100 protein-coding genes and 1 riboswitch are annotated in these 108,301 nt (G+C 69.0%); of the genes, 63 read left to right on the top strand and 37 right to left on the bottom strand.

Features of this window, described 5'->3' with window-relative positions; all coding sequences use genetic code 11:
* Window positions 1–866: manganese catalase family protein (locus N5K27_RS19285; protein WP_279818148.1), on the bottom strand; the 866-nt coding region annotated here is incomplete at its 3' end.
* Between the two features lie 214 nt (window positions 867–1,080).
* Here N5K27_RS19285 and N5K27_RS19280 point away from each other — a divergent pair.
* The 5 genes from N5K27_RS19280 to aspS all read left to right on the top strand — a co-directional run bounded on the left by N5K27_RS19280 (window position 1,081) and on the right by aspS (window position 7,810).
* Window positions 1,081–3,114 carry a methyl-accepting chemotaxis protein gene (locus N5K27_RS19280; protein ID WP_087837559.1) on the top strand — a complete coding sequence of 678 codons (2,034 nt, stop codon included), beginning with the start codon at window positions 1,081–1,083 and terminating at the stop codon, window positions 3,112–3,114.
* Window positions 3,115–3,492: 378 nt separating this feature from the next.
* Window positions 3,493–4,770 (top strand): putative Na+/H+ antiporter, encoded by a 1,278-nt coding sequence (locus N5K27_RS19275; RefSeq protein WP_087837560.1) that lies wholly within the window; start codon window positions 3,493–3,495, stop codon window positions 4,768–4,770.
* A gap of 188 nt (window positions 4,771–4,958) precedes the next feature.
* Entirely contained in the window at window positions 4,959–5,288 is a 330-nt protein-coding gene (locus N5K27_RS19270; RefSeq protein ID WP_087837561.1) for an FmdB family zinc ribbon protein, read from the top strand.
* A gap of 46 nt (window positions 5,289–5,334) precedes the next feature.
* Entirely contained in the window at window positions 5,335–5,934 is a 600-nt protein-coding gene (locus tag N5K27_RS19265; RefSeq protein ID WP_087837562.1) for a DUF502 domain-containing protein, read from the top strand.
* 76 nt (window positions 5,935–6,010) lie between these two features.
* Complete coding sequence (aspS, locus tag N5K27_RS19260; protein ID WP_087837563.1) at window positions 6,011–7,810, top strand: aspartate--tRNA ligase; 1,800 nt, start codon at window positions 6,011–6,013, stop codon at window positions 7,808–7,810.
* A gap of 123 nt (window positions 7,811–7,933) precedes the next feature.
* On the opposite strand, the gene N5K27_RS19255 is transcribed toward aspS, so the two are convergent.
* Window positions 7,934–8,557, bottom strand: a complete 624-nt coding sequence (locus tag N5K27_RS19255) for a MarR family transcriptional regulator (RefSeq protein ID WP_087837564.1) — start codon at window positions 8,555–8,557, stop codon at window positions 7,934–7,936.
* Window positions 8,558–8,728: 171 nt separating this feature from the next.
* On the opposite strand from N5K27_RS19255, the gene N5K27_RS19250 reads away from it, so the two are divergent.
* From N5K27_RS19250 to N5K27_RS19235, 4 genes are read left to right on the top strand one after another with little or no spacing between them, the layout of a single operon-like run.
* Entirely contained in the window at window positions 8,729–9,835 is a 1,107-nt protein-coding gene (locus N5K27_RS19250) for an efflux RND transporter periplasmic adaptor subunit (protein WP_087837565.1), read from the top strand.
* Between the two features lie 13 nt (window positions 9,836–9,848).
* Window positions 9,849–12,935 carry a MexW/MexI family multidrug efflux RND transporter permease subunit gene (locus N5K27_RS19245; protein WP_087837566.1) on the top strand — a complete coding sequence of 1,029 codons (3,087 nt, stop codon included), beginning with the start codon at window positions 9,849–9,851 and terminating at the stop codon, window positions 12,933–12,935.
* 10 nt (window positions 12,936–12,945) lie between these two features.
* The gene (locus N5K27_RS19240; protein ID WP_279818143.1) at window positions 12,946–14,358 is read left to right on the top strand and encodes a TolC family protein; all 1,413 of its coding nucleotides are present in this window, start codon (window positions 12,946–12,948) and stop codon (window positions 14,356–14,358) included.
* Window positions 14,355–15,779: an MFS transporter gene (locus tag N5K27_RS19235; RefSeq protein WP_087837568.1), complete on the top strand. Its 1,425-nt coding sequence runs from the start codon at window positions 14,355–14,357 to the stop codon at window positions 15,777–15,779. Before N5K27_RS19240 ends, N5K27_RS19235 begins: the two co-directional genes overlap by 4 nt.
* A 3-nt stretch (window positions 15,780–15,782) precedes the next feature.
* Here N5K27_RS19235 and N5K27_RS19230 read toward each other — a convergent pair whose 3' ends face one another.
* Together N5K27_RS19230 and N5K27_RS19225 are read right to left on the bottom strand one after the other, a co-directional pair.
* A complete protein-coding gene (locus N5K27_RS19230) occupies window positions 15,783–16,211 on the bottom strand; it encodes a VOC family protein (RefSeq protein ID WP_087837569.1) in 429 nt (142 codons plus the stop codon).
* Window positions 16,212–16,336: 125 nt separating this feature from the next.
* Entirely contained in the window at window positions 16,337–17,218 is an 882-nt protein-coding gene (locus tag N5K27_RS19225) for a LysR substrate-binding domain-containing protein (RefSeq protein ID WP_338617553.1), read from the bottom strand.
* Window positions 17,219–17,345: 127 nt separating this feature from the next.
* Between N5K27_RS19225 and N5K27_RS19220 the strand changes: the two genes are divergently transcribed.
* Together N5K27_RS19220 and N5K27_RS19215 are read left to right on the top strand one after the other, a co-directional pair.
* Window positions 17,346–17,768: a VOC family protein gene (locus tag N5K27_RS19220; RefSeq protein WP_279818139.1), complete on the top strand. Its 423-nt coding sequence runs from the start codon at window positions 17,346–17,348 to the stop codon at window positions 17,766–17,768.
* 113 nt (window positions 17,769–17,881) lie between these two features.
* Window positions 17,882–18,250 (top strand): DUF423 domain-containing protein, encoded by a 369-nt coding sequence (locus N5K27_RS19215; protein ID WP_087837570.1) that lies wholly within the window; start codon window positions 17,882–17,884, stop codon window positions 18,248–18,250.
* Window positions 18,251–18,331: 81 nt separating this feature from the next.
* On the opposite strand, the gene N5K27_RS19210 is transcribed toward N5K27_RS19215, so the two are convergent.
* A complete protein-coding gene (locus N5K27_RS19210; protein ID WP_087837571.1) occupies window positions 18,332–18,895 on the bottom strand; it encodes an NADPH-dependent FMN reductase in 564 nt (187 codons plus the stop codon).
* 137 nt (window positions 18,896–19,032) lie between these two features.
* Here N5K27_RS19210 and N5K27_RS19205 point away from each other — a divergent pair, with 137 nt between their 5' ends.
* A complete protein-coding gene (locus N5K27_RS19205; RefSeq protein ID WP_279818137.1) occupies window positions 19,033–19,905 on the top strand; it encodes an endonuclease/exonuclease/phosphatase family protein in 873 nt (290 codons plus the stop codon).
* Here N5K27_RS19205 and N5K27_RS19200 read toward each other — a convergent pair.
* Entirely contained in the window at window positions 19,897–21,249 is a 1,353-nt protein-coding gene (locus tag N5K27_RS19200) for an MFS transporter (protein ID WP_087837572.1), read from the bottom strand. The genes N5K27_RS19205 and N5K27_RS19200 overlap by 9 nt on opposite strands.
* Window positions 21,250–21,287: 38 nt before the next feature.
* Window positions 21,288–22,070 carry a M15 family metallopeptidase gene (locus N5K27_RS19195; protein ID WP_130356986.1) on the bottom strand — a complete coding sequence of 261 codons (783 nt, stop codon included), beginning with the start codon at window positions 22,068–22,070 and terminating at the stop codon, window positions 21,288–21,290.
* Between the two features lie 72 nt (window positions 22,071–22,142).
* A riboswitch (yybP-ykoY riboswitch) is annotated at window positions 22,143–22,308 on the top strand.
* Between the two features lie 18 nt (window positions 22,309–22,326).
* Between N5K27_RS19195 and N5K27_RS19190 the strand changes: the two genes are divergently transcribed.
* The 5 genes from N5K27_RS19190 to N5K27_RS19170 all read left to right on the top strand — a co-directional run bounded on the left by N5K27_RS19190 (window position 22,327) and on the right by N5K27_RS19170 (window position 29,500).
* Complete coding sequence (locus tag N5K27_RS19190) at window positions 22,327–22,887, top strand: TMEM165/GDT1 family protein (protein ID WP_087837574.1); 561 nt, start codon at window positions 22,327–22,329, stop codon at window positions 22,885–22,887.
* Between the two features lie 112 nt (window positions 22,888–22,999).
* On the top strand, window positions 23,000–24,964 hold the full coding sequence (locus N5K27_RS19185) for a 5'-nucleotidase C-terminal domain-containing protein (RefSeq protein WP_132979061.1): 1,965 nt from the start codon (window positions 23,000–23,002) through the stop codon (window positions 24,962–24,964).
* A gap of 234 nt (window positions 24,965–25,198) precedes the next feature.
* A complete protein-coding gene (locus N5K27_RS19180) occupies window positions 25,199–27,604 on the top strand; it encodes a 3-hydroxyacyl-CoA dehydrogenase/enoyl-CoA hydratase family protein (RefSeq protein WP_279818134.1) in 2,406 nt (801 codons plus the stop codon).
* A gap of 212 nt (window positions 27,605–27,816) precedes the next feature.
* On the top strand, window positions 27,817–29,016 hold the full coding sequence (locus N5K27_RS19175; RefSeq protein ID WP_279818132.1) for an acetyl-CoA C-acyltransferase: 1,200 nt from the start codon (window positions 27,817–27,819) through the stop codon (window positions 29,014–29,016).
* A 67-nt stretch (window positions 29,017–29,083) separates the two neighbouring features.
* Window positions 29,084–29,500, top strand: a complete 417-nt coding sequence (locus N5K27_RS19170; RefSeq protein WP_087837577.1) for a DUF2007 domain-containing protein — start codon at window positions 29,084–29,086, stop codon at window positions 29,498–29,500.
* A 9-nt stretch (window positions 29,501–29,509) separates the two neighbouring features.
* On the opposite strand, the gene N5K27_RS19165 is transcribed toward N5K27_RS19170, so the two are convergent.
* Complete coding sequence (locus N5K27_RS19165) at window positions 29,510–30,001, bottom strand: MarR family transcriptional regulator (RefSeq protein ID WP_165963020.1); 492 nt, start codon at window positions 29,999–30,001, stop codon at window positions 29,510–29,512.
* 144 nt (window positions 30,002–30,145) lie between these two features.
* On the opposite strand from N5K27_RS19165, the gene N5K27_RS19160 reads away from it, so the two are divergent.
* The 5 genes from N5K27_RS19160 (at window position 30,146) to N5K27_RS19140 (ending at window position 34,591) form a co-directional block, all read left to right on the top strand.
* A complete protein-coding gene (locus N5K27_RS19160; RefSeq protein ID WP_279818129.1) occupies window positions 30,146–31,576 on the top strand; it encodes a sulfatase-like hydrolase/transferase in 1,431 nt (476 codons plus the stop codon).
* Between the two features lie 61 nt (window positions 31,577–31,637).
* Complete coding sequence (locus N5K27_RS19155) at window positions 31,638–32,606, top strand: tripartite tricarboxylate transporter substrate-binding protein (RefSeq protein ID WP_087837580.1); 969 nt, start codon at window positions 31,638–31,640, stop codon at window positions 32,604–32,606.
* A 52-nt stretch (window positions 32,607–32,658) separates the two neighbouring features.
* The gene (locus N5K27_RS19150; protein WP_254914562.1) at window positions 32,659–32,982 is read left to right on the top strand and encodes a 4a-hydroxytetrahydrobiopterin dehydratase; all 324 of its coding nucleotides are present in this window, start codon (window positions 32,659–32,661) and stop codon (window positions 32,980–32,982) included.
* A gap of 9 nt (window positions 32,983–32,991) precedes the next feature.
* Window positions 32,992–33,882: a phenylalanine 4-monooxygenase gene (gene phhA, locus N5K27_RS19145; protein ID WP_087837582.1), complete on the top strand. Its 891-nt coding sequence runs from the start codon at window positions 32,992–32,994 to the stop codon at window positions 33,880–33,882.
* A gap of 1 nt (window position 33,883) precedes the next feature.
* Complete coding sequence (locus tag N5K27_RS19140; protein WP_176400664.1) at window positions 33,884–34,591, top strand: SDR family NAD(P)-dependent oxidoreductase; 708 nt, start codon at window positions 33,884–33,886, stop codon at window positions 34,589–34,591.
* 7 nt (window positions 34,592–34,598) lie between these two features.
* On the opposite strand, the gene N5K27_RS19135 is transcribed toward N5K27_RS19140, so the two are convergent.
* The 3 genes from N5K27_RS19135 to N5K27_RS19125 all read right to left on the bottom strand — a co-directional run bounded on the left by N5K27_RS19135 (window position 34,599) and on the right by N5K27_RS19125 (window position 36,686).
* Window positions 34,599–35,534, bottom strand: coding sequence for a TIGR03571 family LLM class oxidoreductase (locus tag N5K27_RS19135; RefSeq protein ID WP_087837584.1), 936 nt, complete (start codon window positions 35,532–35,534; stop codon window positions 34,599–34,601).
* 7 nt (window positions 35,535–35,541) lie between these two features.
* Entirely contained in the window at window positions 35,542–36,234 is a 693-nt protein-coding gene (locus N5K27_RS19130) for a substrate-binding domain-containing protein (protein ID WP_087837585.1), read from the bottom strand.
* A gap of 98 nt (window positions 36,235–36,332) precedes the next feature.
* Window positions 36,333–36,686: a VOC family protein gene (locus N5K27_RS19125; RefSeq protein ID WP_087837586.1), complete on the bottom strand. Its 354-nt coding sequence runs from the start codon at window positions 36,684–36,686 to the stop codon at window positions 36,333–36,335.
* A 167-nt stretch (window positions 36,687–36,853) separates the two neighbouring features.
* Between N5K27_RS19125 and N5K27_RS19120 the strand changes: the two genes are divergently transcribed.
* Window positions 36,854–38,098 (top strand): DUF445 domain-containing protein, encoded by a 1,245-nt coding sequence (locus tag N5K27_RS19120; RefSeq protein WP_087837666.1) that lies wholly within the window; start codon window positions 36,854–36,856, stop codon window positions 38,096–38,098.
* A 16-nt stretch (window positions 38,099–38,114) separates the two neighbouring features.
* Here the strand turns inward: N5K27_RS19120 and N5K27_RS19115 are convergent, their stop codons facing one another.
* From N5K27_RS19115 to N5K27_RS19095, 5 genes are all read right to left on the bottom strand, one after another.
* Window positions 38,115–39,659, bottom strand: coding sequence for an MFS transporter (locus tag N5K27_RS19115; protein ID WP_279818126.1), 1,545 nt, complete (start codon window positions 39,657–39,659; stop codon window positions 38,115–38,117).
* A gap of 7 nt (window positions 39,660–39,666) precedes the next feature.
* The gene (locus N5K27_RS19110) at window positions 39,667–40,947 is read right to left on the bottom strand and encodes an RNA polymerase sigma factor (protein ID WP_132979053.1); all 1,281 of its coding nucleotides are present in this window, start codon (window positions 40,945–40,947) and stop codon (window positions 39,667–39,669) included.
* A 4-nt stretch (window positions 40,948–40,951) separates the two neighbouring features.
* The gene (locus N5K27_RS19105; protein WP_279818123.1) at window positions 40,952–41,359 is read right to left on the bottom strand and encodes a VOC family protein; all 408 of its coding nucleotides are present in this window, start codon (window positions 41,357–41,359) and stop codon (window positions 40,952–40,954) included.
* A gap of 36 nt (window positions 41,360–41,395) precedes the next feature.
* Window positions 41,396–41,806, bottom strand: coding sequence for a YciI family protein (locus N5K27_RS19100; protein ID WP_087837590.1), 411 nt, complete (start codon window positions 41,804–41,806; stop codon window positions 41,396–41,398).
* 115 nt (window positions 41,807–41,921) lie between these two features.
* Window positions 41,922–42,275 carry a YciI family protein gene (locus tag N5K27_RS19095; protein ID WP_279818120.1) on the bottom strand — a complete coding sequence of 118 codons (354 nt, stop codon included), beginning with the start codon at window positions 42,273–42,275 and terminating at the stop codon, window positions 41,922–41,924.
* A 252-nt stretch (window positions 42,276–42,527) separates the two neighbouring features.
* On the opposite strand from N5K27_RS19095, the gene N5K27_RS19090 reads away from it, so the two are divergent.
* The gene (locus N5K27_RS19090) at window positions 42,528–43,538 is read left to right on the top strand and encodes a tripartite tricarboxylate transporter substrate binding protein (RefSeq protein ID WP_279818119.1); all 1,011 of its coding nucleotides are present in this window, start codon (window positions 42,528–42,530) and stop codon (window positions 43,536–43,538) included.
* 9 nt (window positions 43,539–43,547) lie between these two features.
* Window positions 43,548–44,888, top strand: coding sequence for an amidohydrolase family protein (locus N5K27_RS19085; protein WP_279818118.1), 1,341 nt, complete (start codon window positions 43,548–43,550; stop codon window positions 44,886–44,888).
* Window positions 44,889–44,918: 30 nt separating this feature from the next.
* On the opposite strand, the gene N5K27_RS19080 is transcribed toward N5K27_RS19085, so the two are convergent.
* Both N5K27_RS19080 and N5K27_RS19075 read right to left on the bottom strand, forming a co-directional pair.
* On the bottom strand, window positions 44,919–45,827 hold the full coding sequence (locus N5K27_RS19080; RefSeq protein ID WP_132979050.1) for a LysR family transcriptional regulator: 909 nt from the start codon (window positions 45,825–45,827) through the stop codon (window positions 44,919–44,921).
* Window positions 45,828–45,908: 81 nt separating this feature from the next.
* Window positions 45,909–46,487 carry a type 1 glutamine amidotransferase domain-containing protein gene (locus N5K27_RS19075; RefSeq protein WP_087837669.1) on the bottom strand — a complete coding sequence of 193 codons (579 nt, stop codon included), beginning with the start codon at window positions 46,485–46,487 and terminating at the stop codon, window positions 45,909–45,911.
* Between the two features lie 141 nt (window positions 46,488–46,628).
* On the opposite strand from N5K27_RS19075, the gene N5K27_RS19070 reads away from it, so the two are divergent.
* Both N5K27_RS19070 and N5K27_RS19065 read left to right on the top strand, forming a co-directional pair.
* Entirely contained in the window at window positions 46,629–47,261 is a 633-nt protein-coding gene (locus tag N5K27_RS19070; RefSeq protein WP_087837593.1) for an OmpW family outer membrane protein, read from the top strand.
* 59 nt (window positions 47,262–47,320) lie between these two features.
* Complete coding sequence (locus tag N5K27_RS19065; protein ID WP_347945153.1) at window positions 47,321–48,760, top strand: MFS transporter; 1,440 nt, start codon at window positions 47,321–47,323, stop codon at window positions 48,758–48,760.
* Window positions 48,761–48,785: 25 nt separating this feature from the next.
* Here N5K27_RS19065 and N5K27_RS19060 read toward each other — a convergent pair whose 3' ends face one another.
* Complete coding sequence (locus tag N5K27_RS19060; RefSeq protein WP_087837594.1) at window positions 48,786–49,388, bottom strand: carbon monoxide dehydrogenase subunit G; 603 nt, start codon at window positions 49,386–49,388, stop codon at window positions 48,786–48,788.
* Between the two features lie 138 nt (window positions 49,389–49,526).
* Window positions 49,527–49,898: an acyl-CoA thioesterase gene (locus N5K27_RS19055; RefSeq protein ID WP_087837671.1), complete on the bottom strand. Its 372-nt coding sequence runs from the start codon at window positions 49,896–49,898 to the stop codon at window positions 49,527–49,529.
* A gap of 174 nt (window positions 49,899–50,072) precedes the next feature.
* Here N5K27_RS19055 and N5K27_RS19050 point away from each other — a divergent pair, with 174 nt between their 5' ends.
* The 6 genes from N5K27_RS19050 (at window position 50,073) to N5K27_RS19025 (ending at window position 55,959) form a co-directional block, all read left to right on the top strand.
* Entirely contained in the window at window positions 50,073–50,984 is a 912-nt protein-coding gene (locus tag N5K27_RS19050; RefSeq protein WP_087837595.1) for a LysR family transcriptional regulator, read from the top strand.
* A 150-nt stretch (window positions 50,985–51,134) separates the two neighbouring features.
* A complete protein-coding gene (aspA, locus tag N5K27_RS19045) occupies window positions 51,135–52,568 on the top strand; it encodes an aspartate ammonia-lyase (RefSeq protein WP_087837596.1) in 1,434 nt (477 codons plus the stop codon).
* 128 nt (window positions 52,569–52,696) lie between these two features.
* Window positions 52,697–53,602: an amino acid ABC transporter substrate-binding protein gene (locus N5K27_RS19040; RefSeq protein ID WP_087837597.1), complete on the top strand. Its 906-nt coding sequence runs from the start codon at window positions 52,697–52,699 to the stop codon at window positions 53,600–53,602.
* 132 nt (window positions 53,603–53,734) lie between these two features.
* Complete coding sequence (locus N5K27_RS19035) at window positions 53,735–54,487, top strand: amino acid ABC transporter permease (RefSeq protein ID WP_087837598.1); 753 nt, start codon at window positions 53,735–53,737, stop codon at window positions 54,485–54,487.
* Window positions 54,488–54,499: 12 nt separating this feature from the next.
* Window positions 54,500–55,192: an ABC transporter permease subunit gene (locus N5K27_RS19030; RefSeq protein WP_087837599.1), complete on the top strand. Its 693-nt coding sequence runs from the start codon at window positions 54,500–54,502 to the stop codon at window positions 55,190–55,192.
* A 32-nt stretch (window positions 55,193–55,224) separates the two neighbouring features.
* The gene (locus N5K27_RS19025) at window positions 55,225–55,959 is read left to right on the top strand and encodes an amino acid ABC transporter ATP-binding protein (protein ID WP_279818114.1); all 735 of its coding nucleotides are present in this window, start codon (window positions 55,225–55,227) and stop codon (window positions 55,957–55,959) included.
* A gap of 49 nt (window positions 55,960–56,008) precedes the next feature.
* On the opposite strand, the gene N5K27_RS19020 is transcribed toward N5K27_RS19025, so the two are convergent.
* On the bottom strand, window positions 56,009–56,929 hold the full coding sequence (locus N5K27_RS19020; protein WP_279818113.1) for a LysR substrate-binding domain-containing protein: 921 nt from the start codon (window positions 56,927–56,929) through the stop codon (window positions 56,009–56,011).
* A 141-nt stretch (window positions 56,930–57,070) separates the two neighbouring features.
* On the opposite strand from N5K27_RS19020, the gene N5K27_RS19015 reads away from it, so the two are divergent.
* Together N5K27_RS19015 and N5K27_RS19010 are read left to right on the top strand one after the other, a co-directional pair.
* The gene (locus N5K27_RS19015; RefSeq protein ID WP_279818111.1) at window positions 57,071–58,138 is read left to right on the top strand and encodes a tartrate dehydrogenase; all 1,068 of its coding nucleotides are present in this window, start codon (window positions 57,071–57,073) and stop codon (window positions 58,136–58,138) included.
* A gap of 8 nt (window positions 58,139–58,146) precedes the next feature.
* Window positions 58,147–59,046, top strand: coding sequence for an alpha/beta hydrolase (locus tag N5K27_RS19010; RefSeq protein ID WP_132979046.1), 900 nt, complete (start codon window positions 58,147–58,149; stop codon window positions 59,044–59,046).
* A 3-nt stretch (window positions 59,047–59,049) separates the two neighbouring features.
* Here the strand turns inward: N5K27_RS19010 and N5K27_RS19005 are convergent, their stop codons facing one another.
* Complete coding sequence (locus tag N5K27_RS19005) at window positions 59,050–60,309, bottom strand: citrate synthase family protein (RefSeq protein WP_279818151.1); 1,260 nt, start codon at window positions 60,307–60,309, stop codon at window positions 59,050–59,052.
* A gap of 117 nt (window positions 60,310–60,426) precedes the next feature.
* Between N5K27_RS19005 and N5K27_RS19000 the strand changes: the two genes are divergently transcribed.
* Both N5K27_RS19000 and N5K27_RS18995 read left to right on the top strand, forming a co-directional pair.
* A complete protein-coding gene (locus N5K27_RS19000) occupies window positions 60,427–61,137 on the top strand; it encodes a glutathione S-transferase N-terminal domain-containing protein (protein WP_132979045.1) in 711 nt (236 codons plus the stop codon).
* Between the two features lie 144 nt (window positions 61,138–61,281).
* Window positions 61,282–62,565 carry a glycerate kinase gene (locus N5K27_RS18995; RefSeq protein WP_132979044.1) on the top strand — a complete coding sequence of 428 codons (1,284 nt, stop codon included), beginning with the start codon at window positions 61,282–61,284 and terminating at the stop codon, window positions 62,563–62,565.
* Here N5K27_RS18995 and N5K27_RS18990 read toward each other — a convergent pair.
* Window positions 62,531–63,736 carry a M20 aminoacylase family protein gene (locus tag N5K27_RS18990; protein WP_087837606.1) on the bottom strand — a complete coding sequence of 402 codons (1,206 nt, stop codon included), beginning with the start codon at window positions 63,734–63,736 and terminating at the stop codon, window positions 62,531–62,533. The genes N5K27_RS18995 and N5K27_RS18990 overlap by 35 nt on opposite strands.
* Window positions 63,737–63,906: 170 nt before the next feature.
* Between N5K27_RS18990 and N5K27_RS18985 the strand changes: the two genes are divergently transcribed.
* The 3 genes from N5K27_RS18985 to N5K27_RS18975 all read left to right on the top strand — a co-directional run bounded on the left by N5K27_RS18985 (window position 63,907) and on the right by N5K27_RS18975 (window position 68,230).
* Complete coding sequence (locus tag N5K27_RS18985; RefSeq protein ID WP_279818107.1) at window positions 63,907–65,070, top strand: aminopeptidase; 1,164 nt, start codon at window positions 63,907–63,909, stop codon at window positions 65,068–65,070.
* Between the two features lie 39 nt (window positions 65,071–65,109).
* Window positions 65,110–66,804, top strand: coding sequence for a long-chain-fatty-acid--CoA ligase (locus tag N5K27_RS18980; protein WP_279818105.1), 1,695 nt, complete (start codon window positions 65,110–65,112; stop codon window positions 66,802–66,804).
* An 82-nt stretch (window positions 66,805–66,886) separates the two neighbouring features.
* Window positions 66,887–68,230: a phospholipase A gene (locus N5K27_RS18975; protein ID WP_279818104.1), complete on the top strand. Its 1,344-nt coding sequence runs from the start codon at window positions 66,887–66,889 to the stop codon at window positions 68,228–68,230.
* 7 nt (window positions 68,231–68,237) lie between these two features.
* On the opposite strand, the gene N5K27_RS18970 is transcribed toward N5K27_RS18975, so the two are convergent.
* A complete protein-coding gene (locus N5K27_RS18970) occupies window positions 68,238–69,122 on the bottom strand; it encodes an inositol monophosphatase family protein (protein ID WP_243724377.1) in 885 nt (294 codons plus the stop codon).
* Between the two features lie 335 nt (window positions 69,123–69,457).
* Here N5K27_RS18970 and mnmC point away from each other — a divergent pair, with 335 nt between their 5' ends.
* Together mnmC and N5K27_RS18960 are read left to right on the top strand one after the other, a co-directional pair.
* Window positions 69,458–71,347: an FAD-dependent 5-carboxymethylaminomethyl-2-thiouridine(34) oxidoreductase MnmC gene (gene mnmC / locus N5K27_RS18965; protein ID WP_347945145.1), complete on the top strand. Its 1,890-nt coding sequence runs from the start codon at window positions 69,458–69,460 to the stop codon at window positions 71,345–71,347.
* Window positions 71,348–71,680: 333 nt separating this feature from the next.
* Window positions 71,681–73,909 (top strand): TIM-barrel domain-containing protein, encoded by a 2,229-nt coding sequence (locus tag N5K27_RS18960; protein ID WP_132979040.1) that lies wholly within the window; start codon window positions 71,681–71,683, stop codon window positions 73,907–73,909.
* Window positions 73,910–74,168: 259 nt separating this feature from the next.
* Here N5K27_RS18960 and N5K27_RS18955 read toward each other — a convergent pair whose 3' ends face one another.
* Window positions 74,169–74,987 (bottom strand): copper resistance protein NlpE N-terminal domain-containing protein, encoded by an 819-nt coding sequence (locus N5K27_RS18955; RefSeq protein ID WP_279818102.1) that lies wholly within the window; start codon window positions 74,985–74,987, stop codon window positions 74,169–74,171.
* 192 nt (window positions 74,988–75,179) lie between these two features.
* Here N5K27_RS18955 and N5K27_RS18950 point away from each other — a divergent pair, with 192 nt between their 5' ends.
* Together N5K27_RS18950 and coaE are read left to right on the top strand one after the other, a co-directional pair.
* Window positions 75,180–76,034, top strand: a complete 855-nt coding sequence (locus N5K27_RS18950) for an A24 family peptidase (protein WP_279818150.1) — start codon at window positions 75,180–75,182, stop codon at window positions 76,032–76,034.
* Window positions 76,028–76,669 carry a dephospho-CoA kinase gene (coaE, locus tag N5K27_RS18945; protein ID WP_087837615.1) on the top strand — a complete coding sequence of 214 codons (642 nt, stop codon included), beginning with the start codon at window positions 76,028–76,030 and terminating at the stop codon, window positions 76,667–76,669. The genes N5K27_RS18950 and coaE overlap by 7 nt, the downstream gene beginning before the upstream one ends.
* 15 nt (window positions 76,670–76,684) lie before the next feature.
* On the opposite strand, the gene N5K27_RS18940 is transcribed toward coaE, so the two are convergent.
* On the bottom strand, window positions 76,685–77,641 hold the full coding sequence (locus N5K27_RS18940) for a tripartite tricarboxylate transporter substrate binding protein (RefSeq protein WP_279818099.1): 957 nt from the start codon (window positions 77,639–77,641) through the stop codon (window positions 76,685–76,687).
* Between the two features lie 126 nt (window positions 77,642–77,767).
* On the opposite strand from N5K27_RS18940, the gene N5K27_RS18935 reads away from it, so the two are divergent.
* The 3 genes from N5K27_RS18935 to N5K27_RS18925 all read left to right on the top strand — a co-directional run bounded on the left by N5K27_RS18935 (window position 77,768) and on the right by N5K27_RS18925 (window position 79,910).
* Entirely contained in the window at window positions 77,768–78,733 is a 966-nt protein-coding gene (locus tag N5K27_RS18935) for a LysR family transcriptional regulator (protein ID WP_279818097.1), read from the top strand.
* A gap of 167 nt (window positions 78,734–78,900) precedes the next feature.
* Window positions 78,901–79,656, top strand: coding sequence for a cell division protein ZapD (gene zapD, locus N5K27_RS18930; RefSeq protein ID WP_087837618.1), 756 nt, complete (start codon window positions 78,901–78,903; stop codon window positions 79,654–79,656).
* Between the two features lie 38 nt (window positions 79,657–79,694).
* Window positions 79,695–79,910 (top strand): DNA gyrase inhibitor YacG, encoded by a 216-nt coding sequence (locus tag N5K27_RS18925; RefSeq protein ID WP_087837619.1) that lies wholly within the window; start codon window positions 79,695–79,697, stop codon window positions 79,908–79,910.
* Between the two features lie 7 nt (window positions 79,911–79,917).
* Here N5K27_RS18925 and N5K27_RS18920 read toward each other — a convergent pair whose 3' ends face one another.
* Entirely contained in the window at window positions 79,918–80,826 is a 909-nt protein-coding gene (locus N5K27_RS18920; RefSeq protein WP_087837620.1) for a LysR substrate-binding domain-containing protein, read from the bottom strand.
* Between the two features lie 120 nt (window positions 80,827–80,946).
* Here N5K27_RS18920 and N5K27_RS18915 point away from each other — a divergent pair, with 120 nt between their 5' ends.
* Window positions 80,947–82,095: an FAD-dependent monooxygenase gene (locus N5K27_RS18915; protein ID WP_279818094.1), complete on the top strand. Its 1,149-nt coding sequence runs from the start codon at window positions 80,947–80,949 to the stop codon at window positions 82,093–82,095.
* Between the two features lie 61 nt (window positions 82,096–82,156).
* Window positions 82,157–83,119: a tripartite tricarboxylate transporter substrate binding protein gene (locus N5K27_RS18910; RefSeq protein ID WP_132979035.1), complete on the top strand. Its 963-nt coding sequence runs from the start codon at window positions 82,157–82,159 to the stop codon at window positions 83,117–83,119.
* Window positions 83,120–83,165: 46 nt separating this feature from the next.
* Here the strand turns inward: N5K27_RS18910 and N5K27_RS18905 are convergent, their stop codons facing one another.
* The 6 genes from N5K27_RS18905 to N5K27_RS18880 all read right to left on the bottom strand — a co-directional run bounded on the left by N5K27_RS18905 (window position 83,166) and on the right by N5K27_RS18880 (window position 89,747).
* Window positions 83,166–84,245: a thiamine phosphate synthase gene (locus N5K27_RS18905; RefSeq protein WP_347945168.1), complete on the bottom strand. Its 1,080-nt coding sequence runs from the start codon at window positions 84,243–84,245 to the stop codon at window positions 83,166–83,168.
* A gap of 174 nt (window positions 84,246–84,419) precedes the next feature.
* On the bottom strand, window positions 84,420–85,316 hold the full coding sequence (locus N5K27_RS18900) for an ATP-binding protein (RefSeq protein WP_254914557.1): 897 nt from the start codon (window positions 85,314–85,316) through the stop codon (window positions 84,420–84,422).
* Between the two features lie 296 nt (window positions 85,317–85,612).
* Window positions 85,613–86,839: a bifunctional glutamate N-acetyltransferase/amino-acid acetyltransferase ArgJ gene (gene argJ / locus N5K27_RS18895; protein ID WP_279818089.1), complete on the bottom strand. Its 1,227-nt coding sequence runs from the start codon at window positions 86,837–86,839 to the stop codon at window positions 85,613–85,615.
* Between the two features lie 51 nt (window positions 86,840–86,890).
* The gene (hemL, locus tag N5K27_RS18890) at window positions 86,891–88,174 is read right to left on the bottom strand and encodes a glutamate-1-semialdehyde 2,1-aminomutase (RefSeq protein WP_087837624.1); all 1,284 of its coding nucleotides are present in this window, start codon (window positions 88,172–88,174) and stop codon (window positions 86,891–86,893) included.
* Between the two features lie 2 nt (window positions 88,175–88,176).
* Window positions 88,177–88,860 (bottom strand): thiamine phosphate synthase, encoded by a 684-nt coding sequence (gene thiE / locus N5K27_RS18885; protein ID WP_132979031.1) that lies wholly within the window; start codon window positions 88,858–88,860, stop codon window positions 88,177–88,179.
* Window positions 88,857–89,747: a hydroxymethylpyrimidine/phosphomethylpyrimidine kinase gene (locus tag N5K27_RS18880; protein WP_132979030.1), complete on the bottom strand. Its 891-nt coding sequence runs from the start codon at window positions 89,745–89,747 to the stop codon at window positions 88,857–88,859. The genes thiE and N5K27_RS18880 overlap by 4 nt, the downstream gene beginning before the upstream one ends.
* A gap of 135 nt (window positions 89,748–89,882) precedes the next feature.
* On the opposite strand from N5K27_RS18880, the gene N5K27_RS18875 reads away from it, so the two are divergent.
* From N5K27_RS18875 to N5K27_RS18835, 9 genes are all read left to right on the top strand, one after another.
* Window positions 89,883–90,047 (top strand): rubredoxin, encoded by a 165-nt coding sequence (locus tag N5K27_RS18875; protein ID WP_087780643.1) that lies wholly within the window; start codon window positions 89,883–89,885, stop codon window positions 90,045–90,047.
* A gap of 27 nt (window positions 90,048–90,074) precedes the next feature.
* Window positions 90,075–90,641, top strand: coding sequence for a YqgE/AlgH family protein (locus N5K27_RS18870; RefSeq protein ID WP_087837627.1), 567 nt, complete (start codon window positions 90,075–90,077; stop codon window positions 90,639–90,641).
* Window positions 90,634–91,044, top strand: a complete 411-nt coding sequence (gene ruvX, locus N5K27_RS18865) for a Holliday junction resolvase RuvX (protein WP_279818084.1) — start codon at window positions 90,634–90,636, stop codon at window positions 91,042–91,044. The genes N5K27_RS18870 and ruvX overlap by 8 nt, the downstream gene beginning before the upstream one ends.
* A 12-nt stretch (window positions 91,045–91,056) precedes the next feature.
* Complete coding sequence (gene pyrR / locus N5K27_RS18860) at window positions 91,057–91,596, top strand: bifunctional pyr operon transcriptional regulator/uracil phosphoribosyltransferase PyrR (RefSeq protein WP_087837629.1); 540 nt, start codon at window positions 91,057–91,059, stop codon at window positions 91,594–91,596.
* Window positions 91,541–92,536: an aspartate carbamoyltransferase catalytic subunit gene (locus N5K27_RS18855; protein WP_087837630.1), complete on the top strand. Its 996-nt coding sequence runs from the start codon at window positions 91,541–91,543 to the stop codon at window positions 92,534–92,536. Before pyrR ends, N5K27_RS18855 begins: the two co-directional genes overlap by 56 nt.
* A 3-nt stretch (window positions 92,537–92,539) precedes the next feature.
* Window positions 92,540–93,832, top strand: a complete 1,293-nt coding sequence (locus tag N5K27_RS18850) for a dihydroorotase (protein WP_279818080.1) — start codon at window positions 92,540–92,542, stop codon at window positions 93,830–93,832.
* Window positions 93,833–93,834: 2 nt separating this feature from the next.
* Entirely contained in the window at window positions 93,835–94,605 is a 771-nt protein-coding gene (locus tag N5K27_RS18845) for a lysophospholipid acyltransferase family protein (protein ID WP_279818078.1), read from the top strand.
* 73 nt (window positions 94,606–94,678) lie between these two features.
* Complete coding sequence (locus tag N5K27_RS18840) at window positions 94,679–94,957, top strand: YlcI/YnfO family protein (protein WP_087837676.1); 279 nt, start codon at window positions 94,679–94,681, stop codon at window positions 94,955–94,957.
* Complete coding sequence (locus N5K27_RS18835; RefSeq protein ID WP_279818076.1) at window positions 94,954–95,262, top strand: type II toxin-antitoxin system RelE/ParE family toxin; 309 nt, start codon at window positions 94,954–94,956, stop codon at window positions 95,260–95,262. The genes N5K27_RS18840 and N5K27_RS18835 overlap by 4 nt, the downstream gene beginning before the upstream one ends.
* Here the strand turns inward: N5K27_RS18835 and N5K27_RS18830 are convergent.
* The 4 genes from N5K27_RS18830 to N5K27_RS18815 all read right to left on the bottom strand — a co-directional run bounded on the left by N5K27_RS18830 (window position 95,256) and on the right by N5K27_RS18815 (window position 101,216).
* A complete protein-coding gene (locus tag N5K27_RS18830; RefSeq protein ID WP_279818073.1) occupies window positions 95,256–96,230 on the bottom strand; it encodes a LysR family transcriptional regulator in 975 nt (324 codons plus the stop codon). The genes N5K27_RS18835 and N5K27_RS18830 overlap by 7 nt on opposite strands.
* A gap of 372 nt (window positions 96,231–96,602) precedes the next feature.
* Window positions 96,603–97,883, bottom strand: a complete 1,281-nt coding sequence (locus N5K27_RS18825; RefSeq protein WP_279818070.1) for a cytochrome c — start codon at window positions 97,881–97,883, stop codon at window positions 96,603–96,605.
* Window position 97,884: 1 nt separating this feature from the next.
* The gene (locus tag N5K27_RS18820) at window positions 97,885–98,433 is read right to left on the bottom strand and encodes a (2Fe-2S)-binding protein (RefSeq protein WP_087837635.1); all 549 of its coding nucleotides are present in this window, start codon (window positions 98,431–98,433) and stop codon (window positions 97,885–97,887) included.
* Window positions 98,430–101,216 (bottom strand): molybdopterin cofactor-binding domain-containing protein, encoded by a 2,787-nt coding sequence (locus tag N5K27_RS18815; protein ID WP_132979153.1) that lies wholly within the window; start codon window positions 101,214–101,216, stop codon window positions 98,430–98,432. The genes N5K27_RS18820 and N5K27_RS18815 overlap by 4 nt, the downstream gene beginning before the upstream one ends.
* A 292-nt stretch (window positions 101,217–101,508) precedes the next feature.
* Here N5K27_RS18815 and N5K27_RS18810 point away from each other — a divergent pair, with 292 nt between their 5' ends.
* From N5K27_RS18810 to N5K27_RS18790, 5 genes are read left to right on the top strand one after another with little or no spacing between them, the layout of a single operon-like run.
* The gene (locus N5K27_RS18810; RefSeq protein ID WP_087837636.1) at window positions 101,509–103,689 is read left to right on the top strand and encodes an indolepyruvate ferredoxin oxidoreductase subunit alpha; all 2,181 of its coding nucleotides are present in this window, start codon (window positions 101,509–101,511) and stop codon (window positions 103,687–103,689) included.
* Window positions 103,686–105,254, top strand: coding sequence for an indolepyruvate oxidoreductase subunit beta family protein (locus N5K27_RS18805; RefSeq protein ID WP_279818066.1), 1,569 nt, complete (start codon window positions 103,686–103,688; stop codon window positions 105,252–105,254). Before N5K27_RS18810 ends, N5K27_RS18805 begins: the two co-directional genes overlap by 4 nt.
* 59 nt (window positions 105,255–105,313) lie before the next feature.
* Window positions 105,314–106,306, top strand: a complete 993-nt coding sequence (gene dctP, locus N5K27_RS18800) for a TRAP transporter substrate-binding protein DctP (protein ID WP_279818064.1) — start codon at window positions 105,314–105,316, stop codon at window positions 106,304–106,306.
* Window positions 106,303–106,833, top strand: a complete 531-nt coding sequence (locus N5K27_RS18795) for a TRAP transporter small permease subunit (RefSeq protein ID WP_243724374.1) — start codon at window positions 106,303–106,305, stop codon at window positions 106,831–106,833. The genes dctP and N5K27_RS18795 overlap by 4 nt, the downstream gene beginning before the upstream one ends.
* Window positions 106,830–108,146: a TRAP transporter large permease subunit gene (locus N5K27_RS18790; RefSeq protein ID WP_087837639.1), complete on the top strand. Its 1,317-nt coding sequence runs from the start codon at window positions 106,830–106,832 to the stop codon at window positions 108,144–108,146. The genes N5K27_RS18795 and N5K27_RS18790 overlap by 4 nt, the downstream gene beginning before the upstream one ends.
* Window positions 108,147–108,301 lie beyond the last annotated feature (155 nt).

Here is a 108,301-nt window from a genome sequence, read left to right as displayed (position 1 = left end):
GCCGACCCCAGTTCCGCCCCGGTGGTCGGATCCACTTCCGGATCGGAGGCCGTGCGGGTGGCAAGATCCTCCAGCGCGGCTTGCTCATCCGCGGTCAACGTTACCTGCGGCTGGCCGTCGCCCCCGTCCACCGCGCACTGTTCCTCGCGCTCGGAGACGTAGGTGAAATGGCCGTCGTCGTTCCAGGAGCCGCGCATGTCGCCTTCGCCCTGCGACATATTGAAATACACGTTGGTGAAGTGGGGGTCGCCCGGGAGCTTGCCGGGAGGGAAGTTGGGCGTGATCGCGTACAAGGCCTTCTCGAAGGACTGCTGGTGCGCGACCTCCCGCGTCATGAGGAATTGCAGCGCGTTCTTGACGCCCGGGTCGTCGGTCAGGTTGATCAGGCGCTCGTAGATGATCTTGGCGCGGGCCTCGGCGGCGATGTTCGACCGCAGGTCCGCGGTGGGCTCGCCTATGGAGTCGATGTAGCCGGCATGCCAGGGGGCGCCGCCCGAGTTGATCAGGGCCGGCCCGCCGCCGTAGAGAACCTGGGTCAGGTGGGAATCGTTGCCCGCTCCGGTGATGGAGCGGTAGAGCTCCGCGGTTTCCTCGGCCGCCTCGGCCAGCTTGCCCTTGGCGCCCTTGTTGAGCATGGCGACGATGGTCCCGATCACCTCGAGATGGCTCAGCTCCTCGGTGGCGATGTCCAGCAGCATGTCCTTGCGGCCGGGATCGTCCTCGGCCAGCCCCTGGGTGAAATAGCGACACGCGGCCGCGAGTTCTCCCTGCGGACCGCCGAACTGCTCCAGCATCAGGTTGGCCAGGCCCGGGTTGCATTCCGAGACGCGGACGGTGTATTGCAGGCGTTTGTTGTGCGCGAACATGAGGATCTCCTTGAAGGGCGAGCGCTTCGCTCCGCAGGAATCATTCCCATGCCGCCTACCGGGATATCCCTGGTACGCCGGCCCGCAATACTCCCGCAAAAAATGCTCAATTCCCGGTCCCCGCTGCCGTAAACACAGACACGCCCGCCCGCGAAGGGAACGCGAGCGCACGAAACGACCGGTACGAGCCGGCAACAACGGTTTGGGGTAAACAATGGCTGTGTCTCTCGGCTTGGGTCAGCGATCTCTGGCCAAGCAGGTACTGGTGCTGGCGCTTTCCGTCAGCGCCGTCGTCTCGCTGGTGACCGCCGTCGTCGTGGCCTGGCAGGGACTGCAAGCGGGCAAGGAGGCGGTCGAGCGCGAGATGATGGACGCGCTCGGTTCGATCAATTCCAGCCTGGTGTCCTCTTTCGAGTCCTCCCGCGGGCGGGTCGAACGCCAGCTGCTGGTATTCCAGCGCATGCTGGGCGAACTGCCGTCGCCGGATGGCACGATGACCGAAACCGGCGTCGCCGGCGAGGTCATGACCGTGCGCGCCGGGGAAAACGTGCTCAACGGCAACTCGGCGATCCTGCAGCGCATGCGCAGCTATACCGGTGCCGAGCCCGAACTGGTCGTGCGCCACAACAACCGGTGGATCCGCGCCGCGACGCTGCTGCGCGGGCCGGACGGCTCGCCGATGACCGGCCAGCCCATTCCGGCCGACGATTTCGTCGCGACCACCATGGATACCCAACAGGCCGCGACCAACATCGTCTATCGCAACAAGCGCTGGTACGCGCTACACGTGCGGCCGCTCAAGGACGATACCGGCAAGATCTTCGGCGGCATCACGCTCCAGGTCGACCTGTCGGACGACGTCGGCAGCGCGCTGGAGTTCATCGAGAAAACGCAGGTGGCGGGCTACGGCACCATGTTCGCGATGACGCCCAGGATGAACGGCACCTCGGAGTTCCTGGTCCATCCGCTCTACAAGGGCAAGACGGTCGAAGAGGCCGCCGAGGCCGACCGCTCCTTCTACTACCACATGGTCGACCAGGACCGCGGTTTCCTGGAAGCCACGCGTTCCACCGACGACTCCACCATGCTGGTCGCCTTCCAGACCGTGCCCAACTGGGGCTGGACGCTGGTGGCGACCGGGCCCAAGGCCGAGTTCATGGCGGCGCAGTACCGGCAGATCGGGTTGATGGTGGCGCTGCTGGTCGTGGGCGGCCTCCTGACCGGCCTCCTGACCTATTACCAGATGTCCACCGCGCTGCGGCCGGTGCGCGACGTGGTCGAGGGAATCGGGCGGCTGGGCGATGGCGACCTGACGCGCGACGTGCCGGCGGGGCCGCGCGGATCGCGCAACGAGATCCACATCATGGCCGACCGCATCAACGCCACGCGGGCGCGCATCGCCCACCTGGCCCAGCAGATGAATTCGACCGGGTCGCAGGTCGCCACGGCCACGACCCAGACGCTCCAGGCCCTGCACCAGATCGGCAAGGGTACCGAGGTGCAGTCCGAGGCGGCCAGCGGCGTCGCGGCCGCGGTCGAGCAACTGACCGTGTCGATCTCCCAGATCGCCGACAACACCCGCGAAGCCAACAGCTTCTCGCGCACGTCCAGCACGGCCGCCGAGGAAGGCGCGGTGGTCGTGACCCAGACGGTGTCCGAGATCGAGAAGATGGCCAGCCAGGTGGCCAGTTCCGCCGAGGTGGTGCAGGAACTGGAGGCCTCGTCGCGCCAGATCTCGGCGGTGGTCAAGACCATCCAGGAGATCGCCGAGCAGACCAACCTGCTGGCGCTGAACGCCGCCATCGAGGCGGCCCGCGCCGGCGAGGAAGGGCGCGGCTTCTCGGTGGTGGCGGACGAGGTACGGGGCCTGGCCGAGCGCACGAAGTCCTCGACTTCCCAGATCGCCCAGGTCATTGCCGCCGTGCAGAAGCAGACCGCGCTGGCCGCCGACGCCATGCGCCAGGTCAATGCCGACATGCAGCGCTCGGCCGAAGGCGCCCGCCAGGCCGGCGACGTGCTGGTCCGCATTCGCGAGGCCGCCGGCCGCACCGCCGAGGTCATCGCCGACATCTCGAACGCCGCGATGGAGCAGAAGTCGGCGTCCGAGCAGATCGCCAGCCGGGTCGAGCAGATCGCCCAGTACTCCGAGGAATCGGCGGCCGCGGTGCAGCAGTCGGTCGCGTCGGCCGAGTCGCTGCAGAACCAGGCGCAAGTCCTGGACGAGACCATCCGCACGTTGAGGACGTGATTGGGGCCCCCCCTACGCGCTTCGCGCGCCCAGAATGGTGGGCCCCCAGCCGCTACGCGGCAGCCCCCCAAGGGGGCCGGGACCCGCCTTGGGGCGGCCCGGCGCCGGGTCCCGAGGGGGCGAAACCGGCGGACTGGCGGAGCCAGATCCGCGGTTTCCTGGCTCTAGGGAAACCATCGTGGACTGAAGCACGATTGCTACCGCTGACAGCCAGCGAAGCACCGGCACGACAACCCAAGACAGCGGTACTAGACCCAGGATGCGGTGGATCCGGCTCCGCCGGTCCACCCGCATCGCCCCCTTGAGGGGGCGCCCGAAGGGCGTAGGGGGTGGGCTACACTCCACAGGCACCTTGCCAGTCTAAGACGCCCACCAGCAATGACTCCTGCCTCCGTCAGCGCGATCGAGCTGATCGCCACCGTCCTGTTCGCGATCGCGATCATCCACACGTTCTCGGTGCCCGTCTTCGCCGCGCTGGCGCACAAGGGGGGGCGGCATGCGGGGCTTTGGCACATGCTGTCCGAGGTCGAGGCCGTGTTCGGATTCTGGGCCTTCGTGCTGTTGGTGGCGATGGCGGGCCTGGCGGGCGCCGGGGCGGCGGTCGAGTACATGGACACGCGCAATTTCACCGAGCCGCTGTTCGTGTTCGCCATCATGGTCATCGCCGCCAGCCGGCCGATTCTGAACCTGGTCACGCAACTGGTGGGCGCCGTCGCGGCGGTGGTGCCGGGCAGCCGGTCGGTCGCGGTCTATTTCCTGACCTTGTCGGTGGTGCCGCTGCTGGGGTCGTTCATCACCGAGCCGGCGGCCATGACGCTGGCCGCGGTCATGCTGCGCGACACCAGTTTCCATCGCATCGACAGCTCCCGCTTCAAGTACTTCACCCTGGGCGTGCTGTTCGTCAACGTCTCGATCGGTGGCGTCCTGACCTCCTACGCGGCGCCGCCCGTGCTGATGGTGGCGTCCACCTTCGGCTGGGACAGCGCCTACATGCTGGCCCATTTCGGCTGGCGCGCGGCATGCGCGGTGGTGCTGAACGCGCTGATCGTGACGCTCTGCTTCCATCGGCTGGTCCGGACGCACGCGCCGGCGGCGTCCGGCCCGGGAGGCGAGGAACGCCGGGTGCCGGCCACCGTGACGGCCGTGCACGTGGCCTTCCTGGCCGCGGTCGTGCTGTTCGCGCACCATCCGGCGGTGTTCGTGGGCCTGTTCCTGCTGTTCATCGGCTATACCGAGGCCTACCGGAAGTACCAGCGTCCGCTGATGATCAAGGAAGGGCTGATGGTGGGCTTCTTCCTGGCCGGGCTGGTGGTGCTGGGAGGCCTGCAGAAATGGTGGCTGCAGGACCTGCTGGCGGATATGTCGCCGCTGGTGCTGTACTGGGGGGCGACCGCCCTGACCGCCGTCACCGACAACGCGGCGCTGACCTACCTGGGCTCGCTGGTGGACGGCACCTCGGAAGCATGGCGCACCATGCTGGTGGCGGGCGCCGTCACCGGCGGCGGGCTGACGGTCATCGCCAACGCGCCCAATCCGGCCGGTTTCGCGGTCCTGAAGGGCTCTTTCCCGGGCGGGACCATCACGCCGGTGGCGCTGCTGATGGGCGCCTCGCTGCCCACGGCGATCGCGGCGGTCTTCTTCCTGCTGCCGGTCTAGGGACGGGGGATATTTCCCGCCCGCGCCGTTTTTCCACCTCGTCGCGCTAAATACTCAAAAAATCGCTAAAATTCAAGGCTTTGATTAATTTCCCGAAGTCCGGCCCGCCGGTCCAGATAGCTTTGGCCGCTCTTTGAGTGTTCCCCGCTGACGTGGGGATGAACCGGTATGCCTGAGGAGTCTTGGCGATGCCTATCTACGCCTACAAGTGCAGTGCCTGCGGACACCAGCAGGATGTATTGCAGAAGCTGTCCGATGCCCCGTTGACCGACTGTCCCCAATGCGGACAGTCCACGTTCTCCAAGCAATTGACCGCGGCTGGCTTCCAGCTCAAGGGGTCGGGCTGGTACGTGACCGATTTCCGCAACAACAGCGGCGGCAAGTCCGGCGGCTCGGCCTCGCCAGCCGCCTCGTCCACGGAAAGCAGCTCGTCCGCCGCAAGCGCTTCGTCCGGCTCGGATTCGGGAACTTCGTCGACGCCCGCCGCGCCGGCGCCGAGCACGCCGGCCTCGACCTGACCGGGGCGCGGCGCTGGCGGCGCCGTCCGCTCCTACTGGAACCTTCGTGTTCAAACGCTACTTCGTCACCGGTTTGCTGATCTGGGTCCCGCTGGTCATCACCTTGTGGGTGCTGGGCCTGGTCGTGTCGACGCTCGAGGCCGTCGTGCCCTCGGTGCTCACGTCCGAGTCGCTGTTCGGCACCCATATTCCCGGGTTCGGCCTGGCGGTGGTGATCCTGGTGGTGCTGCTGACGGGCATGGGCGCGGCCAACCTGCTCGGGCGCAAGCTGCTCGAGGTCTGGGAAGGCCTGCTGGGCCGCATCCCGCTGGTGCGTTCGATCTACAACTCGGTCAAGCAGGTCAGCGACACGGTGCTGGCGCCCAATGGCCAGGCCTTCCGCAAGGCGGTGCTGGTGCAGTATCCCCGCGCCGGATCCTGGACGCTGGCCTTCCTGACCGGGACGCCCGGCGGCGAGGTGGCCGAACACCTGCCCGCCGACTGCGTGAGCGTTTACGTGCCGACGACGCCGAATCCGACGTCGGGTTTCTTTTTGATGGTGCCGCGCGCCGATATCGTCGAGCTCGGCATGTCTGTGGATGCGGCCTTGAAGTACATCGTATCGATGGGGGTGGTGGCGCCGGGTTCCCCGGCGCGGGGCAATTGACGTCGCCAAGGACGTCCGGCGCGCGCGTGCGCGGCCCGGCCCTGCATCGATACACACCAATTTAGACGGAGATTCCATGCGTACCTGCTATACCGGCCAGGTCTCGACCGAGCACCTGGGACAAACCGTGACCCTGTTTGGCTGGGTGCACCGCCGCCGCGACCATGGCGGCGTCATCTTCATCGACCTGCGCGATCGCGAAGGCCTGGCCCAGGTCGTCTGCGATCCCGACCGCGCCGACACCTTCCAGATCGCCGAGCGCCTGCGCAACGAATTCTGCGTGCGCGTCACCGGCCTGGTGCGCAAGCGCCCCGAGGGCACGACCAACCCCGCGCTGAAGTCGGGCGAGATCGAAGTGCTGGCGCACGACATCGAGATCCTGAACGCGTCGGTCACGCCGCCCTTCCAGCTCGATGACGAGAACCTGTCCGAGACCACCCGCCTGACGCACCGCGTGCTGGACCTGCGCCGCCCGCAGATGCAGCAGAACCTGATGCTGCGCTACCGCGTGGCGATCGAGTCGCGCAAGTACCTGGACGGCCTGGGCTTCATCGACATCGAGACGCCCATGCTCACCAAGAGCACGCCGGAAGGCGCGCGCGACTACCTGGTGCCCTCGCGCGTCAACCCGGGCCATTTCTTCGCGCTGCCGCAATCGCCCCAGCTGTTCAAGCAACTGCTGATGGTGTCGGGCTTCGACCGCTACTACCAGATCGTCAAGTGCTTCCGCGACGAGGACCTGCGTGCCGACCGCCAGCCCGAGTTCACGCAGATCGACTGCGAGACCTCGTTCCTGAACGAGCAGGAAATCCGCGACATCTTCGAGAACATGATCCGTCACGTGTTCAAGGAAGTGAAGGGCGTCGAACTGGCCAACCCGTTCCCGGTCATGCCGTGGAGCGAGGCCATGGGCCGCTTCGGCTCCGACAAGCCGGACCTGCGCGTCAAGCTCGAGTTCACCGACCTGACCGACGTCATGAAGGATGTCGACTTCAAGGTCTTCGCCAGCGCCGCCAACAGCGCGGGCGGCCGCGTCGTCGCCCTGCGCGTGCCGGGCGGCGCGGAATTGAGCCGCAGCGAGATTGACGCCTACACCCAGTTCGTCGGCATCTATGGTGCCCGCGGCCTGGCCTGGATCAAGGTCAACGAACTGGCCAAGGGCCGCGAAGGCCTGCAGTCGCCCATCGTCAAGAACATCCATGACGCCGCCCTGCAGGAACTGCTGGGCCGCAGCGGCGCCCAGGACGGCGACATCCTGTTCTTCGGCGCCGACAAGGCCCGCATCGTCAACGACTCGATCGGCGCGCTGCGCGTGAAGATCGGGCACAGCGAGTTCGGCCGCAAGCAGGGCCTGCTGGAAGGCGACTGGAGGCCGCTGTGGGTGGTCGACTTCCCGATGTTCGAGTACGACGAGGAAGAGCAGCGCTACACCGCCGCCCACCATCCCTTCACCTCGCCCAAGGACGGCCACGAGGACCTGCTGGAAACCGATCCCGGCGCCTGCCTGGCCAAGGCCTACGACATGGTGCTGAACGGCTGGGAAATCGGCGGCGGCTCGGTTCGTATCCACCGCGAGGAAGTGCAGAGCAAGGTGTTCCGCGCGTTGAAGATCGATGCCGAGGAAGCCCAGGTCAAGTTCGGCTTCCTGCTGGACGCGCTGCAATACGGCGCGCCTCCGCACGGCGGCATCGCCTTCGGCCTGGACCGCATCGTCACGATGATGGCCGGCGCCGAGTCCATCCGCGACGTGATCGCCTTCCCCAAGACCCAGCGCGCCCAGTGCCTGCTGACCGGCGCGCCGTCGGAGGTGGACGAGAAGCAGCTGCGCGAACTGCACGTGCGCCTGCGCGCCGCCGAGGTCAAGACGGCGCAGTAAGCGGCCGGCTTCGCCGCACGCCATCCGGGCCCCGCTTCGCAAGAGGCGGGGCTTTTTTCATCGCCGGACCGTCGCCAGGATGAAAAGGCCCCCTTGGGGGGCGGCGCCGCCGCGAAGCGGCACCTACACCTTGTGGATGCGGTACACGCAGCGGCCGCCTCCCGCCAGCAGGTGCTGCTCGCGCGCCACTTGCGTGTCCTTGCCCGCGATCTCCTGGAACAACTGCAGTTCCGAGCGGCAGAAACCCTGGCATGCCTGCGCCGCCGCGCAGATCGGGCAATGGTCCTCCACCAGCAGCCAGTCGGCGCCGTCGCGTTCCACTCTCGCCATGTAGCCCTCGTTGGAGCGGACCTGCGCCAGCTGGCGCAGGCGTTCCTCCAGGCTCTTGCCGTCGCACGCCGCCGCATAGGCGGCCCTGGCTTCGGCTTCGCGCTTGGCAATCAGGCGGTCCAGTCCTTCCTCGCCGAACAACTGCCGGATCGAGTCGATCAACTGCGTTGTCAACTGGGCGTGCGTATCGGGAAAACGACGATTGCCCGCCTCGGTCAGGACCCAGTCCTGGCGCGGCCGGCCGGCACCCGCCGCGGGCTGCTGGCGGCCCTCGACCAGGCCTGCCGCCACGAGCTTCTGCACTTGCTGGCGCGCGGCTTCGGTGGTCAGGTCCAGCTTGCGGGCGAGGGTGGCGGTGGAGACCGGCCCATGGGTCTTGATGAAGAACAGGATGCGATCGGCGGTGGGGAATACCATTCAATTTTCCAAGGTCTTTCTTGCATAAATAAAAGACGCTCTCTAATATGCAAGAAATTTCTTTGATAATAGGCCCTGCCGGTCCCGTTGTCGAGGAATCCGGCTTGCGTTCGCGTTCCCGGGTTCTCCGGCCGTGTCCGAACGGGCCTCTCCTCCTTCAAGGTCCGCATCATGCGCAAGAAAATCCTGGTGGGCACGGCGATACTGGCCGCCGTCGTCCTGGCCGGCGTGCGCGTCGCCGCATCGGGCGGCGACGAGCCTCCCCCCGCCGCCTATCCCGCGCCCAAGGTGGCGGTCGCCAGCGTGCAGCGAGCCCGATTGCCCCGGGTCTACGTGGGCGTCGGCGAACTGGAGGCGGTGCGCCAGGTCCTCCTGGCCACCGAAGCGGGCGGGCGCATCACGCGTATCGCGTTCGAGTCGGGCCAGCGGGTCAAGGCCGGGCAGGTGCTGGTGCAGCTGAACGACGCACCCGAGCAGGCCGAGGCGCGTCGCCTGGAGGCGCAGTTGCGCAATGCCGAACTCCAGCACGCCCGCGTGCTGCGGCTGCTGGAGGAGGATGCCGCCACGCGCGAACAGCTCGACAACGCCCGTGCCGCGCGGGACATGGCGCAGGGAGAACTGCAGCGGGTCCAGGCCCTGATCGCGCAGAAGACGGTGCGCGCGCCCTTCGACGGCGTGCTGGGCCTGCGCCGCGTCCATGCCGGCCAGTACCTGAACGTCGCCGATCCCATCGCATCCCTGGTCGATGCCGCGTCGCTGCGGGCCAACTTCTCGCTGGACGAACAGGCCGTTCCACGGCTGCGTGCCGGCCAGCCCGTGGAGGTGCTGGTGGACGCCTATCCGGGCCGGCGCTTTCGCGCCACGATCAACGCGATCGATCCGATGATCTCGCGTTCGCGCACCGTGCGGGTCCAGGCAACCCTGCCCAATCCGGAAGGCGCGTTGAAGGCGGGCATGTACGCGAGCGTCAGGGTCGAGCGCCAGGACGGCCCGGCCTCGGTGCTGGCGGTGCCCGAGACCGCGGTCACCTATACCGCCTACGGCGATACCGTGTTCGTCGTGCAGGACGCGCCGGGCAAGGGGCTGGTGGCCAAGCGGGTGGCGGTCAAGGTGGGCGCGCGCCACGAAGGCCTGGTCGAGATCGAAGAGGGCTTGCGCGAAAGTGATCGCGTGGTCACTTCGGGCCAGCTCAAGCTGAACGACGGGATGCCGGTGGAGCCGAGCGCGGGCGATACGCTGCGCGAGACGGTGTCCGCCACGCGCGTCTCCGGCATCTGAACCGGGTGCCGCCATGACGTTCACCGACGTATTCGTCCGCCGCCCGGTCCTGGCCCTGGTGGTGAGCGCGCTCATCCTGCTGCTGGGCCTGTTGTCCCTGACCCGGCTGCCGATCCGCCAGTATCCGCTGCTGGAGAGTTCCACCGTCACCATCACGACCGAATATCCCGGCGCTTCCGCCGAGCTGATGCAGGGCTTCGTCACGCAGCCCATCGCCCAGGCCGTGTCCTCGGTGGAAGGCATCGACTACCTGTCCTCGTCCTCGGTCCAGGGCCGCAGCGTCGTGACGGTGCGCATGGAGCTGAACCGCGATTCCACGCAGGCCCTGGCCGAGGTCATGGCCAAGGTCAACCAGGTGCGCTATCGGCTGCCCGAGCAGGCCTACGATCCGGTGATCGAACGGTCGGCCGGCGAGTCCACCGACGTGGCCTATGTCGGCTTCGCCAGCGACACGCTGTCGATGCCGGCCCTGAGCGACTATGTGCGGCGGGTGGTGGAACCGAAGTTCTCCGGCATCGAGGGGGTGGCCAAGGTCTCGGTCTACGGCGGGCAGCGGCTGGCGATGCGCCTGTGGCTGGATCCCGACCGGCTGGCCGGCCGCGGCCTGACCGCGGCGGACGTGGCCGAGGCGGTACGGCGCAACAACTACCAGGCGGCGCCCGGCAAGGTGAAGGGCATGTACGTGATCGCCAACGTCCGGGTCAATACCGATCTCATCAGCGTCGAGGAATTCCGCGACATGGTGGTCCACAGCGGCGCCGACGGACTGGTGCGGCTGCGCGACGTCGGTACCGTGGAACTGGGCGCGGCCTCGACCGAGAGCAGCGCCACCATGGACGGCACGCCGGCGATCTTCGTGGGCCTGGCCTCGACGCCGTCCGGCAACCCGCTGGTGATCGTGGACGGCATACGCAAGCAACTGGCCGAGATCGACAAGACGCTGCCGCCCGGCGTGCACGCGCGGCTGGCATTCGAGACCTCGCGCTTCATCAAGGCCTCCATCGACGAGGTCGTGCACACATTGATCGAGGCGCTGGTCATCGTGGTGGCGGTGATCTTCCTGTGCCTGGGGTCGCTGCGCACGGTGCTGGTGCCGATCGCCACCATCCCGCTGTCCATGCTGGGCGCGGCGGCGCTGATGCTGGCCTTCGGGTTCAGCGTGAACCTGCTGACGCTGCTGGCCATGGTGCTGGCCATCGGACTCGTGGTGGACGATGCCATCGTGGTGGTCGAGAACGTCCACCGGCACATCGAGGAAGGGCGTTCGCCCGCCGCGGCCGCGCTGATCGGCGCGCGCGAAGTGGCGGGTCCGGTCATCGCGATGACGTTGACCCTGGCGGCCGTGTACGCCCCCATCGGCCTGATGGGCGGGCTGACCGGCGCCCTGTTCAAGGAGTTCGCTTTCACGCTGGCCGGCTCGGTGGTGGTGTCCGGCGTGATCGCGCTGACGCTGTCCCCGGTGATGAGCTCATTCCTGCTGCCCGCGCAGCAGAACGAGGGACGCATGGCGCGGCTGGCCGAGCGTTTCTTCGGCGGCCTGACGCGCGGCTACGCGGCGGTGCTGCAACGTTCGCTGCGGCACCGCTGGGTAACCGGCGCGCTGGCGCTGGCGGTCTGCGTGAGCCTGCCGGTGCTGTATTCGATGCCGCAGCGCGAACTGGCACCGGTGGAGGACCAGGCCAGCGTGCTGACCGCGGTCAAGTCGCCGCAGTATGCCAACCTCGATTACGTCGAACACTACTCGCGCAAGCTGGACGACATCTACAAGAGCCTGCCCGAAACCACGGGGCGCTGGATCATCAACGGCAGCGACGGGCTGGCCTCCAGCATCGGCGGCATCGACCTGTCGGCGTGGGGCGAGCGCGAGCGGTCGGGGGCCGAGGTCCAGTCGGCGCTGCAGGCGGCCGTGAACGACGTCGAGGGCAGCAGCATCTTCGCGTTCCAGTTGCCTGCGCTGCCCGGCTCCACCGGGGGACTGCCGGTGCAGATGGTGTTGCGCAGTTCAATGGACTACCGCACGCTGTTCGACGCCATGGAAGACATCAAGCAGCGGGCGCGCCAGAGCGGCCTGTTCGTGGTGGTGGACAGCGACCTCGACTACAACAACCCCGTCGTGCAGGTGAAGGTGGATCGCGCCAAGGCGAACAGCCTGGGCATAGGCATGCGCGACATCGGCGAATCGCTGGCGGTGCTGGTGGGCGAGAACTACGTCAACCGCTTCGGCCTGGACGGCCGTTCGTACGACGTGATCCCGCAAAGCACGCGCGAGCGGCGGCTCACGCCCGAGGCCCTGGCGCTCCAGTACGTGCGCACCGCCGACGGCGACCTCGTGCCGCTGTCGGCGGTGGTCGCGGTGTCGGTGCAGGTCGAGCCCAACAAGCTGACCCAGTTCGACCAGCAGAACTCGGCCACCTTCCAGGCCATTCCCGCGCCTGGCGTGACGCTGGGCGACGCGGTGGCGTTCCTGGAGTCGGTCGCGGCGAGCCTGCCTGCCGACTTCAGCCACGATTGGCAATCGGACGCCCGCCAGTACAAGCAGGAGGGCAATGCGCTGGCGCTGGCCTTCGCCGCGGCGCTGATCGTCATCTACCTGGTGCTGGCGGCCCAGTACGAAAGCCTGGTCGATCCGCTGGTCATCCTGATCACCGTGCCGCTGTCCATCTGCGGCGCGCTGGTGCCGCTGGCGCTGGGCGGGGCCACGCTCAACATCTATACGCAGATCGGGCTGGTGACGCTGATCGGCCTGATCAGCAAGCACGGCATCCTGATGGTGGAGTTCGCCAACGAGCTGCGTGCCGCCGAAGGGCTCACGCCCATCGAGGCCGTGCTGCGCGCCGCGCAGATCCGCCTGCGGCCCATCCTGATGACCACGGCCGCCATGGTGTTCGGGCTGCTGCCGCTGCTGGGCGCCTCCGGCGCGGGCGCGCAAAGCCGCTTCGGCCTGGGCATCGTCATCGTCTGCGGCATGGTGGTGGGCACGCTGTTCACCCTGTTCGTGCTGCCCACCGTCTATTCGCTGCTGGCCCGCGACCACGCCACCGGCGCAGCGCGCCGGCGCGAGCTGGCCGAGGCCGGCGCCGCCGCGCCGCAGGCGCACTGAGGAGCATCGCATGTACAAGCAACCTGTCATGCCCGCCATGCTGGCCATGGCGGCACTGATCGCCGGATGCGCCGTCGGGCCCCGCTACGAGGCGCCGCAGGTGGCCCCGATTGCGCTGGCCAGCCCCGAGCAGGCCCGGTTCGCCGCCGAGCCTTCCACGGCGCCCTGGTGGTCGTTCTTCGACGATCCCGCGCTGGAACGCCTGATCGCCGCCGCGCTGGAACACAACCACGATGTCCGCCAGGCCTATGCCAGCCTGCAAGGCGCGCGGGCGATGTACGACGAGCGCGAGCTGGACCGCTATCCCGCCGTTACCGCGCAGGCCGCCTGGCGCCGCGGCGTCCAGCAGCAGGCCATGGCCACGGGCGATCCCGAGCGCAAGCCCTTCGAGAACTTCCGCGCCGGGTTCGATGCGCAGTGGGAAATCGACCTGTTCGGCCGCCTGGCCCACCTGGCCGCGTCGGCCCAGGCGCAGGCCGATGCGGCGCGGGCGGACCTGGACCGCGTGCGGCTGGCCATCGCCGCCGACGTCGCCCGTTATCACTACGAGTACCAGGGCTTGCAGCGCCGCCTGGATGTCGCGCGGGCCCAGGCCGAGAGCTGGCGCCAGACGGTGCGGCTGGTGGACGCCAGCGTCCGCGCCGGCAGCGGACTGCGGGAGGATCTGGAAAACGCGCGCGCCAACCTGGCCCGCAGCGAGGCGGCCATCGCGCCGCTGTGGGCGGCCAGCCAGGAGACCCGCTACCGGCTGGACGTGCTCCTGGGGCGGCGGCCGGGCGAGACGGCTGCGCCGGCCGATGCCGGCGGGCAGGCTCCGCTGGTGGGCCGCCTGCCGCTGGGAGACGTCGATGCGCTGATCCGCAACCGGCCCGATGTGGTGCGCGCCGAAAGACTGCTTGCCGCCAGCACCGAAAACGAGGGCGCGGCTACCGCCGACCTCTATCCGCGTGTGAGCCTGGGCGGGTTCATCGGTTTCTTCGCACTGCGCGGCGGCGACCTCGGCGGCGCCGCGCGGGCGTTCGAAGTCGCGCCCACCGTCGACTGGCCGGCGTTCCGGCTGGGCAGCGCCCGCGCACGCCTGCGCGCCGCTCACGCGCAGTCGACCGGCGCGCAGGCCCGCTACGAGCAGACGCTGCTGCTGGCGCAGGAAGAGGTCGAGGGGGCGTTGACGCGGCTGGCCCGCCAGCAGGAGCGCCTGGCCGCGCTGGCGCGCTCCGCGGAGCATGCGCGCGCCGGACTGGAGATCGCCACGCGGCGCTACCGGGCCGGCGCGGGGCCGTATCTGGCCGTGCTGGAGAACCAGCGCAGCTACTACCAGATCAGCCAGGAGGCCACGGAAGCGGAGACCGCCTCGTACGTGAACGCGGTGGCCCTGTACAAGGCCCTGGGCTGGGGCATGGGCACGGACGGAGGAAATTCATGAGCGCATCGACCTTGCCCGAGGCTTCCTGGGGCGAACTGCTCCATGGCCGCAACGCGTTGCGGTCCATCGCGCTGGCCGGCGGCGTCGCGCTGCATGCCATCAACGTCTACGTCGTGACCACCATCCTGCCCAGCATGATCGCCGACATAGGCGGCCTGGAGTACTACGCCTGGAACACTTCGCTGTTCGTCGTCGCGTCCATAGTCGGGTCGGCGCTGTCTGCCCGCCTGCTGGAACTGCTGGGTCCTCGCGGCGCCTACCTGCTGGCGCTTTGCGCCTTCGCGGCGGGGTCGGCGTGGTGCGCGTTGTCCCCGTCCATGCCCAGCCTGTTGGCCGCGAGAACGGTGCAGGGCTTCGGCGGCGGCGTGTTGCTCGCGCTGAGCTATGCGCTGATCCGCCAGGTGTTCGAGGCGCGGCTGTGGCCACGGGCGATGGGCCTGGTGTCGGGCATGTGGGGCGTGGCGACGCTGTGCGGCCCGGCGGTGGGCGGGCTGTTCGCCGGGCAAGGGCACTGGCGCTGGGCCTTCTGGTCGCTGATCCCGGTGGCCGCCGTGCTGGCCGCGATCGTATCCGTCCAGTTGCCGGGCCGGAGCCGTTCCGCCGGCGACACTGGCATGCGGCCGCCCTACGCGACCATAGGCCTCCTGGTGGTATCGGTGCTGGCCGTGTCCCTGGGCAGTCTCAGCACCAGCGCCGCGTGGAACCTGGCCGGCGTGGCGGCGGGTTGCGTGCTGGCCGTGGGCATCGCGGCGATCGACCGGCGCGCGGCCGCGCGGCTGCTGCCGGCTGGCGCATATTCGCTGTCGGCGCGGCTGGGCCTCCTGTATGCGCTGATGAGTCTGCTGGTGGTCGGCATCACGACCGAGATATTCGTGCCGTACTTCCTGCAGGTCATCCACGGAATGACGCCGCTCGCCGCCGGTTACCTCACCGCCGTCATGGCCGGCGGCTGGACGCTGGGTTCGGTGGGCAGCGCCGGCCGGCGCGGCGCCGCGGCCGACCGGATGGTGCGGGCCGGCCCTTGGATCAGCCTGGGCGCGCTGGTGGCCATGGCGGTCCTGACGCCACGTGCCGGGTGGCTGGAGGGCGTGCCCGGACTGGCGCTGTATTGCCTGGCGCTGGCGGGCGTGGGGCTGGGCATAGGGGTGGGCTGGCCGCACCTGCTGACGCGGCTATTCGTCGCGGCGCCGCCGGGGGAAGAAAACCTGGCCTCGGCATCCATCACCACGGTGCAGTTGTACGCCATGTCGCTGGCCTCGGCGCTGGCCGGCATGGTGGCGAACGCGGCCGGATTGGCCGATCCGGGCGGCGTGGCCGGCGCCCAGCGGGCCGCCCTCTGGCTGTTCGGCACTTTCGCCATCGCTCCCGCGCTGGCCGTGCTCCTGTCGCGCCGCGTGGCCGGACGGCAGGAGACGGCGTAAGGGCTACGGGGGATTCAGTTCCGAGTCCTGCCACGGGTCGTAGCTCCCGAAATGCCAGACATAGCCTTCGGGATCGGCGAGCGTATAGCCCTTGCCGCCGTAATCTTCCTCCTGGATGGGGCGCACGATGCGGGCACCGGCCTTGATGGCGGTGGCGTAGTGCGCGTCGGGATCGGCGACGACGACGTAGGGCGTCTGGGTCTGCCGGCCGCCGATGTCGGCCGGCAGGGCGGTAAGCTGGCGCATGAGTTCGCTCGTACCCGAGCCGAGCATGATCATGCCGTCTCCCAGGGTGAGCTGGGCATGGGCGATGGTTCCGCCGTCCCCCGGCACCACCAGGTGCTGGGTGAAGCCGAAGGCCTGGCACAGCCAGTCGATGGCGGCGGGGGCATCGCGGTAGACCAGGCAAGGCATGATGGAGGTGCGTGTCATGGGCGGTCTCCTGGCAGGCAGGCGTCGGAACGTACGAAAACCGTAGCATGGCATGCGCGCGATGGACAAGGCGCCGCGCCGCCCGCATCGTTTCCGGGGATGTCCGTGCCAGCCGGCGGGCGGCGTCAGGCGCGCGCTTCCAGCTCGACCGCCTGTTTCCGCATGCTTTCGACCAGCGATGCCAGCACGGCTTCGTTGGCCTCGCGCGGATGCGCGACCACGCCGATCTCGCGGAAGAAGGGCGGCCCGGGCAGCTCGACGATGCGCACCTGCCTGTCGGCGGCCGCATCCACCAGCGTGCCCGGGATGACGGCGCAGCCCAGCCCCTCGCGGACCATGCGCAGGATGACGGCCGGTTCGTCCAGTTCCATCAGCTCGTCCACGCCGGTCGACAGGCGGCGCAGGAACTGGTCGACCAGATGGCCGCCATGCGACTTGCGGTTGTAGCGGATGAACGGCAGCGCCGCCGCCACCGCCTCCCAGTCCCCCCGCGTTCCGCGCGGCGCGATGCCGACGTAGCGCTCGCGCATCAGCGCGGTCCATTTCAGGTGGCGCGGCAGGTTCAGGTTGGGCTTGATCAGCACGGCCAGGTCGAGTTCCTGCTCGTCCACCTGCGCCAGGAGCTGCGAGGACATGCCCGGCACCACGTTGACATGCACGGCGGGCAGGGACTGCCGGAAGCGCCGCAGCGCGCCGGGCAGCAACCCCGTCTGTGCAGTGGAAATCGCGCCCACGGTGATGGCCACCGGCGCCGGCTGCCGGCTGGCGCCGCGCATGGCCTGGTAGCGCTGCACGATGTGCTCGGCCTCGGGCAGCAACTGGCGCCCGCGTTCGCTCAACCGGACCGACTTGCCCGCCCGCTCGAACAACAGGCAGCCCAGGTCTTCCTCTAGCCGCTTGATCTGGGTGCTGACGGCCGACTGGGTCAGCCCCAGGCGCGCGCCGGCGGCCGAGAAGGACGAAGCCCGCGCGGCTGCCATGAAGGTTTGTAGGTAGCGGATCACCATGGGGATGCCTGGATGCTAATAGAAAAAATCGATGACAAGGCCGGGAAACTTTCGTTTCGCATCGGAAGTTTCGTTCAATACAATCATAGCCCGGGCCCGGATGGCGGGCCTGCACCGGAGTTTCCTCATGGCTGGCATCCCGCTCTTTCACCTGGCTTTCCCCGTCGACGATCTCGCGCAGGCACGAGCCTTCTATGGCGGCCTGCTCGGCTGTCCCGAGGGCCGCAGCTCGGACGCGTGGGTCGATTTCAATTTCTACGGGCACCAGATCGTGGCCCACCTGTCGCCGGGCGAGGCCGGCACGCGCCATACCAGCGCGGTCGACGGGGACGACGTCCCCGTGCGCCACTTCGGCGCCATTCTTCCCATGGACGAATGGGAGGCCCTGGCCGAAAAACTGCGCCAGGCCGGCACCCGGTTCGTGATCGAGCCACACGTCCGTTTCAAGGGGGAAGTGGGCGAACAGGCTACTATGTTCTTTTTGGATCCTTCGGGCAACGCGCTCGAATTCAAGGCATTTGGCGATCTCGGCCAGGTGTTCGCGAAGTAGCCGGCCGGCGGCGCGACCCGGGCCCGACCGGTTTTTCATCGCCGGGCCGCCCCTGGCGGGGCAGCGCCGCCGCGCGGCGGCAAGCGTGGGGCCATTTTTCAAGGAAGCGCTGCATGTTGTTATCTTCTCGAGTCTTGCTGGGCTGCGCCGCACCGATGGGCGCGGCCGGCGTCATGCTGGCCGCCATGGCCACGCACCTGACGGGTGGAGGCATCCTGTCCACCGCCGCGTTGTTCCTGCTGCTGCATGCCGCCGCCATCACCGGCCTGGCCGCCGTGGTGCCCCACGTCCAGCGCGGCCGCACCGCCCTGATCGGCGCCGCGGCCCTGATCATCGCCGGCACGCTGCTGTTCTCGGTGGACCTGGCCCTGCGCCAACTGGCCGGCATGAAACTGTTCTGGGGCACCGCCCCCTTCGGCGGCGGCGCCATGATCGTAGGCTGGCTGGGCGTCGCCATCGCCGCCCTCATGCCCAACCGCTGACCCCCACCAGCCCGTTGGTTGCCAGGGCACAGCGGATCCGGCTCCGCCGGTCCGCCAGTGCCGCCCCCCGGGGGGCGCCCGTCAGGGCGTAGGGGGGGGAAACTTCTCCATCCAGCCCACGTACCGATCCACGAATCCCTGGATGAACTTGGCGCTGGCCTCATTGGTGATCTTGCCGTCCGCATCCACCAGCCCGCCGGTGTACTGCACGAAGATGCTCGGCTGAGGCAGCACGGGCACGTCCAGCGCCGACAGCACCATGCGCAGGTGTTCCTGCGCCAGGGCCGTGCCGACCTGGCTGGGCGAGGCGCCCATGATGCCGGCGGGCTTGCCCGGCCACGAACTCTTGCCCCAGGGGCGCGAGCCCCAGTCCAGCGCGTTCTTGAGCACGCCGGGGTACGACCGGTTGTATTCCGGCGTGAAGAACAGCAGGCCGTCCGCGGCTTCCACCTGCCGCTTGAACGTGACGACGGGCCCGGGCAGGGCGGTATCGAGATCCTGGTTGTACAGGGGGAGATCGCCGATGGCGATTTCCTCCGTCTGGAAGTTGGATGGCAGCAGTTTCGTCACGGCCTTCGCCAGCTGGCGGTTGAACGATTCCTTGCGGAGACTGCCGATGATCACGCCGATCTTGTAGGTGCTCATGAAGATTCCCGGATCTGGATGAGAAAAGGGGATGCCGGAGCGCGGCCGCCGGCCGCACCGGAGCGGGGGAACTGCCGATTCATGATAGCGCAGCGAATCCACTAGAATGAATCCCTTGTCCCCCCTTGATGCTCACGATGTCAGTCGTTCGTATCGTCAGCTACAACATCCACAAGGGCATGTCCGCCCTGGGCAAGCGCGAGTCCGTGCAGGAACTGCGCCTCGGCCTGCACGGGCTGCGCGCCGACCTGGCTTTTCTCCAGGAAGTCCAGGGGCGCAACGACAAGTCCGGTACCTTGCACGAGCAGCATGAGATGCTGGCCGCGGCCCTGAGGCTGGAGGCCGCCTATGGCCGCAATGCCGTCTACCGGCACAGCGATCATGGCAACGCGCTGCTGTCGCGCTTCCCCATCCTGTCGCACCAGAACCAGGACATCTCCGATCACCGCCTGGAGCAGCGCGGCCTGCTGCATGCCCGCGTGGGCATCGGCGGCCACGAGGTGCATTGCTTCGTGGTGCATCTCGGACTGTTCGCCGGCAGCCGGTCGCGCCAGGTGGGAGCGCTGGTGTCGCGCATCGAGGAAGTCGTGCCGTCGTCGGATCCCATCCTGATCGCCGGGGACTTCAACGACTGGACCAACGTGCTGTCGGACATCCTGGTCGAACGCCTGGGCTTGCACGAGGTGTTCGCGACCGCGCCTCGGGGCAACAACGTGGAACTGCCGCGCCTGCGCGATTCGGTCCGCATGCTGGGCCGGGTGCTGCGGGGCGGGGAAGCCTCGCCCTGGCGGCTGCGGCCCGGGTTCCAGGGCCCGCCCAAGCTCGGCATGGGCAACGAACTGATGGCGCCGCGTCCGCCCCGCACTTTCCCCGCCATCTTTCCGTGGCTGCGGCTGGACCGGATCTACCAGCGCGGATTTTCGGTCCGGCAGGCCAGCGTGTTGTACGGCAGGCCCTGGACACGCCTGTCGGACCACGCGCCGCTGCTGGCCGAGCTCGAACTACCTTGACATGCGGGTGCCTGGCCGCGCCGCGCTGACCGCGGACGCCGCGGCCAGGAAGACGGCGGCCAGCACGAGGCCCGTGGTCGGCCCGTGCGCCGAGGCGGCGGTGAACGCCAGCGCCACCAGCGCCGCGCCCAGTGCCATGCCGAACTGGCGCGCCGTGGCCTGCAGGCCGCCCGCTCCGCCGCTGCGATGGCGCGGGGCCGCGGTCAGCATGACCCGGTTGTTGGGAGTCTGGAACATGCCGAAGCCGGTGCCGCAAAGCACCATGCAGGCCATGATCCAGCCGTTGGGCGTGCTGGTGGGCAGCAACGAGATGACCACCAGGCCGCCGGCGACCAGTCCGGCACCTATCGAGCACAGGATCGAGGGCGCGACGGATTCCGACAGGCGTCCGGCCACGGGGGCCGCGATGGCCACCGCCAGCGGCCAGGGCACCATCAGCATGCCCATTTCCAGCTGGCTGCGGCCCAGGATCTGCTGGAAGTAGAACGGCAGCGAAATATAGGAAATGGTCTGGCCCGAGAACGCGCAGACCGAGGCGCCGACCGAGAACGCGAACTGGCGGATGCGCAGCAGGTCGAGCGGCAGCAGCGGCGTCGCCTGGGTCAGTTCGCGCCGGACCAGCGCCAGCCCGGCCACCGCGCCGCCGGCCAGCAGCGCGAGCGCCGTCATGAAATCGTGCAGCAGCCGGTCCACGCCCACCACGATCAGGCCGAAGGTCAATCCGCTGAGCGTGGCGCTGAGCGCATCGAAAGGACGCTTGGCGAGTTCGGTCTCGGGCAGCATGCGGCTGCCGATGGACAGGATGAACAGGCCGATGGGAAGGTTGACCGCGAACAGCCAGGGCCAGGAGGCGACCGACAGGATCAGCGACCCTATCATCGGCCCGGCGGCGGACGAGGTCGCCACGACCAGGGCGTTATAGCCGATGGCCCGGCCGAACTGCTTCTGGGAATAGATGAAGCGCAGCAGGGCCGGCGTGACGCTCATGACCGCCGCCGCGCCCAGGCCCTGGAACACGCGGAAGGAAATGAGCATCGTGAACGACTGCGACATCGCGCAGCCCGCCGAGGCGATGGTGAAGGCCGTCAGGCCCGCGCCGAACACGCGCCGGTAGCCCAGGATTTCTCCCAGCGACGAGAAGGGCAGCAGGGCGACGACGATCGCGAGCTGGTAAGTGTTGACGATCCAGACGGCCTGGGCAGGCGAGACGCCCAGGTCACGCGCGATGGACGGCAGCGCGACGTTGGTGATGGTGGTTTCCAGGACGGTCATCGCCATCGCCAGCATCGTGGCTGCCAGGGCCCAGTACTTGCGCGGCGGGGTAAGTCCGTCCAGGGGATGCATCTTCTTGTTGTGCGCGCGCCGTGCGCGCGGCGCGCGGATCAGCGTACGGGGAAATTGAAATAGGTATCCGGATACGGCTCTTCGTCCAGAGTGTAGTGCCACCACTCTTCGGGCAGGTTGCGAAAACCGTGCCTGGCCATCAGTTCCTTCAGGAACCGGCGATTGTGTCGGACAGCCTCGGGTAAATCAGGATTGTCTGTATGCGACTTTACATCAAAAAGGTCGAAGGGGGTTCCCATGTCGACCTCGCCGCCGGCCAGCAGCGGACCACGGACGGGCAGGGCGGAGGCGGTTTCAGGCTCCAGCGCGGCCAGCGTCAGATCCACCGTGCTGCCCCGGCTGTGGCCGGATCGCTCGGCGATGTAGCCCAGTTCGAGCAGCGCGGCCTTGTCCACGCCGGGGAAGTATTCGGCCTTGGTCTTCTGGTCGGCGGCGTCGCGCGTCCAGGCCACGAAATCGGTCACGGCGCGCTGGGGCCGGTAGCAATCGAAGATCTTCAACGTCAGGCCCTGGGGCCGGACTTCGCGCTGCACGGCCAGCAGGCGCCGCGCGGCGGGTTCGGTCAGGATGCAGGTGGGGGCGTCGTAGCCCGCCGCCGGCCGGCCCATGAAGTTGGCGCTGCCGTGATAGCGGATGTCCAGCCGCACGGTCTGGGCGACGTCGGTCAGGTGGACGAAGCCGACGGGGATGGGAAGAAGCGGGTCTTCCTGGGCGTGGGCGACCGGCGAGAGCAGCGCCGCGGCGGCGAGACAGGCGCCGGTGGCTTGTGCCAGCGAACCGGCCGGGCGCCGGTCGTCCTGGTCGGAGGAGCGGTTCTTCATTCGGGCATTCCATCTTGAAGCAGCGCATATTATGCGGCGTACGGCGCGCGGCGGGCCAGTTGCGCTATACTTGCGCCCGTCATTGGGGAGTAGCCTCCTTGCCTTTGGGTGCAAGGGCCTGCGTCAACACACTTGCCTACGGGCATGGCGCAGGCGGTCCAGGACTTGGCAAGACCTTTGATCGTGCAGCTTCCGGTGGGCCGGGGCTGTTGCACGATCATTCGGTCAACCGTCCGGCCCGGAGCGCGTATCAAACATGGAAGCCTTCCTCGTCTCGACCGGCATCGTCGCCCTGGCCGAGATCGGCGACAAAACCCAACTGCTCGCCTTGTTCCTGGCTGCCCGCTGGCGTCGGCCCTGGCCCATTATCCTGGGCATCTTCACCGCGACCATCGTCAACCATGCCCTGGCCGGCGCCGTTGGCGCGTGGCTGACGCAGGTGATCGGTCCCGACGCGCTGCGCTGGATACTGGGCGTTTCCTTCATCGCCATGGCGGTCTGGATGCTGGTTCCCGACAAGCTCGACGCAGCCGAGACCGGCAAGCTCAGGCTGGGCGTGTTCGGCACCACGGTGGTGGCATTCTTCCTGGCGGAAATGGGCGACAAGACGCAGGTGGCGACCGTGGCGCTGGTCGCGCAATTCCATGCCTACTACGCCGTGGTGGCCGGCACCACGCTCGGCATGCTGATCGCCAATGTGCCCGCCGTGCTGCTGGGCGACAAGCTGGCCCATCGGCTGCCGGTGCGGCTGGTGCATGGCATCGCGGCACTGATCTTCGCCTGTCTGGGACTGGCCGCGCTGCTCGGCCTGTTCTGATCGCGGGGCTCGTCCCCGGACGGCCCGGGGACGGTGCAACACGATCTTCATGCAAGCTTCACGACCGTTTCATGACAGGCCTCCATCCTTCGAGTCCTTCAGTGACAAACGGATGAAAACCATGAAAAGACTCGTGAGCGGCGGTGTGGGGCTCGCCGCGGTATTGCTGGCGGCAGGATGCCTGTCCTCGGGCGATGACGATCCCATTCCCGTCAATCCGGAGCCGCAGGGGCGGCCCCTGGCCCTGACCATCCTGCACGTCAACGACCATCATTCCCACCTGGATGCCACCTCGGCCACGCTGCAACTGAAGGTGGCCGACGGATCACGCAAGGCCGTCGCGGTATCGGCCGGAGGCTTTCCCCGGGTGAAGGCGGCGATCGACCAGCTGGCGGCGAAGTCGACCCACGTGCTCAAGCTGCACGCGGGCGACGCGCTGACCGGCACGCTGTATTTCAACCGGGCGGGCGAGATGGGCGAGCCCGATGCCGCCCTGATGAACACGGTCTGCTTCGACGCCTTCGCGCTCGGCAACCACGAGTTCGACAAGGGCGACAGCGGCCTGAAGCATTTCATCGACCTGCTGCACGCCGGCAGTTGCAGGACGCCCGTGCTGAGCGCGAACGTCAGCTTCGCCGCGTCCTCGGCGCTGCATCCCTCGCGCGCGGCGGGCGCGGTATCGCCGTCGACGGTCGTGGTGCGCCACGGCCAGAAGATCGGCATCATCGGACTGACGATCGCGGCCAAGACCCAGGCGTCCTCGAGCCCGGACAAGGGTACGGTGTTCGAGGACGAGGCGGTGGCGGCGCAGCGCGAGATCGACGCGCTGCGCAAGCAGGGCATCGACAAGATCATCCTGCTCAGCCACACCGGCTACGGGTACGACAAGCAGATCATCGCCAGGCTCGATGGCGTGGACGTGCTGGTGGGCGGGGACTCGCATACATTGCTCGGCCCCGACGCGATGGCGGGCACGTACGCGCTGGGTGCGACGCCCGGTGGCGCCTATCCCACGCGGATGACCGACAAGCAGGGCAAGCCCGTGTGCCTGGTCCAGGCCTGGGAATACAGCCGGGTGGTGGGCGAGCTGAAGGTGGAGTTCGACGCCAGGGGCGAGATCAGCAAGTGCGAAGGCACGCCGCATGTGCTGATCGGCGACGATTTCGCCATTGGCGGCGCGGCGGCGGGTGCGCCGGACCGGGCCGCGATCCTGGCCGACGTGCAGGCCAGCGGTTTCCTGAAAGTGGTGGCGCCGGACGCCGCGGCGGCGCAGCTGCTGCAGCCGTTCAAGCTGCAGGTGGATGCGTTCAACAAGACGGTCGTGGCACAGGCGCCCGACGAACTGTGCTCGCGCCGCGTGCCGGGCGGCTCGCCCACGCAGACGGCCGGCTGGAACGACTACGGCCGGTCGAGCGCGGCCTGCAACGCGCTGGGCGACGTGACCCGGCGCGGCGGCGACATCCAGCAGATCGTGGCGCAGGCCTTCCTGGAAATTGCGCAGAAGGCCTATGGCGGTGCCGACCTGACGCTGCAAAGCGGCGGTGGCGTGCGGGTGCCCCTGCAGGGCGACATCACCGCGGGCCGCGCCATCGAGGTCGTGCCTTTCGGCAACCAGCTGTATCGCCTGGAGGTGACCGCGACGGAGATCAAGAACCTGCTGGAGGACGGCATCGAGGCCACCTATGGCGGCACCGGCGCCACGGGGCCCTATCCCTACACCGGCGGGCTGCGCTGGGACGTGGATGCGACCCAGCCCAAGGGCAGCCGGGTCAGCAACATCGAACTGCGCGACAGTGCCACGGGGAACTGGGGATTGCTGGACCTGGGCAACGCCACCCGCACCTACAAGCTGTTCGTGCTGAGCTTCAACGCCAACGGCGGCGATGGCTACGCCACCCTGGCGGCCGTGCCGGCCGCGCGGCGGCTCGACGTGGGCGTGCTGGATGCCGACGTGTTCCTGGAATACATCGCGGCGCAGCCCAAGGGGACGAACGGCCTGCCGCAACTGCGCAAGCTGGAACCTGGCCTCTATAGCACCAAGTCCCATAAGGACGTGTGGACCCTCTCTACGCGCTGACGCGCGCCTCCCGGGTCTAGTCCCAGGGCGCGGCCATCGGCCGCGCGGGGCGGGCTTTCCATCCGGCCCGCCAGTGCCGCTCCCTTCAAGAGGTAGACTATGCGAGTAGGCAGTTGCTGCGATGAGGCGTGGCGGCTGCGCGTGTCTTTAGTCCCGAATCGCCCGTGCGCGGCGGCTGTCGCGCATGCCCTAGATTGGGCCGGCCGCTCCGGCCCGTTTATCGCCAGGAAGACCATGTCGAATTTCCTCGTCCGCAAAGTCGCAGTGCTGGGTGCCGGAGTCATGGGCGCCCAGATCGCCGCGCACTGCGTCAATGCCAAGGTGCCGGTGGTGCTGTTCGACCTGCCCGCCAAGGAAGGCCCCAAGAACGGCATCGTGCAGAAGGCCATCGACAACCTGCGCAAGCTCAGCCCCGCTCCGCTGGCGGTGCCGGAACTGGCATCGCTGATCGAGCCCGCCAATTACGAAGACGACCTGGCCAGGCTCAAGGAATGCGATCTGGTGATCGAGGCGATCGCCGAACGCATGGACTGGAAGCATGATTTGTATGCGAAGGTCGCCTCGGCGATCGGTCCGCGGGCCATCTTCGCCACCAATACCTCGGGCCTGTCGATCACCGAACTGTCCAAGGGCATGGCCCCCGGGCTGCTGCCGCGCTTCTGCGGCGTGCACTTCTTCAATCCGCCACGCTACATGCACCTGGTGGAACTGATTCCCACCGCGCATACCGAACCCGCCATCCTGGACCATCTGGAGGCTTTCCTGACCACGGTGCTGGGCAAGGGCGTGGTACGGGCCAAGGACACGCCCAATTTCATCGGCAACCGCGTGGGCGTGTTCGGATTGCTGTCCGCGATGATCGAGGCCGAGCGCTTCGGGCTGACCTACGACGTCGTGGACGACCTGACCGGCGCCAAGCTGGGCCGGGCCAAGTCCGGCACTTTCCGCACCGGCGACGTGGTCGGGCTGGACACGCTGGCGCACGTCATCAAGACCATGGAAGACTACCTGCCCGATGATCCGTTCGCCGCGCACTACGGCACGCCGCCGGTGCTGGCCGGGCTGATCAAGCAGGGCGCGCTGGGGCAGAAGACCGGCGCGGGGTTCTTCCGCAAGCAGGGCAAGGCCATCCTCAGGCTGGATCCGGCCAAGGGCGAGTACGTGCCGGCCGACGGCAAGGCCGACGATGCCGTCGCCCGCATCCTGAAGAACAAGGACGCCGGGCAGCGCCTGCAGGCGCTGCGCGACAGCGAGCATCCGCAGGCCCAGTTCCTGTGGGCCATCCTGCGCGATACCTTCCAGTACATCGCCGTGCACCTGGCCGACATCGCCGGCACCGCGCGCGACGTGGACTTCGCCATGCGCTGGGGATTCGGCCATGGCGTGGGCCCGTTCGAGCTGTGGCAGCAGGCCGGCTGGCTGCAGGTCGCGCAATGGGTGCAGGCCGACATCGCGGCAGGCAAGACGCTGTCCAGCGCGCCGCTGCCGGCCTGGGTGACCAGCGGCCCGGTGGCCGAGCGCGGCGGCGTCCATACGCCGGAAGGGTCGTGGAACCCGGCCGCGGGCAGGTTCGAGCCGCGCTCCAGCCTGCCGGTCTATGCGCGCCAGATCTTCCGCGCGCCGCTGGCAGGAGAGGGCATCGTGCCGCTGGCCGCCGGCAAGACCGTCTTCGAGGACGAGGCGATCCGCCTGTGGACCCTGGACCGCGCCGGCCTGGACGATGTGCTGATCGCCTCGTTCAAGACCAAGATGCACACCATCAGCCCCGCCGTGACGCTGGGGCTGCTGCGGGCCGTCGACCTGGCCGAGCAGGACTACCGCGGGCTCGTGGTCTGGAATCCGGGCGAGCCGTTCTCGGCCGGCGCCGACCTGCAGGCCATCGTGCCGCTGTTCATGAGCGGCGGCGTGCAGGCCGTCGCGCCCGAGGAGGAACGCCTGCAGCAGTTGATGCTGCGGCTGCGCTACGCCCAGGTGCCCACGGTGGCCGCGCTGGCGGGCATGGCGCTGGGCGGCGGCTGCGAGCTGTCGGTGTATTGCGCGCGCCGCGTGGCGCATTTCGAGACCTATCTCGGCCTGGTCGAGGTGGGCGTGGGCCTGATCCCGGGCGGCGGCGGCCTGACCTACCTGGCCCGGCGCGCGGCGCAGGAGCGGGCGCTGGCGCCGGACATGCCGCTGATGGCCTTCCTGAAGAAGTACGCCTTCCAGGCCGCCACCGCGCAGGTCTCCAAGTCCGCGGTCGAGGCCCGGCGCATGGGCTACCTGCTGGACGACGACCCCATCGTCTTCAACGTGCACGAGGTGCTGTACGCGGCCATCCGCGAGGCGCAGGCCCTGCACGACACGGGCTGGCGCGCGCCATGGAAGGAGCCGTTCGCGGCCGCCGGCAGCGAAGGCATCGCCATGCTGAGCGCGCAACTGGTGAACATGCGCGACGGCGGCTTCATCTCAGACTACGACTACCGCCTGGGCCATGCGATTGCCGAGATCCTGTGCGGCGGCGAGATCGAAGCGGGATCGCTGGTGGACGAGCAGTGGATCATGGCGCTGGAGCGCCGGACGTTCATGTCGCTGCTGGGCGAACCCAAGACGCAGGAACGCCTGATGGGCATGATGCAGACCGGCAAACCTATAAGGAATTGATGTGGCCCCCCCCTACGCGCTGACGCGCGCCCCCCAGGGGGCGATGCGGGTGGACCGGCGGAGCCGGATCCACCGCATCCTGGGGTACCAACCGGCTGGCGAGGAACTGCGTTCTTGGCGTTCCTTCAGTGCAGGTGGTGACGAAGTGGGGTTTGAGCGGTGGAACAACAGGGGCGCCTCGTGGCGTCACGGACGAATTGAAGGAGATGGGGATGTCACGTCAGGTTCAGGATGCGTATGTCGTTGCCGCGTCGCGGACGCCGATCGGGAAGGCGCCGCGGGGAGCGTTGCGGACGGTGCGGCCGGATGATTTGTTGATCCATGTGCTGCGCGCGGCGCTGGCGCAGGTGCCGGGGCTGGATCCGGGGCGTATCCAGGATGCCATCATCGGCTGCGCGATGCCCGAGGGCGCGCAGGGGATGAACGTGGCCAGGATTTCCACCCTGCTGGCCGGCCTGCCGCAAAGCGTGGGCGCGGTCACGGTGAACCGTTTCTGCGCGTCGGGGCTGACCGCCATCGCGATGGCCGCCGACCGGATCCGCGTGGGCGAGGCCGACGTGATGATCGCCGGCGGCACCGAGTCGATGAGCATGGTGCCGATGATGGGCGTCAATCCGTCGCTGAACCCGAAGGTGTTCGAGGGCGACGAGAACATCGGCATTGCCTACGGCATGGGCCTGACCGCCGAGAAGGTGGCCGCCCAGTGGAAGGTGTCGCGGGAGGACCAGGATGCGTTCGCGCTGGCCTCGCACCAGAAGGCGCTGGCCGCCCAGCAGGCGGGCGAGTTCAAGGACGAGATCGCGCCCATCGAGGTGGTGACGCACTTCCCCGACCTGGAGGCGGAGAAGGTGGCGGTGCGCAAGCGCACGATGTCGCTGGACGAAGGGCCGCGTGCCGACACCAGCGCCGAGGCGCTGGCCAGGTTGCGGCCGGTGTTCGCGGCCAAGGGCAGCGTGACCGCCGGCAACAGTTCCCAGACCTCGGACGGCGCGGGCGCGCTGGTGCTGGTGTCCGAGAGGGCGCTCAAGGAATTCAACCTCGTGCCGCTGGCGCGTTTCGTGACCGCCACGGTGCGGGGCGTGCCGCCGGAGATCATGGGCATCGGCCCCAAGGAGGCCGTGCCCGCCGCGCTGCGGCAGGCCGGCCTGTCGCTGTCCGATATCGACTGGATCGAACTCAATGAGGCGTTCGCCGCGCAGTCGCTGGCGGTGATCCGCGACCTGGGCCTGGACCCGGCCAGGGTCAATCCGATGGGGGGCGCGATCGCGCTTGGTCACCCGCTGGGGGCGACCGGCGCGATCCGTGCCTCTACCGTGGTGCATGCGCTGCGGCGCAGGAACCTGAAGTACGGCATGGTCACGATGTGCGTGGGCACGGGCATGGGCGCCGCGGGAATCTTCGAGCGGGTCTAGTCGCGTGGTCGAGACGGGGCGCGGCGATTCCTGGCGGGACGCCGCGCGGCGACGGGAGGGGCGTGCAATGGCGGAGTTCGTCACCCTGGAAGTCCATACCAACCCTTGGGACGCCCACATCACCCGTGGGCTGCTGGAAAGCGAGGGCATCCCGGTGCTGCTGCAGAACGAGCACCAGGTATGGGCCAACTGGCCTTTCTCGCTGGCCCTGGGCGGTGTGCAGGTGCAGGTTCCCGCCTTGTCGCTGCCGCGCGCGCAGGCGGTGCTGGCGCGCCGCAACAGCGGGGAGTATCAGCAGGAAGTGTTCGACCAGCCCGTCGCCGCGCGATGCGAGGCCTGCGGCGGCACGCGGTTCGCGCGCGACGTGAACTGGCCGCAGGTGGCGCTGGCACTGGTGACGCTGTGCTGGAGCAGCGTCATCTTCCCGCCTCGCAGGGGACCGATGAAATGCGTGGACTGCGGAACGCCGGCTGGTGAGGCCTGAGCCGGGCGGCTACCGGCCCTTCGCGCGATCGGCGTTCTCCTGCATCCGGCGCAGCAGTTCCAGCAAGCGTTCCACCTCTTCCCTGTCGAATCCTTCCAGCATCCTGGCCTGCCTGTCCATGGCCCGGGCGATCAGCGCCTGGCCGGTCTGCCGGCCCCGCGGCGTCACGCTGAAGATGGTGCGGCGCGCGTCGGCGGGATCGGGGATGGAGCCCACCAGTCCCGCCTGAGCCAGCTTGGCCAGCGTGCGGCTGACCCAGGCCTTGTCGATGTGCATGATCTGGCACAGGGGCGTGACGCCCATGTCGCCGCGCGTGGCCAGGACCACCAGGCAGCGGTATTCGGGCAGCGTGAGGCCGGCCACTTCCTGCGCATCCCGTTCGGCCAGGCCGCCCAGGCTGGATGACAGCCGGAAGATGACGAAGCCCAGCAGCGAGGTCAGGTCGAAATCGACCGGCGCGGTTCCGCGCCGGCGGGACGAGGATCGGGAGGGGGCGGTCATGGGCATCGGCCGGGACGAAAGTGGAACGGACAGGCGCCATGTTGACAGAAGAGCGTGCCGGCCGCCAATTGGTTGTCAAAACATCATTGACAACACAACAAAAAGCGCGCATCGTCTCTTCCGCAGCGTTCAACGATCCGTTTCATGGCTTCCAATCTCCTGATCATCCTGTCGGACGAACACAGCCCCGGCGTCATGGGCTGCGCCGGCCATGGCGAGGTGTCGACTCCGCACCTGGATGCGCTGGCGGCGTCGGGTACGCGTTTCGCCAACGCGGTATGCGCCAGCCCCATCTGTGTGCCGACCCGTGCCGCGCTCGCCACCGGGCGGGCGGTGCACGAGGCCGGCTACTGGGACAATGTCGATGCCTACGACGGTGCCGTGCCCAGCTGGCACCACGTGCTGCGCGAGCACGGGCATGAAGTGGTGTCCATAGGCAAGCTGCACTATCGCGGCGCCCCGGGCGAGGACTACGGTTTTTCCGAAAGCCTGCTGCCCATGCACATCCATGGCGGCCGGGGCGAGGTCAAGATGCTGCTGCGCGATCCGCCCGCCTCGCTGGGCGACGGCGCGAACATGCTGGCCTCGGCGCGTGCGGGCGAGTCGGACTACAACCGCTACGACGACCGCATCTGCGACACGGCGGTCCGATGGTTGCGTCGCAAGGCGGCGACGCCCGCCCCGGACAAGCCCTGGGTACTGATGGTATCGCTGGTCGCGCCGCATTTTCCGCTGACCGTGCCGGCGCCCTTCTTCGACCGCTATGCCGCGCAGCCCCTGCGCCTGCCCAAGGCCTATCGGTTCGGCATCGACGAGGCGGCCCATCCCTTCATCCGCCAGTATGCGCGCGAGACCGGCTACAACGTCCATTTCCGCGACGAATCGGATGTCAGGCGGGCGCTGGCCGGCTACTACGGCCTGGTCAGCTTCCTGGATGCCAAGGTGGGCACGCTGGTGCGCACGCTGAAGGAGTGCGGGCTGGACGACGCGACGCGCATCATGTACCTGAGCGACCATGGCGACAACGTGGGGGCGCGGGGCCTCTGGGGCAAGAGCACCATGTATGCCGAGTCGGTGGGCATACCGATGATCCTATCCGGTGCCGGCATCGAGGCCGGACGGGTCGAGCGCACGCCCGTCGGCCAGACCGATGTCTACGATACCGTGCTGGACGCGGTGGGCGTACCCGCCGATGCCGGACGCGTGTCGCCATCGGCGCGTTCGCTGCTGCGGGAGCTGCCCGCCGACCGCGCGGTGCTGTCCGAATACCATACCGTGGGTTCGCGCGCGGCCGTCTTCATGCTGCGCGACGTCCATACCAAGTACGTCCACTATTGCGACCATCCTCCCCAGTTGTTCGACCTGGACGACGATCCGGACGAACTGCACGACATCGCCGCGAAGTCGCCGGGCCGCGTGCATGCCTGGCGCGAGCGGCTGGCCGGGTTCTGCGACCCCGACGAGGTCGATCGCCGCGCCAAGGCGCGACAGGCCGAATTGATCCGGCGCCATGGCGGCGACGCGGCGATCCGGGCCGGGACGGGCATAGGGGGATACACGCCGGTCTTGGCGTGAGGAGCGGATTCCATCGCGGCGCCCGGCGCCGCATCATCACAAAACCGGCAGGAGACAAGACATGAAGTACCCCAGGGTCCTACGCGGACTGATCGCGGCCGCGCTGGCCGCCGTGGCCGGCATGGCCCAGGCACAGCAGGCCGGCGCGCGGCTGCTGGTGGGCTATCCGGCCGGCGGGGCGCCCGATGCCGTGGCGCGCGTATTCGCCGAGCACCTGCGGCAGGTCGCCGGCTTTCCCGTGGTGGTGGAGAACCGCGCCGGCGCGACCGGCAAGCTGGCCATCGATGCGGTGCAGGCCGCCCCCGCCGACGGCCAGACGCTGATGGTGATGCCGGCCAGTTCGCTGCTGCTGACGCCCATGGTGCTGAAGTCCGCCCACTACGACGCAGTCCGGGATTTCGCGCCGGTGTCCGCATTGGCCGAATACGGCTTCGGCGTGGCGCTGGGGCCCGCCGCGCAGGGCGCCACGCTGGCGGCGTTCATGGCCTGGGCCAAGGGCCATGCCGACCAGGCCAACTACGCGACGCCCGGCCTGGGGACGCCGCAGCACTTCCTGGGCGCGGAGCTGGCCAGGCAGGGCGGCACGCCGTTGACGCACGTGCCCTACCGCGGAGGCGCCAATGCCGTCACCGACGTGCTGGGCGGGCAGGTCGCGGCGCTGATCACCACCGAGCAACTGCTCGTTCCCTACCAGGCCCAGGGCAAGCTGCGCGCCGTGTTGATCACCTCGCCGCAGCGCAATGCCAAGCTGCCGGGCGTGCCGACCGCGCGCGAAGCCGGCCTGCCGCAGCTCGAGGCGGTGGATTGGTTCGGCCTTTTCGCCAAGGCGGGAACGCCGGCCGACCGGCTGGCGCAGTGGCAGGCGCGGGCCGATGCGGTGCTGGCCAGCCCCGCCTATCGCAAGGCGATCGCCGACCTCGGCTACGCCCTGCCGGCTCAGCCCACCGCCGGGCTCGGGTCCAGGCTGGAGCGCGAACGTGGCCAGTGGCGCGACCGGATGCGGGTTTCCGGTTTCCAGGCAACGGAATAAGATTTGTCGGGGAGCGCAGGCCGCGCGACAGCCGGGGCGCGGCTGCGGTGCGATCTCCCGGCGCAAGGAGCAGGCCATGCAGAAGTTGAGTGCGCAGGACATCGAGCAGGCGATGGCGAAGCTGCCCGAGTGGCAGCTGGACGCGCAGCGGGGCGCCATTCGGCGCCGGTTCCAGTTCCAGGATTTCAGCCAGGCCTTCGCGTTCATGACGCGCATCGCCCTGTATGCGGAAAAGAACGATCACCATCCCGAGTGGTCCAACGTCTACAACCGGGTGGACGTCACGCTGACCACCCATGACGCGAACGGCCTGACACAGCGCGACATCGACCTGGCGCGCCACGCCGACGAGGCTGCGCGCGCCCATTCCGGATAAGAGGCCAGGATGAAGCACCCATCGACCGCGCCCAAGCACGGTCTTGCCGCCGGCGACGCGGGCCGGCCGGAGCGGGCGGACTGGACCATAGACCAGGGCTGGGAGCGCTACACCCAGGAAGAGCACGCCGTCTGGAGGTTCCTGTTCGAGCGGCAGTCCAGGCTGGTGCCGGGCCGCGCCTGCCGCGAGTTCGAGGAGGGCATGCGCGACCTGCCCATAGGCGCGGACCAGATTCCCGATTTCCGCCGCCTGAGCGACGTGCTGTCGCGGCGCACCGGCTGGCAGGTGGTGGCCGTGCCCGGCCTGGTGCCCGACGACGTGTTCTTCGAGCACCTGGCCAACCGGCGTTTTCCCGCCGGGCAGTTCATCCGCCGCGCCGACCAGCTCGACTACCTGGAAGAGCCCGATGTCTTCCACGACGTCTTCGGTCACGTGCCCATGCTGATGAACCCCATCCTGGCGGATTTCGTGCAGGCCTACGGCGAAGGCGGGCTGCGTGCCCAGCGCATGGGTGTGCTGCCCAACCTGGCGCGCGTGTACTGGTACACCGTGGAGTTCGGCCTGGTGCAGCAGACCGAGGGGTTGCGCATCTACGGCTCGGGCATCATCTCGTCGTACGCGGAAAGCCTGTTCGCGCTGGCAGACCCCTCGCCCAACCGGGTCCGCTTCGAACTGGAGCGCGTGATGCGGACGCGCTATCGCATCGACGATTTCCAGGAAACCTATTTCGTGCTGCACGACCTGGAAGAACTGCTGGAGCTCGCGCGGGTCGATTTCGCGCCCGTCTACGAGCGCGTACGCCAGCAATCCGAACTGGAGCCGGGCATCCTGCTGCCGGGGGACGATATCATGACCCGGGGCACGGGCGCTTACCATGCCGCGCGGGCGGAAGGGAACTGACATGGCATCGACACATACGGGGCGGCGCACGGTCATGGTCACCGGCGCGGCTGGAACGTTGGGCGGCGCCGTTGCCGCCGCCTTTGCCGCCGAGGGCGCCAACCTGGTGCTGCTGGACCGCCGCGAGGCGCAACCGCCGGCGGGGCTGGGCGCGGCCTCGTGCCTGATCGCGCCGGTGGATCTGCTGGATGCCGGGCAGGTCGCGGATGCGGCGGACCGCGCGCGGGACCGCTTCGGCGCGATCGACGTGCTGTGCAACATCGCCGGCGGTTTCCGCATGGGCGAGGCCGTGCACGAGATCCGCGACGCCACCTGGAATTTCCTGCTGGACCTGAACGCCCGCAGCATCGTCCATACCGCGCGCGCCGTCGTGCCCGGCATGGTGGCACGGGGTGAAGGCCGGATCGTCAACGTCGCCGCCCATGCCGCCTTGCGCGGCACGGCCGGCATGGGCGCCTATTGCGCCTCGAAAAGCGCGGTCATGCGGCTGACCGAGTCCATGGCAGCGGAGCTGCGCGAGCGGGGCATCAACGTCAATTGCGTCATGCCCACCATCATCGATACGCCCGAGAACCGGCGCGACATGCCGGATGCCGATCCCGCGCGCTGGGTGGCGCCGGCCGACCTGGCCGAAGTGATCCGCTTCCTGGCTTCGCCGGCGGCCCGCGCCGTCCACGGCGCGGCATTGCCGGTGACGGGCCTGTCCTGAAGGCCGTTCAGGACAGCTCGGCGTTCAGCGGGGCCAGCTCGGCGATGACATCCGGCAGCGGCCGGGCGCCTGCGGGCAGGTTCAGGCTGACATGGTGGGTGCCGGCTTCGCGCATGCGCGCCAGGATGCCGGCCAGCGCCCGTGCGCCGGTGCGATAGCCCAGTTCGATGGCTTCGGCCGGGGCTTCGGGGCGGTCCAGCAGTTCCACGCGCATGGCGACGCCGAAGGCACGGAACTGGCCCGGCGCGGCGCGTTCCACCGCCTGGCGCCACATCCCGTGGCGGCCGCGCTGTACTTCCGGCGGACGGTGGTAGGTGGTCCAGCCCACCGCGTGGCGGGCGATCCAGTCCAGGCTCTGGCCGGCCGAACCGACGGCCAGCATGGGCACGGGCGTGGCGGGGAGCGGCCGCAGGCTGAAGGCCACGGGCGGATCGTCCTGCACGTCGGGCACGACGCGCGGCGGGGTCCCCAGCGCGGCCGACAGTTGTTCCCAGCGCGCGCGGAAATCCTCGCGCCGGGTGGCGGCATCACGGCCGAACGCCAGGTATTCGGGCGGCCGGTCGCCCGATCCCAGTCCCAGCACGAAGCGTCCCGGCGCCAGCGAGGCGATCGAGACGGCGCCCTTGGCGACGTGCAGCGGATGGCGCAGCGTCAGCACGACGGCACCCGTCACGAGGCCGATGCGCCGGGTGCGCGCGGCCAGCGCGCCCAGCCATGTCCACGGATCGAGATGGCCGATGGCTTCGGGATAACCGGGATGGTTCAGCGGCACGTCGCGCACCCACAGCGCGGCGAAACCCGCCGATTCGGCCTGGGCCGCCAGTTCCAGTTGATGGTGGAAATCGACTTCGCGCCGGCCGGCATGTTCGGCGGCGTCGACCCAGGGCAGGGCCAGTCCCAGCGTCAGCCGGTCGGCCTGGAACAGGGACGCCGCGGCGTTCATGGCGGCCCTAGGCGGGGTCCATGCCGTTCTTGCGCTTGATCTCGGCCGCGTCGGCGCTGGCCATGAAGGCCAGCAGTTCGCGCACGGTGTCCTGCCGGGTGCAGGTGGCGGCCACGCCGGCGGAGAAGGTGGTCATGACCTGCAGGCCGGGGGGCAGGGGACCCACGATGTCGATGCCCGGCACGTTCATCATTTCGCTCAGTTGCTGGAATCCGAGATCGACTTCGCCCTTGGCGATCAGGGTCCCCACCGGGATGCCGGGCTTGGCCTGGACGGTGCGGTCCTTGATCTGGTCGGCGATGCCCCAGCGTTCGAACAGTTTGGACAGGTAGACGCCGCTGGGACCGGTGGAGTAGCCGATGGTGCCAGCGTCCAGCACGGCCTGCCTGAGGGCGGTTTCGGAGCCGATGTCCGGGCGCGGCGCGCCGGCGCGCACGGCCACGTAGACGCCCGATACGACCAGGTCCACGCGGCTGCCCGCCACGATATGCCCGGCTTCGGTCATCTGGTCGATGACGTTGGCGGCCAGCACGACGGCGTCCAGGGCTTCGCCGGACTGCACGCGCCGGGCGGCATCGACGCCGCCGACGGATTCCACGAGGATGTCCTGCTGTGCGTGCGATTGCTGGAATTGGGCGACGAGATCGGCAAGCAGCTGCTTGGTTGCCATCGAGGAAAGGATGTGGATCTGGGATGCCATGGTTTGCGTCCTGTGAGTCGGCGGCCGGCACGGCCCTGCCGGCAGATTAGAACATAGGGGCGTCGCGCGTCGGGACGCCTGCTCGGCCGGGTGCCGGCCTACGAGCGATGCGTCAGGATGTTGACCAGATTGCCGAACGGGTCGCGCACGTAGAAGCGCCGCACGCCCCAGGCTTCGTCGCAGGGCCCGTAGACGATCTCGGCCCCGTGCGCGCGGGCGCGGGCCAGCACGTCGTCCACGTCGTCGACCTCGATGGACAGCGCCGGCACGGGCGTGCCCGAACCGCCTTCGCTGGCCACGCTGACCTGGGGCGTCTGGCTGCCGCCGGACGCGAAGGTCATGAGCCAGCCGTGGTCCATGACCACGTCCAGGCCCAGCAGCCTGCCGTAGAACTCCCGCGCGAGGGCGGGGTCGGGGGTGGAGAGATTGGCGACGATGCGGCGGACGGTCATGGCGGTCGTGCTCCGGAAGCGAATCTTGACCGGAGATTCTATCGCCCGCGACCCCCGCGGCTGGAAGCGCGCCGCGGCCGTGGGTAAAGTGGAGGCTTGCCCACCGAAGCACCGCCGTCTTGAATCCTTCCCCATCCGCCGATCCCCGCCTGGCCCGCCTGCGCCGCATGAAACTGGGCGCGCTGGGCCTGCTTGCCGCGTCGTTGGCGGGTTTCGGGCTCAGCCATGCGATGGGCGGGCAGGGCGCCTGGGCCTGGGTCCGGGCCTTCTGCGAGGCCGCCACGGTGGGCGCGCTGGCCGACTGGTTCGCCGTGGTGGCGCTGTTCAAGCGGCCGCTGGGCCTGCCGATTCCCCACACCGCCATCGTTCCCGCCAACCAGGCGCGCCTGGGGGACAACCTGGCCGTGTTCGTGCGCGATCATTTCCTGGCGCCCGACGCGCTGCTGGCCAGGCTCCAGGTATTCGACCCGGCCAGCCGGCTGGGCGCATGGCTGAGCGAGCCGGCCCAGGCGCGCATGGCGGCGGGCATGGCGCGCACGTGGCTGTCGCAGGCGCTGGACCTGCTGGACGAGCGGGTCGTGCGCGAGGCCATCCAGTCTTTCGTCGTCGCCCGCCTGCGGGCCTGGGATGCCGGGGCGACGGCGGGAGAGGTGCTGGGATTGCTGACGCGCGACGGCCGCCATCATCAATTGCTGGACGAGGCCCTGCGGCGCCTGGGGGGCTACCTGGACGACGAGGGCGTCAAGGAGCGGGTGTCGGATCTGATGGTGAAATACGCGCGCAAGGAATGGCCCAGGATCGTCGGGACCGTGAACCTGGTGAAACCGGTCGAAGGGATCGCCGACAATCTGGCGGACCGGCTGGCGCGCGCGCTGCTGGATGAACTGCACGAGGTGTTGTCGCGGCCCGATCATCCGCTGCGCCAGGACTACGAGGCCTGGGTGGCGGACTACGTGGCGCGGCTGCGCGACGATCCGCAATTGCGCGAGCAGATCGACGGCATCAAGTCGCGGCTGATCGATCACCCCTCGGTGCAGGCGTACGTGCAGGGGCTGTGGGCAGAGATCCACGCGGCCCTGCGCCGCAACCTGGATGCGCAGGACTCGCCGCTGGCGCGGCACCTGGAGCAGAGCCTGCTGGGACTGGGCCGCCAGCTGGCCGCCAATCCCGCCCTGCGCGAAGCGATCAACGAACATGTCATGACCGGCGCGCGCAGCCTGGCGGCCCGGCTGCGCGAAGGGGTCACCGAGCATATCGCCCAGACCGTCAGGGGCTGGGACGAAAAGCGGCTGGTGCAGGCGCTGGAGCTGAGCGTGGGCCCCGACCTGCAATACATCCGCTACAACGGCACGCTGGTGGGCGGGCTGATCGGGATCGGCCTGCACGCACTGGTGCTCGCCTTCGGCGGCTGAGCGGCGGCCGGCCGCGCTACGCCGCGTCGTCGCGCAGTGCCTGGGCGCGGGCGGATCCGCCGCGCAGGATGCAGGCCGCGGCCACGGCCGCGCACAGTGTCAGTACGGCGCCGACCGCCGCGGAGAGTTGCAGCGCATCGACGAACGCCCCGCGCGCCACCGCCAGCATGGCGTCGGCCTGCGGCGTGGGCAGCGCATGCGCCGCCGCCACCGCGGCGCCCAGCGTGGACGAGGCGGCCTCGGCCACCTGAGGGGGGATGCCGTCCGGCATGCCCGCGGACAGGCCGGCTCGATAGATCATCGCGCCCATGCTGCCGAAGACCGCGATGCCGAGCGCGCCGCTGAATTCGGCGCTGGTCTCGGAAATGGCGGAAGCCGAGCCCGCGCGCTGCGGCGGCGCCGAGGTGATGATCATCTCGTTGCCGATGGTGAACACCGGCGCCATGCCCAGGCTCATCACGATCAGGCCCGCCATGATCGCCTCCAGCCCGTAGGGGCGGTCGGCCAGCAGCAACATCAGGAAGCCGGCGGCCGCCGCGAGCAGTCCGCCCACGAAGATGGACAGCGGCGGCACGCGCCGGGCCAGCCTCGGGGCGAGCAGCGAGCCCGCGACGAAGCCCAGCGCCCAGGGCACGGTGACCAGGCCCGCCCGCAGCGGATCCAGGCCCAGCACCAGTTGCAGGTACTGCGTGATGAAGATGTACACGCCGAACATGGCGAGGCAGGACAGCGCGTAGGCGGCGATGGCCGCGCTGAAGGCCGGTCGCATGAAAAGGTCCAGGTCCAGCAGCGGATAGGGCAGGCGCCGCTGCCGCCGCACGAAGGCCACGCCCACCGCGAACCCCGCCGCGATGATGGCGGCTGAGGCCCACGAGGCACCGTGCTGGGCGATCTGCTTGAGTCCGTAGATCATCGCCAGCACGGCGAACAGGGATTGCGCCACGCTGGGCGGGTCGATGCGGCCGGCGTCCGGGTCGCGGTATTCCGGCAGCAGCACCGGGCCGAGCACGAGCAGGAGCAGCATCACCGGCACCGCGACCAGGAAGACCGATCCCCACCAGAAGAATTGCAGCAGCACCCCACCCACCAGCGGCCCGATGGCGCTGCCGAGCGAGAAGCTGGCGATCCAGATGCCGATCGCGAACTGGCGCTCGTGCTCGTCGTGGAACATGTTGCGGATCAGGGACATGGTCGATGGTGCCAGGGTGGCGCCCGCGATGCCCAGCAGGGCCCGCATGGCGATCAGCATGCCCGCGCTGTCGGAGAAGGCCGCGATGGCCGAGGCGACACCGAATGCCGCGGCGCCGATCAGCAGCAGCTTGCGCCGCCCGATGCGGTCGCCCAGGGTGCCCATGGTGATGAGCAGGCCCGCGACCAGGAAGCCGTAGATGTCGATGATCCACAAGAGTTGCGAACTGGACGGGTTGAGCTGGGCGCTGATGGCGGGCAGGGCCAGGTTGAGCACGGTCAGGTCCATCGCGTAGACCATGCAGGGCAGCGCGATGACGGCCAGTCCTATCCATTCCTTGCGGGTGGCCTTGGGAGACGGGGATGAGGTCATGGGAGGATCAGTGGGAAGGGAGGGCTTGGGCAGCACGCTCCAGGAGAAGTTCCTGTTCCCGCAGGTTGCGGGTCATGGCGGCGGCGCGCAGGAATTCCTCGCGCGCCTCGGCGCGGCGCCCGAGTTTCTGCAGCAGGTCGCCGCGCACGCTGGGCAGCCAGTGGTAGTTCGCCAGGGCCGGCTCGGAACGCAGCGCGTCCGCCAGCGCCAGGCCGGCGGCGGGGCCGAAGGCCATGCCGACCGCCACGGCGCGGTTCAGCTCGACCACGGGGGACGGGGCCACCTGCGCCAGGGCGTCGTACAAGGCCACGATGCGTTCCCAGTCGGTCTCGTCCGGCGTCCGGGCCCGGGCATGGCAGGCGGCCAGCGCGGCCTGCAAGGCATAGGGGCCGTGCGCTCCGCCCAGGGCTTCGGCCCGGGCCAGGGCCGCCAGGCCGCGTCGTATCAGCAGCGGGTCCCAGCGCGTGCGATCCTGGTCCATCAGCAGGACGGGGCGCCCGTCGGCGTCGGTGCGGACCGGCAGACGCGAGGCCTGGATCTCCAGCAGCGCGCATAGGCCATGCACCTCGCCCTCGTCCGGTGCCAGTCCCGCCAGTACGCGCGCCAGCCGCAGCGCCTCGCCGCACAGCGCCGGCCGCACCCAGTCGTCGCCGGCCGTGGCCGAATAGCCCTCGTTGAAGACCAGGTAGATCACTTCCAGTACCGAGTCCAGGCGGGTCGCGCGCTCATGCGCGTGGGGCACCTCGAACGGCACCCTGGCCGCCGACAGGGTGCGCTTGGCACGCACGATGCGCTGGGCGATGGTGGCCTCGGGCACCAGGAAGGCGCGGGCGATCTCGCCGGCCGTCAAGCCGCCCAGCAGGCGCAGCGTCAGCGCCACGCGGGCGTCGGTGGACAGGACGGGATGGCAGGCGGTGAAGATCAGGCGCAGCAGGTCGTCGCCCACTTCGTCGTCGCGTGCGGCCTCGACCAGGGCCGCCGGATCCGGCGCATGGCCCGCGCCCAGCACTTCGGTCTCGTGGCCGTACTCCTCGTGCTTGCGCGCGTGCAGGGCGGCCTGGCGCAGGCGGTCCAGCGCCCGGTTCTTCGCGGTGGTCATCAGCCAGGCTCCGGGATTGTCCGGCACGCCATCTCCGGGCCATCGTTCCAGCGCGGCCACCAGCGCGTCCTGCGCCAGTTCCTCCGCCAGGCCGACGTCGCGCACCAGCCGCGCAACGCCCGCGATGATGCGGGCCGATTCGATCCGCCAGACGGCTTCGATGGCCCGGTGGGTGGCGGCCTGGGTCACAGGCTCAGCCCTGCTCGACCGTGGCCGGATCCATGTAGAAGACCTCCCATGCATGGCCGTCCGGGTCGTCGAAGCCATGGCTGTACATGAAGCCGTGGTCCTGCGGAGGCCGCGGTGCCGTGCCGCCGGCGGCCAGGGCCTTGCGCACCATGTCGTCGACGGCCTCCCGGCTGTCGCAGGTCAGGGCCACCAGGACTTCGGTGCTTTCCCGGGCATCACTGATCGGCTTGCTGGCGAAACCGCGGAAAAAATCCGTGGTGAGCAGCATGGCGTAGATGTTCTTGCCGATGACCATGCAGGCGGCCTTTTCGTTGGTGAACTGGGCGTTGAAGGTGAAGCCGAGCTGGCCGAAGAAGGCCTGGGTGCGAGGCAGGTCGGCGACGGGCAGGTTGACGAAGATCTGCTTGTGCATGATGGATTCCTTGGGAAGAGAGGGGCGCGCGGCGCGTTATCGGCTGGTCGTTTCCAGCTTCCGGAAGCGGTCCACCGCTTCGCTCGGGCCGAGGTCGTCCAGCTCGAAGAGCTCGCGCACCTCGATCTCGCCGTCGGCCTCGGCCATGGGCGAGGGAAAGCGCCGGGCCCATTCCATGGCTTCCTCGCGCGAGCGGACCTGGATCAGCGTGTAGCCGGCGATCAGCTCCTTGGTCTCGGCGAAGGGGCCGTCGATGACGGTGCCCTTGCCGGCACGGTAGCGGATACGCCAGCCCCGGGACGAGGGCTTCAGGCCGTTGGCGTCCAGCAGCACGCCAGCCTTGGCCAGTTCCTCGTGGTAGGCGGTCATCGCGGCTAGCAGGGGTTCCTCGGGCATGACGCCGGCCTCGGTGTCGGCGGTGGCGCGGACGATGATCATGAATCGCATGGCGGTTTCTCCGGTGGTTGCAAGCCCGGGCGTGGGCTCTTGTCCCTACGACGATCGGCGCGGGCCGGAATCGACATGGCGGAGACGGCCTAGGGAAACTACCAGGTCGAGCGGTTCAGCGGTAGCAGGGAGCCACCTCGCGGACCTCGACCGTGCACCATTGCGCCGCCGGGCAGGCTTGCGCGATGGCCACGGCCTCCTCGCGCGTGGCGCAGTCCAGCAGGAAGAAGCCGCCTATCATTTCCTTGGCTTCGGCGAAGGGCCCGTCCACCAGGCGTGCACGTCCGTCCTGTTTCCGCACGCGCACGGCGCTGTCCTGCGAGGCCAGCGATTCGGCGGCCAGCAGCAGGCCGCGCGTCTTCAGGTCGGCGCCGAAGGCGACCATGCGGTCGTAGAGTTCGCGGCCGGCCTCCTCGCTGCGTTCGGCGCGCTGGCCGGTGGGTTCGACGATGAGCAGCATGTAGGCCATGGGGACTCGCAAGAGAGGGCCGCGGGACGCGGCCGGCGAAGGCGGAGCGCCCGATTCTTGCAGATTTCGCGTCTTTTTTCATGACAGCGTGTAAGCGCGGCGGGAGCACGTATTTAGATGGCCAACTGATAGAACTACAAATTTTTCTCGTTTGCCTGTCCCGCCGCCCGCGGGTGAAATGCCTGCCATGTCGCCGCGGGACATCGGAAGGCGGGCCTTGCTTTCCGGGCCGTCCGGCGGGAAGGAGAAGTGATGAGGCAAGCAAGTACAGCGGCGGCGCAGGGTCGCCGCCGGTGGCTGGCGGCATGTGCCGCGGCCCTGGGCGTCGCGGCCGCGGGGCCGGCGATGGGGCAGCCGGCCTGGCCGGCGCGGCCGGTGCGCATCGTCGTGCCCTACGCGCCCGGTGGCGGCGTGGACGTGATCGCCCGGGCCCTGGCCGAACGGCTGGGGCAGAAATGGGGCCGGCCGGTCATCGTCGAGAACAAGCTGGGCGCGGCTTCCATCATCGGCGCCGACGCCGTCGCCAAGGCGGCGCCCGACGGCCACACCCTGCTGGTCACGAGCGAATCGACCATCACCAGCAACCCCTTCCTGTACGAAAAGCTGCCCTACGACGCGGTGCGCGACCTGGCGCCGGTCTCGCAACTGGTCAGCCTGCCGCAGATGGTGCTGGCGCATCCCTCGGTGAAGGCCAATTCGCTCGATGAGCTGGTCGCGCTGGCGAAGGCCCGCCCCGACGAACTGAACTATGCCTCGATGGGATCGGGCAGCCTGCCTCACCTGCTGTTCGAGGGACTGCGGCACAAGACGGGCATACAGATCACCCAGGTGCCCTACAAGGGGATCATGCCGGCCGTGACGGCGCTGCTCGGCGGCGAGGTGCAACTGGCCATGGTGGGCGCGGCCATCGCCGAGCCCCACATCCGCGCGGGCAAGATGAAGCCGCTGGCCATCGCGCGGGCCAGCCGGCTGCCGTCCGAACCGAACGTGCCCACGCTGGCGGAAGCGGGCTATGCCGACATCGACCCGCGCGAATCCTGGTTCGGCCTGTTCGCCACCGGCGGCACGCCCGACGCCGTGATCCAGCGCATCCATGCCGACGTGAAGGCGATCGCCGCCGACCCGGAATTCCAGCAGCGCTTCGTGGCCGCGCGCGGCTTCGATCCGGTGTTCTCGTCGCCGGCGGCGTTCACCGCCGCGCTGCGCGACGAGATGCGCCACAAGGAACGCCTGATTCGCCTGACCGGTGCCAAGGCCGACTAGGGGATGGGCATGCAGTCAGCAAGATGGCGCGAGGCGGCCGGACACGTGGCCGGCCTGCCCGCGCGCGAGGAGTTCGTGATACGCGGCGGCCATGTGATGACCATGGCCGACGGCATGGACGACCTGCCGGACGCCGACGTCCATGTCCGCGACGGCACGCTGGTGGCGATCGGCCGGGGGCTGCGCGTGCCGGGCGCGCGGGAGCTGGATGCGCGCGGCATGATCGTGATGCCGGGCTTCGTCGACACGCACTGGCACCTGTGGAACTGCTCGCTGCGCGCGCTGATGAGCGGCGACGAGGCGGCGCGCGGCTATTTCCCCGTGACCTTGTCCGTGGGGCCGAAGTTCACGCCGGACGACTCCTACCATTCGGTGCGGCTGGGGCTGGCCGAAGGTTTGGCGGGCGGCATCACCACGGTCCACAACTGGTCGCACAACACCCGCACGCCCGATCACGCGCGCGCGGAACTGGCGGCCATGCGCAGCCTGGGCATACGGGGCCGCCTGGCCTACGGCTGGGGGCAGGACCTGCCGCTGGACCGCGCGATGGACCTGGCGGGCCTCGCCGAAGTCGCCCGGGAAGCGGCCGGCGATCCCATGATCCACTTGGGCGCGGCGCTTCGCACGCCGGTTTCCAATCCGCGCGGCACCGTACCCATCGACGTCGTGCGCACGGAATTCGCGGGCGTGCGGCGCCTGGGGCTGCCCATCACCATGCACGCGCGCCCCGGCGTGGTGTCGGTGCTGGACGCGCACGGCCTGCTGGGGCCGGACCTGCAACTGGTGCATCCTCAGGGCGTGTCGCCGCAGGAGCAGCTGCGGCTGGCCGCCTGCGGCGTCTCGTTCTCGTGTTCGCCGGTGATCGAGGTGTTGTACGCCCAGGCATCGCGCGGCGTGATCCAGTTCCACGAGCTGGAGTGCGCCTGCGTGCGGCAGAGCCTGTCGGTGGACAGTTCGTCGGCCTCGGCCAATGCCGATTTCTTCTCCTGCATGCGTACCCTGCTGTGGTCGCACCGCCAGCGTTTCGGCGCCGAGGTGCCCCTTACGGCACGCCGCCTGCTGCGGCTGGCCACGCTGGATGGCGCGCGCGACCTGGGCATCGCGGACCACGTCGGTTCGCTCGAGGCGGGCAAGCGGGCCGACGTCATCCTGGTCCGCATCACGGACCTGAACATGGCGCCGGTGGTGGATCCGGCCTTCTCGCTGGTCTACTCGGCCCAGCCGGCCAACGTGGACACGGTCATCGTCGACGGACGGGTCTTGCGCCGGCACGGGCAATGGACCGCCTGCGATTCCGCGCAGATCGTGCGCGACGCGGCCCAGTCCGCGCGCGAGCTGGCCGCGCGGTGAACGCGCGCCGGCCGCCGGGCCGGCGTGGCGTCAGCCCCGTTCCTCGAACTGCTTGCAGTGGGCCGCCAGGTGGGCGCGGAAGGACGCGGCCGCCGGCGACAGCGAGCGGCCGGGCTGCGTGACCAGTTCGATCTTGCGATACACCACCGGGTCGTGCAGCACGCGAAAGCGCGCGCGCTTCGATCGGGCCAGCAGCCCCGCGTAGGACGGCAGTACCGCGATGCCCAGGCCGGCCTCGACCAGACCGATGGCCGACCACAGATAGTGCACCTCGAAGCGCGGCTCGGCCGCGATGCCCGACTGGTGCAGTACGCGGTCGATCTGCGGCAGCGAGCCGCTGGACTGCGGCACGACGATCATCGGCTGGCTGGCCAGGTCGGCCCAAGCCAGGTCCCGCCGTCGTCGCGCCAGCGGCCATGCGCTGGGAATCATGGCGCCCAGCGGATGGCGCATCAGCAGGCTGCGGTTCAGCTCCACCTCATTGCCGGTGAACACTCCCACGCCCAGGTCGACCTCGCCCTGCTGCACCTGCCGCAGGATGACGTCGACCGGCGCGTCGGACAGGCGGACTTCGATGGCGGGATGGGCGGCCTGGAAGGTGGCGATGGCGTCGGGCAGCAGTGTGGCCGCCATGACCGGCGTGGTCGCCACCGTGACGCGCCCGCGGCGCATCTGCACCAGGTCCTGGGTGCGGCGGATGGCTTGCTCGACTTCGCCCAGGATGCGTTCCGCATGCTGCAGGAATTCGGCGCCGGCCTCGGTGACCGCGAGCTTGCGCGTGGACCGGTCCAGCAACTGCAAGCCCAGCTGGCCTTCGAGTTCGCGCACCAGCAGGCTGGTGGCGGACTGGGTCAGGTGCAGCCGCCGCGAGGCCGCGGTGAAACCGCCGCAATGCACGACTTCGACGAACGCGCGCATCTGGCGCAGGGTCACATTCATACGGCGGCGCTACCTATACTTGCCTGGTCGCGGCAAGTATAGGGGTTGCCGGCCGCCCCCGCGCCGGGCACATACCCGGGGTCAGGTAGGCTGCGCGCCCGATGGCGTGTCGGCGCTCTCGACGTTGGACAGCGCGGCGATCAGCTTCGCGTTGAATGCCGGCAGGTCGTCGGGCTTGCGGCTGGTGATGAGGTTGCCGTCCAGCACGACTTCCTCGTCCACCCACTGCCCGCCGGCATTGCGGATGTCGTCCTGCAACGATGGCCAACTGGTCAGTTGCCGGCCATCGACCATGCCGGCCGACACCAGCAGCCACGGGCCGTGGCAGATGACGGCCACCGGCTTGCCCGTGTCGTGCAGCGCCTGCACGAAGCGCTGCGCGCCCTTGTCGGTGCGGATGACGTCCGCGTTGAAGACGCCGCCGGGCACGACCACGCCGGCGTAGCGGGTGGGGTCGGCGTCGTTCCAGCTCGCCTCCACGCGGAAGCGGTCGGCCTTCTCGTCATGCTTCATGCCCCGGATCTCGCCGGCCTGGGCGGAAAGAATGTGCACCGTGGCACCCGCGCGTTCCAGCGCTTCCTTCGGGCTCGTCAGTTCGACCTGTTCGAAATTGTCGGTTGCCACGATGGCAACGGTGAGTCCTTGCAACGGCTTGGCCATGTCGATCTCCATAGTGGGGCGCCGCGTGGGCAGCCGGATGCCCCAGCAAGCGGCGTGCCCGAGGGCGGCTTGATCTGGGACAAGGCGCGCGGGGCGAGGGGCTGCCAAGCTGGAGCCTCATCGTTCGATATGGAGCTCCTCATGTTTTCCCGCCGCACGCCGCCCATCCTGCTTGCCGCCCTTCTTGCCGCGGCGTTTTCGGCCGCGCAGGCGCACGAAGCCGGCGACTGGCTGCTCAAGGCCGGCATCAGCCAGGTCCGGCCGAAATCGGACAACGGCACCGTCCTGAACGGGGCCGTGCGCCTGGACGCCGGCAATTCGACGCGGCCCAGCGCCAGTCTGACCTACATGGCCACCCGCAACGTCGGGATCGAGCTGCTGGCCGCCGTACCCTTCCGGCACGACATCGGCGCTTCCGGCGCGGTGGGCGGCAACATCGGTTCGTCCCGGCAACTGCCGCCCACGCTTAGCGTGCAATGGCACTTCCTGCCCGATTCGCAGGTGCAGCCCTATGTCGGCCTGGGCGTGAACTACACGCGCTTCTTCCACACCCGGGCCGCGGGCGCCCTGGCCGGCCAGGACCTGAGCCTGGGCGACTCGTGGGGGCTGGCAGCGCAGGTAGGGGTGGACGTGAAGATGGGCGAGCGCTGGTTCCTGAACGCCAGCCTGCGCTACATCGACATTTCGTCCAAGGTGAAGCTGAACGGCAGCCAGATCGGCAAGGCGCGCATCGATCCGTGGGTGCCGACCATCGCTATCGGCTATCGCTTTTGAACGGCGGGCCATTGGGGGGGTAGGGGTATACCCGGGGCGCGGTATATGATTATGCGCAAATGTCCGAGAACCCGCCGCACCCGCCATCTCCGCCCGGGCACGCCAGCCCCCACCCGCCTTCCGACCTCGCTTCACCGGTAGAAGACCAGCGCCAGCTGATCCTGGCGCTGATCGGCATCTGCGCGGTCGTGATGCTGGTGGCGCTGGATTCGACCATCGTCGGCACCACGCTGCCGCGCGTGGTGGCCGAACTGGGCGGCATGCCGCTTTACGCCTGGGTCGGCACCGGATATCTGCTGGCCTCGGCCATCGTCATTCCCATCTTCGGCCGCCTGGGCGACCTGTTCGGACGCAAGTACTTCATCCTCGTCTCGCTGGGCCTGGTGTCGCTGGGCTCGGTGCTGTGCGGCATCAGCCAGTCGATGCCGCAACTGATCGCGGCCCGCACCTTGCAGGGCGTGGGCGGCGGCATGATGATCGCCACCGCCTTCGCGGCGCCCGCCGACCTGTTTCCCGATGCCATGCGGCGGGTGCGCTGGCAGGCCCTGATCTCGACGTCGTTCGCGGTGGCCAGCGGCGTGGGGCCGCTGCTGGGCGGGGCGATCACCGAATCCTTCGGCTGGCGGGCGGCGTTCTTCGTCAGCCCGGTGATGGGGGTGATCGCCTTCGTGATGCTGTGGCGGTATTTCCCGCCGCTCAAGCCCCGGCACGACACGCCGCCGCGCATAGACTGGCTGGGCGGGGCGCTGCTGGCGCTGGCCGTGGGCACGCCCATGGCGGCGCTCGAGCTGGGCTTCTCCACCCACCCGCGTCCGGTGCTGGGCCTGGTGTTCCTGGCTGTGGCCGCCGTGTCGGTCTTCCTGCTCGTCTGGTACGAGCGCCGCCTGGAACAGCCCATGTTCCCGTTGCGCGTGCTCGAGCGCAGGGAGTCGCGCCTGTTGAACGTCGTCGGCGTGATGACCGGCGCGGTGATGTTCATCCTGATCTACTACGGCCCGCTGCTGCTGCAGGTGGAGGTGGGGCTGAGCCCCACCCAGGCGGGCATGATCCTCGCGCCGCTGGTGGCCTGCATACCGGTGGGCAGCGTCATCAACGGGCGCCTGTTCCCGCGCCAGAGCCAGCCTCAGCGGCTGATGGTGTTCGGCGCGCTGCTGCTGGCCGTGGGCTGCCTGGGCGTGATGTTCCTGGAGCGCGGATCGTCCATGGCCTTCGCCGTGGTCTCGTTCGGCCTGGCCGGCGTGGGCATGGGCTTCATCATCCCCAACCTGACGCTGTTCATGCAGATGATCGCCGAGCGCCGCGACGTGGGCGTGGCCTCGGCGCTGATCCAGACCATGCGCACCCTGGGCAGCGCGGTGGGCACCGCGCTGGTGGGGCTGGTCATCGCCCGCACGTCGGTCAATACCGGCATCGAGGCCGGCATGGTGATGGCCATCGTGTTCTGCGTCGCGATGATGGCCCTGTCCCAGCGCATCAAGATGAAGAACGTGCGCCGCTGAACGCCGCGGCGCGCCGTTGCCGCGCTCAGTGCAGGAAGGTGTGGTAGACCACCAGGCCCGCGATGACGGCCAGCGCGGCCAGCCACGACAGCCGGTTGACCCATTGCGAGGGCAGGTGCAGGGCATGCGCGCCGCCGGCGGCCATCGGCCTGGCCACGCGCGGCGGACGGGGCGCGGGACGTTCCAGCGCCCGGCACGCGCAGACCGAGAACAGCGCGAAGAAGTTGTCCATCATCTTGCGCGCGATCTTCTCGGCCTGGTCCGTGCGCAACTGGGCGAGCTTGCCTTCCAGGTCGGCGTGGGCGGTGTACGAGACCCGCGTGCCGTCGCCTTCCGGCGTCAGCCGGATGTCGGCGTAACCCTTGGCCGATCCGGCCACGCCGCCTTCCCCCTCGAAAGTGAGGTGGTAGGAGTCCTGGGGCCGGATGTCGGTCAGCTGCAGCCGGCCGTGGAAGCGGGCCGACAGCGGGCCGACCTCGGCCCGCAGGTTGACCCGGTATTCGTTTTCGGAGAGGCGCTCGACCTTTTCGCATCCGCTGATACAGACCTTGAGGGTCTCGGGAGCGACGAGCTTGTTCCAGGTGCGTTCCTGGGACGCTGGAATCAGGCGCGAACCGGATATGTCCATGGTGAGTCTCCTTCGCCTTGGGGGCAGGGCCTGCGTGCCTGCCGTGTTGGCTGGCCGGCCGGTCTGTGCCGGCTGGGCTGGGGCGGTGACGTCCTTGTGGTCAATGTGCCACTAATCGCCATGGGTGTCCAGACGGGTTCAGTCCGCGCGCAGGTCCGGCAGGGGGCGCGGGCGCCGCTGGTGGTCGGTCGCCACGTAGACCAGGGTGGCCTCGGTGACCTTGACGACTTCCGAGTTGAGGCGGATGCGTTCGGCGTAGACCTCGACCGCGACCGTGATCGAGGTGCGGCCGGTCTTGACGATGTGGGCGTAGAAGCTGAGCAGGTCGCCCACGAACACCGGTTCCTTGAACACGAACGAGGTCACGGCCACGGTGGCGACGCGGCCGTTGGCGCGGCCCTGGGCGGGCACCGACCCGGCAAGGTCGACCTGGGCCATGATCCAGCCCCCGAACACGTCGCCCGACGGGTTGGAGTCGGCGGGCATGGGGATGACGCGCAGCACCGGCATCTGGCCGGCGGGCAGCGAATTGGGGGCAGGGGGCGGGTAGGGGAGCGAATCGGTCACGCTGGACTCCACGAAGATGGTCGGTGCGGCGCGGGGCCATGCGGCAAGTGTATGCCCGGCCGGGCGCGGCACCGGCCCCACGGTACAATTTCCGCCGGTTCCTCCACGGTTGCAAGCATGGAAGCCAAGTGGCTCGAAGATTTCATCGCGCTGGCCGAGACCCGTTCGTTTTCGCGGGCGGCCGAGCTGCGACACATCACGCAGCCCGCCTTCTCGCGCCGTATCCAGGCCCTGGAGGCCTGGGTCGGCACCGATCTGGTCGACCGCGCCGTCTACCCCACCCGCCTGACGCCCGCCGGCGAGACCTTCCGCGCCGAAGCCATCGCCATGCTGGCCAAGCTGGACGAGACCCGCGCGATGCTGCGGGGCATGCGTCCCGCCTCGCAGGCGGTGATCGACTTCGCCGTACCCCATACCCTGTCGCTGACCTTCTTCCCGCGCTGGCTGAGCCGTATCCGGGCCGAGGCCGGCCTGCCGGATTTCACGGCCAGGCTGATGGCGCTGAACGTCCATGACGCCGCGATCAGCCTGGTGCAGGGCGGCAGCGACCTGGTCATGGTCTATTACCATCCCCGCCAGCCGGTCCAGCTCGATCCGCGCCACTACGACATGCTGGTGCTGGGCAGCGAGGCGGTCTACCCCTATGCGCGCAGCAAGCCCGACGGCACGCCCGAGTACGTTCTGGGCGGGGGCGGCCCGGTGCCCTACCTGGCCTACGCGCCCAACGCCTACCTGGGCCGCATCGTCGACCTGATCCTGGCGGGCGCCCAGCCCCGGCCGCCGCTGGACGAGCGCTACGAAACCGACATGGCCGAGGGGCTGAAGGCCATGGCGCTCGAGGGGCACGGGGTGGCCTTCCTGCCCGAGAGCGCGGTCAGCCGCGAGGTGGCCGCGCGCCGCCTGGCCTGCGCGGGCGAGGCCTATACCGAGACCATGGAGATCCGGCTCTACCGCGAACGCGCGCCGGCCGGCGTCCCCGCCAAGCCGCTGGTCGACGCCCTTTGGGACTATCTGTCCGCCGCGCGCTGACGCGTCCCTGGCCGCCGGGCATTTTCCTGGCAATGCAAAAAAAACATTGGCCAATGCGAACACGGCATTGGCGCTATCGCGGGGCGCCTGCCTATAGTGTTTTCCATCGGGCGCCGCATGGTGCGGCGGCCTTTCCGATGGACATCGAACATGAGCAGCAATGCCGCTTCCGGCCTCTTCCGCATCGAACACGACCTGCTTGGCGAGCGCGAGATTCCCGCCGACGCCTACTGGGGCATCCATTCCCTGCGCGCCCGCGAGAACTTTCCGATTTCCGGCTCGACCATAGGCGGCCAGGCCGACCTGGTGCGGGCCCTGGCCTGCGTCAAGCTGGCGGCGGCCCGCGCCAACCAGGACCTGGGCGTGCTGCCCGCGGAACGGGCCGGGGCGATCGTCCAGGCCTGCCAGGAGATCATCGAAGGCGCGCTGCACGACCAGTTCATCGTCGACGTGATCCAGGGCGGGGCCGGCACCTCGACCAACATGAACGCCAACGAGGTCATCGCCAATCGTGCGCTGGAGCTGCTGGGGGCCAGGAAGGGCCAGTACGACGTCCTGCACCCCATCCAGGACGTGAACGCCTCGCAAAGCACCAACGACGTCTATCCGACCGCGCTGCGCATCGCGATGTGCTTTTCCTTGCAGCGCCTGCTGGTGGCCATGGCCGAACTGCGCGGCGCCTTCGAGGCCAAGGCGCTGGAGTTCGACGACGTGCTGAAGATGGGGCGCACGCAGTTGCAGGACGCGGTGCCGATGACGCTGGGCCAGGAGTTCCTGACCTATGCCGTCATGCTGGGCGAGGACGAGGCGCGGCTGGGCGAGGCCCGGACACTGATGGTGGAAGTGAACCTGGGCGCGACCGCCATCGGTACCGGCATCAATACCGATCCCGACTACAGCCCGCTGGCGGTGCGGTACCTGGCCGAGATCACGGGGCTGCCGCTGGTGCGCGCGGCGAACATGATCGAGGCGACGCAGGACACGGGCGCGTTTGTGCAGTTGTCCGGCGTCCTGAAGCGCGTGGCCTGCAAGCTGTCCAAGACCTGCAACGACCTGCGGCTGCTGTCGTCGGGACCGCAGTCGGGGCTGAACGAGATCAACCTCCCGGAGCGCGCGGCGGGCAGCTCCATCATGCCGGGGAAGGTGAACCCCATCATTCCGGAAGTGGTCAACCAGGTGGCCTTCGAGGTCATCGGTAACGACATGACGATCACGATGGCGTCCGAAAGCGGCCAGCTGCAGCTCAATGCCTTCGAGCCCATCATCGCGTGGAGCCTGGTCAAGAGCATTTCGCACCTGGAAGCGGCATGCACCACGTTGACGCACAACTGCGTCAAGGGGATCACGGCGAATCGCGAGCGGCTGGCGCAGGCCGTGAAGCGGTCGGCGGGGCTGGCGACGGCCCTGAATCCGGTGCTCGGGTACGAGGCGGCGACGCGGATCGCGCGGGATGCGATGCGGACGGGCCGGCCGGTGGCGGATCTGGTGCTGGAAGCGGGGCTGCTGGATGCGGAGACCCTGGAGCAGGTCCTCAAGCCGGAGGTGTTGACGCGGCCCTACCGGTTCAAGAAAGTGGCGGTTTGAGATGAGGGGTGGTCCGGGAGGGTGACGGCACGTTCCCGGGCTTCGGCTCGGGTAAAAATCCATGTCCGTACTGTCGGCTTGTTGCTACACTCGGCCGACATCGTTACTAGTTACGGAAGGGAGATTCCATGAAGAAACTCGTGCTGCTCTCCGCCGCGCTGACCCTGGTCGCCGTGTCGTCTGTCTCGGCGCAAGACCTGACCGGCCGGCTCAAGAAGATCAAGGACACGGGGACGCTGACGCTTGGCTATCGCGATTCCTCCATTCCTTTCTCCTACCTGGACGACAACCAGAAATCCATCGGTTACTCGATGGACATCTGCTACAAGATCGCCGACGCGATCAAGAGCCACCTGAAGCTGCCCAAGCTGAACGTCGCGCTTGCGCCGGTCACCTCGGCCACCCGTATTCCCCTCATCGCCAACGGCACGGTGGACCTCGAATGCGGGTCGACCACCAACAATGCCGAGCGCCAGCAGCAGGTGTCGTTCGCGCCGACCACGTTCGTGACGGCCACGCGTTTCGTCGCCAAGAAAAGCTCGAAACTGAACGACCTTTCAGACTTCAAGGGCAAGACCGTCGTCTCCACGGCCGGCACCAGCAACCTGAAGTGGCTGACCGAGACCAACGGCAAGGAAAACCTGGGCATGCAGATCATCCCCGCCAAGGACCATGCCGATGCCTTCCTGATGGTCGACAGCGGGCGCGCCGCAGCCTTCTTCATGGACGACATCCTGCTGTACGGGCTGGTGGCCAACTCCAAGAGCCCGGACCAGTGGATGGTCAGCAGCAAGGCCTATACCGTCGAGCCCTACGGCATGATCGAGCCCAAGGACGACCCGGCGTTCAAGAAGGTGGTGGACGACGCCGTCGTGGCGATGATGAAGTCGGGCGAGGTCGAGAAGCTCTATCAGAAGTGGTTCAACTCGCCCATTCCGCCGCGCAACGTCAACCTGAAGGTGCCCATGAGCGATTCGCTCAAGAAGGTGATCGCCAATCCCACCGATTCGGGAGACCCAGCAGCCTATCGCTGATTGCCGGGCCGGAAGGCCAGGCAGCCGGCCATGCGCTGCGCATGATCGAGCAGGATTCCAGGGGACCCGAGCGGTCCCCTGTTTCCATGGGGCCGGCCCCGTGCCGGACCGGGTAAGCACGTCGGAGCCGCGATGAACTACAACTGGAACTGGAAGATCTTCTGGGAGCTGTCGCCAGACGGCCAGGGCACCTACATGGACACGTTGCTGTCGGGCCTGCAGTGGACGCTGGCCACGGCCCTGGCGGCATGGGTGATCGCCTTCGTGCTGGGCTCCATCGTCGGCGTGGTGCGCACCACGCAGGTCAAGTGGGCGGTACGCCTGGCCGGGGCCTACGTGGAGCTGTTCCGCAACATCCCGCTGCTGGTGCAGCTTTTCCTGTGGTATTTCGTGCTGCCCGAGCTGCTGCCCGAGGCGCTGGGCAACGCGATCAAGCAGATCGCGCCGCCGTGGGGCGCGTACTGGCCGGCGGTGCTGTGCCTGGGGTTCTTCACCTCGGCGCGGGTAGCGGAACAGGTACGGGCCGGCATCGAGTCGCTGCCGCGCGGGCAGCGCATGGCGGCCACCGCGCTGGGGCTGCGCGGCACGCAGGTCTATCGCTATGTGTTGCTGCCCATCGCCTACCGGGTGATCCTGCCGCCGCTGACGTCCGAGTTCATGAACATCATCAAGAACTCGTCGGTTGCCATGACCATCGGCCTGCTGGAACTCACGGGCCGCGCCCGGTCGATGCAGGAATTCAGCTTCCAGGTGTTCGAGGCCTTCGCCGCGGCCACGGTGCTGTACCTGATCGTCAGCCTGGTCGTCGTCACCTTCATGCGCTGGGTGGAGCGGCGCGTGGCGGTGCCCGGCTTCATCGGGCCCGCGCGCGGCGGCTCGCACTGAACGGGGGCGGACATGTTCGGCAATTTCGATTTCGACGTCATCTGGCGCACGCTGCCCTACCTGTTCAAGGAGGGCATGACCTTCACGCTGACGCTGACCGCGATGGCGACGGCGGGCGGCATCGTCTTCGGCACGTTGCTGGCGATGATGCGGCTGTCGCGCTTCCGCTGGCTGTCGGCCGTGGCGGGCGCCTACGTCAACCTGATGCGCTCGCTGCCGCTCTTGCTGGTGATCTTCTGGTTCTATTTCCTGGTGCCCTACATCGGCGCGTGGATCATCGGGTCGTCCACGCCGATCAAGGTCGGCGCCTACTGGTCCTCGGTCATCACCTTCACGATGTTCGAGGCGGCCTTCTTCTGCGAGATCATGCGGGCCGGCATCCAGTCGATTTCGCGCGGGCAGACCTACGCCGCCTACGCGCTGGGCCTGAACTACTGGCAGACCATGGGCAGCGTGGTCCTGCCGCAGGCCTTCCGCAACATGATTCCGGTGCTGCTGACGCAGACCATCGTGCTGTTCCAGGACACGTCGCTGGTGTATGTGCTGTCGATCACGGATTTCCTGGGGGCGGCGTCGAAGGTGGCGCAGCGCGACGGGCGGCTGGTCGAGATGTACGTGTTCGCGGCGGTGGTGTATTTCATCATCTGCTTTGCGGCGTCCAGGCTGGTGCGGCGCTTGCAGCAGCGGGTGGCGATCGTCCGCTGACGGGGCCCGGGATACTTTCAGGAGAGTCTCGAATGATCGAGATCAAGCATGTCAGCAAGTGGTACGGGTCTTTCCAGGTGTTGGCCGATTGCACGACGTCGGTGGCCAAGGGCGAGGTGGTGGTGGTGTGCGGGCCGTCGGGGTCGGGCAAGTCGACGCTGATCAAGACGGTCAATGCGCTGGAGCCCTTCCAGGAAGGCGAGATCGTGGTGGACGGCATTTCGGTGGGAGACGCGAAGACGGATCTGCCGAAGCTGCGGTCGAAGGTGGGGATGGTGTTCCAGCATTTCGAGCTGTTTCCTCATCTGTCGGTGATGGACAACCTGACGCTGGCGCAGGTGAAGGTGCTGGGGCGCGGGAAGGACGAGGCCGAGGAGCGGGCGCAGAAGTTGCTGGACCGGGTGGGGCTGAAGGCGCATCGGGAGAAGTTCCCGGGGCAGTTGTCGGGGGGGCAGCAGCAGCGGGTGGCGATCGCGCGGGCGTTGTCGATGGACCCGGTCGCGATGCTGTTCGATGAGCCGACGTCGGCGCTGGATCCCGAGATGGTCAACGAGGTGCTGGATGTGATGGTGGATCTGGCGAAAGAGGGAATGACGATGATGGTGGTGACCCACGAGATGGGGTTCGCCAGGAAGGTGGCGCATCGGGTGGTGTTCATGGACGGGGGAAGGATCGTGGAGGACACCGACAAGGAAACGTTCTTCGATCCGTCGGCGCAGCGGTCCGAGCGTGCCCGCCATTTCCTGTCGAAGATCCTGCCGCATTGATTTAGAAAGGGGGGCGGTCTGTACGGCGGCAGGGGGCGAGGTATCCCCGTTACCACGACAACCCTTCTTCCCTGTCCCGTCGCCGATGCGCGAACCGTTCCGCCAGGAAATCCACGAAGGCGGTGGTCTTGGCGGACAGATTCTGGCGTTCGGGGTAGAGCGCGAAGATGTCGGCCGAGGGGGTGTGCCATTCTTCCAGGACGGCGACCAGCCTGCCCGAGCGCAGGTAGGCGCCGACTTCCCATTCCGAACGCATGATGATGCCGTGGCCCTCCAGGGCCCAGTACAGGGCGCTTTCGCCGTCGTTGGCGCTGAGGGGGCCGCGCACCTTGACGGTTTCGGCGCGGGTACCGGAGCGCAGGTGCCAGGTGCCGTGGGCGGTATCGCTTTCACGGATGACGATGCAGGGGTGGCGGGCCAGGTCGCGCGGGGAGGCGGGGGGCGCGTGGCGCTTCAGGTAGATGGGCGAGGCGCACAGCAGGCGGCGGTTGGAGGCGATCTTGCGGGCGGTCAGGCGGGCGTCGGGGAGGTCGCCGATGCGGATGCAGACGTCGAAGGATTCGTCCAGCAGGCTGGCGGGGCGGTCGGTCAGGTGCAGCTGGGCCTGGACGGCGGGGAAGCGCTTGAGGAAATCGGACAGGGCGGGGGCGATGTGGTGGCGGCCGAAGCCCAGGGTGGCGTTGATGCGCAGCAGGCCCCGGGGTTCGTCGCGGCTGCGGCCGACGGTATGTTCCAGTTCCTCGACGTCGGCCAGGATGCGGTTGGCTTCGCGCAGGTAGAGCTCGCCCTCGTGGGTCAGCGCGATGCGGCGGGTGGTGCGGTTGAGCAGGCGCACGCCCAGGCGCCGCTCCAGCCGCTGCAGGCGCTTGCTGACGGCCGGGGTGGACAGGCCCAGTTCGCGGGCGGCGGAGGACAGGCTGCCCTGGCGGATCAGGAGCGAAAAGAAAGCGAGGTCGGAGATGGTGTCCATTGTTAACTTCCATTCAACAATGGTTTTTATCTCGTTCAATTATGAAGGGCAAGCGCGAGATACACTTGATCCATTCCATCCCGCACCGGTTTTCGCGACAGGCTTGCGTGCCGGCGCCATCACGACAAGGACGTTTCATCCATGGCCCACCGCATTGCAGTGATCCCCGGCGACGGCATCGGCACCGAGGTCGTTCCAGAAGGCTTGCGTGTCCTGGAGGCGGCGGCGTCGCGCTTCGGCATCGGCCTGTCGTTCGACCGCTTCGATTTCGCCTCGTGCCAGTACTACGCGCGGCATGGCGCGATGCTGCCCGACGACTGGAAGGAGCAGATCGGCGGCCATGACGCGATCTTCTTCGGCGCGGTAGGCTGGCCGGCCACGGTGCCGGACCACGTCTCGCTGTGGGGTTCGCTGTTGAAGTTCCGCCGCGAGTTCGACCAGTACGTGAACCTGCGCCCCGTGCGGCTGATGCCCGGCGTGCCGTCGCCGCTGGCCAACCGCAAGCCGGGCGACATCGATTTCTACGTGGTGCGCGAAAACACCGAGGGCGAGTATTCCAGCGTGGGCGGCCGCATGTTCGAGGGTACCGATCGCGAGGTCGTGCTGCAGGAGACGGTCATGACGCGCACCGGGGTCGACCGGGTGCTGAAGTTCGCCTTCGACCTGGCGGCGTCGCGTCCCCGCAAGCACCTGACCTCGGCCACGAAATCCAACGGCATCGCCATCAGCATGCCGTACTGGGACGAGCGCGTGGAGGCGATGGCGGGCAAATATGGCGACGTGCGCGTGGACAAATTCCACATCGACATCCTGACCGCCAATTTCGTGCTGCACCCCGACTGGTTCGACGTGGTGGTGGCTTCCAACCTGTTCGGCGACATCCTGTCCGACCTGGGACCCGCCTGCACCGGCACCATCGGCATCGCGCCCTCGGCCAACCTGAATCCCGACCGCCGCTTCCCGTCGCTGTTCGAGCCGGTGCACGGCTCGGCGCCCGACATCGCCGGCAAGGGCGTGGCCAATCCCATCGCGCAGATCTGGTCGGGCGCATTGATGCTGGAGTTCCTGGGCCACAAGGGGGCGCACGACGCCATCCTGTCTGCCATCGAGACCGTGTTGTCCGACGGCCCGCGCACGCCCGACATGGGCGGCAAGGCGGTCACGGCCGACGTCGGCAAGGCGGTGGCGGAAATCGTCGCGAAAAGCTAGGGGCCGCCATGTCCGAGATCTCGCTCTTCAACGACCGGCTGCAGCACTTCCACGTCAATGGCGTGGACATCGCCACGCGCGTGGGCGGCACCGGGCCGGCGCTGCTGCTGATGCACGGACATCCCCAGTCCCATGCCATGTGGCACAAGCTGTGGGCCCGGCTGACCAACCGCTATACCTGCGTCGCCATCGACCTGCGCGGCTATGGCGACAGCGGCATGCCGGCGGACGAGCCGGCCGGGCACGAGGCCTTCTCCAAGCGCACGATGGCGGTGGACGCGGTCGAGGTGATGCGCTGCATCGGCTACGAGACCTTCGGCGTGCTGGCCCACGACCGCGGGGCGCGCGTCGCGCACCGGCTGGCGCTGGACCATGCCGAGCGGGTCGAGCGCATGATGCTGCTGGACATCGCGCCCACGCTGGACATGTACGAGGGCACCACGCGCGGTTTCGCGCAGGCCTACTACCACTGGTTCTGGCTGATCCAGCCGGCGCCCTTTCCGGAAAAGCTGATCGGCGCCGATCCGGCGTTCTATCTGCGTTCCGTGATGGGCGGCCGCCACGCGGGCCTGGCTCCCTTCGCCGATCGCGCGATGGCCGAGTACGAACGCTGCGCGCGCCATCCGCATTGGGCGCACGCGATCTGCGAGGACTATCGCGCGGCCGCCACCATCGACCTGGAACACGATCGCGCCGACCGCGACCAGGGCAACCGCGTGGATTGCCCGCTGCGGGTGCTGTGGGGCGGGAAGGGCGTGGTGGGGCGCTATTTCGACGTACTGGACCTGTGGCGCAGGCAGGCCTCGCAGGTCGACGGCCGGGCGCTGGACTGCGGCCACTACATCGCCGAGGAAGCGCCCGACGCGCTGTGGGCCGAGATCGAGTCGTTCTGGCCCGCGGCCGACTGAGGTTCAGGGGTCGCCGGCGGCGCCCACGAATTTGGCCCGGGGCCGCAGCAGCATGCCGCTCAGGCGCTGCTCCTGCACGTGGGCGACCCAGCCCGCCATGCGCGCCAGCGTGAACAGCGTGCCCACCGATTGGCGCGGCACGCCCATGGCCATGGCCAGGACGATGCCGCCGAGCTCATGCCGGGGATGCAGGCCGAACTCGCCGCGCACGTCGTCGATGAAGCGATGGACCTGTTCGAGCGCCGCCTTCTTGCGCGGCCGGTTGCGGGCCAGTTCGAGCAGCAGCTCGGCGCGTTCGTCGCCCTTGGGATAGAGCGGGTGGCCGAAGCCGGGCACGCTGGCGCCGCGCTCGTGTTGCGCGCGCGCCCGCTGCATGAGGCCGGCGGCGTCGTCGGCGCTGCGCAGGAAGTCTTCGATCCGGTCGTACATCCGCCCCAGGTGCACGCCGGCCGAGCTGCAGATGGCCGATGCGACGCAGCTGTGCAGGGTCGATCCGCCCGAGGCCGCCACGCGCGCGGCGAAGGTGCTGGGCGAGAGCTCGTGGTCGGCGAACAGCACCAGGAAGGCTTCCATGGCTTGCAGGTTGGCCGGGCTGGCGGGCAGGTCCAGGGCCGCCAGCAGGCCCTCGGCCATGGACGCCTCGTCGGGTATGGCATGGAAGCGCCGCCGGCGCGACACCAGGCCCATGCAGCCGGCCAGGGTCTTGATCAGCTGCCGCGCGGCTTCGTGCATGTGGCCGCCGCGCATGCGGTCTTCCACCGATCCTCGCGACATGCCCAGGCGCAGGGTGACGATGGCCATGATCTCCAGCAGCCCGCTGTTGGACTTGGGCGGCGCCAGCGATCCCAGCAGGGTTTCCTGGAGCCGGGGCGTGATGCCCGTATCCCAGCGGCGCGGCGCATCGTGCCAGACGCCGGTCCACAGCAGCTCGCACACGGCTTCGTAGCTGGCGTGGCCGCGGGCCAGCCGCACCGCGGAATGGCCGCGGTAGTGCGGACCGTCGGAACGGATCTCGGTGATCGAGGTGGGAATGATGGGCTCGCCCCAGTTCATGGCCGAGGCGGCCACCGCCCCGTGCCCCGAGCGGGCGGTGGAGCGCGCCTTGACCCGCAGGACGTCCTCGTGCAGGTACAGGCGCTGGCGCGTGTCCGGCTGCTTGACGCTGCGTATCCATCCCTTGCTGACGTAGGCATAGAGGGTCTGCATGCGTATGCCCAGCAGCGCCACGGCTTCCTTGGCGCTGAGATAGTCCTTGTGCGGCATGGTCTTCAAGGTTGATCGATCTTCATCAATATTCTACGGCCCCGCCCCCCTGCGTGGCTGCCGTGCACGGCTGGTATAGTCGGGCGGACCGACACTTCCATCGAGCAAGGATTCCCCATGACGGATCTTTCCGCTTTCCCGATCACCCGCAAATGGCCCGCGCAGCATCCGGACCGCATCCAGCTCTATTCGCTGCCCACGCCCAATGGCGTGAAGGTCTCGATCATGCTCGAGGAAACCGGCCTGCCGTACGAGCCGCACCGGGTGGCGTTCGACACCCAGGACCAGATGTCGCCGGAGTTCCTGTCGCTCAACCCGAACAACAAGATTCCCGCCATCCTCGATCCCGACGGCCCGGGCGGCAAGCCGCTGCCGCTGTTCGAGTCCGGCGCCATCCTGATCTACCTGGCCGAGAAATCGGGCAAGTTCATCCCGCGGGATCCCGCCGGCCGCTACCAGGCCATGCAGTGGGTGATGTTCCAGATGGGAGGCATCGGCCCCATGTTCGGCCAGGTGGGGTTCTTCCATAAATTCGCCGGCAAGGACTACGAGGACAAGCGCCCCCGCGACCGCTACGTGGCCGAGTCGCGCCGCCTGCTGGGCGTGCTGGACCGCCACCTGGAAGGCAAGGCCTGGATCCTGGGCGACGACTACGGCATCGCCGACATCGCCACCTTCCCCTGGGTGCGCAACCTGGTGGGCTTCTACGGCGCGGGCGAGCTGGTCGGGTTCGCCGACTTCGCCAACGTGAAGCGGGTGCTGGATGCCTTCGTGGCGCGTCCCGCCGTGCAGCGGGGCTTGCAGATTCCGGCGGCGCCCGGCGCCTGAGGACGGCTGCGACCAGGTGCCACGCGGGGGCGTGGTGCATGTCGGCGCGATGGGTGGAATAGGGATTTCATCCAGCTAGCCAAGCGGTGGCGGGCAGCCATAATGGCTATCACCACGAAAAGAGACATCAGCCGTTCCCCGCGTATGCATCAACTCCTCCTGGAATCGTTTCAAGCGGCCGTCGCCGCCGCCGACCCCCTCCACATCACCGCCCGCCACCTTCCGGCCCCACCCAGGGGCCGCACGGTCGTCGTCGGCGCGGGCAAGGCCGCCGCCAGCATGGCCCGCGCCGTCGAGGCCGCCTGGCCCGCCGACGCCCCGCTGGAGGGCCTGGTCGTGACCCGCTACGGGCACGGCATGCCGCTCGACCGCATCGCCTGCGTCGAGGCCGGCCACCCCGTGCCCGACGCGGCCGGCGAACGGGCCGCCGGCGACATCCTGCGGCTGGCTTGCGACCTGGGCGAGGACGACCTGCTGATCGTGCTCGTGTCCGGCGGCGGTTCCAGCCTGTTGTCGCTGCCGGTGCCGGCGGTGCCCATGGCCGCGCTGCGCGAGGTCACCCAGTCGCTGCTGCGCAGCGGCGCCCCCATCGAATCGATGAACGTGGTGCGCAAGCACCTGTCGCAGTTGCAGGGCGGACGCCTGGCCGCGTCGACGCGGGCCCGGGTCCTGGGCCTGATCGTCTCCGACGTCGCCGGCGACGATCCGTCCGCCATCGCCTCCGGTCCCACGGTGGCCGATCCCAGCACCTATGCCGACGCGCTCGACATCCTGCGCCGCCACGGCGTGCAGGCGCCGCGGCCGGTGGTCGACTGGCTCGAGGGCGGGGCCGCGGGGCGCCACCCCGAGACGCCCAAGGCGGGCGATCCGGTGTTCCAGCGGGTGGAGAACCACGTCATCGCCACCGCCCAGCAAAGCCTGCAGGCCGGCGCGCGCGTGCTGCGCCGCGCGGGTATCCAGGCGGTGGTGCTGGGCGACACCGTCACGGGCGAGGCCCGCGAGGTGGCCAAGGTCTATGCCGCGCTGGCGCGCCAGATCGTGCGGCATGGCGAACCCTTCGATGCGCCGGTGGCGCTGGTATCCGGAGGAGAATGCACGGTCACGGTGCGTGGAAGCGGCCGTGGCGGGCGCTGCACCGAATTCCTGCTGTCGCTGGCCGCCGAGCTGTGCGGCGAAGCCAGGATCTCGGCCCTGGCCTGCGACACCGATGGCATCGACGGCAGCGAGGACAACGCCGGCGCCTGGTGGGACAGCGAGCGCCTGCGGCGGGCTGCGGCCCGGGACGTCGCGCCCGGCCCGTGGCTGGACGCCAACGACGCCTGGGGCTATTTCCGGGAACTCGACACCCTGATCACGACGGGGCCCACGCTGACCAACGTCAACGACTACCGGGTCATACTGATCGAGGCCGAGCGAACCAGTCGCTGACCAGCTTCACCCAGAAGCTGGCCCCCAGCGGCAGCAGTTCGTCGTTGAAGTCGTAGCTGCCGTTGTGCAGGGTGCATGGCCCCAGCCCGTGGCCCGCCTCGCGATGCGCGCCGTCGCCGTTGCCGATGAAGACGTAGCAGCCGGGTTTTTCCTGCAGCATGAAGGCGAAGTCCTCGGCGCCCATCGTCGGTTCGGTCGCGGCATCCACCTGGTTGGGCCCGACCAGCGAGCGCAGCACGTCGGTCACGAAACGGGTCTCGTCGGGATGGTTGATCAGCGGCGGGTACTTGCGCTGGAAGTCGACCTCGATGCGGGCGCCGTGGGCCAGCTCCATGCCCCGGGCGATCTCGTGCATGCGCTGCTCGATCAGGTCCAGGACCTCGATGGTGAAGGTGCGCACCGTGCCGACCATCTCGGCCTCGTCGGGCACGATGTTGGTGGTCGTGCCCGCGTGGATCTGGGTGATGCTGAGCACCGCGGTGTCGATGGGCTTCTTGTTGCGGGTCAGGATGGTCTGCAGCGACTGCGCGAGCTGCACCGCGATCATGACCGGATCGATGCCCAGGTGGGGCAGCGCGGCGTGGGTGCCCTTGCCCCGGACGACGATGCGGAAATCGTTGCTGGAGGCCATCATCGGGCCCGGCGTCACGGCGAAGCTGCCGACCGGGATGCCGGGCCAATTGTGCATGCCGAACACGGCTTCCATGGGAAAGCGCGTGAACAGCCCGTCGTCGATCATGGCCTTGCCGCCGCCGCCGCCTTCCTCGGCCGGCTGGAAGATCAGGTAGACGGTGCCGGGGAAGTCCCGGTGCGCCGCCAGGTGGCGGGCGGCGCCCAGCAGCATGGCGCAGTGGCCGTCGTGGCCGCAGGCGTGCATCTTGCCCGGGTTCACGCTGGCGTGCTCGAAGGTGTTGAGTTCCTGCAGAGGCAGGGCGTCCATGTCGGCCCGCAGGCCGATGGCCGGTCCGTTCCTGTCCGTGCCTTCCAGGACGCCGACCAGGCCGGTGCCCCCCAGGCCGCGCACGACGGGGATGCCCCATCCCTCCAGCAGGCGGGCAATGGTGTCCGACGTGCGGTGCTCCTCGTAGCACAGCTCGGGGTGGGCGTGGAGGTCGCGTCGGATCGTCTTCAGGTCGCTGTGGAAAGCGACGATGGGTTCGAGCAGATTCATGTGGAACTCCTGAACGTTGCCCCGCCGCGGGTGCGAGCGCGCCGCGCCTTGTCCAGGCGGTCGCGAAGGCGGGAAGGGCCGATGTGCCGCGCCGTGTCCGGCGTCGCCGGCGGGGTCGTGTGCCCCGGGGCCGGCGGTTACCATAGCCATTATCTCCAATGAGCTTGTCCATGGCGAGTGTAACGACGAGGGGCCGGGCGGCCTGGGGCGCCCTGGTCCTGGCAGCGGCGCTGGCCGGGTGCGCCGACCTGCGCTACTACGCGCAGTCGATAGGCGGACATTCGTCGCTGCTGCAGGCGGCGCGGCCGGTCGACGAGGTCCTGGCCGATCCCGCCACTTCCCCCGATTTGCGTGAACGATTGCGTCATGCGCAAGACGCGCGCCGCTATGCCAGCCAGGTGCTGGGCCTGCCCGACAACCGCAGCTACACCGAATACGCCGACGTCAAGCGCCCCTACGTGGTCTGGAACGTGTTCGCCACGCCGGAACTGTCCCTGCGGCTCAAGCAGTCCTGTTTTCCGGTGGTGGGATGCATAGACTACCGGGGCTACTACAGCGAAGCCGAGGCCCGGCGGACGGCCGCCGAGCTGAAGGCACAGGGCTGGGACGTGCACGTGGGCGGCGTGCCCGCCTATTCGACGCTGGGCTGGTATCCCGATCCCTTCGTCAACACCTTCATCCGCCTGCCGCCGGCCGAGGTCGCGCGCCTGGTTTTCCACGAACTGACCCACCAGGCGGTCTACGCGAAGAACGACACGACCTTCAACGAGTCGCTGGCCACGGCGGTGGAGCAGATCGGCGTCGACCGCTGGCTGCGCGAGCCGCAGAACCAGTCGCTGCGGCCCGCGTACGAGGCGTTCGATGCGCGCCGGCACGATTTCGTCGCGCTGCTGCTGGAGACGCGGCGGCAACTGGCGCAGGCCTACGGCGAGACCGGCGCCCGCCAGGGGCCGGCGCCCACCACGCCCGATCCGGCGGGCCTGGGGCCGGACGAGATCGAGCGGCGGCGCGCCCGCAAGGCCGAGATCATCGCCGACCTGAAGTCCCGCTACGAGCGGATGAAGCGCGAGCGGTGGCATGGCTACGCCGGCTATGATGCCTGGTTCGCGCAGACCTTGAACAACGCGCAGTTCGCGGCCATGGGCGCATACCACCAGTGGGTGCCGGCGCTGCTGGCCATGGCGCGCCGCTGCGAAAGTTGCCGCGACGGCAGCCTCGCGCCGTTCCTGGACGAGGCGCGCGAGTTGGCGCGCCTGCCGTATGCCGAGCGCCGGCGGCGATTGCTCGCGGAAACCGAACGCGCGCAGGCGGCTGGGCTATCATCGGCGCAATAAGCCGACACCGCGCGGCAAAGACTGGACCAGGAGACGTGCATGCAAAGACCGTGGCTGGCGTACTACCCGCCGGGCATTCCCGCCGACATCGACCCGGGACGCTACCGGTCCCTGATCCAGTTGCTGGAGGAATCGTTCGAGCAGTACGCCGGGCGCCCGGCCTTCGTCTGCATGGGCAGGACGCTTGCCTACGCCGACATCGACGCCATGTCGCGCAAGCTCGGGGCCTGGCTGCAATCGCGCGGGCTGCCGCGCGGCGCGCGCGTGGCGCTGATGATGCCCAACGTCCTGCAATACCCCGTGGCCATCGCGGCGGTGCTGCGGGCCGGCTACACGGTGGTCAACGTCAACCCCCTCTACACCGCCCCGGAACTGGAGCACCAGCTCAAGGACAGCGGCGCCGAGGCCATCGTCATCCTCGAGAACTTCGCCCATACGCTGCAGCAGGTGCTGCCCGCCACGGCCATCCGGCACATCGTGGTGGCGTCCATGGGCGACCTGATGGGCGGCGTGAAGGGCACCGTGGTCAATGCCGTGGTGCGCTACGTCAAGAAGCTCGTCCCGCCGTTCAGCCTGCCGGGCGCCGTGAGCTTCCGGCGCGCGCTGGCGCAGGGGGCGGCACGGGAGTTGGCGCGCCCCGAGGTCGGGCCCGACGACATTGCCTTCCTGCAGTACACCGGCGGCACGACGGGCGTGGCCAAGGGGGCCGTGCTGCTGCACCGGAATCTGGTCGCCAACGTCCTGCAATGCGATGCCTGGCTGCTGACCGACGAACAGCCTTCCGGCCAAGGCGGACAGCGCACCCAGCACATCTTCGTCTGCGCCCTGCCGCTGTATCACATCTTCGGCCTGACGGTGTGCGCCCTGCTCGGCATGCGGGCGGGTGGCCTCAACGTCATGGTGCCCAATCCGCGCGACATTCCCGACCTGGTCAGGACCTTGTCCGGTTACCGCTTCACGCTTTTTCCCGGCGTCAACACGCTGTTCAACGCGCTGCTGAACAACGAGAAGTTCCGTTCGCTGGATTTCTCGGGGCTGCGCGTGAGCGTGGGCGGCGGCATGGCGGTGCAGAAGGCGGTGGCCGACCGCTGGCGCGAGGTGACCAAGTCCCCGCTGTGCGAGGGCTACGGGCTGTCGGAGACCTCGCCGGTGGCCTGCTGCACGCCCATCAACATCAAGGAGTATTCCGGCACCATAGGCATCCCGCTGCCGTCCACCGACGCGGCGATCCTGGACGACGACGGCGCGGCGCTGCCGATAGGCGAGCGCGGCGAGATCGCGCTGCGCGGCCCGCAGGTCATGCCGGGCTATTGGAACATGCCGGACGAGACCGCCCGCGTCATGACGGCCGACGGATTCTTCAAGACCGGCGACATCGGCATCATGGACGAGCGCGGCTACATCCGCATCGTCGACCGCAAGAAGGACATGATCCTGGTGTCGGGCTTCAACGTCTATCCCAACGAAGTCGAGGCCGTGGTGTCCCAGCACCCGGGGGTGCTGGAGTGCGCCGCCATCGGCGTGCCCGACGAGCATTCCGGCGAGGCGGTGAAGGTGGTCGTGGTCAAGCGCGATCCGGCGCTGACCGAGCAGGACCTGAAGGCCTTCTGCCGGGACCGCCTGACCGGCTACAAGCGGCCGCGCTACATCGAGTTCCGGTCGGAACTGCCCAAGTCCAACGTCGGCAAGATCCTGCGGCGCGAACTGCGGACCGGCACCGAGGCGGCCGCCTAGCGGGTACCTCCCGGCCGTGCCCCTACAATGGCGGCGTCTGCCCGATCGCGGGCATTGTCCGGGAGTTCACATGCCAGGTCGGATGGCTGACCATCGTCTTCGTGCGTCGCATGGCATCGTGCGCCGCGCGCTCGCGCCCGCGGGCCTTTTCGCGCTGATGGCCGCGGCGCCCTTGCGGGCGGACGCGGGCGTGACCTTCAAACTGGACCGCCTCCAGGCCGGGCCCGGCGAGACCGTGCGTATCGAGGCCATGTTCTTCAATGAAGGCAACGCCACGGTGGCCTGGGACGCGCCACGCGAGCTGGTGCTGCAGTGGCGGGACGCGGCCGGCCACGTCGTGCGCGCGCCCGCGCGGCTGGACGGCGGCTCCGCCGTGCTCCAGGTGCCCGTGGGCCAGTTCTCGCGCGCGACCTGGTCGGCCGTGGTGCCCGAGCAGGCCCGAGGCCTGCAGGCCATCGCGATCGAGGGCGAGCCGGTGCTGCTGGCGCTGGATGCCACGCCCGCCGAGAAGGGCGCCATCGTGGGATCGCCGGCGATCGGCCCCATCGTCGACCCGCGCGCGCCCAACGCCGTGCCACAGGTGCCGGACAACGGCGTGCTGGCCGCGGTCAGCGGCATTTCGGCGGGGTCGGGGCCGGGCAGCACCGCGCTGTCCGGGCCGGCGCCGGCCGAGGCTGCCGCCCCGGGCAACGACGAGCACGACGTATTGAGCCGCTTCCGCAGCGCGCTCTCGCCCTACGAGCCGGTGTACTTCAGCTTCGGCGCCCGCCCGAACCTGAACGCGCGCTTCCAGGTCAGCCTGAAGTTCAGGCTGTTCCAGCCCAACGACGGCGAGGAAACGGGCTTTCTCAACAACCTGTACCTGGGCTACAGCCAGACCTCGCTGTGGGACATAGGCGAGAACTCCGCGCCGTTCCGCGACAGCAGCTACCGCCCCGCGGTCTTCTGGCTGTCCGACCGGGTCTGGGAATCGCAGGATCGCCGCAAGTCGCTGGGTTTCGACGGGGGGTTCGAGCACGAGTCCAATGGCCGCGACGGCGACACCTCGCGCGCCATCAATTCCCTGTACGCCCGGCCCACGCTGCGCTATCGCCTGGACGACGGCAGCACGCTCAGCTTCGGCCCCAAGATCAAGTACTACATGACCCGCGAGGGCAATCCGGACATCGCCGACTACCGGGGCCACGTCGACTACCAACTGCGCTGGGCCAAGGATGACGGCCTGATGGTGTCGGCGCTGGTGCGCAAGGGCCACGAGAAGGGATCGCTGCAACTGGACATGGCCTACCCGCTGCGCAAGCTGGGCCTGGGCCGCCTGAACGGCTTCCTGCACGTGCAGTATTTCAACGGCTACGGCGAGACCCTGCTGGACTACAACGTGCGCGCCAAGTCGCAGGTGCGCATCGGCCTGATGATCGTGCGCTGAGCGGTCTTCAGCCCGCGCCGGCGGCCTTGAGGTTGGGACCGATCAGGTCGTGCAAGGCCTTGGCCACGCCGGGGCCGCCGGCGACGATGTTGCCTTGCTCGGGCCAGGGAGCCCGCCCGAACGGGTCGAAGGCCTGCCCGCCGGCTTCGCGCACCAGCAGCGTGCCGGCGGCGACGTCCCACGGCTTGAGCCGCAGCTCCCAGTAGCCGTCGAAGCGCCCGCAGGCCACCCAGGCCAGGTCGAGCGCCGCGGCGCCGTTGCGGCGCACGCCGCGCGTGCCGTGCATGGCGTCGCGCAGCATGGGCAGGTAGCTTTCGGTGAACGACATGTCGCTGTAGGGAAAGCCGGTGGCCAGCAGGGCATCGGCCAGGGTTTCCGTGCGCGAGCACTGGATGCGGTGGCTGTTGAGCCAGGCGCCCACGCCGCGTACCGAGGTGAACATCTCTTCACGACAGGGATCGTAGATCACTCCCACCACGGGCCCGGGCTCGCACCGCGTCTCTTCGAAGGCGATGCCGCAGCCTTCCTGGGCCACCAGCGCGATGGAAACGGCGTAGTGGGGAATGGCATGGACGAAATTGGTGGTGCCGTCCAGCGGGTCGATGTACCAGCTGGCGGGACCGGAAGGCGAGCCCCCCGTCTCCTCGGCCACGATGCCGTATTGCGGCGTGCGCGCGCGCAGGACCTCGATGATCGCGATTTCGGCTTCGCGGTCCGCCTGCGAAACCAGATCGTTGCGGGCCTTCAGGTCGATCACCAGTTCCGAGCGCTTGTGCGCATAGGCTTGCAAGATCGCCGCGCCGGCGTGCGCGGCTGTGACGGCGGCTTCGAGCGCCTTGAAGAGATCCAGCGGGACGGGCTTGTCCATGGTGGCGGCTGCGGGGATGCTCATACAGGGAGTGTACCCCCCCTACGCGCTTACGCGCGCCCCCCAGGGGGCGAAACCGGCGGACTGGCAAAGCCAGATCCGCGGTTTCCTGGGTCTAGTACGCGCTTCTTGGATTGGATCACCGTTGCTACCGCTGGCAGCCAGCGATAGCACCCGTGCCAAACCCAAGATAACGGTACTAGACCCAGGATGCAGTGGATCCAGCTTTGCCGGTCCACCCGCATCGCCCCCTTGAGGGGGCCCGCGTAGCGGGTAGGGGGTGGGCTTCCCTTCCGGTCCACCCGCATCGCCCCCTGGGGGGCGCCCGAAGGGCGTAGGGGGGGGTTATCATCCTCGCCGTGTTTACCCCCCTGACTCCTTCCCGCCCGGCCTTCGATCAGGACGGCCTGCCTTATAGCCCGCTCTACGGCGACATCTACCATGCCGCCCAGGGGGCGTTGGAGCAGGCTCGCCATGTGTTCCTGGCGGGCAACGGTCTGCCGGAGCGATGGCGCGGACGCGAGCGCTTCACCGTGTGCGAGACGGGGTTCGGGCTGGGGCTGACTTTCCTGGCGCTATGGCGCGCCTGGCGCGACGATCCCCGGCGCAGCCGGAGGCTGCATGTGGTGTCCGTCGAGGCCCATCCCTTTGCCCGCGAGGACCTGGCGGAGCTGCTGCGCGCGCGGGTGCCCGCCGGGTGGGACGACATGGCGGCGCAACTCTTGGCGCAGTGGCCGCCTCTTCTTCCCGGCCTGCACCGGCTGGACCTGGATGGCGGCGCGGTGACGCTGACCCTGGCCTTCGGGCTGGCCGAACAGATCGTGCCCCGGCTGGTCCTGCGCGCGGACGCTTTTTTCCTGGATGGATTCAAGCCGTCCGCGAATCCCGGCATGTGGTCCGAGCCGCTGATGAAGGCGCTGGCCAGGCTGGCCGCGCCGGATGCCACGGCGGCGACCTGGGCGAGCGCCGGCGCGGCGCGCCGCGCCTTGCAGGCGGCGGGTTTCGAGGTCGAGCGCAGGGAGGGCTTCGGCGGCAAGCTGCACATGACGGTGGCGCGCCATGCGCCGCGCTTCGAGCGCCGCCACGCGCCGGCCGAGCCGCCGTCCTTCGCCGAGCGCCATGCCATCGTGGTGGGAGCGGGCATCGCCGGGGCCGGTGTGGCGCATGCGCTGGCGTTGCGTGGCTGGCGCGTGTCCGTGTTCGATGCGGCCTGGACTTTTCCCCCGCAAGGTGGCGGCCATCTGGCCGCCGCATTGACGCCGTTGCTGGCCCGGGACGACAGCCCCCGCGCGCGCCTGAGCCGTGCCGGTGCCTTGCGCGCGGCCGCGCGCTGGGCGCCGTGGATGGACGGCGGGATCGTCGCCCGCTGCGGCACCGTGCAGCAGGCCAAATCCGACGACAAAGAGGCCGGCATGCGCGCCATGCTGGAGGAGCTGCGTTTTCCGGCCGACTGGGTGCGACCGGTGACGCGGGACGAAGCCAGCGCGCTGGCGGGTTGCCCGACGGCGCGCGGCGGGGTCTATTTTCCGGGCGGACTGCGGGTGCGTCCGCGCCTGCTGGGGGCGGCGCTGCTGTCCCGGCCGGGCATCGAAGTCCGGGCGGCCCGGGTAGCCCGCATCGAGGCGCTGGCGGCGGACGTGCCGTCGGGCCGCCGGTGGCGGGCCCTCGACCAGGAAGGCGCCACGCTGGCCGAGGCCGAGATCGTGGTGCTGGCCAATGCGGCCGAGGCGCCGCGGCTGCTTGCCGCCAGCGGACTGGCCGCCGACGGCGAACTGCCGGGTTTCTTCGGGCAAAAGGCCATAGCGGGACAGATCACGCTGCTTCCCGCGCAAGATGCCGCCTGGCGCCCGCCGCGCTGCGTGGTGGCGGGCGACGGCTACGTGCTGCCCGCCGTGGACGGCGCCTGCGTGGCCGGCAGCACGTACGTCCACGATGCCTCGCGCGCCGTCGTCACGGCCGAGGGCCACGCGGTCAACCTGGACCGGGCCGCGCGGCTGCTGCCGGAACTGGCCGGGGCCGGCCTGGATCCCGGCGCGTTCACGGGCTGGGCCGGGTGGCGCGCCGTGCTGCCCGGCAGGTTGCCGGTGATCGGCGAATCGCCTGTCCATGGCGGGCTCTGGGCCGCCTCGGGCTATGCCTCGCGTGGCCTGAGCTGGTCGGCGCTGGGAGGCGACATACTGGCCGCTTCCCTGGAGGGAGAACCCATGGTGCTGGAGGGGGATTTGCTGCGCATGATCGCCTGGCGCTGATCCCGGGCCGAATCGTGGGAAAATAGCGGGATTAACAGCAAAAAAGACGTGCCTGGGGGCGCGCGGTGCCCGGCCCGCGTGTCCCGATCCGCTGCTTCCAGGGGCGCGGGATGGCCCCGGATACGGCCTTGCCGGGCCTCTCGCGGCGCCCCGCGAAGCGCGTCCGTGCGGGAGACGGCTTCTTCCACGGTTTATTTGCCTCCCCGAATCCGTCAAAATAGAGGTTTTGGCGAAAAAGTGCGGTCATTTGCCGCATTTGGGGCGGATAGCGGGGCCTCGCGAGGGTTGCGTCTTTGCTATTGCCAATCTGTCGAAAGCGATCGAGGGAAACCTGTGCCACTTCAATTCGACTCCTCCCGCTACCAGCGTCTGGAATCCCTGTCTCTCAACACGACCAGCCCGTCCGCCGTCCGTTTCACGACGGACCAGGGCCAGCCGGTGCTGGTCGAGGCCAGCGCGCCAGGCGTGTTCAGGTTGAGCATGGGCACGCCCGCCGCCACCGGCAAGGCGGCCTCCGGCTCCGCCACGCGCGCCGCCGCCCTGCATGATCTGCTGGCCCGGGACGAGGCCATAGGCGAGGCCGTGGTTGAACAGGCGGATGTGGCCGGCCAGCCCGGCTGGCGCATCGTCCAGGGCGACAACGTACTCGAGATCGCCGCCAATCCCGTGCGGCTGGCCTTGTACCGCAAGGGGCAGCAGGTGCTGGCCTCGTCCGCGGACCAGGACCTGTGCCCGCTCGGCACCGAAGACGCCGCGGCCCCGACGTCGTGGGCCCTGTGCTTCGACCTCGCGGCTGGCGAAGCCGTCCACGGCCTGGGCGAAAGCCGCATCATGCTGGACCGCCGCGCCGAGCGCGTGGTGTCCGACGAGGCCGAGTCGCGCGCCCTGCCGCTGGCCTGGAGCCCGCGCGGCTGGGGGCTGTACGTCAATACGCTCGAATCCGTCGTGCACGACATCGGCCTGCCCGAGTTCGCGCCCGACAGCTACGTGGTGACCGTGGCCGACGCCCAACTGGACGTGTTCCTGTTCGTGGGCGAGCCGGCCGAGATCCTGAACCAGTACACCCAGTTGACCGGCCGCGCGGGACAGCCCACGCTGTGGAGCATGGGCACGTGGCTGCACCAGGCGCCCGATACCGGCGCCGAGCAGCTCGCCGCCGTGGCCGGCCAGATGCGCAGCCGCGGCGTGCCCCTCGACGCCGTGTCGTTCCGGCCGCCCGCGGCCTGGGAGATCCGCGCCAAGCTGAACCTCGAATGGGACGCCGCCCGCTTCCCCGATCCGCGCCAGGTGCTGGGCGAGTTCAAGGGCCTGGACCTGAAGGTGTGCGCACCCGGTTTCCCGGGCGTGCCCACCCATAGCCCCATGTTCGCCGAACTCGAGGACAAGGGCTGGCTGCTGACCGACGAATCCGGCGCCGCGCAGGTGTTCGCCGGCGTGCCCGCCAGCGCGGGCGTCGCCTTCGGCCTGCTCGACCTGACCCACCGCGACGTGTGGACCTTCTGGCGCGACAAGATCCGCCAGGTCATGGACGAGGGCGTCGATGCGGTGTCCTGCGACATCCAGTTCGACATCCCCGACGGCGTCGAGGCGCGCAACGGCGATACCGGCGCGCGGCTGCGCACGGCCTATCCCATGCTGGTCAAGCGCTGCCTGTTCGAGGCGGCGGCCTGGAACAAGACCCCGCCCGAGGGCGTGGTGTGGAGCCGCGATCTCTTCCCGACCGGCCAGCGCCTGCCCATGCAGGCCCCCGTGTCCGTGCCCAACACCTGGGAAGGACTGGCCGAATCGCTGCGCGCCGCGCTGACGGCGGGGGCCAGCGGGCTGCCCGCCCATGCCCACGACATCGGTTCGCCCCAGCATCCGCGCGACGCCATGACGCCCGAGCTGTACCTGCGCTGGCTGGCGGCCGGCGTGTTCAGTTCGCACCTGCGTTTTCACGCCGTGCCGGGGCTGCTGCCCTGGGACTTCGGCGAGGAGGCCTTCCAGCACGCGCAGACGCTGATGCAGTGGCGCTATAGGCTCATTCCCTACGTGCTGGGGGTGATCGAGGACGCGGCCCGCACCGGCCTGCCGGTGCAGCGTTCCATGGCCCTGTCCTTCCCGGACGATCCCGAGGCGCATGCCCACGAGCTGCAATACCTGCTCGGCCCGGCCCTGCTGGTCGCGCCGGCCGTGCAGCCCGGCAACCAGATCCGCGTCTATTTCCCCAAGGGCGAAGCCTGGTGGGACCTGAACACGGGCTGGCGCTACGAGGGCGGCACGACCTGGACCTTCGAATGCGGCCTGGACCGCCTGCCCGTGTTCGGCCGCGAAGGCCACATGCTGTGCCTGGGGCCCGCCGCCCAGCACACCGGCGAGTTCAACTCCGCCCGCATCCTGGACGAGGTCTGGCTGTTCGGCATGCCCGTGCACAACCCCAGCGTGATGCGCAACAAGATCCGCGTCATGCAGATGCAGGGTTCGAGCTACGCCAAGGGCCTGGAAGGCCTGAAGATCCTGCCCTCCGAAGGCCTGGAAGTGAAGCGCCGCGGCGCCGAAGTCCGTATCTCTCGGGCGAGGTAGGAGACCCCCCCCCTACGCGCTGACGCGCGCCCCCCAGGGGGCGAAACCGGCGGACTGGCGGAGCCAGATCCGCGGTTTCCTGGGTCTAGTACCTGTTTCTTGGCACGTCACACTGTTGCTATCGCTGGCAGCCAGCGAAGCACAGGTGCTCCAACCCAAGATAAAGGAACTAGACCCAGGATGCGGTGGATCCGGCTTTGCCGGTCCACCCGCATCGCCCCCTTGAGGGGGCGCCCGAAGGGCGTAGGGGGTGGGCCCATCAGTCCTCGCAGGGGCTGTCCAAGGTGCCGCGGGCCAGCTTGTCTACGACCACCGACTCTACCGGGGGTTCGCCGCTGCGGGCGATGTGGCCGTCTATCCACATCAGGACCGGGGTGCCGGGGGCCACGCGCAGTTTGGCGTAGGCGTCGGCCAGGGCCTGGGCCTGGCCGGTGGACGACACCGGATAGCGCTTGCCGGTGCTGCAGATGGCGAAGGTGGGCTGGCCGTCCTTGGCCACCACCTTGCCGCGCATGGTGAAGGTGTCGGTGATGAAGTCCACCTCGAACTGCTGGGTCAGGGCGTAGTTCAACGTGGACTGGATGGGTTCGCCGTTCTGGTCCAGCATGCGCAGCGTGCTGCCGGAGATGAACTCGTAGAGCCCGCCCTCGTTGCGGTCGCCGATCAGGCGGATCTGGTCGGGCGAGTCGAACAGGCGTTCCCAGCGGCCGGTGCTGATGAAGCTTTGTTCCTTGTTGTCGCGCGTGCCGAAATACACCCGGCGCATGCGCCAGGTCCAGTCGGGCAGCAGCGTGAGCGTGACGCGCTGGCCGGCGCAGTCGGCGCAGGGGATCACGCCGCGGAAGGTTTGCGGCTGGGCCAGGGGCACGCCCCTATCCTGTCCGCCTCGCTCGGCCTGTTCCCGCGTCACGGCGGGCGGCGGCGGGATCACCGCGTCGGCGGCGGCCAGGGTGCCGGAGCGCTCGCGGTCGGGCAGGGGGATGGAGCACGCGCCCAATCCGGCCGCCACGGCCAGGGCGGCGGCCAGGGTGGCAAGGCGGGAAGGGGCGGGGCGGGAGGAAAGGGGCGGGTTGGTCATGACGGCTCCGGCTCTTGAGATTTATCGCAAGTCTAACCTGTTGCGTCTGCCGGCATGCGACGGGAAGCGCGGCGGGCATCGACGGATGCCGTGCCGGGGGCAGGACATTTATTGCCGTGCCCGTCCCACGCGGGGCCCCGGGGGCGGTTAAGCTTGCGGGGGGCCGCCGTGGCGGCGTTTACATCCTTGTCTATGTCATTCGTGCAGATACTCGCGGCCACCCCGTGGCTGGCCTATGCGGCCGCCGCCGTGCTGGGGCTGGTGGTGGGCAGCTTCCTCAACGTCGTGATCGCGCGCCTGCCGCAGATGATGCAGCGCGCCTGGCAGGAGCAGTGCGCGGAGCTGCACGGCGCCGCGCAACCCGGGCAGGCCCGCTTCGACCTGGCCTATCCCCCCTCGCATTGTCCGGCCTGCCGGCATCCGATCGCCTGGCGCCACAACATCCCGGTGCTGGGCTGGCTGGCGCTGCGCGGCCGCTGCGCCCATTGTGCCGCGCCCATCTCCTGGCAATACCCGCTGGTGGAACTGGCGGCGGCGGCGTTGTTCGCGGCCTGCGTCGCGGTGTTCGGCGTGACCTGGACCAGCCTGGCCGCCATGGCATTCTGCGCGGCCTGCCTGGCGCTGGCCGTGATCGATCACCAGACCTCGCTGCTGCCGGACGACCTGACGCTTCCGCTGCTGTGGGCGGGCCTGTTCGTCAACCTGTGGGGCGGTTTCGCCTTCCTGCCCGACGCGGTCATCGGCGCGATGGCCGGCTACGGGGTGCTGTGGTCCGTGTATTGGCTGTTCCGCCTGCTGACGGGCAAGGAAGGCATGGGCTACGGCGATTTCAAGCTGCTGGCCGCCATCGGCGCCTGGCTCGGGTGGCAGAGCCTGCCGCTGGTCATGGTGGCGGCCTCGCTGGCCGGTGTGGCGGTGGCCGGGGTGCTGATGATCGCCGGCCGCGTGCGGCGCGACCAGCCGCTGCCATTCGGGCCGTACCTGGCGGCGGCGGGCGTGGCCGCGATGTTCGCGGGCGACGCATGGATTAAGCTGCTGGCATGGTAGGCACACTTCCTTCTTTCCCCGCCCGTCCCTTGCGCGTGGGCCTGACCGGCGGCATCGGATCCGGCAAGACCGCCGTGGCCGATATCCTGGAGGCGCAGGGCGCGGCCGTCATCGATACCGATGCCATCGCGCATGCGCTGACCGCGCCGGGCGGACTCGCCATCGAGCCGCTGCGGCGCGAATTCGGTCCGGACATGATCGGTCCCGACGGCGCGATGGACCGTCCCCGCATGCGGGCCCTGGTGTTTTCCGACGCACAGGCCAAGACGCGGCTCGAGGCGCTGATCCACCCGCTCATCGGCCAGGAGGTCGAGCGCGAGGCCGCCCGGCGCCAGGGGCTCTATCAGGTCTTCGTGGTGCCGCTGCTGGTGGAGTCGGGTCGCTGGCGGGACCGGGTGGACCGGATCTGCGTGGTCGATTGCGACGAGGCCACCCAGGTCCGGCGCGTGCAGCGCCGCAGCGGCCTGGCTCCCGACATGGTCGCCCGCATCATGGCCGCCCAGGCGACGCGCGCCCAGCGGCTGGCCGTGGCCGACGACGTCATCCTCAACGATGGCCAGACCACGCCCGGCCAGCTGTCCGAGCGTACGCTGGCCCGGCATCGCGCGTGGCTCGACCTGCTGGCGCTGCCCTAGCAGGCTGCCCGGGCTTTACTGGATGTCCAGCTTGCGGATCAACGTGTCCCAACGCGCACGCGTGTCGCGCAACCACGCCGTGGTCTGCGCCGAGTCGGCCCAGAACGGCGTCACCGCCATCTGATCCAGTTGCCGGCGCACTTCCGCGCTTTCCAGGATGTCGTGCAGCAGGCCTTCCCACTTCGTCACCACGGCCGCCGGCGTGCCGGCGGGAAACAGGACCACCTGGCTGAATCGCACGTCGAAGTCGGGTACGCCCTGTTCCTGCGCCGTGGGGACTTGCGGCAACTGGGGATTGCGGATGGCGGCGGACGTGGCCAGCGCCTGCAGCGCGCCGGACCGGACATAGGGAAGGGTGTTGGACGAGGCCACGAAGGCCAGCGGCACGTGGCCGGCCACCACGTCCGACAGGGCGGGGGCGTTGCCCTTGTAGGGCACGTGCGTGCCGCGTATGCCGGTGCGGGCCTTCAGGAGTTCGAAGGTCAGGTGGCCGGGCGAGGCCAGGCCGGCCGAGGCGTAGGTCAGGTCCTCCTTCCTGGCCCGGTCCAGGAAGTCGCGGAAATCCTTCAGCCCCAGCCTGGGGTGGGCCACCAGCACCTGCGAGGTGGTGCCGAAGATGCCGGCCGGCACGAGATCGCGGTAGGGGTCCAGTCCCATGTTCCGGTAGACCGACGGATTGATCGTCAGCAGGTGGTCGACGCTGACCAGCGCCGTATAGCCGTCCTTGGGCGAGCGCGCGACGTATTCGGCGCCGATGTTGCCGCCGGCGCCCGCCCGGTTCTCGACGATGACGGGCTGTTTCAGGCGCGATGCCGCCTGTTCGGCGATCAAGCGGGCGATCAGGTCCAGCGGCCCGCCGGCGGCGAAGTTGACGACCAGCTTGACCGGATGGTCGGGATAGTCGGCGGCCCGCACCGAGGGCGCGGCGGCAACGAGGGAAAGCACGAGGAAAAGGCGCGCAAGCGGTCGCATGGGGTGTCTCCGTGGAAGGGGGGCGGGCTGGCTGGAGCCAGTCTGGTCGGCGCCGTGCCGGCATTATGGGAACGGAGAGGTATTTGTTTCCAATGATAAAATGCCGCTCTGTCATACATAAAATTCATGGCAATGGACTGGACCCGGCGCCTGCGCATCCGGCAGCTCGAAGTGCTGAGCAGCCTGGCCGACACGTGCAATCTCAGCCACACCGCCGAACGTCTCTGCATGACGCAGCCGGCCCTGTCCAAGTGGCTGGCCGAGCTCGAGGCCGAACTGGGCGTGCCCCTGTTCGAGCGCCATTCGCGCGGCCTCGTGCCCACGCGTTTCGGCGCCGCCATGGCCGAACATGCCCGCGTCATGCTGGCCGAGGTCGAGCGGGCCAGTCATGCCATGGCGCTGATGGCCGAAGGGGCGGACGGGCACCTGTCGATCGGGGTGACGGCCACGGTCTCGACCGGCCTGCTGCCGGACAGCGTGGCCTTGCTGCTGGCCCGGCGTCCCGAGACCCGGCTGTCGATCACCGAGTCGACGCTGGACCAGCTTCTGCCGCCCTTGCTCGAGCGCCGCCTGGATTTCGTGGTCACGCGCCTGGAGGGCGATGCCATCGACGATCGCCTGCGCTGCACGCCGGTCTATGGCGAAAGCATCGCGGTGGCCGCGCCTCCCTCGCACCCGCTGGCCGGCCGCCGCGGCCTGGCCTGGACGGATCTGGAAGGATGCGGCTGGGTGGTGCCGCCCCAGGGCAACCCGCTGCGCCGCGAGCTGGACGCCGAGTTCGCGCTGGCCGGCCTGCCCGCGCCGCGCTACCGGGTCGAGGCGGTCGGCATCCTGATGCTGGTGGCCATGATGCAGCGGGCCAACCTGCTGACCGCGCTGTCGCGCCGCGTGCTGGGCTACTTCCAGGCCGCCGGGCAGCTCGTGGCGCTGGACCTGCCCACGCGCCGGCAGGGCATGGTGGGCATCCTGCGCCATCGCGACGCGCCCGACACCGCCTTGCATCGCGACTTCCACGAGGCCTTGCTGGAAGCGGCCGGCGCGGCGGGCGTCACAACTCGAAACCGCATTGCCGAGCCGCCTGCTTCAAAGTAAGGGGTGATCGGGCCACGGTTGAGTGTTTTTCCGGTGGGCTCCGTACCTACAATGGAGGTGTTCCGAAGCGCCCGCGCAAGGGCCGTTCGGAAGCGGGCGCGGCAAGTGTCGCCGTGTCCATGCCGTACAGGTATATTTCTACGAAATTCCGATTCCGGACGGTCTACGTGGTTCTTTACGAATACCCATTCAACGAGCGCGTCCGTACGCTGCTGCGTCTGGAAAGCCTCTTCGACAATCTGTTCTTCTTCGTGCGGCAACCGGATGCCCGCGGGCATCACGTCGCATTGACCACGCTGTTCGAAATCCTGGATGTATCGGCGCGCGCCGATCTCAAGTCCGACCTGCTGCAGGACCTGGAGCGCTATCGCCAATCCCTGAGCTCGCTGCGCGAGCATCCCGGCGTCGATCGCCAGACCCTGGACGTCATGTTGTCCAGCATCGAGCAGGCCACGGGTTCGCTGGTGGCACAGGGCAAGACCGGCCAGCCGTTGCGGCAGAACGAATGGCTGACCAGCATACGCAGCCGCCTGGCGATCCCGGGCGGGGCGTGCGAGTTCGACGTTCCTTCCTTTCATGCCTGGAAGCACAAGCCTGTCGAGCATCGGGTCCAGGATCTCGCCCAGTGGGTCGAGCCCTTCCTGCCCATACGCGACGGCCTGGCCATCGTGCTGAAGATGCTGCGCGAATCGGGCCGCCAGGTCGCGGTGGTGGCCGAGGGCGGCGCCTTCCAGCAGATGCTGGGAGGCAAGGCCTATCAGTTGCTGCGCATCTACGTCGACGAGGCGCTGGGCGTGTTTCCCGAGGTCAGCGCCAACAAGTACATGGTGTCGGTGCGCTTCTCGTCGCAGGGGGGCGACCTCAAGCCCCAGCCGGTGGTGGCCGACGTGCCCTTCCAGCTGACGCTGTGCAACAGTTTCTAAGCGCGGCGGCCCCTTCGTCCGCTGGCTACAATGCTGCCATGGTCAAGAACGTCAAATGTCCCACTTGCGCCAAGCTGGCTCCGTGGAGCCCCGAGAACGCCTGGCGGCCCTTCTGTTCCGAGCGCTGCCGCCAGATCGACCTGGGGGCGTGGGCGGCCGAGAAATTCTCCATTCCCGGCGCGCCGCTGGAGACCGACGACCTGAGCGGCGACACCTCGGGGCGCCTGTTTCCTCCGCCGCAATCGGTGAACTGAACGGGCCCTAGGCGTTGGCCAGCAGTGCCCGGATGTCCAGCGACCGCAGCAACTGCATGGTTTCCCGCGTCAACCGGGTCAGCGGCTGCAGCCGTGCCGTGCACATGATCAGATTGTTGTGCATGGACGGCGTGTGTACGCGGGCCGTGGCCAGCGTGCCGGCGCGCCGCTGCGGCCCGATGGCGCTGGCCGACAGCAGCGCGTAGCCTTCGCCGCTTTCGGCCAGCGCCACCATGGTGTGGACCGCGTTGACCTCGGCGACGATGTTCAGGGCGATGCCGCGCCGGCGGCAGGCGGCGTCCACCACCGCGCGGATGGTGTTGGGCTCGCAGGGCAGGATCAGCGGATAGTCCGCCAGGGCATCGACCGGCAGCGATTCGGGCAGCCGCTCGCCCGGACCCGGCACGCATCCCACCAGCATCAGTTCCTCCTGGAATACCGGTTCGTAGTCCAGCGTCTCGCCGGGGGCGGGATCGTACAGCAGCGCGACGTCGACCCGGCCTTCGTGCAGCCATTCCCTCAGGCTCACGCTCAACCCCTCGGTCACGGTCAGCGCGGCGCCCGGCAGGCGTTCGCGAAAACCGCGCACCAGGCTGGGGGCCAGCAGGTGGGCGATGCGCGGCGGAAAGCCGACCACGATCTTGCCGCGGGGCACGGCCTTCAGTTCGTGGATTTCCTGGCGCGCGGTGGCCAGGCGGGCCAGGACGACCCGGGCGTGCTCCAGCAGGCACCTGCCCGCCTCGGTCGGCTCCACGCCGCGGCCGTTGCGGTACAGCAGGTGCTCGTGCAGCTCCACCTCCAGCAGGCGGATCTGCCGGCTCAGGGAAGGCTGGGTCATTTCGAGCACCATGGCGGCGCGCGTGAAGCTGCCGGCATCGACGACCTGGACGAAGTACTCGAGTTGCTTGATATCCATGCCTGTCTCGCGTTACATAGAGAAGTTCTATAGCTGCTAGAGCTGTTCTGCAATTTACTCGATATGTCCCGACTTCAATAATGGGCGCTTCCGCAAAGGCGGACCCATCGGAGGCGTTTCATGAAGAAGTCGGAGTTGCCGGTTGCGATCATCGGCGCGGGTATAGGCGGGCTGGCGGCGGCGACCGCGCTGCGCGCCCAGGGCGTGGAAGTGCAGGTCTACGAACAGGCGCGGCAGTTCGCGCGCATCGGCGCGGGCATCCAGATGACGCCCAATGCCATGCGGGTGCTCGATGGGCTGGGGCTGCGCCCGCAACTGGAATCGATCGCCTTCGCCCCCCGGTCGTCGTTGAACCGCGCGCACGACACCGGCGCCGTGACGAACGAGTTTCCGCTGGCCGGCGCGGTCCTGGAGCGCTATGGCATGCCCTTCCTGGCCATGCACCGGGGCGACCTGCACGCGGCGCTGGCGGCGCGGGTACCGGCGGCGCACATCGCGCTGGGCAAGAAGCTGGTGCACCTGGACCAGGGCGATGGCGAGATCGTACTGCGCTTCGAGGATGGCACCCAGGCCCGCGCCCGCGCGGTGATCGGCGCCGACGGCGTGCATTCGCTGGTGCGCGAACTGCTGCTGGGCGAGGAGCAGCCCCGTTTCACCAGCCGCGTCGCCTACCGGACGACGTTCCCGGCCAGCCGGCTGGGCTCGCTCGACATCGGCCAGTCGCGCACGAAATGGTGGGGACCGGACCGCCACATCGTCATCTATTACGTCACCCGGAACCAGGACGAAATCTATTTCGTCACCAGCCAACCCGAGGATGCCGGCTGGCTGACCCCTGAATCATGGTCGGCCAAGGGCGACCTGGAGGTGCTGCGGGCGGCCTATGCCGATTTCCATCCCGACGTGCGCGCGGTGCTGGCGGCATGCCCGGACGTGCACAAATGGGCGATCTTCCAGCGCGATCCGCTGCCGAGCTGGGGACGGGGCAACGTCGTGCTGATGGGCGACGCCTGCCATCCGATGACGCCCTACATGGCCCAGGGCGCGGCCATGGCATTGGAGGACTCGGTCGTCCTGGCGCGCTGCGTGGCCGCCCACCGTACCGACCTCGACGCGGCGTTCCGCCTGTTCGAGCAGGTTCGCAAGCCCCGCACGTCGGCGGTGCAGGCCGGATCGAGCGCCAACAACTGGATGCGCGAGTCCACCAATCCCGATTGGGTCTACGGTTACGACGCCTGGAACGTGTCCCTGGACGCGGGCGCGCAATAAGCCTTCGCCGGACGGAGCCGGGAGGCCGGTGCCCGTCCGGCGCATCAAGATAGGAGACAGCATGAAGACACGCATCAAGACTTTCGTCGCGGCCATGATGCTCGCGGCGGTCCCGGCCCTGGCGGCGCACGCCCAGTATCCGGACCGGCCCATCAAGCTGGTGGTGCCGCACGGGCCGGGGGGCGTCGCCGACACGGTGTCGCGCATCTTCGCCGATGCGCTGGCGCGCGAGCTTAAGCAGCCGGTCATCGTCGAGAACAAGGCCGGTGCCAGCACCATGATAGGCGCCGAGTACGTCGCCAAGGCCGCCCCGGACGGATACACGCTGCTGATGGCCTCGGTGACCACCTTGTCGATCAATCCTTCGCTGTATCCCAACATCACCTACGATCCCAAGCGCGACTTCGCGCCGGTCTCCATGGTCGCGGCGCTGCCGTTCTACCTGATGGCCAGCCCCACGCTGGGCGTCAAGAACGTGAAGGAACTGGTCGCGCTGGCCAGGTCCAGGCCGGGGCAGCTCAACTATTCGTCGCCCGGGTCGGGCACGTCGCCGCACCTGGTGGGCGCGCTGTTCGCTTCCATGACCGGGGTCGACACCCTGCACGTGCCGTACAAGTCCACCGCCTCGGCCGAGGTCGATCTCAACGCCGGCCGCATCCATTTCGCCTTCACCGGTTCGGGCATGGCGCCGATCCGGTCAGGCCGGGTGGTCGGCCTGGGCGTGACCAGCGGCGAGCGCCTGGCGTCCATGCCCGAGCTGCCGACGCTGAAGGAGCAGGGCCTGGACCTGGAGGCGACCGTCTGGAACGGCGTGGTCGCGCCCGCCGGCACCTCGCCGGAGATCGTCCGCAAGCTTGCCGACGCATTGGCCCGCATCGCGCGGTCGCCGGACATCAAGGAGAAAGTGCAGGCCCACGGCGGCATCGCGGTGGGCAATACGCCCGCCGAGTTCAAGCGCCTGATCGACACCGAGGCCGCGCGTTGGGAGAAAGTGATCAAGGAGGCCAGCATCACCGTGCAGTGACGCGGCCGGGAGGCCGGCGGAGGGGGCCGCCGGTCCGTCGCCCGGGTCAGCCGCCCCAGAAGCCGCTGATGCCCGCGATGCCATGCGCGCCGTGCGCCAGGGCCGTCGCGCGCGTGTCCGCCGACTGCCCGCCCAGCGCGAGCACCGGCAGGCCGGCGTGCAGCGCCAGCGTGCCGAAGGTCTCCCAGCCCAGGCCGGGCTGGCCGGGATGCGAGCGCGTGGGCAGCACCGGCGCCAGCACCGCGAAGTCGGCGTCCAGCTGGCGCGCGCGTTCCAGTTCCGCGGCGTCGTGGGCCGATACGCCCAGCATCGCGCCGGGCGGCAGCTTGGGGCGCTGGGCCGGGACGTCGGCGGCGCGCAGGTGCACGCCGTCGGCATCGGCGATCCAGTCGCGCGGATGCGCGCTGTTGACCAGTACCCGCGCGCCGGCCGGCCGGGCGCGTGCCACCACCTGCTTCAGCACCTGGCGCAGCGCGTCGTCCGCCGCGCCGCCGGGCCAGTCCGGTTCACGGAATTGGATCAGCTTCAGGCCCGAGGCCAGCGCGGCATCCAGGCGCCGCAGGAAGGCATCGACGTTGCCGGGCGAGCCGATATGGGTGATGGCATAGGTATCGGGCACGTGCAGCCACCGCAGCGGCGGCAGCGTGGCCGGCAGCAGGGGGCCGATGCGCGGCTCCAGCGCCAGTCCCAGCGCATCCTCCGGCGACTGCGCGCGCGCCTGGGCCGTTTCCAGGTCGGTCGGCTGCTCGCCCCGGGCGATGCGCGCTTCCAGCGCCTTCAGCCGTTCCCCATGATCGCGCCGCGCCGCCTGCATCTCGGCCTCGCTCGCGTCCCGTATCCGCCCCCATTGCAAGGCCTGCGATTCCAGCCCCCGGGGCTCGCCTTCCCAGCGGGTGACCCGGCAGAAATACAGCCTGACGGTGGCGTGCGAGTAGGCGTGCACGTGCGTGACCCAGGTCGACGACTCCAGCACCGTCACCCCCAGTTCTTCCTTCAATTCCCGCGCCAGGGCCTGCAATATCGTCTCGCCCGGCTCCAGCTTGCCCCCGGGCAGCTCCCACCATCCCGCGTAAGGCTTGCCTTCGGGCCGCTGGCCCAGCAGCAACCGCCCGTCCGGCTGCAGCATCACGCCCACCGCGACATCGACGACTTTCACCCCAGAACCCAGAGACCCCATAATCCTTCCTAAAATGCAATCCACACAAGAACAATACCCAGGGCACAGCGGATCCGGCTCCGCCGGTCCGCCAGTGCCGCCCCCTGGGGGGCGCGCGCAAGCGCGTAGGGGGGGGCCCTCCTGTCAGCGCGTAGGGGGGGGGACCTCCCTCCCGGCCCAATCCTTGGCGAACTGCCAGGCGACCCGGCCGGAACGCGAGCCGCGCTCGAGCGTCCATTGCAGCGCGGCCGTACGCGAGCGCGCGATGGATTCCTCGCTGCATCCCAGGTCGCGCAGCCAGTGCGCCACGATGTCCAGGTAGTCGTCCTGCTTGAACGGATAGAACGACAACCACAGTCCGAAGCGCTCGGACAGCGAGATCTTTTCCTCGACGGTCTCGCCGGGATGGATCTCGCCGTCGCTCTGGTGCTTGGCCTGCAGGTTCTCGTGCATGTACTCCGGCATCAGGTGGCGCCGGTTGGACGTGGCGTAGATCAGCACGTTCTGGGTCGATGCGGCGATCGAGCCGTCCAGCACCGACTTGAGCGCCTTGTAGCCGGCCTCGCCTTCCTCGAACGACAGGTCGTCGGCGAAGACCAGGAAGCGCTCGGGCCGCTCGGCCACGGTCTCCACGATCTCCTGCAGGTCGCCCAGGTCGCTCTTGTCGACTTCGATCAGGCGCAGTCCGCGATCGCCATACGTGGCCAGCATGGCCTTGACCAGGGAACTCTTGCCGGTGCCGCGGGCGCCGGTCATCAGCACGTTGTTGGCCGGTTTGCCTTCCAGGAACTGCACCGTATTCCGGTCGATCACTTCCTTCTGGCGATCGATGTGCTGCAGGTCGTCCAGGTCGATGCGCGCGATGTGCCGCACCGGCTCCAGCCAGCCTCGCGTTCCGCGCTTGCGCCAGCGGAAGGCGTGGGAATTCCAGTCCACGGGGGGCGGGGCGGGGGGGAGCCAGGCTTCGAGCTGGGCGAGGACGCCCTCGGCGCGTTTCAGGAAAGAGGCCAGATCGACAGGTGGGGAAGACTCGTTCGGCACAGCAGCGTTCCTATCTTCGGCCGGAGCCGCGCAGGCCCCGGATCGTGTTCTTGAACGACGGATTCCGGCCCGGGCAGGGGCGCCGTCCGATCGAAATCCGCCTACGGCATCGGGTATTGCACCATTTTTTTCAAGGGCGCGCCCGCAGGGCCGGATTGCCTGCCTGGCTACAGGCAAACGGCACCGCACCTGTTCTATGTCGAGAACGGGGACGCTGTCCTGGTGGACGATCAGGGTCATCACCAGGAGAGCAGATCATGCGTATGCACAACCCCGCGCCACCGGAGCGTGGAGGATCAAGATCTGTAGTCGGCGTTGATGCTCACGTACTCGTGCGAGAAATCGCAGGTGTACACCGTCTCGGTCACTTTCCCTCGGCCCAGCGAAATACGCACGGCGATCTCGGCCTGTTTCATCACGCGCTGGCCGTCTTCTTCCCGGTAGTCGGGATTGCGTCCTCCATGCTTCGCTACCCACACGTCGTCCAGCCACAGGTTGACCCGGCCCACGTCCAGGTCGTCGATGCCGGCGTAGCCGATGGCCGCCAGGATGCGTCCCAGGTTGGGGTCCGAGGCGTAGAAGGCGGTCTTGACCAGCGGCGAATGCGCCACCGAATACGCGACCTTGAGCGCCTCTTCCTGGCTGCCGGCGTCCTCGACCCGGATGGTCATGAACTTGGTCGCGCCTTCGGCGTCGCGCACGATCAGTTGGGCCAGCTCGGTTGCCGCGGCCTTCAGCGTGGCCAGCAGCTCGGGGTAGAGCGGATCCGACTCGGACTCGATGCGCAGGCCCGCGCGGCCGGTCGCGGCGATGATGAAGGAATCGTTGGTCGAGGTGTCGCCGTCCACCGTGATGCGGTTGAACGAGACGTCGGCGACCTGGCCCGCCATGCGTTTGAGCAGGGCGGGGGCGATGGCGGCGTCGGTGGCCAGGAAACCCAGCATGGTCGCCATGTTGGGCCGGATCATGCCGGCGCCCTTGCTGATGCCGGTCAGGGTGATCTGGTGGCCGCCGATGTTGGCCTTGCTGGACACGATCTTGGGCAGCGTGTCGGTGGTCATGATGCCGTGCGCGGCCTCGGTCCAGTTGCCCGGCGCCAGCGCCTTGACGGCGGCCGGCAGGCCGGCCTCGATGCGATCCACCGGCAGCGGCTCCAGGATCACGCCGGTCGAGAACGGCAGGACCTGGCGCGGGTCCAGGCCCAGCAGCTTCGCCAGCGCGTCGCAGGTGGCGCGGGCGGCGGCCAGGCCGGGCTCGCCCGTGCCCGCGTTGGCGTTGCCGGTGTTGATGACCATGGCCCGGATGGGCAGCGACTGCGCCAGGTGTTCCTCGCACACCTGGACCGGGGCGGCGCGGAAGCGGTTGCGCGTGAATACGCCGGCCACGCTGGTGCCTTCGGCCAGCCTGAACACGGTCAGGTCGCGGCGGCCGGCCTTGCGGATGCCGGCTTCGGTGACGCCGATTTCGACGCCGTCCACCGGAAAGACGAGTTCGGGAGCGGGAATGTGCAGATTGACGGCCATGGCTGTCCTCGCGGAGCGGAAGGGGCGGGGCGCGGCCTGCGCCCCGCCGGATCAGGGATTGAGTTCGGCAAAGGCCTCGCCGGCGATGGCGACGGTCCGGGCGATGACGTCGTCGTCGTGGGCGATCGAGACGAAACCGGCCTCGAACGCCGACGGCGCGAAGCTCACGCCGCGCACCAGCGCGGCGTGGAAGAATTTGTTGAACGCGGCGGTGTCCGAGGCCGAGACCTCGGCCAGCGAGGTCGGCACCGTGTCACGGAAATACAGCCCGAACATGCCGCCCACGTGGTCGGCGCTGAAGGGCACGCCCGCGCTGGCGGCGGCCGCGCGCAGGCCTTGCACCAGCTTGCCGGTCTGGGCTTCCAGCTTCTCGTAGAAGCCCGGTTCGGCCAGCAGCCGCAGGGTGGTCAGGCCCGCGGCCACCGCCACCGGGTTGCCCGACAGCGTGCCGGCCTGGTAGACGCCGCCCAGCGGGGCGATGTGGGCCATGATGTCGCGCCGGCCGCCGAAGGCGCCGATGGGCATGCCGCCGCCGATGACCTTGGCCAGGGTGGTCAGGTCGGGCACGATGCCGGTGCGGCCCTGCACGCCCTGGGGGCCGACGCGAAAGCCGGTCATGACCTCGTCGAAGATCAGCACCGCGCCGTAGCGGGTGCACTGGTCGCGCAGCGCCTGCAGGAAGCCGGGCACGGGCTGGACCAGGTTCATGTTGCCCGCCACGGGCTCCACGATCACGCAGGCGATTTCGTCGCCGTACTGCCTGAACGCGGCTTCCACGCCGGCGATGTCGTTGTAGTCCAGTACCAGGGTGTGCGAGGTGAACTCGGGCGGCACGCCGGCAGAGGTCGGGTTGCCGAAGGTCAGCAGGCCCGAGCCGGCCTTCACCAGCAGGCTGTCGGCATGGCCGTGGTAGCAGCCCTCGAACTTGATGATCTTGGCCCGGCCGGTGTAGCCGCGGGCCAGCCGGATCGCGCTCATGGTCGCCTCGGTGCCCGAGCTGACCAGGCGCACCTGCTCGATCGAGGGCAGGCGGTGCACGAGCATCTCGGCCAGCTCGACCTCGGCCTCGGTGGGGGCGCCGAACGACAGGCCGTTGACGGCGGCCTCCTGCACGGCCCGGATAACTTCCGGATGGGCGTGGCCCAGGATGGCCGGGCCCCACGAGCCCACGTAGTCGATGTACTGCTTCTTGTCGGCATCCCAGGTGTAGGGACCGGCGGCGCGTTCGATGAAGGGAGGGGTGCCGCCCACCGAGCGGAAGGCGCGCACCGGCGAATTGACGCCGCCGGGAATGGTGCGGCAGGCGCGTTCGAAGAGTTCTGCGTTGCGGATCATGGTCATGCCTTGTTGGGGTTGCCGGCGGGGTCCTCGGCCCAGGCCTGGGCGAAGTCCCGCGCGGCGGCTTCGATGTCGTCGGCGCCGAACAGCGCGGTGATGACGGCCAGCGCGTCGGCGCCCGCCGCCACGGCCAGCCGCGCGTTGGCCGGCGTGATGCCGCCGATGGCGACGATGGCCGGCCGGCCGGCGCCGGGGCGCCGCAGCCCGCGTGCCTCGGTCAGGCAGGACAGCGGGGCGTGCACGGCCGCGGGCTTGGTGGGGGAGTCGAACACCGCGCCGAAGGCCACGTGGTCGGCGCCCGCGGCCAGCGCGGCACGGGCGCGCCCGATCTCGTCGTAGCAGGAGGCGCCCACCAGCAGCGCCGGTCCGCCGGCCTGGCGGGCCTGGGCGATGTCGCCGTCCTCGCGCCCCAGGTGGACGCCGTCGGCGCCGGCCTCGATGGCCAGCCGCCAGTCGTCGTTGATGACCAGGAGCACGCCCAGGCGGTCGCAGGCGGTTCGCAAGGCCCGTGCCTGTTCCAGCCGCTTGGCCGGCTCGGCCAGCTTGCGGCGCAGTTGCACGGCGCGCAGGCCGCCGCGGGCGGCCGCTTCCACCGCGGCCACCAGCCGGGCGGTGTCGTCCCATTCGGGCGTGATGCCGTACAGGCCGCGCAGCGGGTGGTTCAGGGCGGGATCGGTGCTCATGGCGCGGACTCCGTGGAATCGGGCGCTGCCTCGTCGCCGGCCGCCGCCTGCTCGCCCTGCTTGGCCCAGAAGAAACGGTCGGGCAGCAGCCGGCCCATGCCGGGCTGGAAGCCCGAGGCCAGCGCCTGCCAGGTGTATTCCTGGGCCTCCGCCGTGGCGTCGCGCACGTCCATGCCGCTGGCCAGCAGGGCGGCCAGGGCCGCCGACAGGGTCGGGCCGGCGCCCCGGAAGTTGCCGGGCAGCCGTGGCCAGCGGTATTCGCCCGCCGGTTCGGCGGCCGTGTCGCCGCCGCCGCGCAGCGTGTTGACCACGATGTCGCCGGGCTGGTGCAGGCCGGTGGCCAGCACCCAGGCCGCCCCCCGGCGCAGCAGCGCCTGGGCCGCGGTCTCGTCGGCCGAGTCCAGGTCCAGCAGGCCGTCCGCCACCAGTTGCTCCAGCCGCAGGCTGTCGGCCACGACCAGGGTCGACTGGGGCACCAGCAGTTCGATGGTGGCGGCCATGATTTCCTCGGCCGAGTCCTCGGTTTCCGCGTCGTCCGCGTCCGGGGGATCCGCCCCCAGGTGCAGCACCACCGGGACGGCCGAGTAGTCGGCCAGGATCTCGGCCACGGCCGCCACCGCCTCGGCCGAGAACAGCCCGCCGATCTTGAAGGCCCGCACCGGCATGTCCTCCAGCAGGCTGCGGGCCTGGTCGTCTATCCATTCGGGCGCGACGGCTTCGCCGTCTTCCAGCCCGGCCGAGTCCTGCACGGTATAGCCGGTCAGCACGGTCAGCGCATGGCATCCCATGCTGGCACAGGTCAGCAGGTCGGCCTGGATACCCCCGCCGGCGCTGGGGTCGGAGGGGGCGAAGGTCAGAACGAGGGGAGGCGTGGGGGCGGCTGGCAACGAAAAGTCTCGAAAGGCGGGGCCGTCCGGCGGGATCCGGGCGGGGCCCACGGTGTTTCGGTAAGATGCGAGATTCTAATGGATGCCCGATGGTTCCCGGTCCGCGGGGACAGGGCTTGGTAAGATTGAGCGACGATGCGTACCTGGATGTGTCTGATTTGCGGCTGGATCTACGACGAGGCGGCCGGCCTGCCGGAAGAGGGTATCCCTCCTGGAACGAAGTGGGAAGACGTGCCGCCCAATTGGGTTTGCCCCGAATGCGGCGCCCGCAAGGAAGATTTTGAGATGGTCGAGATCTGACCCGCCGCGGGCGTTTACAATTCAGGTATGAGCGAACGCGCCAATATCGATCTCACGAACCAGTTCCTGATCGCCATGCCGGCCATGGCCGATCCGAACTTTGCCGGCGCGGTCATCTATGTATGCGAACACACCCCCAAGGGCGCGCTGGGCCTGGTCATCAACCGGCCCACCGACCTGACCCTGGCGGGCCTGTTCGAGCGGATCGAGCTGTCGCTGGACGATTCCCCCCAGGCGGCGTCCCCGGTGTTCTTCGGCGGGCCGGTCCAGACCGACCGCGGCTTCGTGCTGCATGCCCCGGTGGGCGACTACAACTCCTCCATCAAGGTCGGCGACCTCGCCCTGACCACCTCGCGCGACGTGCTGCAGGCGGTTGCCGACGGCCAGGGGCCCGGCAAGCTGCTGGTCACCCTGGGCTACGCGGGGTGGGGCGCGGGCCAGCTCGAGGACGAAATCTCCGAGAACGCCTGGCTCAGCGTGTCGGCATCGTCCGACATCATCTTCAACGTTCCGCCGTCCGAGCGTTTCGACGCCGCGCTGGCGCTGCTGGGCATCGCCCCGATCATGCTGGCGGGCGAAGCCGGCCATGCCTGACGAAACGCTGCTCGCCTTCGACTACGGAACCCAGTTCATCGGCGTTGCCGTCGGCAATACGCTGACCGGCCACGCGCGTCCGCTGGAAGTCATCGCCAACACCACGCGCGAGGCGCGCTTCGGCCGCATCGAGCAGTTGCTGCGCGAATGGCAGCCGTCCCGCCTGGTGGTGGGCCTGGCGCTGGATGCCGACGGCGGCGAGCAGCCCATGACGGCCCTGTGCCGGCGTTTCGCCAACCAGTTGAACGGCCGCTACGGCCTGCCCGTGGAACTGGTGGACGAGCGCGGCACCAGCCTGGCCGCCCAGTCCGAGATGGGGGCGGCCGGCCACGGGCTGCGGGTGGACGCGGTGGCCGCCGCCATCATCCTGCAGAGCTACTTCGACACGCCCCGTTCTCCCTGATCCGAGACTGCCATGAACCCAACTCCTCCCAACCTCGACGCCGAGGCGCTGTATGCGCGGCTGCGCGATGCCGTGCGCAAGCTGCTGGACACGCTGCCGGCCGACCGCACCCACCTGGTCGGCATCCATTCCGGGGGATCGTGGATAGCCGAGCGGCTGCACCGCGACCTGGGCCTGCCCGAGGCGCCCGGCAAGCTGGACATCAGCTTCTATCGCGACGACTTCGCGCGCATCGGCCTGCATCCCCAGGTCAAGCCCTCCGACATCGCCTTCGACGTGGACGACAAGCACCTGGTCCTGGTGGACGACGTGCTCTACACCGGCCGCACCATACGCGCCGCCATGAACGAACTGTTCGACTACGGGCGCCCGGCCTCCATCCGGCTGGCCGTGCTGGTGGACCGGGGCGGGCGCGAGCTGCCCGTGGCGGCCGACTTCGCCGCGGCCACCGTCGATCTGGCGCCGGGACAGAGCCTCGTGCTGTCGCGCGCCGGGGATGCCTTCAAGATCGATTTCGAAACCCTGCCGCCCCAGGAGCCGCACCATGCGTAACCCGCAGCTCAACAGCAACGGCGAACTCACCCACCTGTTGACCGTGGAGGGATTGCCGCGCGCGATCCTGAACCAGATCCTCGATACCGCGGAATCCTTCGTGCCCCTGGCCGACCGCGAGATCAAGAAAGTGCCGCTGCTGCGCGGCAAGAGCGTGTTCAACCTGTTCTTCGAGAACTCCACGCGCACGCGCACGACGTTCGAGATCGCGGCCAAGCGCCTGTCGGCCGACGTCTACAACCTGAACATCAACGCCTCGTCGGCCAGCAAGGGCGAGTCGCTGCTGGACACCATCAACAACCTGTCGGCCATGCAGGCCGACCTGTTCGTGGTGCGGCACGCCTCCAGCGGCGCGCCGCACCTGATCGCCCAGCACGTGGCGCCCCACGTGCACGTGATCAACGCCGGCGACGGCCGCCACGCGCACCCGACGCAGGGGCTGCTGGACATGTACACCATCCGTCACTACAAGAAGGACTTCACCAAGCTCACGGTGGCGATCGTCGGCGACATCCTGCATTCGCGCGTGGCCCGTTCCGACATCCATGCGCTGACCACGCTGGGCGTGCCCGAGGTGCGGGCCATCGGCCCGCTGACGCTGCTGCCTTCCGGCCTCGAGCAGATGGGCGTGCGCGTGTTCACCGACATGGCCGAAGGCCTCAAGGGCGTGGACGTCATCATCATGCTGCGCCTGCAGAACGAGCGCATGCGCGGCGCCCTGCTGCCTTCCGCGCAGGAGTACTTCAAGCACTACGGCCTGACGCAGGAGAAGCTCGCGCTGGCCAGGCCCGATGCGATCGTCATGCACCCCGGACCGATGAACCGCGGCGTGGAGATCGATTCCCCGGTGGCCGACGGCAAGCAGGCCGTCATCCTGAACCAGGTCACGTTCGGCATCGCGGTCCGCATGGCCGTCATGAGCATCGTCGCAGGAGCCTGACCCATGAAAATCCATATCCAGGGCGGCCGCCTGATCGACCCGGCCAACGGCGTGGACGCCGTCAACGACATCTACATCGCCGCCGGACGCGTGGTCGGCATCGGCCACGCGCCGGCCGGTTTCGTGCCCAACCGCCTGATCGACGCGCGCGGCCTGGCGGTGCTGCCGGGCCTCGTGGACCTGTCCGCCCGGCTGCGCGAGCCCGGCTTCGAGCACCGCGCCACGCTGGAGTCCGAACTGCAGGCGGCGCTGGCGGGCGGCGTGACCAGCCTGGTGCTGCCGCCCGACACCGATCCGGTGCTGGACGAGCCCGGCCTGGTCGAGATGCTCAAGCATCGCGCCCGCCAGCTCAACCAGTCGCACGTCTATCCGCTGGGCGCGATGACGGTCGGCCTGAAGGGCGAGATCATCACCGAGATGGCCGAGCTGACCGAGGCCGGCTGCGTGGCGTTCTCGCAGGCCGACGCGCACGTCACCGACACCAACGTGCTGCTGCGGGCCATGCAGTACGCCCGCACCTTCGACTATGCGCTGTGGCTGCGCCCGGAGGATCCCTGGCTGGCCCGCGAGGGCGTGGCCGCCAGCGGCGCCATGGCCTCGCGCCTGGGCCTGGCGGGCATCCCCGAGCAGGCCGAGACCATCGCCCTGCACACGCTGTTCGAACTGCAGCGGGCCACGCGCGCGCGCCTGCACCTGTGCCGCATTTCCAGTGCCGCCGGGATCGAACTGGTGCGCCGCGCCCGCGCCGAGGGCCTGCCCGTGACCTGCGACGTCAGCGCCCACCACGTGCACCTGACCGACGTGGACATCGGCTACTTCGACGCGCATTGCCGGCTGACCCCGCCGCTGCGCGGCCAGCGCGACCGCGATGCCATCCGGGCCGCGCTGGCGGACGGGACGATCGACGCGATCTGCTCGGACCACACGCCGGTGGACGAAGACTACAAGCTGCTGCCCTTCGGCGAGGCCGAGCCCGGCGCGACGGGCCTGGAACTGCTGCTGTCGCTGGCGCTGAAATGGGCCCGCGACGCCGATCTGCCGCTTTCGCGCGCGGTGGCGCGCGTCACCAGCGAACCCGCCCGGGTCCTGGGCACCAAGGTGCTGGCCTCGTGCGGTCAACTGGGCGCCGGGGCGCTGGCCGACCTCTGCCTGGTCGACCTGGACGCGCACTGGCTGGTCAGCGAGGACAGCCTGCAAAGCCAGGGCAAGCACACGCCGTTCCTGGGCATGGAACTGCCGGGCAAAGTCCGCATGACCATCGTCGCGGGCCACGTCGCGTATGAGGCGGCTGCCTGATCGTGCGCGCCTGGTTTCGCCTGGCCGCGCACCTGCTGCGGTTCTCGCTGCGGTTCCTGCTCGTCACCCTGTGGGTGATATTCGGGCTGATCGTGCTGGCCACCGTGTTCCGGCGGTTCGACGTGGCGCGGCGCGACCGGATCAACTGCTGGTGGTCCCGCTGGCTGCTGCGCTGGTGCGGCGTCCGCGTCTACGTCAGCGGCCATCCGCCGGTCGAGGGCGCGGCCCTGCTGATCGCCAACCACGTGTCGTGGCTGGACATCTACGCGCTCAGCAGCGTGCGCTGCACCATCTTCGTCGGCAAGCGCGAGCTGCGCGACTGGCCGGTGCTGGGCTGGCTGATCGCGGGCGTGGGCACGGTGTTCATCGAACGGGGCAACCGGCGCGCCGTGCACCAGGTGGCCCAGGCCATGGGCGAGCGCTTCGCGCGCGGCCAGTTGATCGGACTCTTTCCCGAAGGCACGACCTCCGACGGCCTGGACGTGCTGCCCTTCCACGCCGGCCTGTTCGAGCCCGCTCGCCGCGCCGGCGTGCCGGTGCTGCCGGTGGCGCTGCGCTATCTCCATCATGGCGCGCGCAGCACCTTGCCTTCCTACGTGGGCGAAGAAACGCTGATGGGCAATGCCTGGCGGGTACTGGGCTCGACCGGCGTGGCGGTGCAGGTCGTCTACCTGCCGCCCGCCACGGCCGAGAACGGCGACGAGGACCATCGCCATGCGATGGCGGCGCGGGTGCGGGAAGCCATACGGGCCGAGGTGCGCCAGGCGGATTGAATACGTCCCCTGGCTTGCCGATGGCCCTGCGTTGCGTTAATGTATTGCAAATGCGATGCATTTGGGAGTTGCCATGAAAACCGCCACGCTTCCTCCCCTGCGGGTAGAGCCGGAACTGCGCGAGGCTGCTGAAAGAGTCCTCGAAGCAGGGGAGAGTTTGTCCAGCTTTGTCGAGCAGGCTGTTCGTTCGGCTGTATCGCGCCGCGAGGCGCAGGCTGCTTTCCTGGCCCGGGCCTTGGCCTCGCGTGATCAGGCGCGGGAGTCGGGGGACTACGCATCGTCGCAAGCCGTATTGGACAAGTTGCAGCAGCGCCTGGAGGCAGCGAAGGTCGACCGGCGCAAGCGGTCTTGATGTACCGCGTTCGTTTCACGCGGGAAGCCGAGCAGGACCTTCTGCGGCTCTATGATTTTGTCCTGGAGAGGGATCCCGATGATCCGGGCCTGGCCGCCCAGGCCTTGGTCGCAATCCAGGGTGGCGTCGAGATTCTCGAGCGTTCGCCCTATACCTGCAGAAAAGCGACGCCGCATTCGCCCTACCTGCGCGAACTGGTGATTCCTTTCGGCCGTACGGGTTACGTCGCCCTGTTCGAGATCGATGGGCCTGATTCCGTCACCATCCTTGCCGTGCGCCACCAGCGCGAAGACGACTATCACTGAGGCGCCGCCCGCCGCCGCGCGCGTTTGGCCGGAGCGGCGCCATCCCCGCCCGCCGCGGGCACCCGGAACAGCCTGTGCACCAGCGCCCGTACCCATTGCAGCGAGGGATCGCGCGCCGTGCTGGCGTGCCACAGCAGGCGCACGTCGTAGGCGGGCGCATAGGGCAGGGTCCATACCTTGAATCCATAGCGCGGCTGCGCGTTGCGCGCGTACGTGGTGGGTACGATCGCCAGCATGCGCGAATTCATGACCATCTCGGGCAGCGCGCCGAAATGGCGTGCCCGCACGGCGATACGGTCGTCGAGCTTCATGCGCGTGAGCATTTCGCTGACGCTGTCGTGGAAGGTTGCCGTGGGCGAGGCCACCAGCAGCGATGCGCTGGCCAGTTCGGCGGGACTCAGTGTCTTGCCCTTGTGTCCGGGCGTGGGCGTCCAGTCCGGCGAAGTGATCGCCACATAGGGCTCGTGGAACAGCACGTCGGCCTGGATGCCGCGCTGCTTGGGATGCAGGATGCCCAGGCAGAAGTCGATCTCGCGCGCTTCCAGGGCGGCGGCGACGTCGTTGGCGGGCACGGAAATGTTGGTCAGCCGGGAGTGGGGGGCCTCGGTGTGCAGTGCCGCGGCCAGGGTCGGCAGGAAGGTCATTTCTCCCAGGTCGGACATGGAGACTCGCCACTCGACGTGGCTGTGCTGGGGATCGAAGGCTTCGCGTCCGGTCACCGCGGTTTCCAGGGCGCGCAATTCCGCCGCGACGGTGGGTGCGACCTGTTCGCAGATGCGGGTGGGGACCAGCCCCTGGGGGGTGCGCACGAAGAGCTCGTCGTCGAAGAAGTAGCGCAGGCGGGCCAGGGCGTTGCTGGTGGCGGGTTGGGAGAGGGAGAGGAGTTTGCCGGCGGCGGTGACGGAGCGAGTTTGGTGGATGGAGACCAGGACGCGTAGGAGGTTCAGGTCTAGTTGGCGGAAGTTCATGATGGTTTGAGTTCTTGAGACGGCCGGCGGCAGGGGCGCAGGCCATGGGGGCGCAGCGAAGCCGGTCCCGGCGTTGCCGGGACTTCCCGGTGGCTGGGCAGCCGGCGGGGCGGGCGCAGAACTCGCGCGGGGACAGTCCCCCGGACTGTCCCTACTGCCGCGCTCAAACAGCTGCGCCCTTGCTTCCCCGCCGACTGCCCATCCACCGGCGGCTCCGAATGCGCCCCCATGGCCTGCGCCCCTGCCGCCGGCCTGCGCCATCTGTCAGAGTGAGGGGGCGGGGGGGCCTGGATGAGGGGCGGGCGGGTATCCGGGGCCCTTATGGGGATTCTACGGAATATTCAGTGGGCAAATGAAGGGGGCTTGCCCCCTTCATTTGCCCTCGCGCAGTTTCGCCACGTCGGCGGCGGTGATCTGGCCTTCGCGGGCGCCCCAGGTGGTGCGCAGGTAGTTGGTCAGTTGGGCGATCTCGTCGTCGGTCAGGCGGCGGGCGAAGCCGGGCATGTCGCCGATGGTGGTGCCGTCGGGCAGGCGTTGGGCGGGCAGGCCGTCCAGGATGGAGAGCAGCAGGTTGCGTGGGTTTTCCAGGCGGACGGTGCTGTTGTTGGCCAGGGGAGGCATGCCGGGCGGGTGGCCTTCGCCGTCCACGCCGTGGCAGGCGGCGCAGGTGTTCAGGTAGACGCGGCGGCCGGGGGAGGGGGCGGCGTTGTCGGGCTTGGCTTGCGGGGCGGGGGCGGGCTTGGGGGGCTGGTCGCCCAGCAGGAAGGCGGACATGGCCTTCAGGTCGTCGTCGCTCAGGTATTGGGTGCTGTGCAGGATGACGGGGTACATCTCGTCGGCGGCGATGCCCTGGGGGGCGAGTCCGGTGCGCAGGAAGCGTTGCAGGTCTTCCGGCGTCCAGCCGCGTTCGGCCAGGGCCCGAGGGGTCAGGGACGGCGCCTCGAAGCGGTTCAGGGTGTAGCCCTGCAGCCAGTCGTCGCGGTGGAGCTGGCCCAGCTTGCCGCGCGGGGTGTGGCATTCGCCGCAGTGCCCCAGGACGTTGGTCAGGTAGCGGCCGCGCACCCATTGCGCGGAGTCGCCCTGCGAGGCGGCGGGCAGCGGGTCGTGGTCGAAGAACAGCAGGTTCCAGCCCGTCATCAGGATGCGCAGGTTGAGCGGGAAGGGGATCTCCGGTTTCTTGTTGGGCTGGGCGCTGGGGCGCACGCTCATCAGGTAGGCGTAGATCAGGTCGGAATCGGCGCGGGGGATGTCGTGGTAGGCCGTGTACGGCATGGCCGGGTAGAGGTTGCGGCCGTGCGGGGCCTTGCCCCGGGTCAGCGCGCGGTGGAATTCGTCGGCGGTCCAGCGGCCGATGCCGTGGTCGGGGTCGGGCGTGATGTTGGTGCCGTACAGCGTGCCGAAGGGAGTCTGCAGCGGGAAGCCGCCGGCGTAGGCGGCGCCGTCGGCGGTCTGGTGGCAGGCCGCGCAGTCGGCGGCGCGGGCCAGGTAGCGGCCCAGCTGTAATTGTTCCGGCGTGGCCTGGACCTGCTGGGGCGGGCGGTCGGGCGGATCGTCGCGGTTGCCCAGGATCGCCGCGGCGACGGCGACCACGATCAGGACCAGGATGACGAGGGCGACGATGGGACCGCGTCGCCGGGGGGACGGGCGGGCCATCTCAGTTCTCCTTGAGGACGAGGCCGGGGGTGGCGAGGATCACCGCCTTGGCCGCCTCGAAGTAGCGTACGTAGCCGGTGCAGCGGCAGATGTGGCGGCCCAGGTGCTCGGTGATCGTGTCTTCCAGCTGGTCGGCGCGCACCGGGTGGGCCTTGAGTCGTTCCATCAGCGCGGTCGCGCCGATGACGAAGCCGGGCGTGCAGTAGCCGCACTGGAAGCTGTAGTGGTCCAGGTAGGCCTGCTGGATCGGGGTGATGGCGATGATCTTCCGCTTATCGTCGCGCTCGGCCAGGCCTTCTATGGTCCGGATACGCTTGCCGTTGAAGTAGTGGGCACCGGTGATGCAGGTACGGATCTCCTCGGTGCCGTCCGGACCGTCCAGCAGCACCGTACAGGCATGGCAGACGCCGATGCCGCAGCCGAAGCGCGATCCGGTCAGGCCCAGGTACTCGTGCAGGAAGTCGACCATCATCAAGGTGTCGGGCACGTCCATGGGCCCGACTTGCTTGCCGTTGATGGTCAGCGTCAGGGGCGAGGTCGTGATCGTCATGATTCCAGGACCTCCCGTATTTTCTCCGGCGTGACCGGCAGGTCGGTGAAGCGGTGGCCGATGGCATGCGCGATGCCGTTCACGATGGCGGCGACGATGGGGATCATGACGACTTCCGCGATGCCCTTGGGCGGATCGGTGTCGGAGATGGGCGGCAGGATGTCGCCGGTCTGGCTCCAGACGGCCACGTCGTGCGCGCGCGGCAGGTGGTAGCGGTCGAAGTTCCAGGTGCCGTTGCCGGGGCCGTCCTCGTACAGCGGCAGGTACTCGTGCAGCGCGTGGCCGATGCCCATCGCGATGCCGCCCTGCAATTGCCCCGACACCAGTTCCTCGACCACCGGCTTGCCGCATTCGAGCACCGAGTGGTGCGACAGCAGCCGCACCTTGCCGCTGGTCGGGTTGACGGCCAGCTCGGCCAGGGCGGCATTGGCGCTGTAGTAGGTGACGCCGGCATTGTTGCGCTGGGCCGGCGGATAGAAGACGTTGGCCCGCCTGACGACGTCGTAGGGCCTGGCCGAGCGGCCGCCGTCGCCGTAGCGCACGGCCAGGCCGTCGAGCGGGCGCCGGACGGTCGTGCCGCCTACGTCGAAGTCGGCCTCGGCCCATTGCCAGCGGTTGAAGGTATGGCCCACGGCGGCGGTCACCAGGTTGGCCTCGTAGGCGGCCTTGACCAGGCGCTCGAGCGGCAGCGGTTCCAGGCCGTTCGCGGTCAGGCCGCGTTCGGTCCAGCGCGCGTCCTCGCGCCGCACGACCAGGGGCGCGGCCTGGCCGCCACCCGCGCCGCGGGTCCAGATGGCCATCGCCGCCGGCCACAGTCCGTGCTCGAACACGACACGGGCCGTTTCCTTCGTGGCGTGCCCGAAGAAGTAGACGGAGTTGCTGGCGCTGGAGGGCGAGGCGTGGACCGGCGTCCACATCGGATCGGCGGCCAGCCGGTCCTGTTCCTCCTGCTTGACCGTGTAGGTATCGACGTTGCCGACCATGGGCAGGTCGGACCAGTCGGTAACGGCGGTGCGCACTTCGTCGGCGGGGCGGCCGAACCATTCGGCGCACATCACGGCCTGCGAGGTGCTCATGCCGGTGCCGATCTCGACGCCGGTATGGTGCAGCACGATGCGGCCTTCGCTTGTCAGCTCCACGCGCACGAAGGCGGCCTCGCCGCCGGTGCCGAAGTCCTTCTGCACGCAGGCGAAGCCCACGCCATAGCGTTCGTTCGGATGGGCGGCCTCGTAGTCGAGCTTGCGCTGCGCCCGTTCGGCCCACAACGGATGGCGGCGCGCGCGCTCGAGCACCTCGTCCACCCGCAGGGCGCCGCCGGCGATGGCGCCCTGGGTGTTCTTCATGCCCGACAGCAGTGCGTTGCGGATACGGAACTCGATCGGATCGAGCCCGAGTTCCGCCGCCATCTCGTCGATCATCATCTCGGTGGCGGCCATGCTTTGCAGCGTGCCGTAGCCACGCGCCGAGCCCGCGTCGATGGCCCGCGTGGCCTCGGCCACGGCGATCAGGTCGTTCTTGGGGAAGTAGTACACCGACTGCGCGGCGGTGGCCGCCACCATGACCACCGAGGGCGAGAAGTTCGCGCGTCCGCCGCCGTTGCCGGTCAGCGTGCCCTGGAAGGACTGGAGCTTGCCGGTCTTGCGGTCCACCGCCATGGTGTACTGCATGTCGAAGGCGTGGCGCTTGAGCGAGGTCTGGAAGTGCTCGAAGCGGTCGACCGCGAAGCGCACCGGATGGCCGTCGCCGTACAGCGCGGCGACCAGGCCGTAGAACGGCACGTTGCAATGGTCCTTGGAGCCGTACCCGACCGTGTAGCAGGGGTGCACGAACAGGTGTTCCAGCGGGAAGCCGCTGTCGGCCACCATCTTGGCGGCGGCCTCGGCCACTTCCTGCGGCGATTGCGTGGCCAGCACCATGTGCAGGGAACGGGTGGCCGGGTCATACCAGCAGTTCGCGTTGTCGGGCTCGAGCGCGGCGGTGTCGATGGACTGCGTGGTGTAGCGTCGTTTCATGACCAGCCAGTCGGCGGGCGGCGAGGCCAGTTCCGCGCCGATCTGCTCGGCCGCGCGCATGCCCTGCGCGTCGATGCTGTCCTCGGCCTTGGTGGAGGGCCAGATCAGTGTCTTCTTTTCCGTGGGGAAGAGCGGGCTGTCTTTCAGGCTGGAATAAGCATCTTCGTCGTCGGGCGAGGCGCCGCCCACGCGCACGTAGCGGAACACGCCCCAGGGCTCGCGGTCGAGCGGCCCCGTGGTCGCGCCGTAGCGGATGACGTCGCGGGCGGCGCGCAGCCGGCCGCGGGCGAGCTGGTAGCGCGCGAAGTCGTGGAAGATCAGGATGGCGACCGCGTGTCCCAGGTAGGCCGGCGTCTTGCCGGCGGGCAGCAGCATGTCGTCGCCGTAGAAGCTGGGGAAGGCGAGCTTGTCGCGGGCCAGATCCTCGGCCGTGACGACGCGGTCGGGCTTGAGGTCATCGCCCAGCGGCGCGAGGTCGAAACCCTCGTAGAGCCGGTCGGCCAGCGTGGCGCGAAGGATCAGCGCGTGGGACTGCTGCTTGGGCCAGTGCGGCATGTCGGCGGCGCGGATGTCGCGGGCGAAGACCTTGCCGCCGACCACCTTCTCGTGGCCGTCGACCCGGAAGCGGGTGCGGCCGCTGGCCCGGTTCCATTCGGGACCGCGGAAGATGCGTTCCTCGAACAGGGCGCCGAAGGCGGCGCTGTACAGGGGGGCGATCCACACCGTGACGCCGCCCACCGCGATGGCCTTCAGGAAGCCACGGCGGGACATGCCGGCTCCGGTGGAGTCCGCGCGGGCCGTCGGGTTCCAGGCAGGATCTTGCTTCACAGCACGCTCCTTGCAGCAAAACCGCAGCTGTCATGCTGGCAGCAAAGGATGGATTTATCAATACCGGAAAATGTAGGGAATCAAGACAGGCCGGGCCGATATTCATGGATGATCCTTATAGGGATTATCCGGGGTATTCACAAAACAAATGTGGGATATACGAATAAACCATTAGCCCACGGCCCGCCGCTGGAGAAGAATGATGCGCTGACACCAGGCAGAGGAGAACGGGACCATGGCGGAGCGTTCGTTCACGAACGAGGTCGGCAAGCTGAAGCTGGGAGAGGGCGAGGAGTTCCGCGGCGAGGGGATCCTGGCGGTGACCAAGGCCCTGCTGCAGTCCGGCGTGTCGTACGTGGCGGGATACCAGGGAGCGCCGATCTCGCACCTGATGGATGTGCTGACCGACGCGAACGACATCCTGGAAGAGCTGGGCGTGCACTTCGAGCACAGCGCCTCCGAGGCGACGGCCACCGCCACCCTGGCGGCCTCGGTCAACTATCCGCTGCGCGGCGCCGTCACCTTCAAGTCCACCGTGGGCACCAACGTGGCCTCGGACGCGCTGGCCAACCTGGCCTCGGGCGGCGTGACCGGCGGCGCGCTGCTGATCGTGGGCGAGGACTACGGCGAAGGCTCCAGCATCATGCAGGAGCGCTCGCATGCCTTCGCGATGAAATCGCAGGTCTGGCTGCTGGACCCCCGCCCCAACCTGGAAAGCATGGTGGGCGCGGTGGAGCGGGGCTTCGAGCTGTCCGAGGCCAGCAATACGCCGGTCATGCTGCAGCTGCGCATCCGCGCCTGCCACGTGCATGGCCGCTTCACCACGCGGGCCAACAAGCGGCCGGCGTTCACGCTCAAGGACGCCATCGAGAATCCCGAGCGCGACGTCAACCGCATCGTGCTGCCGCCGGCCTCCTACCTGCACGAACAGGAAAAGGTGGCCAAGCGCTGGCCGGCGGCGGTGCGCTACATCGTCCAGCACGGCATGAACGAGTTCTTCGGCGCCGACGACCGGGACATCGGCATCGTCATGCAGGGAGGCATGTACAACGGCGTGCTGCGCGCGCTGGAGCTGCTGGGGCTGGCCGATGCCTTCGGCCAGTCGCGGATTCCCCTGTACGTGCTGAACGTGACCTATCCCCTGGTGGACGAGGAGTTCGTCCGCTTCTGCGCCGGCAAGCGCAGCATCCTGATCGTGGAAGAAGGGCAGCCCGACTACATCGAGCAGGCGGTGCACGCCATCCTGCGGCGTGCCGACCTGAACACGCGCGTCCATGGCAAGGACGTGCTGCCGATGGCGGGCGAATACACCGGCGGCGTGCTGCTCAAGGGGTTGGCGGAGTATGTGCGCCGCTACGAGCCAGGCCTGCTCGAAGGGCGGACGCTGCCTCGCGCCGCGCGGCCGGCCTCGCCCGCGCGCATGCCGGACAATCCCAAGGCCTTCGCCATCCAGCGTGCTTCCGACCAGGTCCAGGGCCGGCCGCCGTCGTTCTGCACCGGCTGTCCGGAACGGCCCATCTTCACCGCCATCAAGCTGGTCGAGCGCGAACTGGGCCGGCACCACATCAGCTGCGACATCGGCTGCCATCTGTTCTCGGTGCTACCGCCCTTCAACCTGGGCGCCACCACCATGGGCTACGGCCTGGGGTGGGCCGGCGCCTCGGCGCTGAACACGCGCGAGACTTCCCGCCGCACCATCTCCATCATGGGCGACGGCGGGTTCTGGCACAACGGCCTGACCAGCGGCGTGGGCAACGCCGTGTTCAACGAGACCGACAACGTGCTGCTGGTGGTGGACAACGGCTATTCGGCCGCCACCGGCGGACAGGACGTGCTGTCGTCCAAGGCCGAGAACCCCATACGCAGCACCAACAACCCCATCGAGAACGCCGTGCGGGGGGTGGGCGTGAAGTGGGTGCGGACGGTGACGCGCACCTACAGCGTGGCGCAGATGCGCGACACGCTGCGCGAGGCGCTGACCACGCGCGAGAAGGGGCCGAAGGTGGTGGTGGCGCAAAGCGAATGCATGCTGAACAAGCAGCGCCGCGTGCGTCCGCTCATGCGCAAGGCCATAGGCGAAGGCCGGCGGGTCGTGCGCGAGCGCTTCGGCGTGGATCCCGATACGTGCACCGGCGACCATTCCTGTATCCGCCTGTCCGGTTGCCCCTCGCTGACCATACGGGACAATCCCGATCCGCTGCGCACCGATCCGGTCGCGGCGGTGGTGGACAGTTGCGTGGGCTGCGGACTGTGCGGCGAGGTGTCGCACGCGGCAGTGCTGTGCCCATCGTTCTACCGGGCCGAGATCATCAACAACCCGGGACGCTGGGACAAATTCAAGGCGCGCGTCAGGAAGGCCGTCATCGGCGCCTTGCAGCGCCGCATCGACCGTCGGCTGGAGGGATTGGCGGCATGAGCATCGGCAACGAGACGGGCGCGCCGCGCGCGCTGACCATCGCGGTGCTGGCCATGGGCGGCGAGGGCGGCGGGGTGCTGGCCGACTGGCTGGTGGACCTGGCCGAGCACAACGGTTACCTGGCCCAGACCACCTCGGTGCCGGGCGTGGCCCAGCGCACGGGCGCGACGGTGTACTACATCGAGATGTTCCGCGAGGCGGACGTGCCGCCGGGCAAGGCGCCGGTCATGGCGCTGGGGCCGGTGCCCGGCGAGGTCGACGTGGTCATCGCCTCCGAGCTGATGGAGGCGGGCCGCGCCTTGCAGCGGGGCCTGGTGGCGGACGACCGCACCACGCTGATCGCGTCCACCCACCGGGTGTATTCCATGACGGAGCGCACGGCGATGGGCGACGACCGGGTCGATTCGGCCGCGCTGCTGGAAGGCGGACGGGTGGCGGCGCGGCGTTTCGTGGCCGCCGACTTCAGCCGGATCGCCGAGGACGCCGGCAGTCCCATCAGTCCGGCGCTGTACGGGGCGCTGGCGGCGACGGGCGCGCTGCCCTTCGGCCGCGAACGGTTCGAGGATGCCATCCGCCGCGGGGGCGTGGGGGTGAAGGCCAGCCTGGAGGCCTTCGCCGCGGGTTTCGCCGCCGCCATCGCCGGCCAGGAGACGGTGCTGCACGAGACCACCGTGCGGCGCGAGGTGCCGGCGGCGGCTTCGCCGGCGGAGGCATCCGCGGCCCCCGGCCGGCTGCCCGCTGCCGTCGGCCCCCGGCTGGCGTCCCTGGAAGAGCGGATGGCGCGCGAATTCCCGGCCGAGTGCCACGCGGTGCTGCGCGCCGGCCTGGTCCGCGCGGCCGACTACCAGGACGTGGCCTATGCCGGCGAGTACCTGGACCGGCTGGTCCCGCTGCTGTCCGCGCTGCCGGATCGCGGCGCCGCCAGCATGGAGGTATTGTCCGAGACGGCGCGCCACCTGGCCTTGTGGATGACCTACGAGGACGTGGCGCGGGTGGCGGACCTGAAGACGCGCGGCGCGCGCTTCGCCCGCGTGGCCGCCGAGGTGCGGCTGACGCCGGCGCAGCAACTGGAGATCAATGAATTCATGCACCCCCGGCTCGAGGAACTGGCCGACGCCATGCCCGCCTGGCTGGGACGGTGGATGATGCGCAGCGCCTTCGCGCGGGCCTGCATCGGGCCGTTCACGCGCAAGGGACGGGTGGTGCGCACCAGTTCGCTGCGCGGTTTCCTGCTGCTGTACGCGGTGGCGGGGCTGCGCGGCATGCGCCGGGCGTCGCTGCGCTATCGGGTCGAGCGCGAGCGCATGGATCGGTGGATGGAGGCCATCGTCTCGCTGGCGGCCGGGCAGCCGGCGCTGGCCGTGGAAGTGGCGCGCGCGCAGCGGCTGATCAAGGGCTACGGCGACACCCACGTGCGCGGCTGGGGCAATTTCCAGCGCATCATGTCGGTGTTGCCGGCGCTGCGGCAGGCCGACGACGGCCCCCCGCGCCTGCGGGCGCTGGTCAAGGCGGCCCTGTCGGACGACAGCGGCCGCGCGCTGGAGGAAAAACTCGCGACCGTCTAGGATGAGGCGGCGCCATCACGCAGCACTTCGTAGGTACAAGAAAAGACAGGAGACAACGCATGAAATTTCCGCTCGTCAAGGCAGCCGCCGCTTTCCTGGCCTGCGCGGCCATGTCCGCCGGCCCCGCCCAGGCCCAGCAGGCCACGCTGCGGCTGATCTCGGCCTTTCCCGAGAACGGCATCTACGTGCAGCACCTGCAGGCATGGGTCAAGAAGTTCAACGAGGAAGGCAAGGGGGTGCTGCAGCTCAACTTCCTGGGCGGCCCCAAGACCATGCCCCCGTTCGAGGTGGGCAACGCGGTCAAGACCGGCGTGGTGGACATCGCGCTGAACACCGGCGCCTTCTACACCAACGTGCTGCCCGAGGCCGACTTCCTGAAGCTCAGCGACGTCCCGGTCGCCGAGCAGCGCAAGAACGGCGCGTTCGAGGCCATCAACAAGGTCTGGAACGAGAAGGGCAACATGCAGTACCTGGCCCGCATGGTCGAACACCAGCCCTTCCACCTGTACATCAACAAGAAGATCGACAAGCCGGACCTGACGGGGATGAAGATCCGCATCACGCCGGTCTACCGCGAGTTCTTCCAGGCCCTGAACGCCAACGTCATCACCACGCCCCCGGGCGAGGTCTACACCGCGCTCGAGCGCGGCGTCGTGGATGGCTATGGCTGGCCGATAGGCGGCATCTTCGACCTGAACTGGCAGGAGAAGACCAAGTTCCGCGTGGACCCGGGTTTCTACGACGCCGAGGTCTCGCTGATCATGAACCTGCCGGCCTACAAGAAGCTGACCCCGCCGCAGCTGGCCTACCTGAACAAGCAGTTGCTGGCCCTGGAAGGGCAGAACGGCTTCTGGGACCGCTACGCCGAGGAAGAAACCGCGCGGCAGGCCAAGGCCGGCATCCAGACCATCAAGTTCGACGATGCCACCGCCAGGCGCTATCGCGACATGGCCTACGAAGTGGGCTGGGCCACCGCGGCCAGGCAGAGCCCCGAGGTCGCGGCGCGCTTCAAGTCGCTGCTGTCCCGTCCGGCCGCCGGCAGCCGTCCATGATCGCGCGCGTGTCCGCCGCCTACGGGCGGCTGCTGACGGCGCTGGCCGCCGTGGGATGCGCGTTGCTGCTGGCCATGATGCTCATCATCGTGGCCGACGTGCTGCTGCGCAACCTCGCCATCGCCGGCCTGCCCCGCGGCCTGGCCTGGAGCAACGAGGTGTCCGAGGCCATGCTGTATCTCCTTACGCTGTGCCTGGCGCCCTGGCTGCTGCGCCAGGGCCAGCACATTCGCGTGGACATCGTGCTGCAGGCCATTCCGCGCCGCGTGGCCTGGGGGCTGGAATGGCTCGGCGACGTCCTGGGCCTGGGATGCTGCCTGGCGATCGCCTGGTATGGCGCCCAGTCGGCCTGGGCCAGCTACCAGTCGGGCGCCATGAACATCAAGACGCTGGTCACGCCGGAATGGTGGATGCTGGCGCCGCTGCCCGTGGTGTTCCTGCTGCTGGCGGTGGAAATGCTGTTCCGCATGCACCGCCTGCTGCATGCCGAGGCGGGCCCGCGCAACGAAGCGGTGAGCGCATCATGAGCTGGCAGATCGCGGCCTGGATCCTGCTGGGCGGATCCACGGTGCTGCTGTTCATCGGCATGCCCGTGGCGCTGACCTTCATCTCCATCAATATCATCGGCGCGTGGCTGTACATGGGAGGCGAGATCGGACTGATGCAGCTCGCCCGCAACAGCGTCAGCTCGGTGGCGGCCTTCTCGCTCACGCCCATTCCGCTGTTCGTGCTGATGGGCGAGGTGCTGTTCCACACCGGCCTCGCGCTCAAGGTGATCGACGGCATCGAACGGCTGATCACGCGCGTGCCGGGCCGCCTGGCCGTGGTCGCGGTGGTGGCCGGAACGGTGTTCTCGGCCATTTCCGGATCGACCATCGCCACCACCGCCATGCTGGGATCGCTGATGCTGCCGGTCATGCTGTCGCGCGGCTACCATCCCCGCATCGCGACCGGCCCCATCATGGCCATCGGCGCCGTGGACATGCTGATCCCGCCGTCGGCGCTGACCGTGCTGCTGGGTTCGCTGTCGGGCATCTCCATCTCCAAGCTGCTGATAGGCGGCGTGATGCCGGGGATCATCCTGTCGGTGGCCTTCGTGCTGTGGATCGTGGTGCGCGTGCGCATCACGCCGTCCTGGGCGCCGGCGTCCGATACCGGCGAGCGGCGCACCGGCTGGGCGCGATGGAACCTGTTCGTGGCCTACGTGCTGCCCACGCTGTCCATCTTCGGCGTCGTGGTGGGGGCGCTGGCGGCGGGTTGGGCCACGCCCACCGAGTGCGCGGCGCTGGGTTCCTTCGCCACCATGCTGCTGGCCGCGCTCTACCGGCGCCTGACCTGGGAAGCCGTGGTCAAGTCGCTCAAGGGAACGGCTGCCATTTCGGGCATGATCCTGTTCATCATCCTGGGTGCCACGACCTTCGCCCAGATCCTGTCGTTCTCGGGGGCGAGCAACGGCCTGGTGGAGACGATCACCGGCCATGGCCTGTCCACCGGCATGATCGTGCTGGGCATGATGCTGATGCTGATCTTCCTGGGCATCTTCGTCGACCAGATCAGCATGATGATGATCACGCTGCCGATCTTCATGCCCATCGTCGGCGTGCTGGGCATCGACCCGGTGTGGTTCGGGGTCATGTTCCTGATCTGCATGCAGCTCGGCCTCCTGCTGCCGCCGCATGGGCTGCTGCTGATGACCATGCGCGGCGTGGCGCCGCCGTCGGTCTCCATGGGGACGATCTTCATCGCGGTCGTGCCCTACGTGGTCATGAGCCTGTTGTTGCTGGGCGCGGTGTTCTTCCTGCCGGGCATCGCCACCTGGCTGCCGAAGATGATCGGCTAGCCTGGGCTGAATCGCCATGCATGGGGGTGTCCTCAGTGGCGGGGATTGAGTTCTTGAACCGTCCTTGATCGGTGGGGTGGGGCGGCTCGCATTGGGGCGCAGCGAAGCCGGTCCCGCTACGCGGGACTTCCCGGTGAGGGCAGACTTGGCGGGGC

This window comes from Pigmentiphaga sp. GD03639 (genome assembly GCF_029845405.1).
In the GTDB taxonomy this organism is placed as follows: domain Bacteria; phylum Pseudomonadota; class Gammaproteobacteria; order Burkholderiales; family Burkholderiaceae_B; genus Pigmentiphaga; species Pigmentiphaga daeguensis.
This window is presented reverse-complemented; position numbering and strand designations above follow the sequence as displayed.

What these genes read in the sequence shown, in the direction of transcription:
- N5K27_RS19280 (WP_087837559.1), top strand. Translation starts at nt 1,081, where the DNA reads ATGGCTGTGTCTCTCGGCTTGGGTCAGCGATCTCTGGCCAAGCAGGTA.
- N5K27_RS19275 (WP_087837560.1), top strand. Translation starts at nt 3,493, where the DNA reads ATGACTCCTGCCTCCGTCAGCGCGATCGAGCTGATCGCCACCGTCCTG.
- N5K27_RS19270 (WP_087837561.1), top strand. Translation starts at nt 4,959, where the DNA reads ATGCCTATCTACGCCTACAAGTGCAGTGCCTGCGGACACCAGCAGGAT.
- aspS (WP_087837563.1), top strand. Translation starts at nt 6,011, where the DNA reads ATGCGTACCTGCTATACCGGCCAGGTCTCGACCGAGCACCTGGGACAA.
- N5K27_RS19255 (WP_087837564.1), bottom strand. Translation starts at nt 8,557, where the DNA reads ATGGTATTCCCCACCGCCGATCGCATCCTGTTCTTCATCAAGACCCAT.
- N5K27_RS19250 (WP_087837565.1), top strand. Translation starts at nt 8,729, where the DNA reads ATGCGCAAGAAAATCCTGGTGGGCACGGCGATACTGGCCGCCGTCGTC.
- N5K27_RS19245 (WP_087837566.1), top strand. Translation starts at nt 9,849, where the DNA reads ATGACGTTCACCGACGTATTCGTCCGCCGCCCGGTCCTGGCCCTGGTG.
- N5K27_RS19240 (WP_279818143.1), top strand. Translation starts at nt 12,946, where the DNA reads ATGTACAAGCAACCTGTCATGCCCGCCATGCTGGCCATGGCGGCACTG.
- N5K27_RS19235 (WP_087837568.1), top strand. Translation starts at nt 14,355, where the DNA reads ATGAGCGCATCGACCTTGCCCGAGGCTTCCTGGGGCGAACTGCTCCAT.
- N5K27_RS19230 (WP_087837569.1), bottom strand. Translation starts at nt 16,211, where the DNA reads ATGACACGCACCTCCATCATGCCTTGCCTGGTCTACCGCGATGCCCCC.
- N5K27_RS19225 (WP_338617553.1), bottom strand. Translation starts at nt 17,218, where the DNA reads ATGGTGATCCGCTACCTACAAACCTTCATGGCAGCCGCGCGGGCTTCG.
- N5K27_RS19220 (WP_279818139.1), top strand. Translation starts at nt 17,346, where the DNA reads ATGGCTGGCATCCCGCTCTTTCACCTGGCTTTCCCCGTCGACGATCTC.
- N5K27_RS19215 (WP_087837570.1), top strand. Translation starts at nt 17,882, where the DNA reads ATGTTGTTATCTTCTCGAGTCTTGCTGGGCTGCGCCGCACCGATGGGC.
- N5K27_RS19210 (WP_087837571.1), bottom strand. Translation starts at nt 18,895, where the DNA reads ATGAGCACCTACAAGATCGGCGTGATCATCGGCAGTCTCCGCAAGGAA.
- N5K27_RS19205 (WP_279818137.1), top strand. Translation starts at nt 19,033, where the DNA reads ATGTCAGTCGTTCGTATCGTCAGCTACAACATCCACAAGGGCATGTCC.
- N5K27_RS19200 (WP_087837572.1), bottom strand. Translation starts at nt 21,249, where the DNA reads ATGCATCCCCTGGACGGACTTACCCCGCCGCGCAAGTACTGGGCCCTG.
- N5K27_RS19195 (WP_130356986.1), bottom strand. Translation starts at nt 22,070, where the DNA reads ATGAAGAACCGCTCCTCCGACCAGGACGACCGGCGCCCGGCCGGTTCG.
- N5K27_RS19190 (WP_087837574.1), top strand. Translation starts at nt 22,327, where the DNA reads ATGGAAGCCTTCCTCGTCTCGACCGGCATCGTCGCCCTGGCCGAGATC.
- N5K27_RS19185 (WP_132979061.1), top strand. Translation starts at nt 23,000, where the DNA reads ATGAAAACCATGAAAAGACTCGTGAGCGGCGGTGTGGGGCTCGCCGCG.
- N5K27_RS19180 (WP_279818134.1), top strand. Translation starts at nt 25,199, where the DNA reads ATGTCGAATTTCCTCGTCCGCAAAGTCGCAGTGCTGGGTGCCGGAGTC.
- N5K27_RS19175 (WP_279818132.1), top strand. Translation starts at nt 27,817, where the DNA reads ATGTCACGTCAGGTTCAGGATGCGTATGTCGTTGCCGCGTCGCGGACG.
- N5K27_RS19170 (WP_087837577.1), top strand. Translation starts at nt 29,084, where the DNA reads ATGGCGGAGTTCGTCACCCTGGAAGTCCATACCAACCCTTGGGACGCC.
- N5K27_RS19165 (WP_165963020.1), bottom strand. Translation starts at nt 30,001, where the DNA reads ATGACCGCCCCCTCCCGATCCTCGTCCCGCCGGCGCGGAACCGCGCCG.
- N5K27_RS19160 (WP_279818129.1), top strand. Translation starts at nt 30,146, where the DNA reads ATGGCTTCCAATCTCCTGATCATCCTGTCGGACGAACACAGCCCCGGC.
- N5K27_RS19155 (WP_087837580.1), top strand. Translation starts at nt 31,638, where the DNA reads ATGAAGTACCCCAGGGTCCTACGCGGACTGATCGCGGCCGCGCTGGCC.
- phhA (WP_087837582.1), top strand. Translation starts at nt 32,992, where the DNA reads ATGAAGCACCCATCGACCGCGCCCAAGCACGGTCTTGCCGCCGGCGAC.
- N5K27_RS19140 (WP_176400664.1), top strand. Translation starts at nt 33,884, where the DNA reads ATGGCATCGACACATACGGGGCGGCGCACGGTCATGGTCACCGGCGCG.
- N5K27_RS19135 (WP_087837584.1), bottom strand. Translation starts at nt 35,534, where the DNA reads ATGAACGCCGCGGCGTCCCTGTTCCAGGCCGACCGGCTGACGCTGGGA.
- N5K27_RS19130 (WP_087837585.1), bottom strand. Translation starts at nt 36,234, where the DNA reads ATGGCATCCCAGATCCACATCCTTTCCTCGATGGCAACCAAGCAGCTG.
- N5K27_RS19125 (WP_087837586.1), bottom strand. Translation starts at nt 36,686, where the DNA reads ATGACCGTCCGCCGCATCGTCGCCAATCTCTCCACCCCCGACCCCGCC.
- N5K27_RS19120 (WP_087837666.1), top strand. Translation starts at nt 36,854, where the DNA reads ATGAAACTGGGCGCGCTGGGCCTGCTTGCCGCGTCGTTGGCGGGTTTC.
- N5K27_RS19115 (WP_279818126.1), bottom strand. Translation starts at nt 39,659, where the DNA reads ATGACCTCATCCCCGTCTCCCAAGGCCACCCGCAAGGAATGGATAGGA.
- N5K27_RS19105 (WP_279818123.1), bottom strand. Translation starts at nt 41,359, where the DNA reads ATGCACAAGCAGATCTTCGTCAACCTGCCCGTCGCCGACCTGCCTCGC.
- N5K27_RS19100 (WP_087837590.1), bottom strand. Translation starts at nt 41,806, where the DNA reads ATGCGATTCATGATCATCGTCCGCGCCACCGCCGACACCGAGGCCGGC.
- N5K27_RS19095 (WP_279818120.1), bottom strand. Translation starts at nt 42,275, where the DNA reads ATGGCCTACATGCTGCTCATCGTCGAACCCACCGGCCAGCGCGCCGAA.
- N5K27_RS19090 (WP_279818119.1), top strand. Translation starts at nt 42,528, where the DNA reads ATGAGGCAAGCAAGTACAGCGGCGGCGCAGGGTCGCCGCCGGTGGCTG.
- N5K27_RS19085 (WP_279818118.1), top strand. Translation starts at nt 43,548, where the DNA reads ATGCAGTCAGCAAGATGGCGCGAGGCGGCCGGACACGTGGCCGGCCTG.
- N5K27_RS19080 (WP_132979050.1), bottom strand. Translation starts at nt 45,827, where the DNA reads ATGAATGTGACCCTGCGCCAGATGCGCGCGTTCGTCGAAGTCGTGCAT.
- N5K27_RS19075 (WP_087837669.1), bottom strand. Translation starts at nt 46,487, where the DNA reads ATGGCCAAGCCGTTGCAAGGACTCACCGTTGCCATCGTGGCAACCGAC.
- N5K27_RS19070 (WP_087837593.1), top strand. Translation starts at nt 46,629, where the DNA reads ATGTTTTCCCGCCGCACGCCGCCCATCCTGCTTGCCGCCCTTCTTGCC.
- N5K27_RS19065 (WP_347945153.1), top strand. Translation starts at nt 47,321, where the DNA reads ATGTCCGAGAACCCGCCGCACCCGCCATCTCCGCCCGGGCACGCCAGC.
- N5K27_RS19060 (WP_087837594.1), bottom strand. Translation starts at nt 49,388, where the DNA reads ATGGACATATCCGGTTCGCGCCTGATTCCAGCGTCCCAGGAACGCACC.
- N5K27_RS19055 (WP_087837671.1), bottom strand. Translation starts at nt 49,898, where the DNA reads ATGCCGGTGCTGCGCGTCATCCCCATGCCCGCCGACTCCAACCCGTCG.
- N5K27_RS19050 (WP_087837595.1), top strand. Translation starts at nt 50,073, where the DNA reads ATGGAAGCCAAGTGGCTCGAAGATTTCATCGCGCTGGCCGAGACCCGT.
- aspA (WP_087837596.1), top strand. Translation starts at nt 51,135, where the DNA reads ATGAGCAGCAATGCCGCTTCCGGCCTCTTCCGCATCGAACACGACCTG.
- N5K27_RS19040 (WP_087837597.1), top strand. Translation starts at nt 52,697, where the DNA reads ATGAAGAAACTCGTGCTGCTCTCCGCCGCGCTGACCCTGGTCGCCGTG.
- N5K27_RS19035 (WP_087837598.1), top strand. Translation starts at nt 53,735, where the DNA reads ATGAACTACAACTGGAACTGGAAGATCTTCTGGGAGCTGTCGCCAGAC.
- N5K27_RS19030 (WP_087837599.1), top strand. Translation starts at nt 54,500, where the DNA reads ATGTTCGGCAATTTCGATTTCGACGTCATCTGGCGCACGCTGCCCTAC.
- N5K27_RS19025 (WP_279818114.1), top strand. Translation starts at nt 55,225, where the DNA reads ATGATCGAGATCAAGCATGTCAGCAAGTGGTACGGGTCTTTCCAGGTG.
- N5K27_RS19020 (WP_279818113.1), bottom strand. Translation starts at nt 56,929, where the DNA reads ATGGACACCATCTCCGACCTCGCTTTCTTTTCGCTCCTGATCCGCCAG.
- N5K27_RS19015 (WP_279818111.1), top strand. Translation starts at nt 57,071, where the DNA reads ATGGCCCACCGCATTGCAGTGATCCCCGGCGACGGCATCGGCACCGAG.
- N5K27_RS19010 (WP_132979046.1), top strand. Translation starts at nt 58,147, where the DNA reads ATGTCCGAGATCTCGCTCTTCAACGACCGGCTGCAGCACTTCCACGTC.
- N5K27_RS19005 (WP_279818151.1), bottom strand. Translation starts at nt 60,309, where the DNA reads ATGCCGCACAAGGACTATCTCAGCGCCAAGGAAGCCGTGGCGCTGCTG.
- N5K27_RS19000 (WP_132979045.1), top strand. Translation starts at nt 60,427, where the DNA reads ATGACGGATCTTTCCGCTTTCCCGATCACCCGCAAATGGCCCGCGCAG.
- N5K27_RS18995 (WP_132979044.1), top strand. Translation starts at nt 61,282, where the DNA reads ATGCATCAACTCCTCCTGGAATCGTTTCAAGCGGCCGTCGCCGCCGCC.
- N5K27_RS18990 (WP_087837606.1), bottom strand. Translation starts at nt 63,736, where the DNA reads ATGAATCTGCTCGAACCCATCGTCGCTTTCCACAGCGACCTGAAGACG.
- N5K27_RS18985 (WP_279818107.1), top strand. Translation starts at nt 63,907, where the DNA reads ATGGCGAGTGTAACGACGAGGGGCCGGGCGGCCTGGGGCGCCCTGGTC.
- N5K27_RS18980 (WP_279818105.1), top strand. Translation starts at nt 65,110, where the DNA reads ATGCAAAGACCGTGGCTGGCGTACTACCCGCCGGGCATTCCCGCCGAC.
- N5K27_RS18975 (WP_279818104.1), top strand. Translation starts at nt 66,887, where the DNA reads ATGGCTGACCATCGTCTTCGTGCGTCGCATGGCATCGTGCGCCGCGCG.
- N5K27_RS18970 (WP_243724377.1), bottom strand. Translation starts at nt 69,122, where the DNA reads ATGAGCATCCCCGCAGCCGCCACCATGGACAAGCCCGTCCCGCTGGAT.
- N5K27_RS18955 (WP_279818102.1), bottom strand. Translation starts at nt 74,987, where the DNA reads ATGACCAACCCGCCCCTTTCCTCCCGCCCCGCCCCTTCCCGCCTTGCC.
- N5K27_RS18950 (WP_279818150.1), top strand. Translation starts at nt 75,180, where the DNA reads ATGTCATTCGTGCAGATACTCGCGGCCACCCCGTGGCTGGCCTATGCG.
- coaE (WP_087837615.1), top strand. Translation starts at nt 76,028, where the DNA reads ATGGTAGGCACACTTCCTTCTTTCCCCGCCCGTCCCTTGCGCGTGGGC.
- N5K27_RS18940 (WP_279818099.1), bottom strand. Translation starts at nt 77,641, where the DNA reads ATGCGACCGCTTGCGCGCCTTTTCCTCGTGCTTTCCCTCGTTGCCGCC.
- N5K27_RS18935 (WP_279818097.1), top strand. Translation starts at nt 77,768, where the DNA reads ATGGCAATGGACTGGACCCGGCGCCTGCGCATCCGGCAGCTCGAAGTG.
- N5K27_RS18925 (WP_087837619.1), top strand. Translation starts at nt 79,695, where the DNA reads ATGGTCAAGAACGTCAAATGTCCCACTTGCGCCAAGCTGGCTCCGTGG.
- N5K27_RS18920 (WP_087837620.1), bottom strand. Translation starts at nt 80,826, where the DNA reads ATGGATATCAAGCAACTCGAGTACTTCGTCCAGGTCGTCGATGCCGGC.
- N5K27_RS18915 (WP_279818094.1), top strand. Translation starts at nt 80,947, where the DNA reads ATGAAGAAGTCGGAGTTGCCGGTTGCGATCATCGGCGCGGGTATAGGC.
- N5K27_RS18910 (WP_132979035.1), top strand. Translation starts at nt 82,157, where the DNA reads ATGAAGACACGCATCAAGACTTTCGTCGCGGCCATGATGCTCGCGGCG.
- N5K27_RS18905 (WP_347945168.1), bottom strand. Translation starts at nt 84,245, where the DNA reads ATGCTGCAGCCGGACGGGCGGTTGCTGCTGGGCCAGCGGCCCGAAGGC.
- argJ (WP_279818089.1), bottom strand. Translation starts at nt 86,839, where the DNA reads ATGGCCGTCAATCTGCACATTCCCGCTCCCGAACTCGTCTTTCCGGTG.
- hemL (WP_087837624.1), bottom strand. Translation starts at nt 88,174, where the DNA reads ATGATCCGCAACGCAGAACTCTTCGAACGCGCCTGCCGCACCATTCCC.
- thiE (WP_132979031.1), bottom strand. Translation starts at nt 88,860, where the DNA reads ATGAGCACCGATCCCGCCCTGAACCACCCGCTGCGCGGCCTGTACGGC.
- N5K27_RS18875 (WP_087780643.1), top strand. Translation starts at nt 89,883, where the DNA reads ATGCGTACCTGGATGTGTCTGATTTGCGGCTGGATCTACGACGAGGCG.
- N5K27_RS18870 (WP_087837627.1), top strand. Translation starts at nt 90,075, where the DNA reads ATGAGCGAACGCGCCAATATCGATCTCACGAACCAGTTCCTGATCGCC.
- ruvX (WP_279818084.1), top strand. Translation starts at nt 90,634, where the DNA reads ATGCCTGACGAAACGCTGCTCGCCTTCGACTACGGAACCCAGTTCATC.
- pyrR (WP_087837629.1), top strand. Translation starts at nt 91,057, where the DNA reads ATGAACCCAACTCCTCCCAACCTCGACGCCGAGGCGCTGTATGCGCGG.
- N5K27_RS18855 (WP_087837630.1), top strand. Translation starts at nt 91,541, where the DNA reads ATGCCTTCAAGATCGATTTCGAAACCCTGCCGCCCCAGGAGCCGCACC.
- N5K27_RS18850 (WP_279818080.1), top strand. Translation starts at nt 92,540, where the DNA reads ATGAAAATCCATATCCAGGGCGGCCGCCTGATCGACCCGGCCAACGGC.
- N5K27_RS18840 (WP_087837676.1), top strand. Translation starts at nt 94,679, where the DNA reads ATGAAAACCGCCACGCTTCCTCCCCTGCGGGTAGAGCCGGAACTGCGC.
- N5K27_RS18830 (WP_279818073.1), bottom strand. Translation starts at nt 96,230, where the DNA reads ATGAACTTCCGCCAACTAGACCTGAACCTCCTACGCGTCCTGGTCTCC.
- N5K27_RS18825 (WP_279818070.1), bottom strand. Translation starts at nt 97,883, where the DNA reads ATGGCCCGCCCGTCCCCCCGGCGACGCGGTCCCATCGTCGCCCTCGTC.
- N5K27_RS18820 (WP_087837635.1), bottom strand. Translation starts at nt 98,433, where the DNA reads ATGACGATCACGACCTCGCCCCTGACGCTGACCATCAACGGCAAGCAA.
- N5K27_RS18815 (WP_132979153.1), bottom strand. Translation starts at nt 101,216, where the DNA reads ATGTCCCGCCGTGGCTTCCTGAAGGCCATCGCGGTGGGCGGCGTCACG.
- N5K27_RS18810 (WP_087837636.1), top strand. Translation starts at nt 101,509, where the DNA reads ATGGCGGAGCGTTCGTTCACGAACGAGGTCGGCAAGCTGAAGCTGGGA.
- N5K27_RS18805 (WP_279818066.1), top strand. Translation starts at nt 103,686, where the DNA reads ATGAGCATCGGCAACGAGACGGGCGCGCCGCGCGCGCTGACCATCGCG.
- dctP (WP_279818064.1), top strand. Translation starts at nt 105,314, where the DNA reads ATGAAATTTCCGCTCGTCAAGGCAGCCGCCGCTTTCCTGGCCTGCGCG.
- N5K27_RS18795 (WP_243724374.1), top strand. Translation starts at nt 106,303, where the DNA reads ATGATCGCGCGCGTGTCCGCCGCCTACGGGCGGCTGCTGACGGCGCTG.
- N5K27_RS18790 (WP_087837639.1), top strand. Translation starts at nt 106,830, where the DNA reads ATGAGCTGGCAGATCGCGGCCTGGATCCTGCTGGGCGGATCCACGGTG.